This window comes from Halobacteriovorax sp. JY17 (assembly GCF_002753895.1).
GTDB lineage: Bacteria > Bdellovibrionota > Bacteriovoracia > Bacteriovoracales > Bacteriovoracaceae > Halobacteriovorax.
In genome coordinates this window covers 114,192-224,414 of the sequence record NZ_NJER01000004.1, presented here as the reverse complement: position 1 = coordinate 224,414, position 110,223 = coordinate 114,192, and the positions used below count along the sequence as shown (strand labels likewise).

Annotated in this window: 113 protein-coding genes, 1 tRNA gene and 1 riboswitch (1 of these 115 cut by a window edge); of the genes, 47 read left to right on the top strand and 67 right to left on the bottom strand. The window is 35.9% G+C overall.

Annotation, left to right across the window (positions count from 1 at the left end):
* Positions 1-44: 44 nt before the first annotated feature.
* From CES88_RS16445 to CES88_RS16410, 8 genes are all read right to left on the bottom strand, one after another.
* A complete protein-coding gene (locus tag CES88_RS16445) occupies positions 45-1,580 on the bottom strand; it encodes an IS66 family transposase (RefSeq protein WP_290736949.1) in 1,536 nt (511 codons plus the stop codon).
* 44 nt (positions 1,581-1,624) lie between these two features.
* A complete protein-coding gene (tnpB, locus tag CES88_RS16440) occupies positions 1,625-1,969 on the bottom strand; it encodes an IS66 family insertion sequence element accessory protein TnpB (RefSeq protein WP_290736947.1) in 345 nt (114 codons plus the stop codon).
* A 422-nt stretch (positions 1,970-2,391) separates the two neighbouring features.
* Positions 2,392-2,997: an FMN-binding negative transcriptional regulator gene (locus CES88_RS16435; protein WP_290736945.1), complete on the bottom strand. Its 606-nt coding sequence runs from the start codon at positions 2,995-2,997 to the stop codon at positions 2,392-2,394.
* 18 nt (positions 2,998-3,015) lie between these two features.
* Entirely contained in the window at positions 3,016-3,645 is a 630-nt protein-coding gene (locus CES88_RS16430; RefSeq protein ID WP_290736943.1) for a plasmid pRiA4b ORF-3 family protein, read from the bottom strand.
* Between the two features lies 1 nt (position 3,646).
* Complete coding sequence (locus tag CES88_RS16425) at positions 3,647-4,213, bottom strand: hypothetical protein (RefSeq protein WP_290736941.1); 567 nt, start codon at positions 4,211-4,213, stop codon at positions 3,647-3,649.
* 1 nt (position 4,214) lies between these two features.
* Positions 4,215-4,577, bottom strand: a complete 363-nt coding sequence (locus CES88_RS16420; RefSeq protein WP_290736939.1) for a hypothetical protein — start codon at positions 4,575-4,577, stop codon at positions 4,215-4,217.
* A 183-nt stretch (positions 4,578-4,760) separates the two neighbouring features.
* On the bottom strand, positions 4,761-5,078 hold the full coding sequence (locus CES88_RS16415) for a tyrosine-type recombinase/integrase (protein WP_365993364.1): 318 nt from the start codon (positions 5,076-5,078) through the stop codon (positions 4,761-4,763).
* A 35-nt stretch (positions 5,079-5,113) separates the two neighbouring features.
* Complete coding sequence (locus tag CES88_RS16410; protein WP_290736936.1) at positions 5,114-5,332, bottom strand: hypothetical protein; 219 nt, start codon at positions 5,330-5,332, stop codon at positions 5,114-5,116.
* 186 nt (positions 5,333-5,518) lie between these two features.
* Here CES88_RS16410 and CES88_RS16405 point away from each other — a divergent pair, with 186 nt between their 5' ends.
* Both CES88_RS16405 and CES88_RS16400 read left to right on the top strand, forming a co-directional pair.
* Positions 5,519-6,721 carry an ISL3 family transposase gene (locus tag CES88_RS16405; RefSeq protein ID WP_290736934.1) on the top strand — a complete coding sequence of 401 codons (1,203 nt, stop codon included), beginning with the start codon at positions 5,519-5,521 and terminating at the stop codon, positions 6,719-6,721.
* A 128-nt stretch (positions 6,722-6,849) separates the two neighbouring features.
* The gene (locus tag CES88_RS16400; protein ID WP_290736932.1) at positions 6,850-7,194 is read left to right on the top strand and encodes a hypothetical protein; all 345 of its coding nucleotides are present in this window, start codon (positions 6,850-6,852) and stop codon (positions 7,192-7,194) included.
* Here the strand turns inward: CES88_RS16400 and CES88_RS16395 are convergent.
* The 3 genes from CES88_RS16395 to CES88_RS16385 form a co-directional block, all read right to left on the bottom strand.
* Positions 7,182-7,257 (bottom strand) — tRNA-Ala (locus tag CES88_RS16395). The genes CES88_RS16400 and CES88_RS16395 overlap by 13 nt on opposite strands.
* A gap of 82 nt (positions 7,258-7,339) precedes the next feature.
* Complete coding sequence (locus CES88_RS16390) at positions 7,340-8,641, bottom strand: hypothetical protein (RefSeq protein WP_290736930.1); 1,302 nt, start codon at positions 8,639-8,641, stop codon at positions 7,340-7,342.
* The gene (locus tag CES88_RS16385; RefSeq protein ID WP_290736928.1) at positions 8,638-9,429 is read right to left on the bottom strand and encodes an outer membrane lipoprotein-sorting protein; all 792 of its coding nucleotides are present in this window, start codon (positions 9,427-9,429) and stop codon (positions 8,638-8,640) included. The genes CES88_RS16390 and CES88_RS16385 overlap by 4 nt, the downstream gene beginning before the upstream one ends.
* A 193-nt stretch (positions 9,430-9,622) precedes the next feature.
* On the opposite strand from CES88_RS16385, the gene CES88_RS16380 reads away from it, so the two are divergent.
* Positions 9,623-10,984, top strand: a complete 1,362-nt coding sequence (locus tag CES88_RS16380; RefSeq protein ID WP_290736925.1) for an HAD-IG family 5'-nucleotidase — start codon at positions 9,623-9,625, stop codon at positions 10,982-10,984.
* Here the strand turns inward: CES88_RS16380 and CES88_RS16375 are convergent.
* On the bottom strand, positions 10,953-11,924 hold the full coding sequence (locus CES88_RS16375; RefSeq protein ID WP_290736923.1) for a histone deacetylase: 972 nt from the start codon (positions 11,922-11,924) through the stop codon (positions 10,953-10,955). The two genes, CES88_RS16380 and CES88_RS16375, sit on opposite strands and share 32 nt — an antisense overlap.
* Before the next feature lie 40 nt (positions 11,925-11,964).
* Here CES88_RS16375 and CES88_RS16370 point away from each other — a divergent pair, with 40 nt between their 5' ends.
* The 3 genes from CES88_RS16370 to CES88_RS16360 all read left to right on the top strand — a co-directional run bounded on the left by CES88_RS16370 (position 11,965) and on the right by CES88_RS16360 (position 15,071).
* Positions 11,965-13,020 (top strand): hypothetical protein, encoded by a 1,056-nt coding sequence (locus CES88_RS16370; protein WP_290736921.1) that lies wholly within the window; start codon positions 11,965-11,967, stop codon positions 13,018-13,020.
* 117 nt (positions 13,021-13,137) lie between these two features.
* The gene (locus CES88_RS16365) at positions 13,138-14,256 is read left to right on the top strand and encodes a saccharopine dehydrogenase (RefSeq protein ID WP_290736919.1); all 1,119 of its coding nucleotides are present in this window, start codon (positions 13,138-13,140) and stop codon (positions 14,254-14,256) included.
* Positions 14,256-15,071, top strand: a complete 816-nt coding sequence (locus CES88_RS16360) for a hypothetical protein (RefSeq protein ID WP_290736917.1) — start codon at positions 14,256-14,258, stop codon at positions 15,069-15,071. The genes CES88_RS16365 and CES88_RS16360 overlap by 1 nt, the downstream gene beginning before the upstream one ends.
* Here the strand turns inward: CES88_RS16360 and CES88_RS16355 are convergent.
* Together CES88_RS16355 and CES88_RS16350 are read right to left on the bottom strand one after the other, a co-directional pair.
* On the bottom strand, positions 15,048-15,875 hold the full coding sequence (locus CES88_RS16355; protein ID WP_290736915.1) for a glycosyltransferase: 828 nt from the start codon (positions 15,873-15,875) through the stop codon (positions 15,048-15,050). The two genes, CES88_RS16360 and CES88_RS16355, sit on opposite strands and share 24 nt — an antisense overlap.
* Positions 15,865-16,803 carry an aldo/keto reductase gene (locus tag CES88_RS16350; RefSeq protein ID WP_290736913.1) on the bottom strand — a complete coding sequence of 313 codons (939 nt, stop codon included), beginning with the start codon at positions 16,801-16,803 and terminating at the stop codon, positions 15,865-15,867. Before CES88_RS16350 ends, CES88_RS16355 begins: the two co-directional genes overlap by 11 nt.
* 93 nt (positions 16,804-16,896) lie before the next feature.
* Here CES88_RS16350 and CES88_RS16345 point away from each other — a divergent pair, with 93 nt between their 5' ends.
* Positions 16,897-17,931 carry a hypothetical protein gene (locus CES88_RS16345; protein WP_290736911.1) on the top strand — a complete coding sequence of 345 codons (1,035 nt, stop codon included), beginning with the start codon at positions 16,897-16,899 and terminating at the stop codon, positions 17,929-17,931.
* Positions 17,924-18,955, top strand: coding sequence for a spore photoproduct lyase family protein (locus tag CES88_RS16340; protein ID WP_290736909.1), 1,032 nt, complete (start codon positions 17,924-17,926; stop codon positions 18,953-18,955). Before CES88_RS16345 ends, CES88_RS16340 begins: the two co-directional genes overlap by 8 nt.
* Here CES88_RS16340 and CES88_RS16335 read toward each other — a convergent pair.
* Positions 18,938-19,861: a hypothetical protein gene (locus CES88_RS16335; RefSeq protein WP_290736907.1), complete on the bottom strand. Its 924-nt coding sequence runs from the start codon at positions 19,859-19,861 to the stop codon at positions 18,938-18,940. The two genes, CES88_RS16340 and CES88_RS16335, sit on opposite strands and share 18 nt — an antisense overlap.
* Positions 19,842-22,232, bottom strand: coding sequence for a hypothetical protein (locus CES88_RS16330; RefSeq protein WP_290736905.1), 2,391 nt, complete (start codon positions 22,230-22,232; stop codon positions 19,842-19,844). Before CES88_RS16330 ends, CES88_RS16335 begins: the two co-directional genes overlap by 20 nt.
* Before the next feature lie 43 nt (positions 22,233-22,275).
* On the opposite strand from CES88_RS16330, the gene CES88_RS16325 reads away from it, so the two are divergent.
* The 3 genes from CES88_RS16325 to rpmB all read left to right on the top strand — a co-directional run bounded on the left by CES88_RS16325 (position 22,276) and on the right by rpmB (position 24,605).
* On the top strand, positions 22,276-22,791 hold the full coding sequence (locus CES88_RS16325) for a 2OG-Fe(II) oxygenase (RefSeq protein WP_290736903.1): 516 nt from the start codon (positions 22,276-22,278) through the stop codon (positions 22,789-22,791).
* 58 nt (positions 22,792-22,849) lie between these two features.
* Positions 22,850-24,211: a HAMP domain-containing sensor histidine kinase gene (locus CES88_RS16320; protein ID WP_290736901.1), complete on the top strand. Its 1,362-nt coding sequence runs from the start codon at positions 22,850-22,852 to the stop codon at positions 24,209-24,211.
* Positions 24,212-24,374: 163 nt separating this feature from the next.
* Positions 24,375-24,605: a 50S ribosomal protein L28 gene (gene rpmB / locus CES88_RS16315; RefSeq protein ID WP_290736899.1), complete on the top strand. Its 231-nt coding sequence runs from the start codon at positions 24,375-24,377 to the stop codon at positions 24,603-24,605.
* A gap of 7 nt (positions 24,606-24,612) precedes the next feature.
* On the opposite strand, the gene CES88_RS16310 is transcribed toward rpmB, so the two are convergent.
* From CES88_RS16310 to CES88_RS16295, 4 genes are all read right to left on the bottom strand, one after another.
* Complete coding sequence (locus CES88_RS16310) at positions 24,613-25,467, bottom strand: hypothetical protein (protein WP_290736897.1); 855 nt, start codon at positions 25,465-25,467, stop codon at positions 24,613-24,615.
* A 9-nt stretch (positions 25,468-25,476) separates the two neighbouring features.
* On the bottom strand, positions 25,477-26,748 hold the full coding sequence (locus CES88_RS16305) for a metallophosphoesterase family protein (RefSeq protein WP_290736895.1): 1,272 nt from the start codon (positions 26,746-26,748) through the stop codon (positions 25,477-25,479).
* A 97-nt stretch (positions 26,749-26,845) separates the two neighbouring features.
* Positions 26,846-27,238 (bottom strand): acyl-CoA thioesterase, encoded by a 393-nt coding sequence (locus CES88_RS16300; RefSeq protein WP_290736893.1) that lies wholly within the window; start codon positions 27,236-27,238, stop codon positions 26,846-26,848.
* Positions 27,228-27,342, bottom strand: a riboswitch (adenosylcobalamin-variant (AdoCbl-variant) riboswitch). (Overlaps the previous gene by 11 nt.)
* 90 nt (positions 27,343-27,432) lie before the next feature.
* Complete coding sequence (locus tag CES88_RS16295; protein WP_290736891.1) at positions 27,433-29,127, bottom strand: S8 family serine peptidase; 1,695 nt, start codon at positions 29,125-29,127, stop codon at positions 27,433-27,435.
* Positions 29,128-29,303: 176 nt separating this feature from the next.
* Between CES88_RS16295 and CES88_RS16290 the strand changes: the two genes are divergently transcribed.
* Entirely contained in the window at positions 29,304-30,029 is a 726-nt protein-coding gene (locus CES88_RS16290; RefSeq protein ID WP_290736889.1) for a hypothetical protein, read from the top strand.
* Here the strand turns inward: CES88_RS16290 and CES88_RS16285 are convergent.
* Positions 30,026-30,445, bottom strand: coding sequence for a biopolymer transporter ExbD (locus CES88_RS16285; protein ID WP_290736887.1), 420 nt, complete (start codon positions 30,443-30,445; stop codon positions 30,026-30,028). The two genes, CES88_RS16290 and CES88_RS16285, sit on opposite strands and share 4 nt — an antisense overlap.
* A gap of 9 nt (positions 30,446-30,454) precedes the next feature.
* Positions 30,455-31,048 (bottom strand): MotA/TolQ/ExbB proton channel family protein, encoded by a 594-nt coding sequence (locus tag CES88_RS16280; RefSeq protein ID WP_290736885.1) that lies wholly within the window; start codon positions 31,046-31,048, stop codon positions 30,455-30,457.
* A gap of 106 nt (positions 31,049-31,154) precedes the next feature.
* Here CES88_RS16280 and CES88_RS16275 point away from each other — a divergent pair, with 106 nt between their 5' ends.
* Positions 31,155-32,186, top strand: coding sequence for a DUF4340 domain-containing protein (locus tag CES88_RS16275; protein WP_290736883.1), 1,032 nt, complete (start codon positions 31,155-31,157; stop codon positions 32,184-32,186).
* Here the strand turns inward: CES88_RS16275 and CES88_RS16270 are convergent.
* Together CES88_RS16270 and rpmG are read right to left on the bottom strand one after the other, a co-directional pair.
* Entirely contained in the window at positions 32,167-33,615 is a 1,449-nt protein-coding gene (locus tag CES88_RS16270) for an HD domain-containing phosphohydrolase (protein WP_290736881.1), read from the bottom strand. The two genes, CES88_RS16275 and CES88_RS16270, sit on opposite strands and share 20 nt — an antisense overlap.
* Before the next feature lie 163 nt (positions 33,616-33,778).
* Positions 33,779-33,955 (bottom strand): 50S ribosomal protein L33, encoded by a 177-nt coding sequence (rpmG, locus tag CES88_RS16265; RefSeq protein ID WP_014243691.1) that lies wholly within the window; start codon positions 33,953-33,955, stop codon positions 33,779-33,781.
* Positions 33,956-34,084: 129 nt separating this feature from the next.
* Between rpmG and CES88_RS16260 the strand changes: the two genes are divergently transcribed.
* Together CES88_RS16260 and CES88_RS16255 are read left to right on the top strand one after the other, a co-directional pair.
* Positions 34,085-34,366, top strand: coding sequence for a hypothetical protein (locus tag CES88_RS16260; RefSeq protein WP_290736878.1), 282 nt, complete (start codon positions 34,085-34,087; stop codon positions 34,364-34,366).
* A 113-nt stretch (positions 34,367-34,479) separates the two neighbouring features.
* Complete coding sequence (locus CES88_RS16255; RefSeq protein WP_290736876.1) at positions 34,480-34,743, top strand: type B 50S ribosomal protein L31; 264 nt, start codon at positions 34,480-34,482, stop codon at positions 34,741-34,743.
* A 48-nt stretch (positions 34,744-34,791) separates the two neighbouring features.
* On the opposite strand, the gene CES88_RS16250 is transcribed toward CES88_RS16255, so the two are convergent.
* The 4 genes from CES88_RS16250 to pyrE all read right to left on the bottom strand — a co-directional run bounded on the left by CES88_RS16250 (position 34,792) and on the right by pyrE (position 38,956).
* On the bottom strand, positions 34,792-35,634 hold the full coding sequence (locus CES88_RS16250) for a LysR family transcriptional regulator (RefSeq protein WP_290736874.1): 843 nt from the start codon (positions 35,632-35,634) through the stop codon (positions 34,792-34,794).
* Between the two features lies 1 nt (position 35,635).
* A complete protein-coding gene (locus CES88_RS16245) occupies positions 35,636-36,685 on the bottom strand; it encodes a small ribosomal subunit Rsm22 family protein (RefSeq protein WP_290736873.1) in 1,050 nt (349 codons plus the stop codon).
* A gap of 216 nt (positions 36,686-36,901) precedes the next feature.
* A complete protein-coding gene (locus tag CES88_RS16240) occupies positions 36,902-38,173 on the bottom strand; it encodes a citrate synthase (RefSeq protein WP_290736871.1) in 1,272 nt (423 codons plus the stop codon).
* A gap of 144 nt (positions 38,174-38,317) precedes the next feature.
* On the bottom strand, positions 38,318-38,956 hold the full coding sequence (pyrE, locus tag CES88_RS16235; RefSeq protein WP_290736869.1) for an orotate phosphoribosyltransferase: 639 nt from the start codon (positions 38,954-38,956) through the stop codon (positions 38,318-38,320).
* A gap of 113 nt (positions 38,957-39,069) precedes the next feature.
* Here pyrE and CES88_RS16230 point away from each other — a divergent pair, with 113 nt between their 5' ends.
* Positions 39,070-41,544: a zinc-dependent metalloprotease gene (locus tag CES88_RS16230; protein WP_290736867.1), complete on the top strand. Its 2,475-nt coding sequence runs from the start codon at positions 39,070-39,072 to the stop codon at positions 41,542-41,544.
* Positions 41,545-41,576: 32 nt separating this feature from the next.
* On the opposite strand, the gene CES88_RS16225 is transcribed toward CES88_RS16230, so the two are convergent.
* Both CES88_RS16225 and CES88_RS16220 read right to left on the bottom strand, forming a co-directional pair.
* Positions 41,577-42,830, bottom strand: coding sequence for an ATP-binding protein (locus CES88_RS16225; protein WP_290736865.1), 1,254 nt, complete (start codon positions 42,828-42,830; stop codon positions 41,577-41,579).
* A 175-nt stretch (positions 42,831-43,005) separates the two neighbouring features.
* A complete protein-coding gene (locus CES88_RS16220) occupies positions 43,006-43,905 on the bottom strand; it encodes a class I SAM-dependent methyltransferase (protein ID WP_290736863.1) in 900 nt (299 codons plus the stop codon).
* A 122-nt stretch (positions 43,906-44,027) separates the two neighbouring features.
* On the opposite strand from CES88_RS16220, the gene CES88_RS16215 reads away from it, so the two are divergent.
* A complete protein-coding gene (locus CES88_RS16215) occupies positions 44,028-45,419 on the top strand; it encodes an HD domain-containing phosphohydrolase (RefSeq protein WP_290736861.1) in 1,392 nt (463 codons plus the stop codon).
* Here CES88_RS16215 and CES88_RS16210 read toward each other — a convergent pair.
* The gene (locus CES88_RS16210) at positions 45,409-46,770 is read right to left on the bottom strand and encodes an HD domain-containing phosphohydrolase (RefSeq protein ID WP_290736859.1); all 1,362 of its coding nucleotides are present in this window, start codon (positions 46,768-46,770) and stop codon (positions 45,409-45,411) included. The two genes, CES88_RS16215 and CES88_RS16210, sit on opposite strands and share 11 nt — an antisense overlap.
* A gap of 150 nt (positions 46,771-46,920) precedes the next feature.
* On the opposite strand from CES88_RS16210, the gene sfsA reads away from it, so the two are divergent.
* From sfsA to CES88_RS16190, 4 genes are all read left to right on the top strand, one after another.
* Complete coding sequence (gene sfsA / locus CES88_RS16205; RefSeq protein WP_290736857.1) at positions 46,921-47,652, top strand: DNA/RNA nuclease SfsA; 732 nt, start codon at positions 46,921-46,923, stop codon at positions 47,650-47,652.
* Between the two features lie 82 nt (positions 47,653-47,734).
* The gene (locus CES88_RS16200; RefSeq protein WP_290736855.1) at positions 47,735-48,625 is read left to right on the top strand and encodes a polysaccharide deacetylase family protein; all 891 of its coding nucleotides are present in this window, start codon (positions 47,735-47,737) and stop codon (positions 48,623-48,625) included.
* Positions 48,626-48,798: 173 nt separating this feature from the next.
* Positions 48,799-49,902: a hypothetical protein gene (locus tag CES88_RS16195; RefSeq protein WP_290736854.1), complete on the top strand. Its 1,104-nt coding sequence runs from the start codon at positions 48,799-48,801 to the stop codon at positions 49,900-49,902.
* 58 nt (positions 49,903-49,960) lie between these two features.
* A complete protein-coding gene (locus tag CES88_RS16190) occupies positions 49,961-50,860 on the top strand; it encodes a hypothetical protein (RefSeq protein ID WP_290736852.1) in 900 nt (299 codons plus the stop codon).
* A 9-nt stretch (positions 50,861-50,869) separates the two neighbouring features.
* Here the strand turns inward: CES88_RS16190 and CES88_RS16185 are convergent, their stop codons facing one another.
* A complete protein-coding gene (locus CES88_RS16185; RefSeq protein WP_290736850.1) occupies positions 50,870-51,796 on the bottom strand; it encodes a MerR family transcriptional regulator in 927 nt (308 codons plus the stop codon).
* Between the two features lie 277 nt (positions 51,797-52,073).
* On the opposite strand from CES88_RS16185, the gene CES88_RS16180 reads away from it, so the two are divergent.
* Positions 52,074-52,334, top strand: a complete 261-nt coding sequence (locus tag CES88_RS16180; RefSeq protein WP_290736848.1) for a hypothetical protein — start codon at positions 52,074-52,076, stop codon at positions 52,332-52,334.
* A gap of 100 nt (positions 52,335-52,434) precedes the next feature.
* Positions 52,435-54,720, top strand: coding sequence for an MMPL family transporter (locus tag CES88_RS16175; protein WP_290736846.1), 2,286 nt, complete (start codon positions 52,435-52,437; stop codon positions 54,718-54,720).
* Here CES88_RS16175 and CES88_RS16170 read toward each other — a convergent pair.
* The 8 genes from CES88_RS16170 to CES88_RS16135 all read right to left on the bottom strand — a co-directional run bounded on the left by CES88_RS16170 (position 54,703) and on the right by CES88_RS16135 (position 63,669).
* Positions 54,703-56,043: an MATE family efflux transporter gene (locus CES88_RS16170; RefSeq protein ID WP_290736844.1), complete on the bottom strand. Its 1,341-nt coding sequence runs from the start codon at positions 56,041-56,043 to the stop codon at positions 54,703-54,705. The genes CES88_RS16175 and CES88_RS16170 overlap by 18 nt on opposite strands.
* Positions 56,044-56,413: 370 nt before the next feature.
* Positions 56,414-56,752 (bottom strand): hypothetical protein, encoded by a 339-nt coding sequence (locus CES88_RS16165; protein ID WP_290736842.1) that lies wholly within the window; start codon positions 56,750-56,752, stop codon positions 56,414-56,416.
* Positions 56,753-56,827: 75 nt separating this feature from the next.
* Positions 56,828-59,959, bottom strand: coding sequence for a CusA/CzcA family heavy metal efflux RND transporter (locus tag CES88_RS16160; protein ID WP_290736840.1), 3,132 nt, complete (start codon positions 59,957-59,959; stop codon positions 56,828-56,830).
* 20 nt (positions 59,960-59,979) lie between these two features.
* Positions 59,980-60,594, bottom strand: coding sequence for a hypothetical protein (locus CES88_RS16155; RefSeq protein ID WP_290736838.1), 615 nt, complete (start codon positions 60,592-60,594; stop codon positions 59,980-59,982).
* Positions 60,595-60,602: 8 nt separating this feature from the next.
* On the bottom strand, positions 60,603-61,829 hold the full coding sequence (locus CES88_RS16150) for a TolC family protein (RefSeq protein WP_290736836.1): 1,227 nt from the start codon (positions 61,827-61,829) through the stop codon (positions 60,603-60,605).
* A gap of 68 nt (positions 61,830-61,897) precedes the next feature.
* Positions 61,898-62,242 (bottom strand): hypothetical protein, encoded by a 345-nt coding sequence (locus CES88_RS16145; protein ID WP_290736834.1) that lies wholly within the window; start codon positions 62,240-62,242, stop codon positions 61,898-61,900.
* 45 nt (positions 62,243-62,287) lie between these two features.
* A complete protein-coding gene (locus CES88_RS16140) occupies positions 62,288-63,178 on the bottom strand; it encodes a cation diffusion facilitator family transporter (RefSeq protein WP_290736832.1) in 891 nt (296 codons plus the stop codon).
* A gap of 56 nt (positions 63,179-63,234) precedes the next feature.
* Positions 63,235-63,669, bottom strand: coding sequence for a DUF4186 family protein (locus tag CES88_RS16135; protein WP_290736830.1), 435 nt, complete (start codon positions 63,667-63,669; stop codon positions 63,235-63,237).
* A gap of 145 nt (positions 63,670-63,814) precedes the next feature.
* Between CES88_RS16135 and CES88_RS16130 the strand changes: the two genes are divergently transcribed.
* From CES88_RS16130 to CES88_RS16120, 3 genes are read left to right on the top strand one after another with little or no spacing between them, the layout of a single operon-like run.
* Complete coding sequence (locus CES88_RS16130) at positions 63,815-64,468, top strand: RNA pseudouridine synthase (protein WP_290736828.1); 654 nt, start codon at positions 63,815-63,817, stop codon at positions 64,466-64,468.
* Positions 64,452-65,375 (top strand): RluA family pseudouridine synthase, encoded by a 924-nt coding sequence (locus CES88_RS16125; RefSeq protein ID WP_290736826.1) that lies wholly within the window; start codon positions 64,452-64,454, stop codon positions 65,373-65,375. Before CES88_RS16130 ends, CES88_RS16125 begins: the two co-directional genes overlap by 17 nt.
* Positions 65,376-65,432: 57 nt before the next feature.
* Positions 65,433-65,948, top strand: a complete 516-nt coding sequence (locus tag CES88_RS16120; RefSeq protein ID WP_290736824.1) for an NAD(P)H-dependent oxidoreductase — start codon at positions 65,433-65,435, stop codon at positions 65,946-65,948.
* Between the two features lie 48 nt (positions 65,949-65,996).
* On the opposite strand, the gene CES88_RS16115 is transcribed toward CES88_RS16120, so the two are convergent.
* From CES88_RS16115 to CES88_RS16100, 4 genes are all read right to left on the bottom strand, one after another.
* Positions 65,997-67,949, bottom strand: a complete 1,953-nt coding sequence (locus CES88_RS16115; RefSeq protein ID WP_290736822.1) for a C45 family peptidase — start codon at positions 67,947-67,949, stop codon at positions 65,997-65,999.
* A complete protein-coding gene (locus CES88_RS16110) occupies positions 67,946-68,545 on the bottom strand; it encodes a hypothetical protein (RefSeq protein ID WP_290736820.1) in 600 nt (199 codons plus the stop codon). Before CES88_RS16110 ends, CES88_RS16115 begins: the two co-directional genes overlap by 4 nt.
* On the bottom strand, positions 68,542-70,056 hold the full coding sequence (locus CES88_RS16105) for a GH3 auxin-responsive promoter family protein (RefSeq protein WP_290736818.1): 1,515 nt from the start codon (positions 70,054-70,056) through the stop codon (positions 68,542-68,544). The genes CES88_RS16110 and CES88_RS16105 overlap by 4 nt, the downstream gene beginning before the upstream one ends.
* Before the next feature lie 137 nt (positions 70,057-70,193).
* Positions 70,194-71,018: a glutamate--tRNA ligase family protein gene (locus tag CES88_RS16100; protein WP_290736816.1), complete on the bottom strand. Its 825-nt coding sequence runs from the start codon at positions 71,016-71,018 to the stop codon at positions 70,194-70,196.
* A gap of 174 nt (positions 71,019-71,192) precedes the next feature.
* Between CES88_RS16100 and CES88_RS16095 the strand changes: the two genes are divergently transcribed.
* Positions 71,193-72,044, top strand: coding sequence for a sugar nucleotide-binding protein (locus tag CES88_RS16095; protein ID WP_290736814.1), 852 nt, complete (start codon positions 71,193-71,195; stop codon positions 72,042-72,044).
* On the opposite strand, the gene acs is transcribed toward CES88_RS16095, so the two are convergent.
* From acs to CES88_RS16075, 4 genes are read right to left on the bottom strand one after another with little or no spacing between them, the layout of a single operon-like run.
* The gene (gene acs, locus CES88_RS16090) at positions 72,039-73,934 is read right to left on the bottom strand and encodes an acetate--CoA ligase (RefSeq protein WP_290736812.1); all 1,896 of its coding nucleotides are present in this window, start codon (positions 73,932-73,934) and stop codon (positions 72,039-72,041) included. The two genes, CES88_RS16095 and acs, sit on opposite strands and share 6 nt — an antisense overlap.
* 31 nt (positions 73,935-73,965) lie before the next feature.
* Entirely contained in the window at positions 73,966-74,454 is a 489-nt protein-coding gene (locus tag CES88_RS16085; RefSeq protein ID WP_290736810.1) for a VOC family protein, read from the bottom strand.
* A 9-nt stretch (positions 74,455-74,463) separates the two neighbouring features.
* On the bottom strand, positions 74,464-74,736 hold the full coding sequence (locus CES88_RS16080; RefSeq protein WP_290736808.1) for a peptidylprolyl isomerase: 273 nt from the start codon (positions 74,734-74,736) through the stop codon (positions 74,464-74,466).
* Between the two features lie 25 nt (positions 74,737-74,761).
* Entirely contained in the window at positions 74,762-75,436 is a 675-nt protein-coding gene (locus CES88_RS16075; RefSeq protein WP_290736807.1) for a hypothetical protein, read from the bottom strand.
* A gap of 156 nt (positions 75,437-75,592) precedes the next feature.
* On the opposite strand from CES88_RS16075, the gene CES88_RS16070 reads away from it, so the two are divergent.
* From CES88_RS16070 to CES88_RS16055, 4 genes are all read left to right on the top strand, one after another.
* Positions 75,593-76,984: a M14 family metallopeptidase gene (locus CES88_RS16070; protein WP_290736805.1), complete on the top strand. Its 1,392-nt coding sequence runs from the start codon at positions 75,593-75,595 to the stop codon at positions 76,982-76,984.
* A 100-nt stretch (positions 76,985-77,084) separates the two neighbouring features.
* Entirely contained in the window at positions 77,085-77,519 is a 435-nt protein-coding gene (locus tag CES88_RS16065; RefSeq protein WP_290736803.1) for a disulfide oxidoreductase, read from the top strand.
* A complete protein-coding gene (locus tag CES88_RS16060) occupies positions 77,516-78,157 on the top strand; it encodes a DsbA family protein (protein ID WP_290736801.1) in 642 nt (213 codons plus the stop codon). The genes CES88_RS16065 and CES88_RS16060 overlap by 4 nt, the downstream gene beginning before the upstream one ends.
* Before the next feature lie 129 nt (positions 78,158-78,286).
* On the top strand, positions 78,287-80,281 hold the full coding sequence (locus CES88_RS16055; RefSeq protein WP_365993363.1) for a urocanate hydratase: 1,995 nt from the start codon (positions 78,287-78,289) through the stop codon (positions 80,279-80,281).
* Between the two features lie 52 nt (positions 80,282-80,333).
* Here CES88_RS16055 and CES88_RS16050 read toward each other — a convergent pair whose 3' ends face one another.
* Positions 80,334-80,639 (bottom strand): hypothetical protein, encoded by a 306-nt coding sequence (locus CES88_RS16050; protein WP_290736797.1) that lies wholly within the window; start codon positions 80,637-80,639, stop codon positions 80,334-80,336.
* A 240-nt stretch (positions 80,640-80,879) separates the two neighbouring features.
* Between CES88_RS16050 and CES88_RS16045 the strand changes: the two genes are divergently transcribed.
* The 3 genes from CES88_RS16045 to CES88_RS16035 are packed head-to-tail and all read left to right on the top strand — an operon-like array spanning position 80,880 to position 82,575.
* A complete protein-coding gene (locus CES88_RS16045; protein WP_290736795.1) occupies positions 80,880-81,185 on the top strand; it encodes a hypothetical protein in 306 nt (101 codons plus the stop codon).
* 9 nt (positions 81,186-81,194) lie between these two features.
* The gene (locus CES88_RS16040; protein WP_290736793.1) at positions 81,195-81,851 is read left to right on the top strand and encodes a FecR family protein; all 657 of its coding nucleotides are present in this window, start codon (positions 81,195-81,197) and stop codon (positions 81,849-81,851) included.
* Positions 81,844-82,575 carry a hypothetical protein gene (locus CES88_RS16035; protein ID WP_290736791.1) on the top strand — a complete coding sequence of 244 codons (732 nt, stop codon included), beginning with the start codon at positions 81,844-81,846 and terminating at the stop codon, positions 82,573-82,575. Before CES88_RS16040 ends, CES88_RS16035 begins: the two co-directional genes overlap by 8 nt.
* On the opposite strand, the gene CES88_RS16030 is transcribed toward CES88_RS16035, so the two are convergent.
* Together CES88_RS16030 and CES88_RS16025 are read right to left on the bottom strand one after the other, a co-directional pair.
* Positions 82,572-83,051 carry a GreA/GreB family elongation factor gene (locus CES88_RS16030; RefSeq protein WP_290736789.1) on the bottom strand — a complete coding sequence of 160 codons (480 nt, stop codon included), beginning with the start codon at positions 83,049-83,051 and terminating at the stop codon, positions 82,572-82,574. The two genes, CES88_RS16035 and CES88_RS16030, sit on opposite strands and share 4 nt — an antisense overlap.
* Positions 83,052-83,061: 10 nt before the next feature.
* Positions 83,062-83,418: a hypothetical protein gene (locus CES88_RS16025; protein ID WP_290736787.1), complete on the bottom strand. Its 357-nt coding sequence runs from the start codon at positions 83,416-83,418 to the stop codon at positions 83,062-83,064.
* Positions 83,419-83,505: 87 nt separating this feature from the next.
* On the opposite strand from CES88_RS16025, the gene CES88_RS16020 reads away from it, so the two are divergent.
* Both CES88_RS16020 and CES88_RS16015 read left to right on the top strand, forming a co-directional pair.
* Positions 83,506-83,817 carry a hypothetical protein gene (locus tag CES88_RS16020; protein ID WP_290736785.1) on the top strand — a complete coding sequence of 104 codons (312 nt, stop codon included), beginning with the start codon at positions 83,506-83,508 and terminating at the stop codon, positions 83,815-83,817.
* Positions 83,817-84,203: a YkgJ family cysteine cluster protein gene (locus CES88_RS16015; protein WP_290736783.1), complete on the top strand. Its 387-nt coding sequence runs from the start codon at positions 83,817-83,819 to the stop codon at positions 84,201-84,203. Before CES88_RS16020 ends, CES88_RS16015 begins: the two co-directional genes overlap by 1 nt.
* On the opposite strand, the gene CES88_RS16010 is transcribed toward CES88_RS16015, so the two are convergent.
* From CES88_RS16010 to CES88_RS16000, 3 genes are read right to left on the bottom strand one after another with little or no spacing between them, the layout of a single operon-like run.
* Complete coding sequence (locus tag CES88_RS16010; RefSeq protein WP_290736781.1) at positions 84,200-85,921, bottom strand: DEAD/DEAH box helicase; 1,722 nt, start codon at positions 85,919-85,921, stop codon at positions 84,200-84,202. The genes CES88_RS16015 and CES88_RS16010 overlap by 4 nt on opposite strands.
* Positions 85,922-85,940: 19 nt before the next feature.
* Positions 85,941-86,240, bottom strand: coding sequence for a peptidylprolyl isomerase (locus tag CES88_RS16005; RefSeq protein WP_290736779.1), 300 nt, complete (start codon positions 86,238-86,240; stop codon positions 85,941-85,943).
* A complete protein-coding gene (locus tag CES88_RS16000) occupies positions 86,233-87,552 on the bottom strand; it encodes a HAMP domain-containing sensor histidine kinase (protein WP_290736776.1) in 1,320 nt (439 codons plus the stop codon). Before CES88_RS16000 ends, CES88_RS16005 begins: the two co-directional genes overlap by 8 nt.
* Before the next feature lie 339 nt (positions 87,553-87,891).
* On the opposite strand from CES88_RS16000, the gene CES88_RS15995 reads away from it, so the two are divergent.
* On the top strand, positions 87,892-89,865 hold the full coding sequence (locus CES88_RS15995) for a DEAD/DEAH box helicase (RefSeq protein ID WP_290736773.1): 1,974 nt from the start codon (positions 87,892-87,894) through the stop codon (positions 89,863-89,865).
* Between the two features lie 34 nt (positions 89,866-89,899).
* Here CES88_RS15995 and CES88_RS15990 read toward each other — a convergent pair whose 3' ends face one another.
* Positions 89,900-90,244, bottom strand: coding sequence for a translation initiation factor (locus CES88_RS15990; protein WP_290736769.1), 345 nt, complete (start codon positions 90,242-90,244; stop codon positions 89,900-89,902).
* 104 nt (positions 90,245-90,348) lie between these two features.
* Here CES88_RS15990 and CES88_RS15985 point away from each other — a divergent pair, with 104 nt between their 5' ends.
* Positions 90,349-90,864: an FxsA family protein gene (locus CES88_RS15985; protein ID WP_290736766.1), complete on the top strand. Its 516-nt coding sequence runs from the start codon at positions 90,349-90,351 to the stop codon at positions 90,862-90,864.
* Between the two features lie 216 nt (positions 90,865-91,080).
* Positions 91,081-91,926, top strand: coding sequence for a hypothetical protein (locus tag CES88_RS15980; RefSeq protein ID WP_290736764.1), 846 nt, complete (start codon positions 91,081-91,083; stop codon positions 91,924-91,926).
* A 69-nt stretch (positions 91,927-91,995) separates the two neighbouring features.
* On the opposite strand, the gene CES88_RS15975 is transcribed toward CES88_RS15980, so the two are convergent.
* Positions 91,996-92,844 carry a proline iminopeptidase-family hydrolase gene (locus tag CES88_RS15975; RefSeq protein ID WP_290736761.1) on the bottom strand — a complete coding sequence of 283 codons (849 nt, stop codon included), beginning with the start codon at positions 92,842-92,844 and terminating at the stop codon, positions 91,996-91,998.
* Between the two features lie 91 nt (positions 92,845-92,935).
* Here CES88_RS15975 and ilvA point away from each other — a divergent pair, with 91 nt between their 5' ends.
* Both ilvA and CES88_RS15965 read left to right on the top strand, forming a co-directional pair.
* The gene (gene ilvA, locus CES88_RS15970; protein WP_290736758.1) at positions 92,936-94,144 is read left to right on the top strand and encodes a threonine ammonia-lyase; all 1,209 of its coding nucleotides are present in this window, start codon (positions 92,936-92,938) and stop codon (positions 94,142-94,144) included.
* 126 nt (positions 94,145-94,270) lie between these two features.
* Positions 94,271-95,794, top strand: a complete 1,524-nt coding sequence (locus tag CES88_RS15965; protein WP_290736755.1) for a phospholipase D family protein — start codon at positions 94,271-94,273, stop codon at positions 95,792-95,794.
* Here CES88_RS15965 and CES88_RS15960 read toward each other — a convergent pair.
* Positions 95,791-96,777: a YihY/virulence factor BrkB family protein gene (locus tag CES88_RS15960; RefSeq protein ID WP_290736753.1), complete on the bottom strand. Its 987-nt coding sequence runs from the start codon at positions 96,775-96,777 to the stop codon at positions 95,791-95,793. The genes CES88_RS15965 and CES88_RS15960 overlap by 4 nt on opposite strands.
* Positions 96,778-96,937: 160 nt before the next feature.
* On the opposite strand from CES88_RS15960, the gene CES88_RS15955 reads away from it, so the two are divergent.
* Complete coding sequence (locus CES88_RS15955; RefSeq protein ID WP_290736750.1) at positions 96,938-97,708, top strand: exodeoxyribonuclease III; 771 nt, start codon at positions 96,938-96,940, stop codon at positions 97,706-97,708.
* A 45-nt stretch (positions 97,709-97,753) separates the two neighbouring features.
* Here CES88_RS15955 and CES88_RS15950 read toward each other — a convergent pair whose 3' ends face one another.
* Positions 97,754-98,449, bottom strand: a complete 696-nt coding sequence (locus tag CES88_RS15950; protein ID WP_290736747.1) for a hypothetical protein — start codon at positions 98,447-98,449, stop codon at positions 97,754-97,756.
* A 151-nt stretch (positions 98,450-98,600) separates the two neighbouring features.
* Between CES88_RS15950 and CES88_RS15945 the strand changes: the two genes are divergently transcribed.
* Both CES88_RS15945 and CES88_RS15940 read left to right on the top strand, forming a co-directional pair.
* Complete coding sequence (locus CES88_RS15945) at positions 98,601-100,184, top strand: ABC-F family ATP-binding cassette domain-containing protein (RefSeq protein ID WP_290736744.1); 1,584 nt, start codon at positions 98,601-98,603, stop codon at positions 100,182-100,184.
* Positions 100,185-100,277: 93 nt separating this feature from the next.
* Entirely contained in the window at positions 100,278-101,282 is a 1,005-nt protein-coding gene (locus CES88_RS15940) for a M14 family zinc carboxypeptidase (RefSeq protein WP_290736741.1), read from the top strand.
* Here CES88_RS15940 and CES88_RS15935 read toward each other — a convergent pair.
* Positions 101,266-101,658, bottom strand: coding sequence for an HIT family protein (locus CES88_RS15935; RefSeq protein ID WP_290736739.1), 393 nt, complete (start codon positions 101,656-101,658; stop codon positions 101,266-101,268). The genes CES88_RS15940 and CES88_RS15935 overlap by 17 nt on opposite strands.
* 76 nt (positions 101,659-101,734) lie before the next feature.
* Here CES88_RS15935 and CES88_RS15930 point away from each other — a divergent pair, with 76 nt between their 5' ends.
* On the top strand, positions 101,735-102,157 hold the full coding sequence (locus tag CES88_RS15930; protein WP_290736735.1) for an MAPEG family protein: 423 nt from the start codon (positions 101,735-101,737) through the stop codon (positions 102,155-102,157).
* Here the strand turns inward: CES88_RS15930 and CES88_RS15925 are convergent.
* From CES88_RS15925 to CES88_RS15910, 4 genes are read right to left on the bottom strand one after another with little or no spacing between them, the layout of a single operon-like run.
* Positions 102,150-102,974: a DUF5718 family protein gene (locus CES88_RS15925; RefSeq protein WP_290736732.1), complete on the bottom strand. Its 825-nt coding sequence runs from the start codon at positions 102,972-102,974 to the stop codon at positions 102,150-102,152. The genes CES88_RS15930 and CES88_RS15925 overlap by 8 nt on opposite strands.
* A 9-nt stretch (positions 102,975-102,983) precedes the next feature.
* On the bottom strand, positions 102,984-103,268 hold the full coding sequence (locus CES88_RS15920; protein ID WP_290736729.1) for a metal-sensitive transcriptional regulator: 285 nt from the start codon (positions 103,266-103,268) through the stop codon (positions 102,984-102,986).
* A complete protein-coding gene (locus CES88_RS15915; RefSeq protein ID WP_290736726.1) occupies positions 103,265-105,430 on the bottom strand; it encodes a heavy metal translocating P-type ATPase in 2,166 nt (721 codons plus the stop codon). The genes CES88_RS15920 and CES88_RS15915 overlap by 4 nt, the downstream gene beginning before the upstream one ends.
* Entirely contained in the window at positions 105,430-105,648 is a 219-nt protein-coding gene (locus CES88_RS15910) for a heavy-metal-associated domain-containing protein (RefSeq protein ID WP_290736723.1), read from the bottom strand. Before CES88_RS15910 ends, CES88_RS15915 begins: the two co-directional genes overlap by 1 nt.
* Before the next feature lie 133 nt (positions 105,649-105,781).
* On the opposite strand from CES88_RS15910, the gene CES88_RS15905 reads away from it, so the two are divergent.
* Together CES88_RS15905 and CES88_RS15900 are read left to right on the top strand one after the other, a co-directional pair.
* Positions 105,782-106,747: a fatty acid desaturase gene (locus CES88_RS15905; RefSeq protein WP_290736721.1), complete on the top strand. Its 966-nt coding sequence runs from the start codon at positions 105,782-105,784 to the stop codon at positions 106,745-106,747.
* Between the two features lie 96 nt (positions 106,748-106,843).
* On the top strand, positions 106,844-107,827 hold the full coding sequence (locus CES88_RS15900) for an HD domain-containing phosphohydrolase (protein WP_290736718.1): 984 nt from the start codon (positions 106,844-106,846) through the stop codon (positions 107,825-107,827).
* Here the strand turns inward: CES88_RS15900 and CES88_RS15895 are convergent, their stop codons facing one another.
* The 4 genes from CES88_RS15895 to CES88_RS15880 all read right to left on the bottom strand — a co-directional run.
* Positions 107,828-108,337 carry a hypothetical protein gene (locus CES88_RS15895; RefSeq protein ID WP_290736715.1) on the bottom strand — a complete coding sequence of 170 codons (510 nt, stop codon included), beginning with the start codon at positions 108,335-108,337 and terminating at the stop codon, positions 107,828-107,830.
* A gap of 38 nt (positions 108,338-108,375) precedes the next feature.
* Complete coding sequence (locus tag CES88_RS15890) at positions 108,376-109,695, bottom strand: DEAD/DEAH box helicase (protein ID WP_290736712.1); 1,320 nt, start codon at positions 109,693-109,695, stop codon at positions 108,376-108,378.
* Positions 109,696-109,773: 78 nt separating this feature from the next.
* Positions 109,774-109,968 carry a cold-shock protein gene (locus CES88_RS15885; RefSeq protein WP_290736709.1) on the bottom strand — a complete coding sequence of 65 codons (195 nt, stop codon included), beginning with the start codon at positions 109,966-109,968 and terminating at the stop codon, positions 109,774-109,776.
* A gap of 191 nt (positions 109,969-110,159) precedes the next feature.
* Positions 110,160-110,223, bottom strand: the end of a protein-coding gene (locus CES88_RS15880) for a hypothetical protein (RefSeq protein ID WP_290736704.1). 521 nt of this gene lie beyond the right edge of the window; only the last 64 of its 585 coding nucleotides appear in the window; the start codon falls outside the window, past its right edge; it ends in the stop codon at positions 110,160-110,162.

Sequence of the window (110,223 nt, the reverse complement as noted above, 5' to 3'; positions counted from 1 at the left end):
AAAGAAAGCTCCGAGGAAAGAGAAGTATTTAGATCAAATTGTTTTTAACCAGAAGCTTTTGATAACGCTGATAATTTTTCAGCTATTTGAGTCCTTAATCTTTCACTTATTTTACTAGCATACTCAAAAGGGCTTTCAAGCGCTTCTCCTTTAGCAGATCTGTGCGCCATTGTATTGATAAAGGATTTAGGGTTTAATCCATTTGATTTACACGATTCAATTACTGAGTAAAAGAAAGTTCCTACGTCCGCTCCATTTATTGATTTGAAACAATTGAAGTTCTTTCTTCCCATAACTGGACAGCGCTGTTTTCTCTCAGCCATGTTGTTATCAATAGGAACTGTATCATCGTTGAGAAATAGTTGAAGACCTTCTCTTCTATTTTGATAGTAATGAATAGCTTTCCCAAGAGAAGATGTATCGAGAAATTTACCATCCATAGATTTTATCCAAGAATCAATTTCTTTAACTATTGAAGTTGAATTATCAAGCCTCAATTCTTTTAGCTGATGAAGCTCATCTGCCATGTGCTCAACTTCGTAGAGCTTATCAATAAGGTCAATCACCACTTCTGATCTATCGTCGTGATTCATTGACTCGAAGAACTTTCTTCTAACATGTGCCCAACAAAATGCATGACTAATATTTTTATAATTCTCATCCGAATCTAAAAAGTTATATCCAGAGTAACCATCACTTACAACGCAACCTTTCTTGTAACCTTTGATCATCTCCTTAGCTACAGAACCTGATCTCGTAGGTTCAAATTGATAATAAGCTCCTCTAGGATTACTCATTGACCAAATATAACCTTTACTTTTATTTGGATTATAAAAATCAATTGGAGATTCATCAATATGAACCCAATTTTCAGAAAGTACATCTTGCCTGATTAATTCGTTCAGTGGAAATAGAAGGTTGTATAAATGCTCTGTCTGGCCATAAAGAGTTTTTACATCAACATTTATTCCAGCTCTTTTCATTTGTTTGCGCTGACGTTCAAGAGGAAGATGATCTTCAAATTTATCACAAGCTATTTGAGTAGCAAGTTGAATCGAGTATTCGCCGCCAGGGGTTAATTTCACACCACCTGGAGCTGTAATAATTTTACTACAACACTTACAAGAATACTTCTGACGCTTATGTCTTTTAATTATATACTGTCTTTCTATAACTTCTAATTCATTTGATTCTTCAAAACAATTATTCATTTCAAAGAACTTATCTCCTCCACAACTGGGACATGATGACTCTTCAATCTTGTAGTCTATGATTTCTTCATTAAGATCAATTTCTAATTCTTCAATTTGAGCATTTTTAGATTTGTTATGAGGGAGGTTTCCCTTTGTTCTTTTTTTGTGACTCTTCGGTTTATTCGCTTTTCTCTCTTGTTGAGAAGCAAAGACACGTTTTCTTAAATTCTTTAGCTCTTCAGATATTTTTTGTAAAATTTCTTCATCTTTCTCTTTTAGCTTTCTTAGCTCTAAGACTTCAAGTTCTTTTATCATAAGTTTCTCTTGAAGCATTGATACTGCTTCTCTTAGAAACTCTCTATCGTTTTCTTTTGATACATCATACATGAAAGAAATTATAGAATAGCCTTAACGAAAGGCCTAATGTTTTCTTATCTTTTTAGTAATATTTTCTTTCCAGACTTTGAGAGAGGGATCTGTCCGCCATTGAGAATTAGCGTTAACTCATTTGAGTTGATCTCAGTAACTTCTTTAATGTTCTCAAAGGACATGAATCTCCCTCGCTCAATCTTCTTGTGAATTAGCACAAGTCCATTGCCATCGAAGAATAAAGCTTTGCAGGCTTTTCTACTCTTGGCGACGAATAGAAAAAGAGCTCCTGACATTAACTCTAGGTTGATTGTGTGAGTGACGATATAGGCCAAAGTATTGTGTCCTTTTCTCATGTCGACGTAGTCGTTGAAAATATAAATGGGATATTTAGGATCAAAAATCATGACTGGACAATAATGAAGGAGATGTTATCTGACTATCCGTGGCAGACGCCCAACTTACNATTGTGTCCTTTTCTCATGTCGACGTAGTCGTTGAAAATATAAATGGGATATTTAGGATCAAAAATCATGACTGGACAATAATGAAGGAGATGTTATCTGACTATCCGTGGCAGACGCCCAACTTACGACATATCGAACTTTTAAGGACTTTGGAATAAAACCTTGTGACTGAGTACCAGTGGACTTCATAATTTAAACCTTAGTTCGTGATGGAAGAACGGTCTAATTGTAATATATTGAAACTAAAGAGTAAAAGAATGGTGGATTTAAAAGATTTTTCCTAAATCCAACACCTTAAGTTAGGGGCGTTGACAACATAGCGAACGTGAGTCACGTCCAGTCACATTGAGAAGAAAAAAAGCCTATCTAAAGCTTTTCATAAGATTTGAAAGCTCTAAATTGTGATTAGCTAATTTAGAAATTACACTATTCTGATTTTCTTTATTTTGGTTTTGACTAAGTTTAAACTTAGAGTGAAATGTCTCAATACGTACTTCTATCCCTTCAATGGCATTTGATAGATTTGTAAAATATTCTTGATCTAGTCTATTTTCCCATGAACTATCTTTTTCATATTTTCTTGATAGCTCGATAACTGACTCTTTAAGCCTCTCTTTATTTTCAAAAATGAAAGCATTTCCATCAGCGATTACGGTTGAAAAGTTCCAAGTAGGTACACTTATAGATGGATCTAGATACCAAGTAGGAGAAATATAATCATGAGGTCCATCAAATATTATAATCAATTTGCAATTATTTCTAATAAAATTTAAATGAGGATTAGCCTTGGCCATATGACCTTCCATAAAATATTCATTATTGTGACTCTTCAACAAAAATGGAATTTTCGTAACGTGTTTAACATCATCATCTTTACATGAAATTACCGTTCCAAAAGAATATTTTTCAATTAAGTCAATAATTCGTTCGTTTTTGTCAGATGAGAAATGTTTTGGTGTGTAAATCATAGATTGTTTTTTCCAAGCTTATCGTTTTGTTAAGGTTTTTCGTCTTTCCAAGCGATACTCATTGATCGCTGAAATATCGAATTTGTGGTAGTGATAAAAATCTCCGGCCCATTCAGAGAAGTCTTCATGCTCAGGATGATTAGGATCATTGAGTGCCTCAAGCATATTGTAGTGGCCATGAATTCCACCGACATCATCTAACGGGGAGTCCTCTTCACCATCAATGCAAATTGGATATTTGACACCTTTCTTAGAATTTAAGAATTCTTCGATTTCAATTTCATGAACCCAGTCATCACCGAAGTCATAAGTATAAGTGAAGCAATCTGTCGTTTTGGCTATTTGAGAAAGGCGTTTGGTCTGATCATTATACCAGCCCATTTCACCAGCATCTAACTCAGGATCACCATACTCAATACCTTCAACATTAAAAACATAGAGATGAGTGCTTTTCCATGAAAATGAAGCCTGAATGATTCGATGAAGTCCTCTAAGGGGCTGAGTCGCTGGAACTTGGAGTCTTCTCCAAATTAAGGGCGATGAGTCTCTAAGTGAAATTTTTATTTGAATGACGTCTCGATCATTTTGAAAGGTCTTTCCCTTTTTCACCTTAATAGGTTCTAATGATCGAACATCAAACTTTTTCATTTTAGGCTGCCTTAACGATATTTGTTAATTTCTCAATGATCTCGTTTTCCCAAAACTTCTTAATTTCTTCATCTTCGTTGATTGAAATTAAAAGAACTGAGTAAAGGGCATTTTTGATGACTTGCCCTTTTTTCAATCCAGTAAGATTTGAATAGGCTTCAACATCACGCATTCCCACAGGTGAAAAGTACAAATTCTTTTTAAGATTTTCACCATCTTTAAGAAGGTCAAGATCGCCAGAACCTTTATAAGAATCGAGTTTCTTGATAATAACTCTACCTTTTCTAGTATCAATGAAATTGATAAAGGTTATGGTAATCGCTCTAATAATGAGAGAGTCATCATAGACACCAATTCTTTCTTTTAACTTTGCTAGAACATCGTAGGCATTGGATGAAAGAGAATATTGAACTTTAAAAAGCTCTCTGTTTTCATCTTTTAATTGATGAAGCCATTTTGAAAACTCGCTATCAATTTTTTGAGTCCATAAAGCGTTTCCTTCTCTGTCTACCTCAGTAGTATAAGAAAAGGTGTTGCCTAAAAATTCTTTATTAACAGTTGTTTCCATTTTAAACCTCTTGCCTAAAGCTTTGAATTGTTACTCCCTTCAAATCGCCTTTGTCGAAAAAGTAACCCTTCACAAAGTAGAATTTTGTCTCAATCTCAAAAATTCCACCAAACTGAACTTCACAATTAAACTTAAAGCATTTGTCCTCACCAGTTGTGCCATGTGGCCCATTGGTGCTGTCTCGATCAATCCACTTAAAGTTAGCAGCTTCGTCCATTCTGTAGAGGACTTGGTGAAACTCATCTATTGAAAGATTGGGAGGATTTTTTCGGTCTTCCCAGTAGTCCACTTCGCCATGCTCTACAACAGCTATTAGCTTATCTAAAAATAGAAGTCCTTCGACTTCCTTTTCAAGCGTATTCATACGCCTCCCATTAAAAGTATCACAATTGTGATATTTTTTCAATCTTATAGTAATTTAAACAACTTAATATGCCATAAAGTGACCTAAATGGCTAAAATGAGGGGTTTCCCCCTCATTTAGCTCTATTTTTTAAGTCTGATAACATTATCAAGCGAACCAAATTTAGGCGTCACTTTGAAGTCGTCAGCGAAACATGTATGTTTCGCCCTTCACATCTACACCCGCCATTCGGACGTAGATTTGAAAGGTTTTAAAATCGGCCCAGCCTCCCATTTTCATAACCTGTGTTGGTTCTGCTCCTGATGCTAGAACATGGGTTGTAAAGCAAGCTCTTAGAGTGTGGAAAGTGACGTATTTATCAATTCCAATCCTCACTAGGAATGCCCTAAGAATCTTTGCTGCATTTCCATCGTTCCATCCCCCAGGTCTGGGAAGGACTCTTTCAGCATTTGGATGAAGCTTTCTCAATTTCAAAAGGACTTCTTTTAAATCCTCTGAAATATGAGCGTTTCTCCAATCTGAATTTTTAGTCGATTTTATTCCCTTGTTTCTTTTTCATTTACTGCTTTTGTAAACCATTCTACTGGAATATTGCAGTTTTCACTATTTGGACTTGGGTTTGATTTATGAATTTTTAAATGCAAAGGCATAGAGACACAGTTACCAAAAACAAGTGCCTCCCCTGGGCTAGACTGCTTTATTTTATTTGTAAAATCATCTGAAAAATAAGGCAATATAGCTTGAATGTATTTCATATCTCTTTCGTTTTGAATCCTATGGATTATAAAGTTTGCACATTGAGATAATACCGTCTCTGAAAGGGGTCTTCTCGGTTAACAGTGGATGGCGCTGAATCAAGACCAAAACGATCAAGATAAGCACGAGTATTCAAATCTGATAAAATTCTTTTACCACAAAGCTTTTTACAAGGAGAATACTCGATGCTCGAGTCACAGATTAACAAACTATTTTCACTTCCAGAACTTAAATTTACTAACAAAAGAAACCTCACAAATCATATTATTCAATTTGACGCCTACAAATTTTCTAAATTTGAAGTCTGTCCAAAGTGCGCAACAAAGACCACTAAAATTCATGATCAAGTCTACGTTCACATTAAAGACGTCCCTATTCGCGACAAAATTGTTTACCTGAGAATTAGAAAAAGAAGATTTAGATGTCAAAATTGTAATGCTGTATTCAGGGAACCTGTTCCTGGAATAAGAAAAGGTTTTCGCTCCACTCAAAGATTTAGATCTCACATCAGGTGGTGCGCTTCAAACTTCACAGACCTCAAAAGAGTCACCACAAAACTTAGATGTTCATCATGGCTAGTCTATAAAGCATTCTACGAACAGCTCTCGCTAGAAGCAAAGAAAATGAATTATGAATGGCCCAAGACTATTGGAATTGATGAACATAGTTTTATTAGAAATACTAAAACTCATTACAAAGAGTTTGCTACTGTGTTTGTAGATTTTAACAACAACAGAGTTCGAGAAGTCACTCTAGGAAGGTCCTTTGATAGTTTAATGTCATCGAGGGCTATCGATATTAAAGGTCGTGAGAATGTTAAAAATGTTGTTATTGATATGTCTTCAACTTATCAAAAATTTGTAAAGTCTCATTTCCCTAACGCTAAAATTACTAGTGATAAATTTCATGTTATCAAATTGTTTAATCACGCTCTTAATAAAATTCGTATTGAAACAATGAAACATCCTATTTTCTTAAAATCTAAAACAAGTCCAATGAGAAGATTATATTTAACAAGAGATGACCGTTTAAGTTTTTCTCAAAGATCAATTGTTAAACATATTAATGGGCTTTTCCCAGAGCTTGAAGAGATATATAAATTTAAAGAGAGAATGCTTTCAATTTACAATATAAGAGGCTTTAAACGGGCTAAGAAGGCGCTTACAAAGCTAACTGATGAAATGGCTCATTCAGGAAGAAAAGCAGTTCAATCCCTTCGTAGAACTTTAGTTAAGTGGCGAATTGAAATATTAAATTATTTCAAGACCGGAATAACTAATGCGAAGACCGAGGGGTATAATCGTAAAGCTAAGCTCATTCAGAGGAAGGCCTACGGATATAGAAACTTTGAGAATTACAGACTTAGATTACTTTACGATTGTAGATAGAAACTAAGCCACATAAGTAATTCTAGTGCTCATTTTTAAATGTTAGTGGTGAGCTATAAACTTTAATTAAAATAATGAATAAAAAACCGATACTTAGATTACTAACAAAAGAATTTTAGATTTTATGAATGCTTCAAGCTATTTCTAGATCGAGGGTTTGGTTCACTTTCCACTGCCTACCGAGTACTCCCGTTCATATTCATCCTGACAATGTAATTCGGGTGGACTTCTGGGGTTCTGATGAGCAATCAGAGCGATTTAGAGAAGCCTCAAAAGGCCAGAAAGGGGTTGTTCTCCCTTTTCGTAAACTTGGTAGGCCACTTGAAGCATCCTTTGAAACAGGAAGTTTAGGTGGGCAAAAGTATGCAGAAATAAAAAAAGCCACTAGCTTGGGAACCTATGTTTTTGGTTCTCATAATAGTGGCTTTTTAAATGTCGATGGTTCGACTGGTATTAGAAGTGGTGGACCCTAACGGGATCGAACCGTTGACCTCTTCGCTGCCAGCGAAGCGCTCTCCCAACTGAGCTAAGGGCCCCAAGAAATTGTTTGTTAAAGATAAGGTTTTTGAGTGTTTCTGGCAAGATAAAATCAAATTCTCGCCAGAAAAACTATTAATTTTAAAAGAATCTCGAAATATTCAAATAGCCCTGACCATCACCTTTATAGACTTGTAGTCCATAGAAGCCCTTCTCTTTTGCCTGGTAAGTCCTAAGACCTAACTTATACTTCCATTGATCAGAAAGTCTTCTGGTGAAGGATAGGTTTAATAATCTCTCATCTGTGTACTCTAAATCTTGGATATAGCTTAGAAATAACTCAGAGCCCATGAGATCATTAAAATTATAGCGCATACCTATGAGAGCATCTCTTTGAAACGCACTAAGTCTTCTTCTTGCAATCTTATTTGCTCCCAGAACGCTCGTCACTTCAAAGATCAACGTGACTTCATGGTTTAGCTCATCTAAGGAAATTGTATCTTCTACACCAAAGGCAAGCTCTCCGTGATCTTGCTGCTTTGCTCTTTCAAAAGTTGTTCTAGTGATTGGAACTAATGTTTTAAAGTCATCTTCAAACTTTCTATAACTCCCCTCTAATTTAAATATATATCCCTCAAAGGCATAACTAAGAGTGCCTCCGAGCTCTCTTACTCGGTAGAAGTGTGGTCTAAAGTCAGTAGAGTTCGTCGGAAACTCTACTCCACCCACAGAAGTTCCAAAAGTATATCCAACTAAAGGGTGTGCCCTATCAAAATGATCTAGAAATTGTAGAGCAAAGTCTAAATCACCAATGGTTTGATTAAAGCGAATTCCCCACTGAGGTTGCCACTTAGAGTTTGTAGCGGCATCTCTACCATTCACCCAAACAGGATCTTTAAACTCAATTCCAAAATTGACTCCAGTTCTTGAGCGTGTCGAAGGATAGATAGGATTTTCCACTCTAGGCCAAAAGTAGAAGTTGAGAGTTCCCTCTCCTATTACAAACTCACTCTCAAGAGTCAGCTCACCTTTCTTTTCAAGCTTTTCAATTTCGCCATCAAAGTTTTTAGAATTTACCACATCGGCCGGATGAAAAGCTTCCATCGCCGACCAATTAAATAACTTCCATCCCGCAAGTAATTTAAAACTTCCCTCTTCACCAAATAAGTAAGAACCGTACGCATCTTCTATCACATAGTGATTACGATCCTTATCTTTAGAGTCTGCTCTAGCATAAGCCCGAAGTGCTCCAGTAAAGTTTCCTTCAATGAATTTAAATTGGGCCCTAGTGAAAATAGCGAAATTATCATCGTAAGTGAGATTATCATTATCACTTTCAAATTTTCTATTTTCAAAAGAAATCTCTCCTTGATCACTAACAGAGGCCAGTGACACGGAGTTAAGAATAATAAATGAGATGAATAAAAGACTCTTACCAATCATCTTGAAAGAGACCTTTTAGTAAAGAGGCTATCTTTTAGATTTACTCCCACCTTTCGATTCGTCCACTGAAAGATTGATTCCTTCTTTGTTTGAACATTCTTCATATGAATAACAGAAGCTCTCCATAGTTCTTTCGAGCCAACTTTATACTTTTTAAAGTCACTCATCTCTGCAGTCTTTAGAAGTTCAGACTTTCTATCGTAGTAATCAACATGGAGAGCATTTAAGTGCTTCTTTGAAAGTTGAACAATTTGCTTAGAGTAACCACTCTTGGCCACAGGTATTCTTTCGATAATGTAGACTTCTTCTCCGTCTTTACTCTTTCCATCTTTAAGATATTTAAATTTATACTTTTCAATTTCCTGAGAACCAATATCTTCATAAGAGAATTCGCTTCCCATAAAAGAAGAAGACTTATTTCTAGAAGAGATTTTCTTCACTCGCTTTAAAGATGGAAGATAGAGCCACTGGTGATCGTCTTCACTCTTATGAGACCAAGTTAGCATCTTCGTTCCCTTAACATCTTTTGGATTTAAAAAGATATTAAGTGTCTTATCACCGTCATTCTTTACTTCTAAAACCTTCCCTTGCATCTTACGAACGATCTTAGAGCCATATGCATCAATGAGAACCATCTCTAGATCTGATTCATCACCAATGAAGCCATTATTCTTAGCTTCCGCTTCTTTTGCGATTCGAAGTCCCTTTTCTTCATTTGTTTCAGCGAAACTAGAAGTCGCACCAAGAGTCAAAATAAGAATTAAACACAAATTAAATAGAGATCTCATCTGCACACCTTTTTAATAGCTAATAAATAAATTATCCTAATCATGTTAGAAGTTTACAGGGAATAGGTCTAGTCAAACTCATTAATTTTACAGTCGAAACACATATAATTGACTGACTTTCCATGTTCTTGATAAGCTCTCTAGTTCCCTAGAAGGGATTGAAAGAGTTTTTGACTAAAGGAGTCATAGAAAAATGAGCGTTTACGTTAATAGAATATTAAATATGAAGAAAATTAAGGCCATCGGTTTTGATATGGACTACACGCTAGTTCGCTATAATACAGAGAATTTTGAGAGACTTACCTATTCACTCGTAAAGAAGAACCTCGTGAAAGTATTGGGTTATCCAAAAGAAGTTCTAGACCTAGAGTTTGATTTTCAATTAGTTCAGCAAGGACTAGTTATTGATAAGCTTAGAGGAAACCTTCTACACGTTTCAAGATTTGGAAAAGTAAAAAAGGCCCAACACGGACTTTCAGCTCTTTCATTTGAAGAGCAGAATAATGCCTATGCCAATAGAGTTATTGATTTAAGTGATGAGAGTTTCCAATCATTAGATACTGCATTTTCAGTTTCAAATGGAATTCTCTACGCTCAACTAGTAGAGCTTAAGGAGAAAGGTTCAGTAGTTCCAAGATATGATCTACTGGCCGATCATATAAAAGAGGCGATCGATATTTGTCACTCTGATGGATCTCTTAAAAGTAAAGTTAAAGAAAATATTGGTGACTTTATTATTCAAGATGAGAAATTAGTATCTCAGCTAGAGATGTATAAGAAGTGTGGTAAGAAGTTAATTATTATCACCAACTCTGAATTCTACTATTGTAAAGATTTACTTGAGTACGCTATTGATCCATTTCTAAAAGAGCATAAGAGCTGGAAAGACCTCTTTGAGATCACAATTACTCTCTCCAGTAAGCCAAGATTCTTTCATGTAAAGAATCACTTTCTAAGAATTGATCCTGATACAGCTCTGATGACAAATCATGAAGGTCCAATTACTCCTGGAGTTTATCAAGGTGGTAACGCTGGTAAGCTTCAAGAAGACCTAGGACTTAAAGGGTCTGAAATTCTCTATTTAGGAGATCATATCTATGGTGACGTTCTCTCACTTAAGAAAACTTTTGGTTGGAGAACGGCCCTAGTAGTTGAACCACTAGAAGATGAAATTCTTGCCATAAAAAAGAGTGAACCAACTCAAAAGAGAATTGATTCTTTTATGCAAGAAAAAGAAGTCTTTGAAGATCGTCTAGATAAACTTGAAATGAGTAAGTACCGTGGAGAAAGTTTTGATAAAGATGAAGTTGGAAAGATTTATTCTAGTATTGAAAAGATTAATAACTCAATTTCAAAAGAATTAGAAGATTATAGAAAGTGCTTCAATCCACACTGGGGAGAACTCATGAGAGCGGGACAAGAAGAGAGCCGCTTTGCTGATCAAATAGAGAAGTATGCTTGTGTTTACATGGGTAGAGTATCTGATTTATTAGAGCACTCTCCAAGAACATACTTTAGACCAATTAAGCGTGTTCTTCCTCATGAATTAATTTAAGAAATTGAAAGTATATCTCCCAAGTCTTAGGTCCATAGCCTCCGGCCATGAGCCAGACTTGGGGAATTCCCCTCTCTTTAAGAAACCTATAAACAAGTAAATCTCTTGCAAGCATTTGTTCTTTCGAAAGCTGAATTCCTCTAGCGCTCTCTAAAACATCTTCACTATAAGGGTCGGCTCCAGCCACAACGATGGCCATGTCGAGATTTTCTAATTCCTTTAAACCTTCCTCTAACTTAGTGAGGTATTGATTCTCTTCACCAAGCTCTACTCCAATATCAATAGTAGAGGGAATTCTCCAAGGGCCCTCGCCGCAATCAGCAGAGAGAGGCCAACCATTCTTCATATGAATACTCAATGTTTCAATGGAAGAATCATTAGCTGTAAGCTCTGCTGTTCCACAACCTTTGTGAGCATCAATATCAATAACTGAAAAATTTATTGCCCGAACTTCTGTTTGAAATTTTCGAGCACAAATAACGATGTCATTTATTAAACAAAATCCTCTCGAGCGATCACTCATCGCATGGTGCATTCCTCCGCAAAGTCCAAAAGAGAAACCTGTCTCAAAAGCTCTTCTAAAAGAGAGATACGTCCCCTTTGTCTGCAATAGAAATTTATCTAGTAAATTTGAAAGTGGATACTTCGCTCTACTTGGGTCGTAGCGGTAGTAATTTCCATTTTGGTCAATGAGCTCATAACATTCGATAATCTTCTTTTCTTTTTCATCGCCTAAGAGCGCATCTACAAATTCAGAAGTATGAACTCGCAGAAGATCCTCTCTATTAATTTCTTCTAATTCCTTTAAATCTACTTCACTAATTGATGGGTCTACATTCTTAAGTTCAGTGAAGCATCTTCTAGAGCGATCGTCTAAGATTGGAACTTCAATTCCATGTTCTGATAAATTCAAATCGAATTCTTTATTATATACGATCATTTTTTCTACTTTTTATTTGCTTTTTGTTTATAATAACCTAATGAAAAAAATTATCATACTCCTACTAATTTTGGCCAATAGTGCTCATGCTCAAAGCCTAAGAAATAATTTAAAGAGATATACTATCCTCAGAGATAAAACTCTCATAAATAAGCGTCTCACTCACAATCTCTATGAACAATATATTGATTTAGATTTACAAGTAAGCTCTGGCGTCAAAGATCTTGTCGCCGATATAAAGAACAAAGGGAACGAAGCGGGAGCTTCCCAGTCTCAAAAAGAATTAAATATTCTAGAAATTTTAAATAAGAATATGAATTCAGAAAGGTATATTGATCTTGATGCTACTCTTGGAGTTCCTCTTCCAAGTTTTAATCTTTCAAAATATAGACTAACCCCGTCTCTATTCTACAATTTAAACTTAGGTTCTCTTTTTACTATTTATAATCAAACAAGTAGCCTTGATCCTTCCGTTAGTGTTTATGTAAAAAAAGAAACCAAAATGGGCCTAAGTACTATTGTCACTAAGAGCGGTCATATAGATACTCATATAAAGCTAAATCTCTATAAGTTAAATCGCTCTGACGCCGACTTAACAAAGACTAAAACAGAGTTAGCGGAGAGCTCTAAAATTTTTAACTTTTCAGATCTAAGCCAATCAAAAGAAACTCTCTCTATGGATTTTATCTGGAAAAGAGAGAGCGATCATCGTCTCTGGAAAATTGAGATGCTCGAAGCGAAGTTACTTACCCTTAAAGAAAAAGAGCAATACTCCTATGATAACTTCCCTCTCTTTCACTTCTTTCATCAGTGGAAAGGAGACGCGAAGAAAATCTGGTTGGAGCCTTTTGCTGGAATTCATATGAGAAAGAGATACTCAATCTTTGATGGTATTTATGTGGGAAGCTGGCTCAAATTTAAAGACCTTCCTTTTAGGAGCTCAATCAGTTTAAGCAATCAATTTATAACTTTTATTCCCGAATTTAGAGTTAGGCACTTCTATTTTAATTATAAGATGAGAATGGCCTATATCAATCCACAGGATGATATTTGGGTATCGACCATTCATTCTTTTAATTTAGGTCTCAACTTCTAATGTACTATTAAGTAGTTAGTAGCTATTACGTTTGAAAATTCCTCCAAGACTATAGCCAAAAGCATTAAAACATGTTTTATTTTGACTTAATCCAGCAAAATCTAGTGTGAGGAATAAATGCAAAGACTTATTTGGCTAAGACACGAAACAAAACCTTTTGAACAAAGATGCTGTTTAACACCAAAGGCCTGCAAAGAGCTTCTCGATATGGGTCACGATGTTGTTGTTGAAAAGTCACCTACACGAGTCTTTGATGATTCCGAATACGAAGAGATAGGCTGTAAAATCGCAGAGACAAACTCTTGGATTAACGCTCCTTTAAACGCAATTATTATCGGACTAAAAGAACTAGAAGATAAGAACTTCTCCCTCTCTCATAGACATATTCACTTCGCTCACGTTTTTAAAGATCAACATGGCTTTGAAAGAACCCTCTCTAGGTTTGTTAAAGGCGATGGACTTTTATACGATCTCGAATATCTCGTTGATGAAGATATGAAAAGAGTTGCGGCCTTTGGAGTTTGGGCAGGTTTTGCAGGAGCTGCTCTTGGAATTGATCTTTGGACTCATACACAACTTGGTATGGATTATAATAAGAGGGCCCCTCTACTTCCATATAAGAGCCAAGTTGCAATGATAGAAGACATAGAAGAGAGAATGAATAAGATCATCTCTCGTCCTCGTGTCCTCATCATTGGGGCCAATGGGAGATCAGGAAAAGGTGCCGTAAAGTTTCTAAGGGCCATTGGTATTGAGCCAACAAAGTGGGGCTCGAAAGATACGATCTCCAACCACCCTCTTGAAGAAATTTTAAGCTTTGATATTTTAATTAACTGCGCTTTAATAAAAGAGCCAAGATCACCATTTCTAGACCTTGAAACAATTACTAAAGAAAGAAATTTAACAGTCATTAGTGATGTTGGTTGCGATCCCAATGGGCCTTGTAACCCACTTCCTATTTATGCAAATTGCACGACAATGGATAGCCCTTCAATAAAGATTGAAGAAAACCTCTATTTAACTGCAATTGACCACCTACCATCCCTTCTACCAAGAGAGAGTAGCGAAGACTTTTGCACACAACTCTTTCCTCATTTAGTAGACTTCTTAAATAATGATATTGAAGATTCTCCGTGGGAGAGGGCCTTAGAGCTTTTCTACGAGAAGACACTTAATCTCTCACCTGATGAAATTATCCTTGAAGATAACGACTCAAGTGATAAGATTATTATGTGATGAAGAAAATATTCCTAGCATTTGCCTTTTTTATACTTGGTGTTGGAGTAAGCTACTTTACGTTCAACCATAGTATCGTAAATAAGAAAGTTCAATTTAATGACGAAGTTGATTCGCTCTTTGAACAAAACCTTAGCGCCGAAGAATTAAATGGAAAAATATTTCAATTACTCTTTGCCTACTTCGCTATTGATCTACGAGACATTGAAAATAAGATCACAACCAATATTCAAAATTCAATAGAAGTCCCAAAACCTAAAGTGGTAGAAAAGGTAGTGGAAAAAGTTGTCGAAAAGATTGTCTACCTTCCAGCTAAGAAAGAGAAACTTCCTGAAACTAAACAGCTACAGCAAACAAAGAAAGTTATTCAATTTAAAAATCTTAAAAGCTTTGAAAAGATAGACTTTTCTGAATATCTAAAATCGGCCAGACCAATACTAGAACAAGACAAGGCCTTTGATTCTCTAAATGGAACCCATAAGTACACCGGACATAATACGCAAGGACCTAATTTTCAAATTGAAATCGAAAATCTCTTCAAGATAGAGGATAAAGCTTACCGAGGAACTTCAAAAATTAATTACTTAGTTCTTGGAAAAAGTGAAGATGCAATTATCGTAGATGGAATCCCTCTAAATTTTCTTAAGAATGAAAATTATCCAACGTTGGTTTCCGCTAGAATTTCAAAAGATCGCTTTATTCTCATAAATACTGCTGATGAATTTTATACAAATGACATTAAGGGAATTCTCTTCATTAGAAGTGGCAAGGTCTTTAAGAGAGATGGTTACCTAAGAGTTAAATCTAAGAACTAAACTCTTCACTTCTTCGTAGTCTTTAAAGTTTTCATGTTTTTCATAGCCTTTAAGTAAGATCTTAGACTTACTTAAAATCACAGAAATAATTTCCTCTTTAATTCGTTCAGTGAAATCTCTTATTTCTAAAATATGAACTAGGGATCTAACTCTAAATAAATCCATCGCAAAGAACTTCGTACTCAATTGATCTTCATGACCTCCATACTTATTTATCAAGAACTCATCCACAAGTCCTACCTCGTACTTAGAAGTAATCTTTAACCACAAATCAAAATCTTCGCAGACAATATAGTCAGAAGAAAAACCTCCGACTTCTTTAAATAACCTCTTTGTCATTAAAACAGTGGAGGGAGAAATAGCACATAGAGAAAGACATTTAAGAAAAATATTACCGCCGAACTTCTTATAATGCTTAGGCTGATTTACTTTCTTTCCATTTCTTATCCAATTCTCTTCACTGTGAATAAATTCAAGAGAAGAATTCTCTTGGAGGAGAGCGACTTGCTTATCGAGTTTGTTAGATAACCATTCATCATCAGAGTCTAAGAAGCTAATCCAATCATATGAACTTAGAGAAACTCCTAGGTTTCGAGCAGCACTTACTCCCTTATTACTCTGATAAATATATTTTACTCTCTTATCAGAAAAGTATTTCTTAACCGTAGAATAAGTCTTATCTGTCGAGCCATCATCTACAATAAGAACTTCAAAGTCCTGATAACTTTGTTGTAAAACAGATTTTAGAGATCTCTCTAGAATTTCTGCTCTATTAAAGGTTGGTATAATAACACTAATCTTCATCAATACTCTTTAAGACTCTATCTAATTGCTCTTGGGTTGGAAGATTTTCAAGAGAGTCTATAAGACCATCCCACTGGGTCTGATTTCTTCCGCCGCAGAGAACGGTGTCTACATTTTCATTTGATAAATTAAAACCAAGGGCCAGAGAAATAGGAGACATTTCAAACTCGCTTAGAATTTTACTTATAATCTCCATCTTCTTATACCTACTATCTTTATCAATACTCTTCCACCAAGGTGCCCATGATCGACAATCACTCTTATCAAATTTTCTCTTAGAGTTTACTCTTCCCGTAAGAATACCCTTATCAAGAGTTCCCCAACTCATAAAGCTTAGATCATTTTCTCTTGCAATAGGTAGGACTGAGTCTAGCGATCCTCTTTCAAAAATATTTAGCTCTGACTGAAGAGAGAGAATTTCATCGATCTCCGATGCCTTTTCAAATTCATCTCTATTTGAGTTACAAAGCCCAATAGACTTTATCTTTCCTTCAAGCTTCGCCTTGGCCAAGACTTCCATGGTCTTTCTTATATCCACCCTACTATCTGGCCAATGAATCATATAGTGGTCGATATAATCTGAATTTAATCTCTTTAGAGAATCGTGTAGCATCTTCTGAGTTTCTTTTGGGTCATTAGTCATATTAACCCGTTTTGAGTCATGCCAGGAGACCCCACACTTAGAAATGATGAAGACTTTCTCTCTTATATCTTTAAAGGCCTTTCCCATTCTTCTTTCTGATTCACCAAAGCCATATATTGGAGCTGTATCAAAAAGCTTTACTCCTCTTTCAAAAGCATACTTTAATAAGGAACAGGCATCTCCTTCAGAAATATCTCCAAATCCGTACCCAGCACCTTCACCGCTAATAGAGGCCCCACCAAAGCCGATAGGAATTCCTCCTAAGTTCTTTAAAATACGTGACATGATACGTCCCTCACCTCTAAAAGCATTACTCTTGCGCTAGACAAAATACAAGGCCCACTATAAAGTCGCCCTTAATCAAAATCAAGGGTTAATATGCGCTTACTTGTCTTTGCTCATAGAGCAGAAGCACAGACATTTTTAAAACAAGGGAATTATAAATCACTTGAATCCCTAAGCTGCCCTCTTTATAAGAATGGTGACTCCTACCTGATAATCTGCTCGGAAGGAATTTATAACGCCTTAGAGGCGACGACGGCCACTCTTTCAAAATTTCCAGAAATAGAAATAGTTCTAAACTTTGGTGTTGCAGGTGCCTTAGATGAGAAAGCTCAATTAGATTCAATCTATGAAGTGAGAACAAGCTACGCTATTCAAAATGAAGTCTTAGAATTTAAGTCCTTCACTTCAAATTCTAATGGCCTCCTTGACTGTATTACGAGCTCAAGTAGAACCCTTAATCACAAACAAGCCCAAAAACTCTCTTGCTTTGCTAATATTGTCGACCGAGAACTTTGGGCGATAGCAAGGGCAGCAAGTAACTTTCAAAAAGAATTTAAAGCTTTCAAACTTATTTCTGATGAACCTTACTTAGAAAAAGAAAATACTGCCATTTGTGAGATCATAAAAGAGAAGGCCGAATATTTCAGTGATAAGCTCTACCGAGAATATTTAAATATTACAGAGAGTGCTACTGAAGAAAGAAAGTTTCTCATTGAAGAGTATAGAGAATTCTATTTTACAGTTTCTCAGTATAGACACTATACAACTCTTCTCTCTCAACTTCTTACTAAGTATAGTTCAGAGAAAGAAGTTCTAGATTTAATTAAACTAAAGGACGTTTTAAAAATAGAAGCTCTTCCTAAACAGAGAACAAGTATTCTCCTTGAAAAGCTTCGAAAACTTCTCACTCCTTTTAATACAGCTCTGCAAAATAAGTTAGACCAAATTCTAGCTCCGCTTCAAGAGGCTAGAATAAAGACTACTCTTTCAAAGAATTTAGAAAGTGATCAATTCCAAATAAGTGCAACAATTCAAAATGAAGTTGAACTCAGAAAAATGGCCAAGGCCTTAAGCTCCCTTGACTATCAGGCCTATAAATCTCTTATGAGAGGCAATCTCGATGTTTGATAAAATATTTATTGAGAGAGATTTCGTTTCAAATAATCGAGCGAACTTAATTATTTCTAAATTCCCAAAAGCGAAAGTTACAGTAATTGAAAAAGTTGAAGATATATTTAATCGAGTGAAAAAACCTTACCTTCAAAAAAATGAAACACTTAATTTATTTCTAGGTGAAAAACGCGGACAACTCGTAAAAGAAGCTCCCGATGCCTACGGTCTTTCAGGTGAGCCTCACTACTACTTTATACACGCTTATAATTGTATCTATGAATGTAACTACTGCTACCTTCAAGGCTACTTCAACTCTCCAGATATTGTTCTCTTTTTAAATCATAGAGACATTTGCAATGAGATTGAGAAGGTAACAGAGGAATGTACACAAAAAGGATTAACTCCGTGGTTTCATGCTGGAGAATTTTCGGATTCACTTGCCCTTACGCATATCACTGGTGAGTTAGAGATTTATCACGAACTCTTTTCTAGACTTCCAAATGCAAAGCTAGAGCTTAGAACAAAGTCTGCCAATATAAAGGCACTACTAGAACTAGCTCCTAAGAAAAATATTATCACTACCTTCTCTCTCTCACCTGCAGATAAGATAAAGAAGAATGATCTTCAAACTCCTTCTTTAAAAGCGCGGTTAAAGGCAATTGAAAAGCTCTCAGCGGTAGGTCACCCTATTGGTATCCACTTTGATCCAGTTGTCTACGATGATGACTTCAAGGAAAAGTATAGAGAATTAATTTCTGAATTATTTAAAAGTCTTCCAGCAGAGAAGTTAGAATATATTTCAGTAGGTGTTGTGAGATTTACAAAAGATGTCTTCCATCAAGTTAAGAAGAACTACCCGGGTAGTGAACTTCTTGGAAGTGAGCTTATTAAATCATTTGATGGTAAGATTCGCTATAATAGACCTATGAGACTTTGGATTTTATCGACAATTAAAGAATTACTCTTAGAGGCGAAGGTTCAAGAAAGTAAAATTTATCTCTGTATGGAAGAGGACGATCAATTAGTAGCCGACACCTAGGACATTTTCTATATCTCCCGCGGTCTGCCTAAGCTCAATACTCAACTCTTCATTTCGTCTTAAATAATCACTAAGACTAATGTAATTGGCTTCTCTATTTTGGCTATTCCCAAATAGGTCCTTAAACATTGTGTGATTCTCATTTATTCTACGACTTAGATCTTCAAGCTCAGTACTATAGTTCAAAGGAACCAGCCCATTATCAGACATAATCAAGAGAATATTAGTAAAGTAGAGAAGGTTTTCAACAGAGCGATTTCTTGGAACCGTCTCTTTTAAAAGAGTGAATACTTCGGTCGCTAAACGATCTCTAACACTCGTTGGCCATCCCTTAATTCGGTAAGCTTCAAAAACTGTATCTACAAAGTTTAAGGCCTTTGGGTCCCTACAGATATCAATTCTCTCAAGTCTAGAAAAGAGAAGTTTTGGATCTACTTTTGGATTACTCTCTACTGCCTTATAAACAGCCGAAAATAACTCATCTGCTTCAGGTCTAAACATGGCCTCATTTAATACCCTTGAAAACTTGGTCATCACTTGGTCTAAATCTTCATACATCGTATCTTTAATATCGATATAATCATCATTTTCAATAGTTTCATTTAGATTTTTCAAGCAGTATTTTTCTCGAACCTGGACTTTTTCTTCTAGAAGATTAAGAGACTTATTTAGGTCATCAACTCTTTGATCGAAGACTTCTACTTTCTTTACTCTTTTCTCAACAGTCTGTGCGATAAATTCTCTCTCTACTCTACGATCTTCTCTAAGGATTCGGTTAGCACTAGCTTCTTCGTTATAGTGTTCTCTCACATGAGAAGGTTTCACTACATTTCGAAAGTAGATGATAACTCCAACAACTATGGCGATAGTTGCAAATGCTAATATTCTATAGAGGTTTTTCTTCATTTATACCGGTTACTTTTGTTTGTCTTCGCTGCTCATAAATTTTATTTCTTCTATTATACTTCCTAAAAGCACAATTGCGAATTTCAACACTTCCGCGTAGAGAATACTTCTCTTTTCCAAAGCCATCGCCATCATCTGTTTGCACTAGATAATCAAGCCATTGAATTTTAGGACCATCAACATAGAAGTCCATCTTTGCATCTCTACAATTCTTATAGATTTTTGTAATAAACTTACGTTGCTCTTTTGTATCAAAAATAAATGGAAGAACTCTAAAACAAAGTGCCGATCTCTCCATATCTGAGATATCTGACTTAGTGATAGAATCAACAAAGAAGTCTTCGAAAGATCCAAAGAAATTCTTAGCCGTATTTCTCACAATATTCTGCGATGATTTAAGACCAAGAACTAACTCAGAGAGATTAATCTCATTGGTTGGAGAATAAGTTGTAAGTAGTGTCGTAATAAGATCCGCTCTAGTTCCAAGAATAATATCCTCTATATCTTGATCTAACATATCGTTAGCAAGTCTTGCTTCTAATTCATAGCTAACCATATCTTTTATCTTACTGAAGTAAACATCATTCCCTCTCTCAGCAAGTTTTAATATCTTTGTAATACAAGATGTAATTTCAAAACTCTTCTCTTCTTCAGCGTCATTAAATAATTCAGAAATAAGACCGGAGTCTTTACGGCACTCTGCAGGTAAATTCTCAGAAGATAAAGTTCGTGGCTCAAAAGTCTCTTCAATAAGACTAATCACGCTCTCCGTAAGATTCTTCGTCTTAGTAATATTTGTGATTTGTGGATAGTACTTATGAAGAATTGTGACGCCTCCATCACGAGTACATCCTCTGGACTGGTTACGACAGCCTAATTCAGTTAGAAAGTTGACTATTCTATCTGCGTTTTCAGAAACCATAACTAGTCCAGAAATCGCATTTGTCTCCCCTCTAATATCTCTCGTTGCCCCAACAAGAACAGAGTAAGCATCTACAGAAATAGTTCTCGCTCTTTCCTGGTTTATGAGCTCTAAAACTTCTTCTACAACAAGAAGAGAATTTCTTATGGCCTCAGTCCATTTTCCTAGACTTAGTTCTACTCCTTGATTTCTTACATATTGAATAAGAGTACAATTTTCATCATCACAACGAGGAATGGCAGTAATTGATGGATCTAAAATCTGAAATGGCATTAACGCTTTATCACGTGTAATAAAAATTGGATTTTCAACTCCTGATCCATCAGGACGCCCACCCCATCCAGATGGATCAGGAGTTAAAGTCGGAGAGGACATAATTGAAACCAAGCGGTCTATACCGATGACAATTGCATCGGTTCTTTGAGAGTCGCTTGAGATTTCCGAGAAAACTTTTGTTCTTAGAGTTCCATAAGTTTGAAGGTAGCGCTTAATTTTCTTAAGAAGCTCTCCCTGAAGAATTGGCTTCTCTCTATTAACGAGATCGCCCTCCGAAGTAATGGCACTTCCCGCGTAAACTTCTTCTAACCAGTGTGCCAGCTCTGAGATATGATTCTTTAAAAGTGTTAATCCTTCAAATTGTGGGCCATCTGTAATTGGATCATTTCTATAACTATCAACTAATTTCTCTGTATCAACAGCAGAGCAATACTGATCTGTAAGTGCTTTAGAGACACATCTAAGGGCCGCAGGCATTTGAACTTCATCAATATCTTTTAAGAGATTATTTTCTTTAAAGTGCTGTATAAATTGCCCTAGAGATTTAACAACCATCGCACCAGAAGAAAGAGCTAAACTTGTTCCTGGTGCCGCAAAGGCCGAAGTGGCAAGAAGAGAATTACTTAGTAATGAAGAGATCAGAGAAACTTTAGACTGAAAACACTGAGGGTTCTGAGACCATGTTCCTAGAAAACCATCAACACTGCTAACGACCTGTCTTGCACCAACAGCATAGCGACTACTAAAGTCTCCAAAACGTCCAAGGCCTGCCTGCGCGTTAATAAGAGAAGCCTGTGAATTTAATATTTCATTTGTTAAAAAGAAGTCTTCTTCAGCAGTTAAAGTTCCACTTGAAGAAAGCGAGGTATAGAGAGCAATTTTTTTCTCAAGCTCTAACCTCTGCGATCTCGTATCACTATAAGTCATATAGTTTTCATAGAGTCTTGAATAGTCCGATGAAATTCTCTCCATTTCCACTGCTTGAAAACAAGTAGAGTTCTGATTTAGCTCTCTCACTACTGAGCCCATCATCTGCGCGTGAACAAGTGAGCCTTGAACATGACCAGTTGTAATGCTTGGACAAAGTGGTGAATAAGCTTTTAGAAGTGTTTCAGAAACTGAGAGATTTGCTTGAATATTTATGCTAAGTAAGAATAATACAAAGTATTTCATTGAGATTTCCAAAGTGATTTTTTTTAGAGGTATAATCCCCAAAATGACGACAATAGACAAGGCAATTCTCCCCTCTAAATCAGAGCTAAGTGAGCTTGGATTTATTAAGTTCCACCTTCCTTTTCCAAGTGAATTTAAAGAGGTGGTAAATACTTGTAATTGGGAAGTTGTTGATCAACTTGTATCCAGATACTTAACAAAAGGAGAGATTCTTCACTCTATAATAACGCATTATCAAGCATTTAACTTTAGTGAACATATTATTGCCATCAGAGATGCGGCTACTGATGAAGATGGAATCTGGCACGATGATGGTTCAAGAGAAATTGCCTTCACATGGTCTCTAAATGACGATGATCAATTAGAAGGAGGAGAACTTCTCTTTAGACCCAAGAGTGATTCCAGTCTATTAGAAATCATAAGCCCTCCTCCGAGAGAAACTCTAATTATCTTTCTTACTGGAAAGTCTGGGTTTGAGCACAAGGTAAATCAAGTGATAAAAGGCAGAAGAAAAACCATAGCAGGTTGGTGTAGCTTAGAAAAACCACTCTGGGCCTAAGTAGAAATTCAAGATATCTTAAATAAAATTTTCACCTACCCATCCGATAAGTTCTGTAATGAGACTTATTCATCTATTGAAATCTATTTATTTAAACTTCTTTAATTGGTGCCTTTCACCACTTAAACGCTCAGATAAAATTCATCGCTTTAGAGTTCACGTACTTATTGCAACAACACTTATCACCGGTATTCTCATGTGGAGTTACGCCTTCACTGCCTATCATTACATAGATCATCCAAGCATAAAGTATATGGGCTTCTTCTACGCTGGTATACATCTCTTAAATATTCTCTGTTACAAGTGGACAGGCTCCATTGAAAGAGCAACCTACATGATGCTCATTCCAGGCGGACTTTTTCAAATGCACTTCTCGCTTCTCTCGGGAGGATTTCTCAACCCTATACTGATGTGGATTGCCATTCTTCCAGTAATTGCAGGAGTTCTTACAGACAAGAAACATACTATTATTTGGATAACTCTTATCCTTATTGCGGCCACAACTATTTTTATAATGGATCTAGGTTTTGGATACTTTAGAAAAGATTACCTCAATCAATCAGGACTTATTATTACTCAGACTTTAACAGTATTTGGAATGATGATTCTTCATTCTGGATTCACCCTCTTTCTCTTAAAACTTAAAGAAGTAAGCGAAGAGCAAATTAGAAATAGGGCCCTCTCAAAACAGAACCTCCTACGAGTTTTAGCACACGATGTATCAACGCCCTTAACGCTCATTCAAAATAATACTCTCTTTCTCGAAAAGATTTTAGAAAAGGATAAGTTTGATGATTTGGACAAGAAGAAACTTAAAAATAAAGTTAATTCTACTTTTAAGTATTCACAAAAAATTTGTAATCTCATTCATGCCATAAGAGAAATGGAGGCTTTTGAGTCAGGTAAGAAAGTGCTTCAACTTGAAGAAATTTCTCTAAAGACCTGTGTTGAAGAAAGTATTGAAATGCTTAGGCAAACTCTATCAAAGAAGAGAATTACAATTCATACTATTATCGATGACATCTATATACTTGGAAATCGAAGTATTATCGAACATCAAATCATAAGTAATATTATTTCCAACTCCATCAAATTCTCACCTGAAGATAGTGAAATTTTCATACACACTTCTCTTGCAGATGCTCATGTTGAACTTTTCATTAAAGATCGAGGGATTGGGATTCCAGACTATCTCCTATCTAAGGTTTTTGATCCTATTGCTAATACCAATAGACAAGGCACTAGTGGAGAAGAGGGAACAGGTTTTGGAATGCCAATAGCCAAGAGAAGTATCGAGCTCTTAGGTGGAGAGATCTCAATAGAAAGTCACTCCATCGAAGACTCTCCAAAATCTCATGGCAGTGTTTTTAAGCTTTCTTTTCAAATCAGCCGAGCACAAACTTTACGAGACCTAGCTTAACTATCTGTTTTCACGTTTCTCATATGCTTTGTAACTTCGTAATTTTTTCTCTTCAGCGCTAATTTACCCTTGAATTTTAATAATTTGAAGTATATATTAGCGAACCTGTAATGAATGATTATTAAAAACTGAATGCTGCGGCGTACAGACAGAGGGTTTAGATATGGCACGTGTATGTGATTTAACTGGAAAAAGAAGATTAGTAGGAAACAAAGTTTCTCACGCAAAAAATAGAACAAAAATGACTCAAAAACCAAATCTTCAAACGAAGAGAATTTTTGATCCAGAATCTGGTGAGACTATTAAGTTAAGACTTTCTACAAGTGCAATTAGAACACTTGATAAAGTTGGATCACTTTCTAAGTTCTTAAAGAAATATAAGCATATGTTCTAGTAAGAAATTACTTTCTTATATTAGTGGCCTTCAAGAAATTGAAGGCTTTTTTTTGTGCAGAATAAATCAAAAAAAGTGGCAACAAGAAATGTGGCCCCCTCATTATAAACTCGTGTCCTAAAGTTAATAGAGTGTGGGACAATCCAAAAACAGATTCCTCACCTATTCTAGCAAAACTTGTCAACGCTCCCCACATACAACAAAACCCTAATGCCCATTGATCAACTAGCGGAAGAAATATTAATATTGCTGCTAAGAAATCAAGCCCTCCCATAACTTGTAGAAGAATGCGAGCAGAAGATTCAGAGCATCCAATAATATTTATCACCATATCAATGAAGTTTCCTGGAACGGGAAAAATCCCAAGTGCGTAAGAGCCATGTCCTATAAAAGTTAGGGCCACAGCTATGCGAATAAAGAGGATTAACTTATCGCTCTCCCCTTTCTTCCAAAATAAAATAAGAGCAAAGGGAGAGAACATCTGTGCTGAGTATTCTATGAATTGTGCCGGAATAAAGAATTTAGACGACATATAAAGTCCGCTTAATACAACAAGATAAGCTCCACTCAGGTAGAGTAGCTTCTCTCCTTTTCTATAATTAAAGACAACAACAAGAGAAGTTAGGAGAAGAATAACACCCACGAAAATAACACTTAGATTTATGAGCCTATCCGTCACAGGGCTTGTTACATAATCTGTCCAAGACCATCCAAATAAATTAAAAATCGGAGATAGTAGTCCCTCATTCCAAAGAATAATTCTATAAGGGGCATCATAGAAGAGGTGTTGTATTCCTCTTCCAAAGAGCACTGTAAATGTACTTAAGCGAATTATGAATTCTAGAACTCTTTCGTGCTTCAAGATCAGATCCTATTTACGACTTTCTAATGTCACAACATCACCTTCCTTTGGCGACCATACTCTTAAGTTTCTCGGAATATCAAACCTCGCTTCATCTGTTACAGATGCAACTTCATAGGCATTATCCACAGCAATAGTTCTAATATCCATTGTATTCCTATCTAAGTGAATCCATTTAAATTGGTTAAAACTACCTGACGATCTTGTCCATGACTTATCATCATTATTCTCACGCAGAGGAGCTCCCCAACAACCTTCACCAACATACACTGTTCCATTTTCATCATCCCTTACAAAGCCTTCTTCATGACCTTGTTCAAAGCTGGGGCGAATTGGATAAGTTGTTTTCACTGTATGTGAATCCGACTCCACAACAAGATCCATACTGTACTTATAAAAAACAGGTGCCCATGCTTGATAGAGACGATCGTTCTCGCTCTTCTTAGCCGTGTGTGGCCTCATTGGGCGGTGGTAGAGACCTATCTTCCAAATAGTATCCTCACTTTCGGAGAGGTCTTTATTTAGCCAAACGAGCTGATCTCCATTCAAAGAAGATTCTGAATTTAAAACATAAGTCTTTAAAAGATTTCCAGCAAATGGAAGAGAGTAATAGACCCCCTCGCTAGTATCAAATAATTTCGAAATGGAAGCGTTCGATCTTTCGTGATTTCCTCTGGCAACAATGATTGGAGTCATTCGTCCATCAGTTGCAATAGTGTGCTCCCAGTCGACAAACCAATTCTTCCACTGACCAGAAATATCGAGACTTGTCATGTCACCACCAAATAAAACAAAATCAGCGCGAAGCTTTGAGACAAGCTTATTAGCGGCGACTCTTGGTGATCTATTATTTCTAGAGTCTCCACCAGCAATTATTGAAAGCCTTGCATCCTCACTCTGCTCCATTGTTTTAAACCAATATCTCTTAGAGAGATCTCCTCTCGAAGTTTGAATGATAAAGTAATACTTAGTGTCTGGTCTTAAATTGCGAATATGAGTAACAGCATTAAACATTCCTTTGTAGAAATTTAACTTATCTACAAGGGCCCTATTCGCATACCGTGCTATATTGCTTCCATGATCGACACTGTCGTAGTAGAGAACTTGATCAACTCCAAGTTCAGATTTCGTATCCCAAATAATTTTCATCGTTGTCGATGGGTCTTCTGACCATGTTAGACGAATTTTAGAAACTGTATCATTAACCCATGGCCATCCATTCGCTACAAAACTGTAACAAGATATAGATAGAGCTATGATTGCTAACTTCCTTATCAGCATAAATATCTCCTATATATTATAGGTTATTTTAACAATCAAGATGATTCACTGTCTAGCAATTCAAAGGCAGTGAGCCTAACATAGGCCCACATCTCAGCTAAATAATAATTTTAGTAGGCTTTTGATCTTCGCCAAGAGCAACAAAAGAGAAACTCCCTTCAAGAGCAAGCTCTCTTGAGTCTTCAAGCATCGCCTCAACAAAGACTTGAACTTGAATTTTTATACTTGAACGCCCAACATTTGTAACAGAGCCAACGAGCTCCACAATAGTTCCAGCAGGGATAGGCTTCTTAAAGTCTAATTTATCTGTTGAGACTGTAACCACCTTCAGTCGTGTGAATCTCGTTGCTGTAATGAATGCAACCTCATCCATCCATAGCATGGCAGTCCCTCCAAAGAGAGTATCATAGTGATTTGTTGTGTTTGGAAATACTGCTTTTGTTACACGGGTTTTAGAAATACGTGCGCGCTCTTCGTAATTTGAAGTCATAGGTTACCTCTCCTCGGGTGTGAATGTTTTTGATAGAGCTCGGACTATAACCGTTGCGGGACAGCGAGGTCTTTCACCTACTTCATCTATCTTAGTAGGAAAACTTTAGATCTTTTTCTTCGTAAAGACAAATGAGAAAACCCCACTTTCGTGGGGTTTGGGCGTAATTTTAAATTATAGGAGTTAATTTAAATTTAGTATTGAACGTCTACTGAATCAATTACAAATCCCCATTTAGAAACTGATCTATCCGACTTAAAAGTAACAGTCATAGTCTCACCTTCTACGTACTCAGAAGTATAATCTTCTTTTGCACCAGAAACTTTTTCAGCAATTGATCTACTAGCATCAGAAACTTCTAAAACATCGTAACCAGTTTCAAGGTCTAGTTTTCTAACTCTTAATCTAATGAACTTTGCACCTGGAAAATTAAATGTTCTAGCTTCAGTGATGTCATGTCCATACGGGTGAGCCGTTTCCCATACTTCATCAATAGATACTGTTTCCCAGTTAGCTGGGTTTGGCATATTTCTAGTAGGAACTGTATTCGTTAAAAGATTGTAAGCATTTAATCTACCTGCGTTGATAGTCTTACCTCTAAGCGCCGAAAGTGGCTCCGAAGTTGCCATTAATCTATTTCTTAATTCTTCAACATCCATTCTTCCTTCTTGAGCAATTAGAAGACCAATTGCACCTGAAACGTGTGGAGTTGCCATTGAAGTTCCTGAATAAGAAGCATATCCACCATCTTTAACAGTTGAAAGGATATTGTGTCCTGGAGCTGCAATATGAACTGTATTTCTACCATAGCAAGAAAAGCTTGCAAGTGAGTCAGAAGAAGTTGTCGCTGCAACTGAAATCACGTTTTTCACATCATAATTTGATGGGTAGTGTGGTCTAGAGTCATTATCTGTTGAAGAGTTACCTGCCGCTGCAGTGAAAACGATTCCCTTATCAGCAGCTCTTTGAATAGCATCCTCTAAAGCTTGTGAGCGACCTCCGCCTCCCCAAGAGTTAGACATTAAATCAACATTCATCTTCGTTGCGTAATCAATTGACTTAATCGCGCCTTCAGTTGAACCTGAACCACTATCAGTTAAGAATTTTATAGCTACGAACTCTACGTCGGCCATAATTCCCGCTACACCAATACTATTATGAGCAGCACCAATTGTACCTGCACAGTGAGTACCGTGTGAGTGACCATCTCTTGGGTCTCCGTCATTATTTGCAAAGTCATATCCGTGAATATCATCTACATAACCATTTCCATCATCATCAACTCCAGCTTCACCATTTAGCTCAGCTTCGTTTGTCCACATCTGATCTTTAAGGTCTGGGTGATTATAATCGATACCTGTATCAATAACTGCAATTCTTACTCTTCTATCACCTTGAGTAATTGACCATGCTTTCATTACGTCAATATCTGCACCAGCAACACCTGCAGCACCTGTAGGATCATTTGAACCTGTATTTGCTAATCCCCATAATTGACCAAACTTTGGATCAATTGGAGTATAAGCATCTGACTCAACAGTCAGTGGAGATGAAATATATGGGCTAATATCAAAAGTTGAAACTGGCTTAACAATTTCATAAATGAAGTTTGGCTCAGCATAAACAACATCAGGATTACTAGTAAGAAGAGAAGACATACTCTTCATTGATTTATTCCCATCAAACTTTACAACATATAAAGTTTCTTCTGATAAATCGATTGTTCTATCAAGCTCTACACCTAGAGACTTAAAAGAGTTTAAAGCACTTTTCTCTGCACCAGCTTTCATCTTTACGATCATTTCACCTGGAACAAAGTTCGCTGCTGCCATACCAGTAGCACTGATGGCCATCGCTGCTGCACTTAACATAATATGCGATTTTTTCATTCTCCCTCCTTGGAGCACAAACGGTTCTTTCTAAACCTGACTGAATTACATAACTTTTATTAAATAAATATTGGTATTTAATTAATAAGTCTCTATCCGAGATTTCACTAGAGGTAATTATTACCAGTATACCTCTAACCTCCCATTTCATCGTGAAATGTGAGAAAATGTTAGTTATGATTTATAACAATTCTACTGATCCAGTATTTATAAAGAAAATCTCCCTCAAAATTTGGTCTCTAAAAGACGAAGTGAAAGCTGTTATTCAAGAGAAGATGAAAAATTCTCAAGAAGATCACTTAACAATCGACGAGCTAAGAAAAGAGTATTGTTCCAAAAAAGAACAGAGCGCTGAGATCATTCCAATAAAGTCAGATGAGGAACTTGATACAGGTGAAGATGAAATGGCTGCAGCTCTTGCAGCAGCTGAGTCAGAGTCAGAAAGTGAAGAGCCTTCGGAAGAAATTCAAGAAGCTCCTCTAGAAGAAAAGATTGGTGAGTATCAAATTATTCAAAGATCACCTTCATTAAATGAAGAAGATATTTCTAGTGGAAAAACAATTCTTGCAGAAGTGGGTATGGATAGAATCTATTTCTTCAGTAGTAAGCCTTTCTTAAATGGTCAGAGTATCGTTATCGAATTCGTAATACCAAAGAGATTTGTAGTAAATGCAAATATTGTTTTTTGTCGTGAATATAATATGAAGAGTAGAATTATCTCTAAGAATAGACTTCCTTATAGGATTGGAGCCGAGTTCTCATTCCTTAAAGAGGGAGAGAGAACTCTTCTTAGACAATTTATTCACTCAATAGAGCCAGAAGTAAAAGAGGCTCCAGTGATAGAGACAAAAGTCAAAGAAGATGAAGAAGACTTTGACGAATTTGACGACTTAGATCTCTAATGTCCTACTGATTCGGCCGCAATAGCGAACTCAACAGCTCCTGCGGCCTTTGCTATATCCATAACCTCAACCGCCATTCCAAGCTTAGAGCTTTTATCTCCTTCAAAAATAACAAGCTTTGTCCCTTCACTTTCTAAAGACTCTGATATTTTCTGTTGGAGGTTATTCCAATCGACAAGTTTTCCCTGAACAGAAACCTTTCCTCCTTCAGACATAGAGACAAGAACCGAGGCACCTTCCTTTTTCTGAGTCTTTGAAACAGTTTTTGGAATATCAATATCTAGACCAGACTCAAGAGAAACAGATGAAGTCACCATAAAAATAATAAGTAGAACCAACATAATATCTATAAGAGGAGTCATATTAATATCAGCAATGATTTCTTCGTTATCTTCATTATCCATTTTAAATGACATTGATCCCTCCTAGATTAAATCCATTAGATCTTGCATTCTATTTCTTATCTCAGTATTCACACGAGACAGTCTATTTTGAAAATAGTTATAAAGTATTACCGCCATAACCGCGACGATGATCCCCGCAGCAGTTGCAACGAGAGCTTCTGATAGGCCACTGGCAACAATTGCAAAACCACTCTTTCCCGACTGAGCAATTGATTGAAATGATTTAATAATACCAACAACAGTTCCAAACAGACCTATAAAGGGAGCTGATGATCCTATTGTTCCAATAATCCAAAGTGATCTCTTTAACCCCTGTTGAGTTTCAACAAGCCTTCTTGCCATTCTCATTCCCCACTGCTCGCGGTCCATCTCCGCCCCTTCAAAGAGAGTTAAATAAGGAATGCAAAGAAGAGGATGAATACTATGAGAGAGCCCTTTAGCCTCGTGAAGTTTCTTATCTTTTAATAAATCTTGACCCTTTATAAACATAAGGTCGATATCTTTCTTTAAGCTATTTAAGAAGCGAATTTTTTCAAAAGTTACAAACCAAACGAGGAGAGAACAGATCAGTAGTGGGTACATAATAAAGCCACCAGCATTAAATAATTCAAACATACTTTGCATCCTCTTTTCATCAAATAACTAAGGCGCTAATCATCTCTATACTTACTCCATTTATCAAGTTAGAATAATTGAAAATCAATGTATTTAAGAGGTTTCAGTGCTGGTTAAGATTTCGACAGATCGCACAAGATCTGCAAATTTTCTCATGATAATGTTCGCTATCGTAATAGTTATTGGAGGTCTTGCCAGTGAATTCTTTCAAGCACCTTTAATTCAAAACACTGCTCTTAGTAGATATCAACTTCTTTTAAAGCCAGAACAAATTGATCAAATTGAATCAATTCAACTTGATAATAGACTTGGTCTCTTTAAGATTAATAAAGATAAAGATGGGCAGTGGACTCTCACGAGCCCAAGAAATCTTCCTAGTAGTACGGCGACAGTAGCCTCTATTTTACAAAACTTAAAAGATATTAAAATAAGACAAATACTTCCAAAAGATGCCATTAATATTTCTAATTTCTCACTAGACTCACCTCTTATGAAATTACAAATCACCTACTTTGGAGGAAAAGAAGACCTTTTAAATATTGGTCTTGTAAATCCAATTGATAATTCAACTTACGTTACTTTCTCAAGCAAAGATGCAATCTATCATGTTGATGCTCTTGAAAACTCAATGGAGGGATTAAGCCTTTCCAACTTCATTGAACCTAAAGTCTTTACACAAGACTTAAAAACTATTGCTGAATTTAAAATTTATCGTGGAAAAATTCCTTCAACAAGCTTAAGACTCTCCATCAAAAATGAGACTGATGGCTGGTTAGACAATAGTGGTAATATACTAGAACCCAAAGCTGTTGAAGAATTCTTAACAGAAGTCTTAAGTTTAAAGTCATCTCTTATTCTCGATAAGAAAACAGATAAGTTAATCGATGCGGTTAGTAGATACTTTGCGAATCCAAGTTACACGGTAGAAATTTTAGATAGGAATGGTAAAAAGGTCTTCTACGAGATTTCTTACCTTATCAATAACCTTCCAGATATCAAGATGGAAAAGAGACAAGTCTTTATAGTTAAGGCCTCTAATAGACCTCACCCTTATGTCATAGAAAAACAATTTCTAAGTACTTTTGGAAAGTCCCAAAAGTCTTTTAAGAAATTATCTATTAAGAAGCTTTTTTACTAACGATTTTTGAGTTAGATGGTAGAGAAGTTTCTTTAACAATCTTAGCAGGATCAACAAAGACTTTAATAAAGTTTTCAACAATCATTGAATTATATTTAACAACCTGATCTCTATCCATTAGAATTTTCTTGAGTGCTGTAGGAGGGTCCATCTCTCCATCAATCATAATATGAACAAAGTCATTGGCGAGACAAACGATATTGGACAGAGTTAGTATACTCGATCCCTTCTTCTTATATGGAAACCCTGTTCCATCATAATACTCATGATGCTGTAGAATTATCTGCTTAACTGAATTATTAATCATTCTATTTTCTTCAATTATTTCAACTCCAATTTGAGGATGAGTCATATAAAGTGCGTATTCATCATCATCCATCTCAAGAGGTCTTTTCTCTAATAACTCTGGAGGTAACTTCATCTTACCTATATCGTGAAAGAGACAAGCAAGAGCTGTTGCTTCAATGGTTGCCTTTGACTGCCAATCAAATTGTTTAATAATCGCTGTTGAAAATAAAGTCACTAGAAAAGCGTGAGTAAAAGCAGTTGGATCAAACTCTTCATAGCTCTTTAGAATCTTAAATAAATTCTTTTCCTTTTCGACAAGGTTATAAATATTTTCGCAAACCTCTTTTCCTTGCTCAACAACCTGAGGCTTCATCCCTTGTGTATAAGCTTCTTGAATATACTTATCAGCAACATTTCTAATCATTTTAACTTTTGCTTCACCTGGAATATTCTTATTCGCAATAAGCTTACTCGCTAGTTGATTATGATATTGAATAAACTTTCTTCTATCTGAATTATGAAAGTATAAGTGTTCCACGTTCTTTTCATTTCTATATTTGTCAATTCTCTCTTTTGAAAACGTGTCTCCCGAATGAAGAATTTTAATATATCGATTTGATCTTAATTTTATAAAAACATCAAAGAGAACAGCTTTGGCAGAATAGAAGTCATCTATCCTTACTTGCGTAAAACTACTATCAGGGTTTTCAACTTCAACTTCGTCAGACTGCCCTTCACGCCTTTTAATATTTTTCATGAAGTCACCAAGAGACTGATGTCCTTCAAGAACGTCTTTAAGTGATTCGATTTCAAATGGTTTGACAATAATTTCAACCATTCCGAACTTCTTCAATTGTTCCTCAGAAGTTCTCTCTTCGTCTAAAATACTCTGACTCTCAAGAACGACTAAAATTCTCTGATTAGGATGGTTTCTCTGCATGAATTTTAAGACTTGAATACCGCTATGACTTTGAAGATCGAAATTGATTATTACAGCGAAGAATTTGTCATTATAGAGAGCAAGCTGAGCGTCTTTTCCATTGTTAACACAGGTAACTTCATAGAACTGCTCCTTCAAAAAATTTGAAGCTGACTCAAGCCACTTTTCTCCTGGATCTGCTAATAATACTTTTAGTGCCAACCCTATTTCCTCGCTATAAGAAACAAATACAACTGACTTATCGGTATAAAGGGAGAAAATATTGAAGAAAAAATAAAGTAAGTTCTAAGGTAAGCTACTGAAATAATAATAAAAAGCCCACGAATATCGCGGGCCTAATATCAAGAATTAATAGATTTGAGACCTATTTAATTTCTTTGTGGATCGTGTGTCTTTTTAAGAATGGGTTGTACTTCTTAATTTCAAGACGATCTGGTGTTGTCTTCTTATTCTTAGTTGTTGTGTAACGAGAAGGAGATTTTCCAAGCTTTCTCGCTTCAGTACACTCAAGTGTAATCACTACTCTTGGACCTTTAGCCACGTTTTCCTCCGGGTAATTATATCTAAAATACTATTTATATAAAATAACGAATGCCAAAACTACTAGATTTTAATTGGCATGACAACCTATAATTGATAAAAACGGTAAAAACACTAGGAATTTACAAGAATGAATGCTGCAACGGAACTCTCAATCGAAAACTGGACTTTTGTTCACTACAAGACCGATCAATACAAGGCCTTCATTTCCATGGGAGCAACACCTGCATCCTTGGAAATTCAGTACTTTGTAACTGTTACAGATAAAGATAATGCCGAAATCTTCCAAAGCTCTCACCCTGAACTAGAGGAAGCAGTTTTAGATATAAATAAAAGATATGGTCACTGGTCTATTTTCGATGCAGAAAATCCACCAGATGCCGATGGCTGCTCAAGCTGTAGCGCACACTAAGTCTTGTATTTTAGAGGTAAGTCTCTTGACAAGTAGGGCAAAATTAGCGAAATTACACCCTCAAATAATTAAATAAGTATCTTGTAGCAAGCAAGGTTAACAAAGGAATAATTATGAAAGCAGGTATTCATCCAGAGTACAGAGACGTTCTATTTTTTGACGTTTCATGTGACAAGCAATTTGTTATCAAATCAACTATTGCAACTGATTTAACTGAAACTTTTGAAGGTAAAGAGTACCCAATGGTTAAGTTAGACATCTCATCTGAATCTCACCCGTTCTATACTGGTAACCAGAAGATCGTTGACTCTGAAGGTCGTATTGAGAAATTCAGAAAGAAATTCGGTGGAGCATATGCTTCAAAACTTAAGAAATAAGTTTTAAGAAATTCACGATATAAAAGGGCCACTTCTAAAGTGGCTTTTTTATTTCTTTAATTTCTTTATTTCAGAAATTAAAAGTTCGCTCGCTTTTGTCTTCACTCGATCACATCTATAAACTAAGCAAATATTATCTTTGAAAATAGGAGCGTCTTTAATAGTTTTCAGATCTCCCCTAGAGGCAGTAACAACTTTTCCAGGAAGAATTCCTATCCCTGCACCACTCTCAACTAAGTTCGTAAGTACTTCTAAATTTCCAGAATGAATTATTCTCTTAAAAGAAAATTTCTGCTTCTTTATTTTCTGCATTAGAGTTGATGTCTGAGTCAGATCAGGATCACAAAGAAGAACATCTCTATTCTTATTCCCCTCTATTTCCCAGAGAGTCACCTCATCACTTATGAGTTTTATAATCACTAAATCTGGATGACTAACAGGGTTTACAACAATTCCCATGTCGAGCTGATGGGAGATCACTTGCTCTGTGATAATTCGACTAGAACTATGAGTAAGATTAACCTCTAGATGAGGGTAAGTTGTATAGAGGTCTGGGATAAAACTTCCAAGTGTGTAGAGAGCAACTGAGGGATGAACTCCTATAGAGTATATACCTCTAATGTCATCTTTCTCTTTAATCACCTTTGACTTTAGCTCATACCACTCTTCAAGAAATTTCTTAGACTCTCTTTGAAAACTCTCTCCATGCCTAGTTAGAGAAACTCCATTCTTAGATCGAATAAGAAGAGTAACCCCAAGAGAAGATTCTAATCTCTTAATCGCAAGAGTAAGAGTTGGCTGAGTCACCCCTAACCTTTCGGCCGATCGACTTAAATTTAAAGTCTTTGAAACTTCTAAGAAATATTGAATATCATTTGAACTAGGTAACATTTCATCTCTCTTTTAAAATAATTTCGACTCTAAAATGATTCTCACTTAACTCTTTAATAATAGTATAATCAAAATCAATCCCCACAGAGATTTTCTGCATATTTTTAATCTCTTTCTTTGACAAAGACTTCTTTAAAACTTCAAAGGTTCCAGTTATCAGCCGATCGCCTCTTTCAAAGCAAACTTCCCAGTCAAAAGAAAACTTCGACTCTCTAAGAAATCGAATCATACGAGCTTTATGAGTCGTCTCAATAACTTTCTTAGTATAAACGTGAGTAATCAACGGCATCACCTTTCTATCTAATTTTACAATTTGAGAAAGTCTTTCAAACTCTGAGTCGTGAGTCATCCTCAGAACCTGATGACACCAATCCTCTTGTCCGTCCTCAATCTTCTTCGCCACAGGACAAGGTGACTTAATATTGGCACATGGATAGGCGCAAGTATATCCAAGATCATTCATGGCACTTCTAAGCTTAACCACAAGTTTGAAAACATCACTCGTTCCAGGCTCTATAATAATTAAATTTCTAGGATCATACTCTCCTATGATTTTCATAAGAGCATTAAGCCCCATCTCATTGAGAGAGTGACCTAGAATTAGAGTTTCTCCAATGAAGTCTTCAGGAAATGATCGACTAAAATTAATTCTCTTATTCTGATAGAGTGTCGTATTAATTCTTGTCGCCTGCTCAATCATTAGTGCACTTGAATCAACGCCAGTAACTGTAATATCTCCATCAAAGTATTCATCTAATGCAAAAGCAAATGTTCCAGGGCCAGTGCCTAGATCTACGACTCTAGAGTTTCTTATATCCTCTAGAAGATCTTCACTTAACATATCAAATACAAAGTTTAACTTTGGCATATTAGATGGGAGATAGAAGAGAGTGTAGGCCGAAACCATATCTCTATCCATCACATACTCTGTGATTTTCTTTCTCTCGCTAGTAAAGCCTTTTGAAACTAAGGATAGATTCTTCACTATACTGTGTTCAGATATCTCAGGCTCTAAGAGGGCGCTCTTTAATTTATTAAATGGAAATTTCATATGGTCTATCTTACCGATTTTTTGCTTATAAAAAAAGAAGAGGCCGACAATGTCGACCTCAGCATTAAGATAACTATTTTAGACTAAGCCCAATAAGTCTAACGATAGCCCATAAGATTTTTGAGAATTTCTCTTAATCTTACTTAACTTATCGACGACATATGAGAATCTTTAACTAAATTCTACCTAAAGAGCAGACCCTCTAGCTAGAGAGTCCTATCTCTCGTCTAAGCCTTTGTAATTACGATCAGTTGCTCCAGTATAAATTTGTCTTGGACGACAAATTTTTGAACTTGAGTCCTCTCTAAGCTCTTTCCACTGAGACATCCACCCAGGAAGTCTCCCAAGAACGAACATCGCTGTGAACATATTTGTAGGAATCCCTAAAGCTTTATAGATAATTCCTGAATAGAAATCCACGTTAGGATAGAGCTTTCTCTTAACAAAGTACTCATCCTCTAAAGCTTGTTTCTCAAGTCCTTTTGCAATATTTAAAAGCGGATCATTTACGTTTAATTTTTCTAAGACTTTATCACACTGAACTTTAATAATCTTAGCTCTAGGATCAAAATTCTTATAAACTCTATGTCCAAATCCCATTAGCTTAAAAGGATCTTCCTTATCTTTTGCTTTCTCAAGAGCTTTAACAGCATCTCCACCAGCACCTTTAATTTCATCTAACATTTCAAGAACAGCTTGGTTTGCTCCACCATGTAGTTGTCCCCAGAGAGCATCAATTCCGCCTGAAATAGTTGAGAAGATATTAGCGTGAGACGATCCAACGACTCTTACAGTTGAAGCAGAACAATTTTGCTCATGATCAGCATGAAGAATGAGAAGAACATCAAGCGCTTTGGCCACTTCGTCATCCGCTTCACCAAACATCATATTTAAGAAGTCTTTACAGTAGCTAAGACTTGGATCTGATTCAATTGGAGCAAGTCCTTGTAAATGTCTATAAGACTTTGCAACGATCACTTTCACTTGCCCAAGTAGTTGTGCGAAAACTTCCTCTTTATCTTTATCTGTTGGATTTGGTCCAAGGTAATCTTGATAGTAAGCAGAAAGAGCAACAGTCGTACTTGAAAGTACTCCCATTGGGTGAGCTGTTTTTGGGAATGTTCCAATTAAGGCTTCAATTCCTTCTGGTAGCTTATTGAAACTTGCCACTTTCTTTTCAAAGTCGGCCATCTGAGTCTTTGTTGGAAGTTCACCATAGTAAAGTAACCAAGAAACTTCTAGAAAGTTTGAGCTCTCAGCAAGTTGCTCTATTGGATAACCTCTATATCTAAGAATTCCCTTCTCACCGTTTAAGAAAGTTACAGCAGAAGTGCATGAACCAGTGTTAACAAAACCATTGTCTAAAGTTATATATCCCGTCTCAGCTCTGAGCTTTGAAATATCAATCGCTTTTTCACCTTCACTTCCCTCAATTACTGGAAGTTCAATAGTCTTATCACCTAAATCTAGTTTTGCATTACCTGCCATATATACTCCTTAAAAAAAATACTTATAAAAATAGAAACAAAGAATTTTGAATGAAAATTCATTGGAAATCCAGAGCTCTAATTTCTCCTAACTATCATGTAAGTAGGTATAATGTCGAGCGCAAAGCGTCCAAAGTGGTTTTGTCTAATCGAGAGAGCTAGACCAAGCAGCTGGATCAGATTGCCAAGAATTTAACATTGCATGCTCTTCGGAAGAAATGAGATTTTGCTCAAGTCCCAACTTAGCTATTGTTGAAAAATTCGTTAGACTGATTAGAGGAAGGTTATATTTCTCTAAAATTTCTTTAGATTTCTTCATCTCGTAAGTTACAATACTAATAACGCCTATAGGTCTTAAGCCTACTGCTAGCGAAGCCTCAATGGCATCCTCTAAACTCTTTCCCTGATTGATTAGATCCTCAACTAAGACAATTGACTCACCGGCGCTGAACTTCCCTTCAACTTGATTCTGCTTACCGTGCCCCTTCGCTTTCCCTCTAATATAAATCATTGGTGCGTTAGTTTCATGGGCCATAAAAGAGCAGTGAGGAATCCCCGCAGTAGCAAGTCCGGCCAACTGATCAAAACCCCACCCACTATCACTTAACTTTTTCACCAAAGAATCTACAACAACTCGGCGAGCAATTGGCAGACTCAGAAGCTGTCTATTATCACAGTAAATTGGGCCCTTCAGACCAGAGGCATAAACAAAAGGTTTTGACGGTGAAAGTTGGACACATCCATTCTCTAAAAGAATATTTGCTATTTTGACATCACAAGTCATTAAAACCTCATTCTGTAAGAAATTGTTAGACACACGGTACGTTGACTTCTATTTACCCAAAAGTATACAGTTCGCCATCCCAAAGGGTCAAATAATCCAAGTAAAGGAATTTTATGATTAAGTTAATCATGATGAGTGCTCTAATACTTATGAGTACAACATCACAAGCAAGCATGCTTCACACTCAAAACTCTCCACTCCTAATGGGAGCAAAGAACCATAAGAAGAGTTTATCAACAGAAGATAATTACAACCTTACTCTTAAAAAGAGTGCTTTAGAGCATTTCTTCTTAATGCAAACTGCAATGATCGACAATCCTCCAGCACCAACTGGAAATCCATTGGCCTCAAAAGTTGTCTTCTTTAAAAAGAGCGGACCATTCATAGGAATGTTCGAAACAACAACTGGAAAGATTGTAACAAACTCTGTTTCAACTCAAATTCTTTTGGCCAAGTTTCCGATCATTTCTGAAACCGAAGACCTTATTACATTTAATTTCGAAGAAGGAATGAAAACACTCTTCCTAAAAGGATCGTACTATATTGCTTCTCCAGACTCTGACCCTTCAGAAGAGAGCACTTACCATATCCTTGAGAGTTTTTTAAATAGAGTTGAACTTGTTGGTAAGCATATCTTTATAGAGCAATTTCTAAGAGTAGAATCTCCGGCAGAAGGAAAAACTCCGGCGTCTATTTCCCCTATTCATATTAAATATGATTTCTCTACTTATGTGCAGAACCCAAATTTTACACCAACAGCAAGCCCAGGTTTTACAAAAGTAGGTTACTTTGAAAATCACCCTGTTTACCCAACGGATGCAAACGGAAGCATCATCGAAACGCCTGTTACTTATATTAAGAAATTTGATATTAACAAGCCGATAACTTTCTATACAACTTCTAACACTCCTAAGAAGTGGGAAAGGGCCGTACAAGATGGTGTTCTCTACTGGAATAAAGCATTTGGAAGAGAAGTTATAAAAGTAGCACCACTTCCAGCGGGAGTGAGTATCTTTGAACCAGGTTATAATATTGTTCAGTGGCTTGATTGGGATACTGCAGGCTTTGCTTACGCAGCTTCGAGCTCTGACCCTTTAACTGGTGAAATTCAAAATGCCCACGTCTTTATGACAAGCTCGTTTGCAATTGGCTCTTACCAGACAGCTAAGACCTATCTTTCAAGACTTGGAAACGAAACAGTTACAACTCATAAAATGGGGCTTCTTGGATTTACTTCGGCCCTAAACTGTAATGATAATACAGACAGGGCCAGTGCTGACAGAGAAAGACTTAAGGACTTCATTACTGAAGTAGAAGGAAAGTCTTTTACTGATGAGCAAAAAGAAGAAATGTACACAAGATATGTTGCAGACTATATCAGACAAGTAGTTGCTCATGAAGTGGGTCACACTCTTGGTTTTAGACATAATTTTGCAGCAAGCTTAGATACTGATATTGATTCTAGTAACTATGATTCAATCTCTCTAAAGTATTTAACAACTGGAATCATTGAGGAAGAAATAAGTCCTGGAAGTTCTGTTATGGACTACACACCGGGATTCTTCTCAAGTTTAGCAGGGGCCAAGATAAGACTTGGTAGCGATGCTCTTTCATACGATCAACATGTAATTGATGTTTCATATAAAGGAGCAAATCCTTATAGTGAACTTAAATTCTGTACTGATGATCACGCCGGAAGCTACTACGATTGCTACCGCTTCGATGCATTTAAAAACGTCTTAGAAGAAAAGAAGTATAACGTTGAAAGATCATTGAAGAATATTGCTCACATTCTTATCTCTGGTAACTTTGCATTTATTAATGATTCAACACTAACTGAAGATCAGAAGTTAGAAAAATTTAATAGTGTAGTTATCAATGGATTCTCTGACGGAATCTATATGGCAGATAATAGATTCAAAGAACTTGTGATCAGAGCAAAGAAAGGTTCTAAAAGTATTACTGAAAATCTAACAGCACTTAAAGATGATTTCACAGTTATTGGTGGAATGAGTAAGATACTTTTTGAAGATATTACTCCTACTATGAAAGACGGTGTTCTTCTTTCAAATAACTCTAGAAAGTTCATTACTTCTTTTAAAGATATTGCTCCTTATTACTTTGGAGAGAATTTAACTAGTGAAATTTCAAAGAAGCTTGTAGCTGCCGCGACAAAGTATGCGAAAGAAATGGAGCCTGCTTTTCTTGTAAGAGCTATCCCTTATCTCTCTCAAGAGTTTGAGTATAGAGATGAGAAATTTATTGATTCAATATCAGCACTGTCAAAAGTTATTTTAAGAACAAGATCAAATGACATTGATGTAGTAGAAGGTATTAAAGCTCCTCTTTTTAGCCTCACTCATGGAGACAAGAACTTAAGAGAGCTTACAGGAGAATTTGTTAACTTTAGCTTCTTCCCTGGATCTCATAGTTTTGAGAGAAGTATGAAAAATCTTAAATTCGATCTATCTAAGGATATCGTTAAATTAAAAGAAGAAATTTCCTTAGTCTATGGAAATGTAGAAAGCTCACCTGATGATGTCTATGACTTCTATATGAGAGAAGAATTAGAAATTTATAATTTTTAAATAGTTGAGGCCTTAAGAAATTAAGGCCTTTTTTATTCGTAGCTTAGTTTTGGCAGTTCAATAATAAAGCGCATATTCTCACAGTGATTATCTAAGTAGAAATTTCCACCGTGCTTCATAATAATTTCTTTTGAAATACTAAGTCCCAACCCAGTTCCTTTTCCTGAATCCTTAGTGGTATAAAAGGGCTGCATCATCTTTCTTGCAACATCATTTGAAACTCTTTCTCCAGAATCAGTGAGAGAAAAAATTACTCTATCATCTAGTTCCCTCATATCAACTTCAATCCATTTCTCACATTCACGATTAGAAATAGAGTCATAAGAGTTATTTAAGAGATTAACTATCACTTGAGAGATTTGCTCGGGGTGACACTCAATAGGAATATCACTCCCCTCCTCCATTCTATTCACAAAATTAATATTGGCGAGACGTATTCTCTCTTTAGAAATATCAATTGTAGATTCTACTACTTCTTTAAAGTTTTTTACTTCCAATTCATCTAACTTTGATTTCCTTGAAATCATCCTTAAACCAGAAATGATACTTGTAACTCTCTTGCAATGCCTCTGAATCATCGATGATATATTTTTTAGTTCATGAACATCTAAAATTCCTCTCTCAATTGAAGAATCAATTTTAGAAGCGTAACCATTTATAACAAAAAGAGGATTATTTATTTCATGGGCAATTCCTGACGCCATTTCTCCAAGAGTCGCCATTTTCACAGAATGACTCGTACATAATTCCTGCCCAAAATTTTTCTTAAACTCTTGATCTTTCAAGAAGAAGCTTAATTGTCCCGTTATAAGCATCAACTCATTTTCTACTTCACTCCACTCTCTAGGGCTACGATAATCTAGAAGTGATAAATTTCCCCAATGAATTGAGTTAAAGAAGATAGGAGCAATGAAGTAGGACTTCAAATTATTTTCTTTAAAGAAGTCTCCAATTTGACTTTTCTGGTTAGGACGATCTCCTATATTACCAAATAAAGGTTTTCCAATAGCGAGGGTATTGGTAAAGAATTCATAAATATCTTCATAAGAGAAAGAAGAGAGAAGGTCTTTATCTACTCGAACGGTATCTTCACTTGAGTACCACTCATAGTAGCTTTCAACATAGATTCTATTACTGTTCTCATTTAAGGCGTTCTCATCAATACACAGGCTATCAATTTCTAACTCCGTTGCTAGAAGTTGCATGCTTCTTTCAAGGGCCAAACTTGGCTCTGGTGAATTTAAAAGAATCTTATTAATTTCCCTAATAACATTTAATAATTTCATCTTCTTTCTCAGTTAATTCTCTATTAATAACTAAGAGTCATTCTAAGCGATAATATTTTACTTAGGTTTGATTTATCACTTTAAGGTCTTGATTTTAATAATTAAATATTTTTTGAAACTAGTTTTTCAAAAAATAAAAATAGAGTCTCTTCTTCAAAAGTGACCCAATATATTGTCACTCACACCTTCTATAGGTACACATTTTTAGGCCATTTTGCTTATTTAACTCTTCGTATTCACTTGCAGAAAAACTCTCTTGGACGAGTTCCCACTTTCCCCCTTCACTCTTAAACAAATCTCTTAAGAAAGAAGTCTCCTCAAATGGAGTATTTAAACAAGCAACAAACTCTCCACCTACTTTGAGAAAGCTCCCCATTCTACGAATAATCTTTTCGTAATCTTTCTTATAAAAGAAACTCTTTCCTTGGTTAGAAGGAGGATCACAGATAATTTTGTCAAAGGGACCAAATTTTCCAATTTGATTAATAGATTTTAAGACATCCCAGCTCTTATAAACAACTCCATCATCGCAGTTATTTAAACGGTGGTTTTCGCGACCAATATTTAAGAAAGTCTTCTTTTGATCAATATTAACAACTTGTTTAGCCCCACCTGCTTTAGCAGCAACCGATAGAGAGCATGTGTAACTAAAGAGATTTAGAATATTCTTCCCTTCAGAGTTACTCATTAATTTAGAGCGCTCATCTTTCATATCTAAGAAGAGACCTGTATTTTGATTTTGCTTTAAGCTAACGTGATACTTTAGGCCATGCTCTTCAACTATATGTACTTCAGGTAACTCAAGCCCTAGAGAAATAGATTTAATATCTCTTCCAAACCTTTCTTGAACAATTAGGGGCCTATCTCCTCCGTGAATCTTAATTAATTCATTAATAATGTGAGAGTAGTCTACATCTTTAAATACCGTTATAAATATTGCAGGAGGATAGTAATCAATATTCAAATAGTCCTGATCTGGAAAAGTTCCACCTCTCCCATGTAGGACTCTCTTGACCTCAGCGCCGCTAATTGCCAATTCAAGTCTATATTTTAAATTCTCTAGAAATTCAGTCATAATGCCTACAGTGGTTTGCATTTTCAATAAGTTAAATTAAAGTCATTTATTATGTAAACCAATTTTCAGGCTTTTGCCAATCTAAACTTCACGTTATCATATCTATGGTATTCTAGTAGAGATTGAAAATTAAATCTTCAAAGGTAGCGATGAAGGCACTTTATATTTGTGATAATAAGGAAGAGTGGGCAACACTAAACCGACTCTTTGCAGGTAACTTTCCAAAAGTTGAACTCATCTGTAGTTTAAATGGAAATGATGCTCTAAACCACCTCTCCTACGAGGGCCCATTTGCTATTGTCATGATTGAGGCCTCTATAAAAGAAGAGAGCCCTACCAAGCTTGGTCAACGAATTCTTGAGACAGTTGGAGAGAGACCTATTATCTTTATGGGATCAGAAGTTCATATTAAAGATAGAGTTGATGATGATCTTTATAATGGGCATCCTATTAATGGTATTATTTATACACCGTATGACGTTGAGAACTTTAAAGAAGTGATTAGCTCGACTCTAGACTGGGCCAAGCAAGAAGAGTTTGAAGAGTCCATTGAAGAGATTGACCGCGATGAACTCCTACCGATGCGTATTAGAAATTTCTATATGTTTAAAGTAGTTCCTTATGATGTTTACTTAGAACTTACTCAGACTAAATTTATAAAAATTATTAAAAGAAATCAGCCCTATACTCATGCAAAAATTCAAACTTACGCAAGAAAGAATATAAAGAATCTCTATCTTGGTAAGAATGATTTTATAAAGATGCTAGAAGATGGGATTGAAAAAGTTTCCGCTGGACTCTCTCAAAAGGGTGCTCCTCTTAAGAGTATTTTTGGAAATCAAATTCGTGGTGCTTTAATTATTCAACAATATATTAGAGCGATTGGCGTGAGTGACGATATTCAAGCACTATGCTCACTTATAATCGATACAACAGATAAGACGATTAGAAAGTATGAATCACCTACTGATGTCATAGATCAAATACCTTTTAAAAATGGAGACTTTGCCGAACAAGCAATTCTCACGTCTTACTACTGCGAAGCTATTCTACATAACCTTGGATGGAAATCAGATCTATCTAGGAAAAAATTAGGACTCGCCTCTCTCTTACAAGATACTACTCTTAGCAATGAAGACTTGATAAAGATCTCTGGTGCGGAAGACCCAAACCTTCAAATGTTCACTAGAGAAGAACAAGATGAGTACCTTACTCACCCTATTCAAGCAGCGGAAATAGCGAGACAATTTCAAGGTTATTCTGAAGCAGACTTCATCATCGCTCAACAGCATGAAAAACCTAATGGAACAGGTTTCCCATTTGGCGTGACTGCAAATAAAATGACTGCTCACTCTTGTGCCTTTATCTTGGCCAGCACATATGTTTCAAGACTTGCAATTAGCGGAAAGAAAGAAGATGACAAGTATAGAATTATTGACCAATTAAAAATAGATTATAATTTAGGAAATTTCAAAGAGCCTTTAATGGCCTTAGAGAAAACGATTAAAATTTAATTTCAGAAAGAGTTTCAACAATTTTAATATAAGTACTTTTCATGTAGCGAGATTTTAACTGAGCGACAATATCATCTTTTGATAATTTCCCTTCATCAGAGTCATCTAAAGACTTTAAAATTTCTTCAGTAAATGCTTCTGCAATAATCATCACTTTCGCCAAAGGTGAAATGTCATCTTTATAGTTCATGGCAAAACCTTGCCCATTAGTCATTCCATGATGTTGAAGAATGATTTGATCTGCACCTAAAGGAAGCCTTGGATACTTCATTAGAGCATCAGCGGCTAACCTCGCATGACTAAGGATAGTTTCCTTCTCCTCATCACTCAGTTTACTATTAAATAGAGCTTCTTCTTCATATTTTAACTCAGGATACTTCGTATAGATTGGGGCAAGAAACATATCGTGAAAGAAGAAAACGAAATTAATTTTATCAATATGACTATCTCCACCCCACGATATTGTTCGAACGATATGGGTGGCGACATAAGTTGCAATAATAGAGTGTGAATAGAGGTAGCTTGCCCTGTTTGCAGTTAAAAGAGATAAGATATTTTCAAGCTTTGGAGAATTACTTACAACACTCTTTATAGCTTCCATACAAGTTTCAGAAATTTTAATTATTTCTTCGTTTACTTCCCTCGTTTCAAATAATCTATTCGCAACGATCTCAATTCCTTGTTCAATAACTTCTATCTTCTTTTCATCAGATATATCTGCTGAACCAAGCCTCTTAAGCTCTGTTAGGATACATTCACTTGCGAGATTAATCATCTCTAGTCTTTTAAGTGAATCTACATAGAGAAAGTGCACACCTTCATCTATATACTTCTTTACTCCGGGAGAAGGAGCATCACCTCTAAAGAATATTTTTAAGTATTCACTTTCAACCATAGACTTCTTTATCTTAAAGAAAACATCGCATGGCACTTCTTGAACATTGTAGAAAAGCTTAATTGGGATTGGGTAATACTCGGGGACGTTTAGGACTGCCATATCTTTTGCAGTAATTTCTAAAACCTTTGCAACGGTTCTCACTAGAAGCTTAAAATCATAGCAACCTTGAACCTGAGGAACGTCACTTGGCACATCACTTTTCTTTCCAATGACAATCAGAGGAATATCCATATCATTTTCAATTAAGTGTTGATAAATAATTGCTCCACTATCAACGTCTTCCAACATACAAAGAGAAATCACCACATCAATATTTGGATGAAGATCAAGAAGTTCAATGGCGTCATCACAGTTTCTTTTTACTGTGACATTTGTACCAGTGTAAACTTCTAGGTTCACTGTATAGAGGTCGTTTAAAACTTCATTATCTGAAATGATTAAGGCTTGGCTCATATAGTTTAGTTATCGTTAAAAAGTTTTCCAAATTTTACCATTATTTTCAATTAGATTCATTATATAATTCAATAACTTGACGATAGTGGGCCATCTTCTCCATAATGTCTTAAGAAAGCCCCTACACCAACTAAGAAACTCGAGAATAAAATGAAATATAACTCTCCTACATTTAAAGGAAAAATTCTCAAACGCTACAAACGCTTCCTAGCAGACATAGTACTTGAACAAGATACTCCAATTAATAAGAAAGGAGATATCATAGTGGCCCATACTGCTAATACTGGAAGTATGAAGACCTGCTGGGGTGAAGGGTGGGACGTTCTTCTTAGTTACCATGACAACCCAAAGAGGAAGCTTAAATACAGTCTTGAACTGACTCATAATTCAAAAACTTGGATAGGAGTTAACACTTCTCTTCCCAATAAGCTTGCCGTCGAATCTATTGAAAACGGTATCATCAAAGAACTTCAAGGTTATGAAACTATCAAACCTGAAGAGAAAATTGGAAAGAGTAGAATTGACCTCTACTTATATAGTGGAGAGAAGACTGCTCCTACAGACCAATGCTTTGTGGAAATAAAGAATGTCACCCTTCTCGGAGATGATCAATTGGCGCTATTTCCAGATAGCGTAAGCGAGAGAGGCCAAAAACACTTACTTGAACTTATAGAATTAAAAGAGCAAGGCATTCGTGCTTGCATGCTCTACATTGTTCAGAGGGAGGATGTGAACCTCTTTTCTCCGGCCTCATTAATAGATCCAAAATATAGTGAGCTTCTTAAATTGGCCCATGCCAAAGGTGTCGAAATCCTCGTTTATCAATGTAAATTAAGTGAGTTAGGTGTAGATATTTCTCACCCCCTCGACTTTAAACTCTAAAAGACTTTCATTTTTACACATCGCGTTGCCAGTCAGTTCTTCGAGGTATATTGTCGCGCCAATTCTAAACAAGGAAAGAGATATGATTAAGCCGATTTTAGCAAGTATGAGTCTCATGCTTTCAATCAATTCATATGCAAACGAGAAGCAATTCCCAGAGGGAACTTTTGTCTATAGACCTAAGGTAGATACTGGATTTGAACAATATAGAACTAAATCTTTAAGGAACTCAAATAAAATAGTTCTAACTTTTGATGATGGTCCCCACAGAACTAGAACACCAAAACTTCTTGACCTCTTAAAGAGAGAAAATGTTTTGGCCACATTCTTTATTCTTACAAAGAATGTAAATGCTTCAAATATTCATATTGTCGAGAGAATTTTAAAAGAGGGTCATATCTTAGCAAGTCATGATCATGATCACGACAATAATAATGGCGAAGACGAAGCGACTTATAGAGAAGAGCTCTATAACACTGTTGCTATGATAGAGTCCCTAAAAAGAAAGTATAACTCTAATCAGATCTCAAGCTTTTATAGATTTCCTTACGGAGCTTATGGGCAAAGTAAGCTCTACCACCACTTCAATGTAATGAAGGATGTGAGTAACCAGATTTACGGTGAGAATTGTATTAATTTTGCCTTTTGGGATATTGATTCAGATGACTGGGTAGCACAGATGACTCCTGAACAAATCTCTCAAAATATCATTGCTCATGTGAAAGGTGGAACAGCCTATAAGCATAAAGTGAAGAGAACAATATTTGGAAATACGAAGTACGAAATTAAAAAGTATAAAATTAACTCTCCAATTGGTGGAGGAGTTGCCCTACTTCACGACATTCACGAAAGAAGTATACAGGCGACAGAGATTTTCATTAAGAAGGCCAAGCAAATGAATATAGAAATTGTCCCTCTAGATGAGGTGGATGAATTCTCATATAAGAACAAGTCTTGCCAATCATTAATCTAATTTACATTGTCTGCTCACTTTCATTGTGAGCAGATACCCTACCTAAGTCACTAATATTACTATACTACAAACCAACTCAATGAAAATTATACATCCTCTTCGTATTTAACTAGATATAAATGACGCGATGCGATAGAACTCCTTTGATTAATTATTAAGTTCAAGGAGAAAATATGAGTCTTTTAAAGAAGTCCATTTGTACTTTAGCTCTTTTAAACACAATGAGTGCAAGCGTTCTGGCCTCAGATAGTACTATTTCAAGAGTAAGTGCTCTCGATAGAATGATGACAACAATAAATCCTAATGTTGAAATTGATGCTCCAATATTTAAAAATACCGATGAAGCCAAGAAGAAGTATGGAAGTAAGTTTATAAAAGTTCTTCTTCAAGAAGCTCACAAGAAAGCAAGCTTTCTATTAGAAGAAGGAAATATAAAGGCCTATAACGCTTTTATGACTCTCGCTCTAACAGTTCCTCTACAAGAAGGTCTCTATCTTCATGTTCGAGAGATCAATGATTCAAAAGGTCTATGTAATGATCACGCTAATAGTGGAAACTTAATTTTTGCTTACACTCAAGAGAAGTTAGATGAGAAATACACAGCTGATGAACTCGCGGAAAAGAAACTTAGTTCAACAAACTACAAACATTTTAATCAGTACTTTAAAACTGGAGAAAATCCATTCTTTCCAGACTGTAAGGATGTCAAAGATAGCCAAGTGATCAGACAAATTATTCGTGGTGGAGATGGAACAGATCTAGGTGCTATGCAATTGAGTATCAGGTGGCACGCTGAGAACTATCTTGCAAAAGACGGTCACAAGTCCCTTCGTAAGACTTTTGCTTATGGACTGAACTACCTTATGCAAGGGTTTAAGCCTCTAATATATAACTTCAAAAGTACTTCCAAAGTTTGGGAAGAGAGAGTTAAGTGTTTACGTAAACTAGAGAAATGGCATGTTTTCGCTTCTAAGAGAACTTACACGATTGACTATAAAAGTGTTGTAAGAGGAACATGGGCGGGGAAGTATAACTCAGGAAATCTGAACAAGACTTGTCGCTTTGCAGATTCAAGTAGCCCTTACAAAGGTCATGATGAAGGATTCTTAAAGAATTTAGATAAAGTTTTAGATATTGAAAACTTAGATAAAATCGGTGTTTTTGATTCTACTTCATTTGAATTAGACGAAGCTTCAAGAGGAGCTTATGAACAAGTCATCAGCAATTTTAAAAATGAAGAAAATAATCGCGATAAAATAGAAGAAATCTTAAATTAATGTTATTTGCCCATGCAAAAATATTTGTATGGGCAAGTTTTTCATTTATACTTAAGGAATGAAAAAAAATATAATTGTATTCGTCCTTTGTCTTATTGCCTGCTTGGCAATTTTCTATCTAACCTATAGTACACATTCTGAAATTGATCAAAGAGGGAACGCCTCCTCAACAACAGAGACACAAAGTGAAAAAGCTCCTATTGGTGACGATATCTTAAATCAACAAATCCAAAAATTAGCGACCAACTTAGAAGTCAAGGTGACTGAAGATAAGCTATTTCAAGATTTAAATAATTATAAAATTGAGATAGAAGATTTAAAAAAGAATCAAAGTAAATCTTTCGTTAAAAACTACGTTATTAAACAATCTGCTCAACTAGTAAAATGTCTTAAGAAAGACTACTGTGGAACAAAGGCCGATCCAGATGGTTTCTTTGATGAATTTGCAACCCCTGGTCACACTCTGCTTTCAAGAGAGCTTCGACTCTTAAATACAATGCTAGATGATGGAGACTTAGCTCCAAGTGATTTAGCCTTCTCCGAACTTGTTAAGTTTGAGAATAAGAATATTTTAGAAAGTACAGCAGATCTCTTTTTAAAATCAAACCCTTCCGAAAGTGAATTAGGAACGTTTCTAGATAACTCTTCACAACTAGAAGGGGCGAAGAAGCAAGCTTTCTATTTTAGATTAATAGGAAGGGCCAATACGTCTCAAAGAGAAATTCTTATAGCAAACTTGGCCGAGGAATTAAAGAAGTCTACTCCTTACTCTGTGGTTGCTTTCTTTCAGAAAATTTCATCTCTAAAGTTAAGTGAAGAAGAACTGGTAACGATTTCTAGGAGTGGTTGCCCACTCAAAGAAGATAATGAAATATCCTGGAATTCATTTAGTTATAATTTCAAGAAATATACATCTGAAAATTCTTTCGATCTCTTCATAGATGAAATATGCCCCTAAGAATAGGGGCTAGAAGATTTTCTTTGCTTCTAAGTCTTGAGCTAGTTTCTCAAATGTTGGAAGAACTTTCACTCCAGTATTTGTCGTAAAAAACTCAAATGGGGCTTTCCCATTACAGGCGACAGCTATATTCGTTCCCTTAGGAGCAAGTTCGTGAAGAGAATTAAAATAAGCTCCTAGCTCTCCTCCCCTTTTCTCATCCCAAAGACATGATCCCCAAACAAGAATATTTTCAACTCCAGTTGCTTCAACTGTATCGACAATAGTTCTCGCTTCTACATTTGCTCCAAGGTAGACGACCTGTCTTCCATGATTACTCAATAAGAGCGATGCTATTAAAGCTTGAAGCTCATAGCTATCACCAGCTGGTGTTGCAATAACAACACTATTTCGAGTAATACTCGAATTATTCTGGTAAATCTTACGTCTTAGAAAGTACTTCGTTAAAGTAATTAGAGTATGCTTTTCTTCAGCAGTAATTTTATGCTTCTCAAGCTTCTCACGAAGGTCGTAAAGAAAGGGAATTAGAATATCAAAGACAACTTTATTTAAATCATATTGATCAATTGCCTTACCTAACTCATGTGAAACAATATCGAACTTTTTAAAATTAAGTGCCATTACCATGGCCTTAAATGTAAGCTCTATTTCTTCTTTCTCAGAATTAGATTGCTCAAAGTCTAGATCAGAAACGAGACCTCTCTCTTCTACTAAAGAGACTAACTCCTCATTAGACTTTTCTGCAATATGCCTAATCGCAGTCCCTTCTTTTACTAATTGATTTAAAAGAAATAATTTCTCTATATTTTCTCTAGAGTAAAGTCTACGTCCAACTTCATCTCTTCTCGGTGAAACTGCACTATATCTTCTTTCCCAAGCTCGTAAGTTATGAACATTAATTCCGCTTAGTGATGAGGCCAATTGAATGTTATACATAGTAAAATCCTTTTATATTTCGAATGACTGAAAAGTACGTTAGTATCTGACCTAATTCAACCGTTATAGAGAAATTAGATCTAAACATAGAGTTAATCTATCAGCAGCTGTCCCAAGAATTGTTAACTTTATGTCAGGTTTGTGAAATAAATAGTTGAAGTCGTTGAGTAACAGTGTATCTTTCTAGGATATACGACCTAAAAGAAGGCTTTGAGTCGTGGCACAAAGTGACATTAGTTTATTCAATTAACTAAGTCCCTAACAAAAGAGGAAGAAATTGAGCAAAACAAGAAGAACATTTGATTTGGACACACTCGCTGAATTTGCTGAATTAAAGGGTGGAAAGCTACTTTCAAATGAGTATAAGAACTCTACGACTTACCTTTTATGGGAATGTAAATCTGGCCATAAATGGAAGGCCACCGCCCTTGAAATAATGGGGAAGAAAAGCACATCTGGCTCATGGTGCCCTAGGTGTCCAAACCCCGCCGAAGACCTTATGCTAAACCTAGATAGTATTGAATTAGACGACGAATAGGAAAAAAAATCTCTACTTATTCTCTAAGCTAAAAAAGTTATTAGCAGAGAGAACTTCTCCGATAAGTGTTTATATCTACATTCACTTTAGGAGAATAATCTTGAGTTATTCAAAGAAGATCACCCACTTTACTTTAACTAGACCTTGGACTTCATTCCTTCTTGGTCTAGTTATTCTATTTTCTCTCATACCTGGTCTACTTCGTGTTGAGTCTGATTTTAGCTATAGGATTTGGTTTCGGGATTCCGAACCATTAATTAAGCGCTATGATAATTTTCAAGCTAAGTTTGGTAATGATGATTTAATAAATATAATCGTTCACTCCCCCGACGGAATTTTCGACAAGAGCTCAATTGATCTCGTTCAAAAACTAACTGATGAATTATGGAAAGTTAGTGACGTCATCTCTGTTGACTCCTTAACCAATTATCAATGGACCTCAGCGAGTGAAGATGAACTTATTATAGAAGACTTTATAAGTGAAGATCACTCTCTCGAAACTTTACTAGAGAAAAAGAAGCTCGCTCTTAATGATAAGACCCTCCCCGACTACTTAATTAATAGAGAAGCAACTGTAACTAATATCTATGCAAAAATAAAACCTCACTTTGATGGAGCTCCTGATGACAAGTTCATCATTGCCCAAACCAGAGAAATGATTAAGAAAATCAAAGAAACTCTCCCACAAGGTGACACTCATAAAATTTATACCAACGGCTCTCTTGATATTAATAATACATTCAGAGAAGTTTCTGAACATGATGTTGCCACAATTTTTCCGATAGTCTTTCTCATTATAATTCTATTTCTCATTTATGTTTTTAGAACATTGATTGGAGTCGCCCTCCCTCTTTTTATTATTACTGTTACAACTCTTGCGACCTTTGGTCTGGCCGGATACTTAGGAATAAAATTTAATAATCTCATTGCCATGGTTCCAACAATTCTCATTGCAATTGCCATTGCTGATAGTGTCCATATTCTAGTGAGCTATTTTCAATTTAGATCTAGTGGCGAAAATGAAAGAGATGCGACCAGAAAAGCATTCGAAAAAAATTTCAAACCAACTCTCTTAACTTCTATCTCGACGGCCATAGGATTCTTTAGCTGCACAACTTCTGATCTTATTCCCCTGAGAGACTTAGGAATCCTCGCTGGATTTGGGACTTTATTTGCTTGGCTCTTCACTGTTTTATTTATGACACCAATTCTTTCAAAGCTAAAAGTCAATTACAAGAGAAAGAGTATAGAAAATTCAAATAGTTCTCATCTAGCAACTGCAACAAAGCTAATTAATATTATAGACAAGTATAAGTATCTCGTTCTTATCGGAACTTTAGTTTCTTCATTTTTCTTAGCCTACTTAGGATATAAGAATGAAGTAAACTCAAATCCTTATACTTACTTTACAGAAACTGTACCCCTAAGAGTTTCAAACGACTTTACTTTGAAAAACTTAGGTGGATTTTACGGTCCACAAGTTGTCATTAACTCAGGTGAGAAAGATGGTATTAAAAGTCCAGACTTTCTAAAGAAAGTTGATCAATTCCAAAATTGGCTAGAGGAAAAGGAATATATTTCAAGAGTGACTTCTATTGTTGAAGTTGTAAAGGCCATGAATAAGTCTATGCATGCAGATCAAGAGAGCTACTACCGAATTCCCGACAATAGAAAGACAATTGCAGAGCTTCTCTTTCTCTACTCCATGAGTCTTCCTCAAGGTAAAGATTTAAAGGATAGAATGACTATTGAAAAAGATTCACTTCGAATGGCCATACTATGGACCTTACAGGGTTCAAAAGAGTCTCTTGCAAAAATGAAAATGATTGAAGAAAAAGCTTCTGATTTTGGATTAGATGCTGTTGTCACGGGGAAAATTCCAATTTATCAAAATATGACAACTTTTGTAGTTAAGTCATTCTTTTCATCCATTGCTCTAGCTCTTATTGGTATCTCACTACTGCTCATATTTATTTTTAAGTCTATAAAGCTTGGACTAATTTCAATGATTCCAAATGTTGTCCCCCTTGCCATTGGAGCAGGGCTAATGAAAATACTCAACACTCCTATTGATGTAGGAACAGCTCTTGTGAGTTCTGTCTGCTTAGGAATTGTTGTTGATGATACTATTCACTTTCTCAATAGTTTTAATACTCTTAAACAAAGTGGACTTGATACAAAAGAAGCTCTCTCAAGAGTCCTTGCCTCTACAGGGCCTGCGCTAATTTGGACAACCCTAATTCTTGCAGTAGGATTTGGAGCGTTGATTATAGCTGAGTTTACTCCAAATATGAATTTTGGCCTCTTTACTGCAATTGTTCTACTTGTTGCGCTCGTAATTGATCTTATCTTCTTACCTGCGCTACTTCTAGTCGGACGAAAGTAGCCTCTTTTTATAACTTAGAAGGTATCTAATATTTAATATGGTAGCGATGAAAGTCGCTACCATCATACCAAATGCCAATCCGGCCCAAAGTCCTGGAAGTCCCCAATTCTTTGTAATTGCCAAGTAGTAACACATTGGTAGAGCGCAGAAATAAAGAGAGAAAATATTTGCTAGACTAGAAGCAACTGTAAGCCCAGCTCCTCGTAGATAACCACTTCCCACAAGCTGTAATCCATAAAAGAATAAGAAAATAGCACTATAGCCTAGGCAATCTCTTGAAAGACTTATGATTGTTTCCGATACTCCATAAGTACGAATTAAGAATTCTCCTCCAAAGAAGAGAATTGTTGAAGAGAGAATAAAGGCAAGGGTAGAAACCAGAAGTGATGCCTTAAAGACCACAAGTATATTTCTCTTCATCTTTCCAACTTCAAATCCAACTCGAGTAGCAGCACAAAGAGAAAAGGACATTGGAAGAATAAAGAATAGATACTGAAGGTTTAGAATAATAGAATGGGCCCCTAGTTCATCACTTCCAATTCTTCCTGCAATAAAGGTCGTCACTTGTAGGCCGAATGCTTCTAGCATGAGATGAATTCCTATAGGTAGCCCCATAAGAGATATCGCTTTAAATATTTTTAATTCAAAGAACTTCGTTTTATAAGGAACCCAATATTCCTTATATTCTTTAAAGTTTATAACTATCAAACAAAGTAAAATATACTGGGTCGCTCGCATAAAGCAACTAGAGAGACCCGCTCCAAATAGACCCATTTCACTAAATGGTCCTACTCCATATATAAAGAGCCAATTGAGAAAGATATTTATTATATTAGTAAGAACAAGAACAATCGCCACTGGTCCAGTCTTTTCAGAGGCAATCATATACTGACGAAAGATCATATACATGAAAAAAGGAATCAAGCTAGGTATCTGAATTAAAGCATAGTCGTGAGCAAGGTCTGCATAAAGAGTCTCTTGTCCAAAGAGCTTTAAAATATTTCCCGTAAAGAGCCAAAGAACTCCTGTAATAATTGCAACGAGAATCGCAAAAACTTTTCCACTTACTAGCGCAACTCGTACTCTTTCAGTCTCTCCCTTTCCCAGCAACTTCGACACGATGGGATCAATACCTAAGCAGCATCCGATACCAAACATAAGAGTACCAATTACCCACACATTTGCTAATCCTGCAGCCTTGAGAGACGTATCACTGTAATGACCTAGCATTACCATGTCTGTAACACCTAGGAGAACAACTCCAATCTGTGCAAAGATGAGGGGTAAGCTTAAATTACCAATTCTTTTTAATTCATTTTTCATGAGGCTTTATTATCTGGGATTATTCGGGGATGAGCAAATTTAGAAATAAAAAACCCCTTCCAAAGAAGGGGCCTTTTATAATTTGAAAGCTTAAGCTTTTAGCTTTTTTGTTTTCTACGAAGACGTAAGTTCTTTCTATATTTAGAACCTCTTTTTCTTCTACCTTTATTGTGCTTTCTTCTATGACGAGAACCACTGGCCACGACGACACCCCTGTTTAAATGTTCACAAAACTAACCTAAAGAAATTAATCGTTTTTACGCACTTTTTCAAGCTTAGATGTCAGTTTTTTGATTAGCTAACCTACTGAAAGGTTGAAATACTTCTTCGAAGCAAAACTTCAGCGCAAATGTAACGCACGGAAGCGTAGCTAGATAACCCTTGTTATATAACTATGTGCAAAATATCCAAGCCCTAAGAGTCCTACTCCAAAGCTATAGCACTGCCAGAAATTTAGATTGAATTTCTCGGCCAACAAGAAAGGCACAAAGAAAAGAAGAGAGACAGGAATTGCCACAAAAACACTTTTTGCATATTCAACAGACTGCTTTGAATCACCCCACTGCATATGAGAAAAAGCGAGAGCAAGTAAAGTCGTAAGAGGTAGTGCCGTCAAAAAACCAGCAAGACCGGTCTTCTTTCCAGATAGCCAAGAAACAAAACTAATTAAAATTGCTGCCAAGAAAGTTTTCCCTATCGCTAACCACATATATACCTCTTTTTCTTTAAGGTTATTCTAAAAGAAAAAAGAAGACCACCGAATTTTCTTCAGTGGTCCCAAAACTTATTTGGCAAATAACTCTGGTCTCATATTCTTAATAAAAAGACGATAAAGACTAGGCAGAACAATTAACGTAAGTAGTGTTGCCGAGAGAATTCCTCCAACGACAACTGTCGCCAACGGTTTTTGAACCTCTGCTCCAAGACCTGTAGAGAATATCATTGGTAGAAAGCCAAAAATATCAGTAAGCGCAGTCATAAGAACTGGTCTCAATCTAGTCATGGCCCCTTCTCTCACTACATCATCAGGAGATTTCCCATCACTAATTAATCTATTAAAGTAAGTCACTAGGACGACGCCATTTAAAATACTAATTCCAGACAGAGCAATGAAGCCTACTCCAGCAGAAATACTAAAAGGCATTCCCATAATATTTAATGAGAGTACCCCACCAATTAAGGCCATCGGAGCACAAGCAAAGATCAGCATGACTTGAGCGAAGTTTTTAAATGCAGCGTAGAGCATTGCAAGAATTAAAAGTAATGCCATAGGAACTAGTATACTTAGACGCTCCTTAGCACTTCTTAAGTTCTTAAATGTTCCTCCCCACTCAATGAAGTACCCTTCTGGAAGTTTCACTTTACTTTCAACTTCAGCTTGAGCTTTTTTTACAAAGCTTTCAATATCCCTTGTCTCAGGATTAACTAGAACAGCAACTCTTCTCAAAGAGTTTTCTCGATTGACTGATGAAAATGTTTCAACAAAAGAGATATCAGCAACCTGTTCGATAGGGACAGTATATCCCTCAGAGATACCGACAGGAAGTTTTCTGATAGTCATCACATCTGCTCTCTCCTCTTCAGAAAGCCTCGTCACGATAGGAAAGCGTCTCACACCATCATAAATATGCCCTACTTCACGTCCTCCAATAGCTGTACTAATAGCATCTAAAACAGGTCTAGCAGTGACACCTAAGTCGGCAAGTGTATCTATTTTAGGTACATATTGAAGTAAGGGAGACTTTCCTTTTGATTCTGACTCGGCCTCACCAGCTCCATCAATTGTGCTAATGACTTCGGCTACTTCTTTTGAATATTTAATAAGTTCATCCAGATCATCTCCAAAAACTTTTGCAGAAAGTGCAGCTCTCGTTCCCTCTAGTAGTTCATTAAATCTAAGCTCTACTGGTTGAGAGATCATCAACACTTGACCAGGAATATGTAGCTCAAGTTTCTCCTTAATCTCATTCATTAAGTCTTTCTTATTCTTTATATGCTCATCTTCTGGCCATTTATCTCTCCCCTTAAGCATCACATAAGAGTCAGAAATATTTACTCCCATAGGGTCTGTAGCAACTTCTGCAGCACCTGTTCTTGCAAAGACATCTCTTACTTGCGGAAAAGTATTAATCACTCTCTCTGAAATTCTTTGGAGCTCCACCGAGTTCTCAGTACTAATATTGGCCGGACGAATGAATTGGATAGCAAAATCACCTTCATCCAGTTGTGGAATAAATTCTGCCCCCATTCTGGAAAAGAGAAATACTCCTGATAGAATTGAGGCTATTCCAATTCCAAGAATAATTTTCTTAAATTGTAGTGCTGATTCTAGCGCAGGTTTAAATATCCTTTCTGCTAACTTCATTAAATACGGTTTTTTATCTTTCGTTTTTCCACTTAAGAATGTGGCGGCCAAGGCCGGAACAACAGTGAAAGAAAGAAGTAAAGCTGACGAAAGGGCCATTATAAATGTCATTGCCATTGGTCCAAACATTTTACCTTCGACTCCTGTCAAAGCGAATAGAGGTATGAAAACTATAATAACAATGAGTTCACCAAAGCCTGCTGCGGAACGAATTTCAATGGCCGAATCAATAACAAGTTGTTTTACTTCAGCTCTTGTAAGCTCTCTTCCTAACTCCTTTCCTCTCTTTTGCAATCGATGGACACAGTTCTCAATAACAATCACTGCTCCGTCAATTATAATCCCGAAATCAAGGGCCCCTAAGCTCATAAGATTCCCCGAAACATTTTGCCAACGCATCAGTATAAAAGTCATAAGAAGAGAAATTGGAATCATTAGGGAGGTTATAATTGCTGCACGTAAATTTCCCACAAGTAGAAGAAGAAAAACGATAACAAGCCCCGCTCCCATAATTAAATTATGCTCCACGGTTTTAAGAGTAGCATTAACCATATTTGATCTATCATAGAGAACTTTTAACTCTACCCATTCTGGAAGATCTTTTTCCACATCACTTAATTTCGTCGAAACTCTTTCGGCCACCGCTCTAGAGTTTTCACCTAGAAGCATAAAAGCCGTTCCAATAATAGACTCCTCTCCATTTACAGTTGCAGCTCCTGTTCTAATTTCTTTATCAAATTTAACTTCTGCGATATCTTTAATTTTTATAATTTGGTAGGAGGAGAGCCTCTTAACAACTACATTCTCTATATCTTTAATATTTTGAAGAAGACCAACTCCTCGGACAAGCAACTGCTCTCCCGTTTGTTGAATATAACCTCCACCCACATTTAAATTTGATTCTTCAATTACATTTTCAATATCATCAAAATGAATACCAAACTTTGTCATTTTTTCAATATTTGGTTGTATGAAGAATTGTTTTTCATAACCACCAATTGTATTTACTTCTGTCACTCCTTTTACAGTTAGAAGCCTTGGCTTAATAAACCAATCCTGGATTGAGCGAAGCTCCATTAATTGAATAAGTCTCTTAGTTGGGTCTTCTTCCACCTTCTTAGCCTCAATGGAATAATGAAAAATTTCACCAAGCCCCGTACTAATTGGTCCCATTTCAGGAGAAACATTGCTTGGTAGGGCAATCGTTTGCAACTTCTCAGAGGCCAACTGTCTCGCTCTATAAATATCTGTTCCTTCTTTGAAAACCACTGTGACTTGTGAAATACCATATCTTGAAATAGACCTAATATTATCCACCCCGGGGATTCCATTCATTGAGTACTCAATGGGAAAAGTGACCATTCTCTCAACTTCCTCTGGGACGAGACCTTTAACCTGGGTATTTATTTGAACTTGAGTATTTGTAATATCAGGTACAGCATCAATCGATAGCTCCTGAAAGGATTTAAAACCAAAAATGATTAATAGCAATGTTGCCATGAAGACAAACATTCTATTATGAACAGAAAATTCTATAACTTTATTTATCATAAATTCACCTTTAAATACTCTTAGTGAGCATGTCCATATTCAGATTTATCTGTTGAGTACACATCACTTACTCTTAGGAGTCCTATTCCGCTAACAACGATTTGATCCTTAGCTTTTAGACTATCCACTTGAATCAAGTATCCATCTCCTTGCTCTTTTATGATCTTCACAGATATAAACTTAAAAAAACCTTCTCTAAATCTGTAAATTCCTTTTTCGCTCTTAGATGTAACAAGGGACTTCTTTGCAATTAGAAGGTGATTGAATTTAGTGATTGTCTTTAGTTTAATACCAAGGGAAGTGATCGCTTCCTGACTCAACTTAAAACCTCTCTCTTCATCAACTTCAGTGATCGCCTTACCTTCTCCAATGGCCTTTCCCCCTCCGTGATCATGTCCATGCTTATCGCTATCACCGTGTTCTTCATGATCATCGTGCTTTTCTTCATGGTGATCATCCCCTTCTTCGTGAGTATGCTCGCCTTTTTCAGAATCTTTCTTATGTCCATGCTCATCATGATTACCATGTTCAATATGTGGGACTTCACGCTCTTCAATATTTTTCTTTCCATGCTCATGGTCCTCGCTTGCTCCAGCGTATGTTATCAGCGAGAGTATAATTATCAGTATTTTCATTTTAACCTCTATATTTTAGAGCTGAATACAGCTCCTTTAATCTTATTAATATTCCAGATAGCTTCTACGGCCCCTAATTCAAACTCAAAGCGCGTACTTGCAAATTCAATTAGCTGTCTATGTGACTCGATAATCATTGAAGTTGAAATAACTCCTCTTTTAAAAAGTTTTTCAATTCTCATATGCTTCTTTTCAAGTTCATCTCTACTTGCAATTGTTTTCAAAGACTCTCTAAAAGTATTGTATTTCTCTATTTCAGATTCTAGTTCAATCATGACATGTCTTTTGACATGCTTATGATTTAACTCAGAAGAGTGAAGTTCACGAGTGGCCTTCTTCCTTGCTCCTGAATTTAAATTAAAGACTGGAAGTCCAATGGAGACTGAAATGCCATAGCTTTTATAATCTCTTCCTCTAACTCTCTCTACTTCTAGTGTTGGACCTATTTTCATATCAGGGAATGCTTGTGACTTTTCGAGCTCAAGCTTTGCTCTGGCAGCATTTAGTGATTCTTTAGCTTGTAAGAGTTGCGCTGATTTTTCAAAATCATTCTTATCACTAAAGTCTTTTGTAAGATCTACATCTAAAGGAAGAGAACCTCTAGATATTCTACAATCCCTTCCCATCGATAGAGAGAGCTCTCTTGAAATCTTCTCTCTTTCTGATTTTAATCTAGAAATTTTAAGGCGGTAGTCATTAGTCGCTAGCCCTAGTGTTTCCTTCTCAACTTCTTCTTCTGGGGAGAGAGATTTTCTCTTTAATTTAATTTTCAAAATTTTATTGAGTGAATCTAGAGCTTCTTTGTAAATAGGAAGAAGTTCATAAACTTGTCTTAATCTATAGGCAATTAAAATAGCCTTAATATATGCATCTTCACTACTGAGCCTAAGAATTTGCTTATTCATATTCGTTGAATTAATAGCGTAATTCTTTCTGGCACTACGCTTTCCTCCAAGTTCAATTGGAAAAGAAAGCGCTAAAGAAGTAACACTAGTATCTCCCTCTAAAGACTTCCCTTCTTCTCTTGATGCTTCAAGTTCAGGGTTTGGCAACTGGCTAGAGATACTCAAAGTTTCAGAATAGGCCTTCTCTAAGCTCTCGTTATATTTTATTTCAGGATGTCCTTCCTTAATAATATTAAATAGCTCCTGAGAGTTCTTAATATTACAATTGGCAAAAGCTCCATAACTTGAGATAGCGAAAATCGCTAGTAAAATTATTTTTAATAAATACATGATAAATCCTATGCAGATTACTACGATTTTCTAATCGCAGGGTTATACCTTTTAAATTTAAGAAGAAATTATGAGAAGAGGGGTGGCTTTACTACAGAGTCAAGAAATGGTTCACAGTAGTGGTGCGTGTAGAACCAAACCTTGTTCAAAGAATCAACAAGTCCGTTCCCTAGAGCAACATTTGTACTAAACTGAAAAATATTATGAATACCTGAACAATGATGAATACAATGATCAGAACTGTCTTCACAGTCTGACTCTTCCTGGTGGGAATGATGGACTGAACTAGAGAGAGAAGCTGCTGACAAAGATACGTTTTCTAATTTAACTTCATCATGACAATCAATTGTCTCTAGTGCGCTAGCAGAAGAGAGAGTAAGTATCATGAATATTGCTAAAATGTAGTTCATCATCTTTTTAAATTTAACAGCGCACTATATGAGAGTCAATATTAATGGCTAATTTGTTACGTGGTCGCAATTATGCCCGACCCCTTCAAATTCAATGACCGAGTTCTTTACATTCATATCAAATAAAGTCGATTTAATAACTATCTTAATTCTATCAAGCTCTTTAACTTTTAACTCATCTGAAACAGAAACATGAAAAGTTAAAGAGTGAGACTCTTCATCCATAGACCAGCCTTGAATAAAGTGAACATCCTCTACTCCATCGATCTCAATTAATTTCTCTCTAACAGTCTCCATACTTAAATCTTTTGGGAAGGCCTGCATGAGGATAGTCACAATTTTCTTTAATCCTTGATAAACCCCACGTAGAACAAGAAGTGAGATAAGAATCGAAAGAATTGAATCTAAAATATACCAAGGTTTAAAATAGAGAACGACACTTACAATTAAGACAGCACACCATCCAAGAATATCTTCCATTAAGTGGAGCATAACCATTCTTTGATTAATACCTTCGTCTTTCGACATTCTATACGCAGCAATACCATTTACAGCAATTCCAAGAATCGCTAAGGCAAACATTCCTTCACTCATAACTGGTTGAGGGTCTAATAATCTCTCAAATGATTCACTAATAACAAAGACCGATCCGGCCAATAAAATGACAGCATTTAATAAAGCACTTAAAAGAGAAAATCTTCTATATCCATAGGTATATTTTTGATCGCGATCTTTCTTTGAAAATTTCTCAAAGAAATAAGACATAAGTAGCGCTGTACTATCTCCTAAATCGTGGAGTGCATCTGAGTAAATCGCCATAGAATTTGTAAGATACCCTCCTATAAATTCTATTATTGCAAAACAAAAGTTGAGAGCGAAAGCAATAAGAATATTCTTACTACCTGAATGATTATGATGATGGTGGTGACAATTTGACATAGGAAAATTGTAAGTGTGTTTCTAAGCTTTGCCTAAGAAAAAAAAACAATTGCCACTTAACTGCAAAAGAGACTTAACTGAGACTTTTCTGATTTAATCAGGTGATTAGGCTTTTCTTGTCGAATAATCCACTCTTTAACAACTAAGAGAATATAGAAAATATCTTTCTCTTTGAGTTCTTTATCCTTAGGTATTTTATGCCATTTTTGCAAAGAAGACCTACAACAAGTGCCTGTCGCGTGGAGTGCAGTAAAAATAGGATGTGTTTGAACTGGAGCAAGTTTACAAGAGTGTGTCTTAAGCTCTTCACTAAATATTTTAACAATCAAACTTCTACCTTCAAGAAGAATTGTATCAAATCCCCTCTTAGATAAATAATCCCACTGCTCGTCTTCCAACTTAAACTTTGAGCACACTTTAGAGCAGCCTAGCCGTCTAAAGATATCTGTAAAATAAATATTTTCGCTGATACGATTTTCCAATGAACTCATTCTCTTAATTGCTTACTTAAATGATATATTAGAGTCTAGATGATAGCAACGAAAGTCAAGATTTTCTTAAAAATATCTCATACTTAGCGCCAATCCAAGCGGTGCACAAGATTGCACAACACTGATGTTTATGCCATATTTAAGCATGATAAAAGTTATAAAAGAAAGTGACACTTGGCTGGTTATCAATAAGCCTAGTGGTACAAGTGTCCACAACGATTCAGAAAGTGTAATTGAATTCTTCAAAGAGCAAAATTTAGAAATTGCTCCAGTTCATAGAATAGATAAGGACACCAGTGGACTCTTGCTTCTATCAAAAGACCAAAGTGCTACTGCTGAGTTGCAACAAGCATTACAACACTCAAAGAAATATTACTTGGCCATCTGTCGAGGACAAACTAAAGAAGAAAGTGGAACTTGGACAGATAAGCTTAGCGAAAAAGCTGAAGGTAGTAAGAACCCTAGAGGAAAGAAGTCAGACTTAAAAGAATGTATCACCAATTGGAAAAGAATTTACTCGAATAAGTATTTTACTCTCATGCTCTTTAATATTGAAACTGGCCGAACACATCAAATAAGAAGGCACTGTGCCATTCACAAGTTAGAAATTCTTGGTGATAAGAGATATGGTGATTCTAAATATCAAAACCTTATAAAGAATAAATACAACTTTTCTCAAATGGCGCTACATTCCTATAAACTAGATATACAATTAGAGAAGATACAGCACAACTTCATTGCAGATATCCCTACTTACTTTAAAGAACTCATAGGAGAATCCCTTGAAAAATATATTTAAAGTACTAAAACTTAGGGCCTACAAAGAAGATAGTCTCTTTAACAATTTAAAGAATACTCTCCGAGAAGATTTCTCTCTATCACTTGAATTAAATGACTTTAAAGCGCTAGTTAAGGACAAGAGAATTAGAATTAGAGGACGAGAGATTTCAGAAGCACAAATAATTTTGCAAGAGAGTGAATCCTTTTCAGTTTCATTAACAAAGTCACAATTCAAGCAGTGGTCTCTTCCGATTAAAGAATCTATCAAAATATCACCGGAAATGATTATACATGAAGAGCCAATATTTCTAATTGGAAATAAGCCCGCAAACCTCTCTTCAAATGCAACAATTCAATCAAGCCAAGATAACTTCCTTTGCGCAATGAAAAGATATATTAGTGGGCCTCATAAAGAGAAGTACCTAGCTCTCCATCACCGCATTGACTATGAAACGAGTGGGCTTCTTCTTTTTTGTAAGAAGAAATCTCAAAATAAATTCTTCACTGAATTATTTGAAAATAGAATAATCAAAAAGACCTATCTTGCGGTGGTTATAGATCAAGAAAATATTTTTTCTGACACAAAGATATCCAATCTTCTTGAGAGGGACCCAAGTAATAAGATGAAAGTAAGAAGCGTGAAGAAGAATGGTAAGAATGCGCTGACAAGTTTTAAGAAAATCTCTCACGCAGAAGGCTTCAGCCTTATTGAAGCAACTCCTGAAACAGGCCGATTACATCAAATAAGAGTTCATTTAAGCGAGCTTGGTTTTCCTATAGTAGGAGACTCTATCTACGGAAGAGAAAATAAAGGGAGAACACTTCTTCACGCCTATAAATTAAAGTTTCCTCACCCTATTAGTAAGGAAATCATTGAATTTTGCGCCCCTATTCCAAGTGATTTCCCCAAGGAATTATTCATCTAGTCAAATGATAAAAAATAAGGGAATATAGCCCCTTATTTAAAATAAATCGGAGGTAAGATGAAACCAAATATTCTAATCGTTACAGCAAGTGATGGAAATAATTTAAAACTAGCGAATACAATTTTAGAAATTTCTAAAGAATATGAGGCAAACTTTGAAGTGGTTAATCTTCTTGATTTAGACCTCCCCCTCTATTCTGCAAAAGCAGAGTCAAATGGAACTCCTAAAGATGCTACTTTTATCACAGCGAAATTTATGGATGCGCAAGGCTTTGTTATTCTAGCACCTGAATATAATGGTTCTGTCCCTCCTTCATTAAATAATACAATCGCTTGGATTAGTCGCTCGGGTAATGATAACTGGAGAGACTCTCTTAATACAAAGCCAGTAGTACTTGGAACTCACAGCGGTGGTGGTGGGAATCATGTTCTGATGGCAATGCAAGAGCAATTTGCCTTCATCGGGTGTAATATCATCGGTAGAAAGATTCTAACGAGCTATGCAAAAGAATTAAATACAGACTCAGCGAAAGAAGTTCTTTCTCAACTCGTTAAAATTAGCTCCATTCAATAAGAAAATAAGGGAGTACACATAATATGTACTCCCTCAGCGCAAACTTGGTTATTCAACAGTTGCAAAATGCAACTCTTCTCTAAAATTATCGTACTTAGAATAAGTATTTTCTATAAACCAAAAGTTGGTCCAATATAATTTATTCAAATAATGATGACCTAAAAAACTCTCTCTAAGTTCTTCTAAATAAGAAATTGATTTTCTAAAATTTTCAGAGGCCCTCTTTCTCTGCCCAGTAAGGTCATAGAACTTTGCCAAATCTTCATACACTTGAGATTTCTCATAATCATGTAGTGATTCTATATTTAATAGTAGTGTATTCAACCCCTCTAAGATTTCAAAACTATCAACTTCAGAAGGAAACTCTGATAATAACTTTAATCCCACCCTTACTCTCATAAGTTCATATGGAAATTCAAAGTGATGATCTTCAAGACTTAAGATATTTGCACGAGTAAGTAAGCGGTAGGTATTTACTAATTTCTTTTTTCTATCTCTTTCATGATCATAGGCTAAATACGCTTGCGTATATAACTCTAGAGAATTCTTCCAAGACGAATCTTCTAGAATTGAGTTACTTGACTCTCCTGCAAATTGAAAGAAGTCGCCTGCTTTACTGTAATCAATCTTCAGACCAAGAAAGGTTGATAAATTTGTTGGATAACTTTCTCCAAGAGAAAACCAAAAAATATGATTCTTAGTATCCATAATATGAGTCATGGAAGTATAGACTTTAGAAATTGTTCTTCCAAAACTTCTCTTTCCCATTAGAAAGTCATTATGCCCAGAGAGAAGGTCGATTCCCCACTGAATATCAATACTTCCACTTGATTTTTCCAACTCTGATTCTACTAAACTAAGTCTCGCTCTAGATTCCAAACTCTTATTTATACTATATTCATAATTGTCTCGACTTGTATCAGGGTGAAGAAAGTGATTACTCTGTCCCATTCCATGAGCAGAGTCTCTCTTAGCAACCCTAACAACATCTCCAGATATCTCAAGACTCACACTCTCCCCACTCTTAGAGTCTGAAATTAAAAAACTCCAAGCTCCAAAGTATCCAAATGATTTCCCTATAGAAATGGCCTCATCCAAAGTCTTTGCACGAGAGAGAATATAATTTGCGGCGTAAGGGGCAACAACTCCAACTCTATCTTTATACTTCACTTTATAGTTCTTAGTTCTAAGCTCGTGAGTTGAAATAGAAATACCGTATTCATTCATTCCTGAAATTCCACCAGGATAATGAAGTCCAGCAGAGCTCATTCCCATATAATTTACACCTTCACTATTCTTATGATGAATAATAACCGGATATTTTTCAAAAACACCTAAGAACCCCGTATCAAAGTTTCTTCCGTGTAAGTGACTTCCATTTGATGAAATGGAGCTTGGCGCAGTAAATCCAGTACAGCCTTTCTTCATTTTCTTAAACGTTTTCCCTACACTTCTAAAAACATTTTTAATAGCTCCACTTGCAAGACGAAATCCGCAGCCTTTTATAAGCTCCCAATTAGCTCCCCTCTTGTCTTGTTCCATTTCAAGGTTTAAGGAATCAACAAAGCCAGACATTTCAATCATAAGTGTTGCTTCAACAACATCTTTCCCTTCTAGACTAAAGCCTCCATCGCGGACTCCTCGAGCGAGGGCATTCAATTCCTTTAAAAATTCTATTGACACAGATTTTCTATACTTGCTCATCATACATTGATAAATAATTGAAAACTGTCTTCTATCCTTGCTAGAGAGTGCAGCTAACGACTCATCTCTTCTTTGTTGGACCGAAGCGAGTACTCCTTTAGTCACGTCTTCGGGCATAAAAAGTCCATGATAATAAGCGAGATCTTCCATTGTGCCATCTACACTTAAGAACTTAACCTTCTTACCTTTTATAGAACAAGTCTTAAGAGTATTTCCTTTGCTCTCTTTTTCTAAACTACATTCGTAGGCATAAATATTTTTTGATAAAAGTAAAATTAGCATTAATAAATATTTCATAAAGCTCCTCCAAGAGAGCAAATTGCTGTTGTTATAAATAATATTCCAAAGGTCTTTTTAATTCTCACTAAGTGATGCGAGATAAATTTCTCTTTCGTCTTTGCTAAGAGAGAGAGGGCCCCTAGAGTACTTCCGACTCCTGTAATCATTGAACTCGCTCCCAAGATGAAGTAATTCGCAGAAATTTCTCTACCAAAGAAGTCTTCATATAGAGCAATCAATGCTATATATGTAAGTACTAAGCTCGGATTAATTATTGTTAAAGAAAAAACTCCTTTAAATCCAGATGGCAAGTTTAAGTCCTTACGACCTTTAGAAAGTAAGAAACTTATCCCAATAAAAGTTAGGACACAGGCAAAGATAATTGTTAGTTGAAACTTATTTTCGATAAAGGAATCTACCATCTTAGCTTTATACACAAGATAAGAAATCTGTAGGTAGATAATTTCAACAAGAAGAAGTCCTAAGAAACCTTTCAATGCGACTGCCCTTCCCTTACTTAAATAAGAGTCAACAATACTAATTCCCGCAGGCCCAATAGGTAGGGTAAAAATCACCCCACAAAGAAGGCCTAAAATCACAATAGAAGTAATCATGCAATTGACCTTGCAAGACTCAGTTCCGGAAGAACGGAGTTAATGAATCCATTGAATGAATCGGCGCAAGAAAAAACAGTCTTCATTTTAAATTGTCCCTTTTCTCTATATTTTGAAAAGTAATCATCCAAAATATCAGAAGTCACAATCTCAACCACAGGTAAATCAATGATATTCAAATCTCTACAGTCAAGATAGTCAGGGTTACATTCAGACAAGGCACGGTCCAATAGTTGAGCATATACTTCTTCGGAATCATTTAGATTATTTGAAAATAAAGTCCACTTATAGCAAACCTTTCCATTTCTCACTCCAGGAGAGAGAAAGTAATGATCTAGGGTCACACCTTGAGCTTGATTAAACTTTACGACTGTATCTAAAACCTGCTGATCACTTGTCTTTTCAGCTCCAAGATTAATTCCACTTCCCTGTCTTCCAAGAATTTCAAATGTTAAGATAGGAGAAACTGATTTGATTCGTACTATATCTTTCATCGTATAATTTAAAAAACCATTTGGTGTCGTAATATTAAGTAAATACTCTTCCCCTTCCTTAACATCTCCAATTGAAAGGGATGAGGTTAAATCTATTTTAGTAAAGCTATAGATTAAATCTGGATTAAAGGCATAAAGTTGTTTCTCATCTTTTGCGTTATTAATTCCGATTCCAATAGGGGCTTCCGTCGATGCGTATACTCCAAAGTAATTTAACCTCTTTCCAACTAAGTTATTTAATCTCTCACGGTAAGAATCTATTGGAGTCGCGCCATAGATTATAGTTTCAAGATTCGGCCAAATATCTTTGATATATTTCTTATTTGTTCTCTTTAATATTTCTTCAAAGATAGCGATTAGATAAGTAGGAATTGCAGAAGCGATTCTTATATCCTCATTTAAACTCTGCTTTAAGATCTTTTCAAGCTTGAGTTCCCAGTCTTCTATCTCTAGAACTTCCTGAGAAGGGAAAGTCACTTTCTTTAGCATCTTTGGTGTTTGGGCACTTAATATACCTGAAATATAACCGTACTCAACTCCATTAGAAGTATAATTCTTGGGAGTCGAACCGTAGCTTAATCTCGAAGAGTTTACTAAATCAATCCCTGCTATCGAGTGATTAATGACGCTTGCTTGATATTTTTGAGCACGTTTAAAAATATCAATCATATCAGCGTTATATGGAACTCTCTTGCTGTCCTGTCCACTTGTTCCAGAAGTAAGTCCGAAGTACTTAACCCCATTTCTAAAGAGAACTCTATCTTCTTCATTCACTAGACTTTCTACATACGATGAGAACTTACCATATTCAGAAGGTTCTACACTTTGAATAAAGTCAGTATAAGTGGCAATCTTATCTAAATTATGATCAATGGAAATATCTGTATTTCTTAATTTATTTTTTAACTCTTGAAAATTCTCTTCCTGCTTTAACTGCATGCTCTCTTGATCAAGAGAGATCTTTAAGTACATGTTGTTAAGAATAAATTTTGAAATAGTCTTTTTAATTTGTTTCATAAATCCTCCAAGTTTGTTTGCAGGATGAAACTAGCAAAGAGAATTTATGTTTACACTTTAGACTCTTGACGATTTCTCTGAGTTTTTGTCAAAAAGACCTACTTTTGACAAAAATGGCCCATTTCTGTCAAAAGTTTTTACTGATTTGAAATAAGTTCTTCAAGGTTTTCAGATACATGCTTATTCATGAAAAGAGAATATTCACGAAAGACTCTCTTAGGATCACTCTCTAGTAGCTCTATTGCTCCCTCACTCTTCCTTGATTTTGAAAGCTTTTCCCCTTCAAGGGTTACTAATTGGTGATGATAAATATTCTCTTTCTTTATAAAATCTTGTTTCATACTTTTTGCAATAAGTAATTGTATAGCAGAAGAATAAATTAAATCCTCCCCTCTAAAAATATGAGAGATATTCATTTCAATATCATCACAAACACTAACTAATTGATAAGAAGGAATATCTTCTTTTCTCCAAAGTACGATATCTCCAATCGAGTTTTTCACATCAACTTCTCGACTCTCAAACTTAATAATTTCCCTGGGGCAATCATATCTTGTACAGCTCTTATTAGCTTTAAAGCTTAGATTCTTAGTCTTACAAAAACCAGTATAAACTCCTAAAGAGTTTCTTTCAAAGACCTCTTTTCTAGAGCACTCACAATAAAATTGATCTTCAATCTTCTCTAGATAAGATTTATATAAGTCTTTCCTTAAAGTCTGAGAATAATTACGATTAAAATCATCAGTTGATGAGGGCCCCTCATCAATATTAATTTTCAAAAGATGAAGTGCTCTAAAGATCTCATCGATATACTCATCTTTACAACGCTCGTTATCGTGATCATCAATTCTTAAAGCAATCTTCAAGCCTAGCCTACTAGCTTCACTCGCAATATGAATAAAGTTGAAGATATTTCCTAAATGTAAATGCCCATTTGGTGTTGGTGTAATTCTTGTTTTCATATAAGTTTTTAAATCCTAGTCTCAAGAAATTAATATAACATATATACTCTTGCGACTTAACAGATAAAGATGATTCTAAGTATCAATTTCCCTAGGCAGTATTTACCCTACCGGCAGAACCATTCCTCTCCTTATTATTAGCCTTCGCTAATAATAAATACTATAATGAGTGGCATGAAAAAAGTTTTAATACTTGGTAGCTCAGGTTGGATTGCACATTACCTTATCCCTTCTTTAAAAAAAGAATTTGGAGACTGTCATATTGTAGGTAGTGTTCTAAATAATAAACCTGATCACCGTATCGATATATTCCAAGCAGCAAATGATCAGCTAGAGATTATTGATGAGCAAGTCACTCTTTTAAATCCTCATATCGTCATCAATATGACGAGAGGTGAAGACGATGACGCTTTCACTCTACATAAGTACTTAATAGAGAAATCAGGAACTCTTGGATTTCACTATAATTACTTCTCATCCTTCAATGCTCTCGACGCAAATACTGAAAGCGAACACTACGAAGATGAACTTCCAAATGCTCAAACTGAATACGGTCAATTTAAAGCAAAGTGTGAGATTGAGCTTAATAAGACTGGTGATAACTTTTCAATTTTTAGATTTGGAGCAACACATGGATGGGCACCAAATTCACAATCAAGAACAGAGCTCTTTCTTGAAGTTATGTTAAGCGGGGAATCTCTTACAATAGATAGAGGTGTTCTCCAAAATAGACTCTCCACTAACCACCTAGCTAATATGATGGCCGCAGTATTAAAAAAGAAGGGGGAAGGAGTCTTCCACTTTGGAGCAAGAGATGGTTCAGAAGAAATAGACTTCCTTAGAAATTTAGCCGAAAGCTTTGGTCACCCAAGAGAGCAAATTATTGAAGGTGGTAGTAATATTTGCAACGCTTTAATGATTCCTGAGAGAACAATACAACTCATTGGATCAGAGTATGAAAAGAGCGAAGAGGATACTATTTTTGCCGTTAGGCATATGATCCGCCTCGCTCAATATATTCTATAATGCTCCGTCTTTAATGACATCTACGATTGCAGGATCAAGCAAAGTAGATGTGTCCCCGAAGTTGTCAAATTCCTTTGCTGCAATTTTTCTTAAAATTCTTCTCATAATTTTTCCTGATCTTGTTTTTGGAAGTCCCGGAACAATTTGAATTTTATCAGGCTTTGCAATAGGCCCTATCTCTTCAGTAACCACATCTAATATTTCTTTTACCATATTTTCAGAATGATTCTCGCTTGCAATAATATAGGCATAAATCCCCTGCCCTTTTATATCGTGAGGAAAACCAACGATAGCAGATTCAATAACACATGGGTGTTTTCCAATCGCATTTTCAACTTCGGCAGTCCCTATTCTGTGACCAGAGACATTTAAAACATCATCTACCCTTCCAGTTATTCTATAAAGCCCGTCTCCATCTCTTTTACAACCATCTCCTGTAAAGTAAGAACCTGGGTAAGCACTTAAGTAAGTTTGCTTAAAGCGTTCGTGATCGCCCCAAATTGTTCTTAACATTCCAGGCCATGCTCTCGTAATACATAAATTTCCTTCGGCCTCAATATTAGTTTCAGCATTTCCATCTGTATCCATGATTGCAGGAAAAACACCAGGAAGAGGAAGAGTTGCAAAGCAAGGTTTTGAATCAGTGACTCCTGCTAAAGAGGAAATTAAAATTCCTCCCGTCTCTGTTTGCCACCACGTATCTACAATAGGGCATTTTTCTTTACCGATAGACTTATTATACCAATGCCAAGCTTCAGCATTAATTGGCTCCCCAACAGAACCTAGAACTTTAAGACTTTTAAGATTTGCACTATTAACAAGAGAGATATCACAGGCCATTAAAGCTCTTACAGCAGTTGGTGCTGTATAGAAGTGAGTAATCTCATGCTTTTCTACAACTTTCCAAAATCTTCCCGCGTCTGGAAAAGTTGGAACTCCTTCAAACATTGTTGTAGTCGCACCATTTAATAGTGGCCCATAGGTAATATAGGTATGTCCCGTAATCCAACCGATATCTGCAGTACACCAATACTTATCCTCTTCATTCATTTGAAAAACATTACCAAATGTATAAGCGGCCCAAACCATGTAGCCCGCAGTAGTGTGAAGAACCCCTTTTGGCCTTCCTGTTGAACCAGACGTATAGAGAATAAATAAAGGATCCTCAGCATCCATGACTTCGGCTTCACACTCAGTTGAAGCTTTTGGATAGAGGTCATGCCACCAAATATCTCGTCCCTCTTTCATGGTAATGTCATTTCCAACTCTCTTATGAACAAGTACGTGCTCAACACTTGAGTCTTCAAGATCAGCAAGGGCCTTATCTGCAATATCTTTAAGATGAATTATTTTATTTCCACGGTGACCACCATCATTTGTAATTAATAATTTACAAGCGGAATCTTCAATTCTTCCAGCAAGAGCATGAGCAGAGAATCCTCCGAAGACAACAGAGTGAATTGCGCCAACTCGAGCACACGCAAGAACAGAAATTAAAAGTTCAGGAACCATGGACATATAAAGGCAAACCCTATCACCTTTTTGAACTCCAAGATCTTTAATCATATTTGCCGTTTTGCAAACAGCTTCGTGTAATTCTTTATATGTATACTTAATGACATCATCGTCTGGAGAATTGGGTTCAAAAATAAGGGCTACCTTATTCGCCCTCTCTACTAAATGTCTATCAAGACAATTCTCAGTTATATTTAACTTACCACCTTCAAACCACTTTATATTCGCATCATCAATACTACCCGACTGAACTTTATCCCATTTCTTAGTCCAAGAAAAAGTTTCTGCGATATTGGCCCAAAATTTTTCAGGATTTTTCTTAGATTCTTGATAGGCAATTGCATATTCTTCAAGGCTATTAATTTTCCAGTCCATATTCTGTCCTATTTAAATTTTATCAATACTATTAACTTAACTCTTTCGCTATCACGTCTTCAAGACTTGCGTGATGAAACTTAACCGATAACTCTCCAAGCTTTACTCTAAGTTCAGGGTTATGTTTCTTTTGAGCACCTTTCCAATCAAATTCTATTTCACTATGCTTATTTGAAAAGTCGACAAAACTCTCAGCAATGACACATTCAATATGTTCAAATCCCTCTTCATAACTAACTTCTCCTTTAGGAGCAGGTAATTCAATCAAAGGAATTTGGTGATGCTTGTACTTTATAGCTTCATTGAATTTAAAAGTTGCTATTGGTCTATTGGAAATCATGGCCTCATGTAAGAGTAAATGATCTTTTTCCAAGTAAGCTTTAAGCTCTTCATATCTATCTATACTCGCTACTCGGTAACAAATATGATCTATAAAATAATCATCTAAATGAATACCCAAGAGTTTTAAATTAGATTCTATTTTTTCTAAGAAGCTCTTTGCCGTAGTAAAATCTATCATTGGATAAACCTAAGCGATTCTCTTAATCAGGTGAAATCCAAACTGAGTCTTTACCACACCTGAGACTTCACCAACTTTAAGGGCAAAGGCCGCTTGCTCAAAAGGCTTAACCATCATCCCCTTCCCAAAAGAGCCAAGACTTCCTCCATCTTTTCCAGAAGGACAATTAGAGTAGTCCTTGGCAAGCTCTTCGAAAGATTTTCCTTCCTCAAGCTTCTTCAATAAGTCAGTTATTTCATATTCATGGTCAACAAGAATATGTTGCGCAGTGATTTGAGACATAGTGTTTTCCTTTAAGTAAAATTGCTTACTTTAAGGTTAGCGATGGGCATCTCTTTTGTAAATAATTATACAGCTGCTTATCCTCTTCATGAATCCAAAATATTTCATCACTCTTCTTATCGAATAAATCTCTATTTCTCACAGTGCATGTATGACCAAAAGCGTCTTTAAAAGTTGAACTTCTATCTAAATACCACGTAGGAGACATTCCCATCTTAAATCCTGAATCAAGAAGTAGACCAGAGAACTTTGTAACCTCAAACCCACCTTGATTCTCCCTATTAACTAATGGGTCTAGGGAAAATTCTCCTCCACCAAGCTCTAAAGGCTCCGCAGTTTCAATATCAAAACTAAAAATATCACCACTTGCCAGTGTAATATTCACTCTATCCTCTAAAATCTCGTATCCAACTCTTCCATTTCTTGGAAAGAGGTGAAACTCCCTAGCTCCAGTATGTGTACTAGATGGTCCTTCTCCAAAGGAATTAAATATCTGAATTTTCCCTCTCGAAGTTATCAAGAAGTTTCGATACTCCATATTGTAGTGCTTTCTAGAGGAAATACTTATAAAGCAAGTATCTGTCTGTTGCCAATGCCCCTGTTGAACTTGAATAGACTCTAGGAAGTCTATTTTCGATTCACAGTTATAAGCGTAGCTGTTGAAAGATAGGAATATCATAAATATTAGTAGTTTTTTCATTCTTTAATGAAATACCAATCCTTCGGACTTAGCAACTAACTAAAACTAACTGCGCAAACTAAAACGGTCGGTTTATCTAATATAAAATGACATTAATTGTTCAATCATTTTAAAAAGAACATAATAAGATAATTTTTAAGTTCAGGAGGAACATATATGTTAAAGAATTTTCTAGCATTGGTACTACTCGTATCATTTGCACAAACAAGCTTTGCCCATTCTCATAAATTTCAAGAAACAGACAGAAGTATTTATCTATCTATAAAATTAGATAACTACACTAAAGGGATGAAGAAGCTTCAATCATTAGATCTAGATGTAACAGGTATTGATAAGAGAAATAGTATTGCCGATGTATTTGTTACAACAGAACAATTCAAAGTCTTGCAAGAGATGGACTTCAATATCATTCTAAATAAATCAAATAAAGCGATGAAAGCGGTCGATGAAGAGTACAAATCCCCAAGCGAAATTGAATCCATTTTAAAAGAATGGGAGAGATCTCACTCTGATATCGCAAAGGTATTTGTAATTGGACAGTCATCTGAGGGAAGAAATATTTACGCACTTAAAATTTCAGATAATGTTTCGACAAGAGAAACATCAGAATCAGCAGTCCTCTTCAACAGTATGCACCATGCAAGAGAAGTTATGTCTCCTGAAGTTGGTTTAGATATTATTGAAACACTTATCACAAAGTATGAGAGTGATTTAAAAATTAAAAGCTATGTCGACTCAAATGAGATCTGGATTGTCCCAATGCTAAACGTTGATGGAAACGCTAAAGTTTGGAGTGGATCAAGTATGTGGAGAAAGAATACAAACTATGGTCACGGTGTAGATATCAACAGAAACTACCCTCACCTATGGGGAACTTGTAACGGTTCAAGCGGTTGGACATGGTCTAGTACATATAGAGGACCAAGCGCAGGATCTGAACCTGAAGCACAAGCGCTTATGAATCTAGTCAAAGATATCAGACCTGTTTTTAATATTAGCTACCACGCATATAGTGAAATTATTATCTACCCAATGGGATGTAACGGTTCAAGAACTCAAACTAAAGAAGTTGTTGAAAGAATTGGAAAAGAAATTGGTAAGAGTATCGATTATGAAGCGGGAACAGCCTGGGAACTACTCTACTCTGTTGATGGATCTGATATCGACTGGATGTACAATGCTTACCAAGTTATTCCTTACGTCATTGAAGTCAATAGTAGATCAGAAGGTTTTCAACCTAGTTATTCAAAGTGGAGAGATAAGACTGTTGAAAGAAATAAAGCGGCATGGATGACTCTTTTAGATAAAATGACAGCAACTGGAGTTAAGGGGCGCTTAGATGAGACTTACCCTAATCCGGCAAACTATCAAATTGAAGTTAAAGATAGTAATGGGAAAATTTTCCAAAGCTATAAAGTTAACCCGGATGGCTCGTATCATATTGTTCTAAATGAAGGTAAGTACACATTTACTTTACTCAAAGGAAGAAACTCCATTTCAACTAAGAGTATGGAGCTAGGCTCGGCCCGTCTTCCACTTACATTTTAATAAACTACTCTCGGAGCGCATCTGTGCTCCGAGCACTCTTGTACAACTCAAATATTTTTACACAAATAGTTAAGCGTGCTATCTTTTTATGGAGGTAGTTATGATTAATTTAAAAGAAAACCAAAGTGCTTGGTACTTACTATTTATGTGCTGGGTTGTGGCCTTTGTCGCAACAGCAGGAAGCTTATTCTTTAGCCAAGTGATGGGATTTCCTCCTTGTGAACTTTGTTGGTATCAGAGAATCTTCATGTATCCTCTTGTAATCTTCTTTGTCGTCAGTCTAATTAATCTGGATGCAAGCGCATTTAAATACTCTCTTCCCCTTGCAATTCTGGGATGGCTTACGGCCCTCTATCACAATCTTCTCCACTACGGAATTGTTCCAGAAAGTGCGACTCCATGTAGGGAGGGCGTATCCTGCGCTGATATCTGGATAAACTGGCTAGGATTTATAACAATTCCTATGCTCTCTTTCATTGCATTTAGTTTAATACTTATTATTCTTACAATTTTCTATAGGAGATACCTTAAATGAATAAGCAGAAAGTAACAGTTCTTATTACTTCGGTAGTCGTTATCATTGGATTTATCGTTGCCACTTACTTATATAATAGTAATCAAGCGGCGAAAGATGAAATGGTTGCAAAAGAAAAAGAGAGCCTATTTATTAGAGCTCACTCTCCTCAGATGGGACCTTCGGATGCTCCAGTACAATTAGTTGAGTTCATGGACCCAGAGTGTGAAAGTTGTAGAATGTTCTTTCCGTTTGTAAAAAATCTTATGAAGAAATACGAAGGAAAGATTCAACTCACGATTCGCTACGTTCCTTTTCATGGGAACTCAAAATTTGCAATTGCAATTTTAGAGTCAGCTAAAAAACAAGGAAAGTATTGGGAGACATTAGAAATTCTTTTTAAGAATCAACCTGCATGGGGAAATCACCATAATCCAAGCCCAGAACTTATCTGGAATTATCTACCAATGGTTGGACTTGATGTTGATCAAGTAAAAAAAGACTACCAAGATCCGGCCTACGCAAAAATTATTGAACAAGATTTTGCCGATGCTAGAGAGCTTGGAGTAAGGGCCACACCAACATTCTTTATCAACGGAAAACCTTTAAGAGAATTTGGTTACCAGCAATTAGAGGATCAAATCAAAGAACACCTCTAGAATAAACAGTCTCTTAACGCATATCTCATAACAAAAGGTGCCACGCACCTTTTGTTATCTCTAGAAAAATTAGCTATTTAACGTTATTGTTGTCCAAATTTTAGTGATGAATGAAGGACAAGTAATATGATGAGTACTCAAGAGTTTCAAAACAAAATTTTAGAAGGAATTCCTAGTGAACTCCCTCCAAAGAAATCCTATGAAATAGACATTAATCACGCTCCTAAGAGAAAAGATATTCTAAATGCTGACGAGAAAAAGCTCGCTCTAAAAAATGCTCTTAGATACTTTGATAAGAAATTTCACGCCGAACTTATCTCTGAATTTAAAGAAGAACTTGATACTTACGGGCGAATCTATATGTATAGATTCAGACCAGATTATAAAATATTTGCACGCTCAATTGAAGATTACCCACATAAGTCGAAGCAAGCTGCGGCCATAATGCTTATGCTTTCCAATAACCTTGACTACGCAGTTGCTCAACATCCACACGAATTAATTACCTATGGTGGAAATGGAGCGGTCTTTCAAAACTGGGCGCAATATCTTCTAACGATGAAGTACCTTGCCACTATGACAGATGAACAGACACTTGCTCTCTATTCCGGTCACCCAGCAGGACTCTTCCCTTCACATAGTGGAGCCCCCAGAGTAATCGTAACTAATGGAATGATGATTCCTAATTACTCTAGACCTGATGACTGGGAAAAATTTAATGCTCTCGGAGTCACTCAATACGGACAGATGACTGCTGGATCATTTATGTATATTGGCCCGCAAGGAATCGTTCACGGAACTACAATCACAGTTTTAAATGCAGGAAGAAAAATAAGTAACGGTGAAACAAATCTTGCTGGAAAATTATTCGTTACTGCAGGGCTTGGCGGTATGAGTGGTGCTCAGCCAAAAGCTGCAGTTATTGCTGGATGTATTGGACTAGTTGCTGAAGTAAACGCGAAAGCAGTTCAAACGCGCTTTGAACAAGGATGGGTCGACGAAGTTTTTACTGACCTTGATAAACTTGCCCAAAGAGTGAAAGAAGCTAAAGAGAAAAAAGAAGTTGTCTCTATTGCCTACCAAGGAAATATCGTAAACCTATGGGAGAAATTAGAAGAAGAAAATATTCATGTTGAACTAGGTTCTGATCAGACTTCTCTTCACAATCCTTGGGCCGGTGGTTACTATCCTGCCGATATCAGCTTTGAAGAATCAAATGATTTAATGGCCAATCAGCCAGAAAAATTTAAAGAACTAGTTCAAGAAACTCTTAGAAGACACGTCAATGTCATCAATAAACTAGTCGCAAAAGGAATGTACTTCTTTGATTATGGAAATGCTTTTCTTCTTGAAGCCAGCAGGGCCGGCGCAGATATTTTAAATGAGAAGGGAGATTTCAAGTATCCAAGCTACGTTCAAGACATTATGGGACCAATGTGTTTTGATTACGGATTTGGACCATTCAGATGGGTATGTACGAGTTCCCTTCAAGAAGATCTAGATAAGACAGATCAAATTGCTTGTGAAGTTCTAAAGAAATTAATGCAAGAATCTCCCAAGGAAATTCAGCAGCAGATGCAAGATAATATAACGTGGATAGAAGGTGCAAGAGAAAATAAACTTGTTGTCGGATCAAAGGCAAGAATCCTCTACGCCGATAGTGATGGAAGAATAGAAATTGCTTTGGCCTTTAATAAAGCAATTAGAGAGGGAATTATAAAAGCACCTATTGTTCTAGGTCGCGATCATCACGATGTTTCGGGAACTGACTCTCCTTATAGAGAAACTTCTAATATTTATGATGGCTCAAGCTTTACTGCAGATATGGCAGTACAGAACTTCGTTGGCGATTCATTCAGAGGTGCCACTTGGGTTTCTCTACATAATGGCGGCGGTGTTGGATGGGGAGAAGTTGTTAATGGAGGTTTTGGAATGGTAATAGACGGTTCAGTTGAATGTGATCAAAGAATTAGATCTATGCTTTTCTGGGATGTGAATAATGGAATTAATAGAAGAAGTTGGGCCAGAAATGAAGGTGCAACTTTTGCAATAAAGAGGGCCATGGAAAAAGAACCTCTTCTAAAAGTAACATTGCCAAATCTAGTTGATGAAAACCTTTTTTAAATAAAAATTCCCGCTAAGAACAATCCTTATTCCTAGCGGGCTCTTTACACTTTTAACTCAACATACATGCTACAGAACTTAAGTGCTTCTTCTTTAGGGGGACAAATAAATCATTATCCTCAAGGGCAATTTGGTGGGTAGTCTCTTGCCCGTGATCAATGACGGTAATAGCATATTCGAATTTAGAACACGTTAGGACTTCTATCGAACCATAGTAGAAACTTAAACCTCCTAGATCAGTAACCCAAGGCGTTCCATAAGTTATCGCTTCGAAAATCCTCCTGATACTTATTCCACATTCACGCGCCTTCCTTAAGCAATTTTCTGTTAGAATAATGTCTTCGATTAAATGACTCATTTACAACACCTCTTGTTAGTCTTTCGTTAAACACATAATGACACATTCGTGAGCAAGACTGAGTAAAAAATATAGTTTCTACTCATATTGAGTATAAATGAGTACTTATGAGTCATTTTTACATTTTTCTACAGATTTAAATTTACAATTTTTTGCCTACTTTTTAAGTCACATATATAAATTTCAGTATGTTATAATATCAGCTGAGTAAAACTATCACTAAAATACTCAGGAGAATATATGAGTGAAATGAAAAGAGTTAATGTCCACATCCCTACAGAATACTATGAAAGTATTATGGAGCAAGGCCTAAAACTTAGCGGAGTCATCCGTGAAGCTCTCGAGGATCAACTCAATCCCAACACCATTACATTATCTGTATCAAAGAAGACTCATAAAACTTATATGGAATTATTTAGTGCTACAGATTGTAACGATAAAGACTTTGAACCATACTTAAGAGAAGCCTTGCAGAAATTTGTAACCGATATTATTTCAAAGAGAAGTGACACTCTTCAAAGTATTAAAGAAGAGTTAGAGAAATAGGAGTTCTCCATGTTTAAAATAATCTTATGCCTACTACTTTCATTATCAATTAGCGCAAAAGAGGTTGGAGAAATCCTTTTCGTAAAAGGTGTTGTTAAAATTAAACAAGATAAGAAACAAGTTCAAGCGACAAAAGGACAACGCTTCATCAATAAAAGCTTAATTGAAACTGGGCCTAGTGCCCTTGCGGTTATTTCCTTAACTGATGGATCAAAAATTAAGTTAAATGAATCAAGTAAAATTATTATCTCAGTAAGAAATAAGAAACCGACTCAGGTTGGAATCTTTAAAGGAAGCTCTTTTTTTAATGTACTAAAAAGTAAAGTCATGGAAAATGATAAATTCATTGTAAATACTAAGAATGCTTCCCTCGGTGTTCGTGGAACAGAGTTCTTTGTTAGTTATGGAAAAAAAGATTCTCTTGATGCTTGGATGTGCGTCAATGAAGGACAAGTCATAGTCACTCCAAAAGAAAGTAAGAGTTCAGTAAAAGTAAACGCCGGAGAAGGAGTTCAGATAAGAGATACAAAGAATGTAACATCGCCAAAGCCTCTTCCTTGGACAAAGAACCTTAACTGGAAGCTTGATTCAAAGAATGGAGACCTAGAAAACAAGGTTGATATAAGAGATGCTTACACGGACTTACTGGACCAAGAATATGATTAAGAAGTTCCTTCTACTCATTTTTCTAAGTTCGAGTATTTCAGCTTCAAATATTCCCTCTAACGAGAGTACTACAGGAACAGCTCTTACTCTTAGACACTTTCATACATTCTCTTCTATCTTCAAGTCTTTGACAGAAGTAAATATTGAAAAAGAAAATGAGCTTACAACAAAGAAGGAATTTCAGTTTGGCATTAGAGCTAGGATTCATAACAATATAAAACTATCCTCTTATTTTAAAAGAGCTTATGGCCAAAGACATTTGGATGACTGGACTGTAGAGAATTCTAATTGGCATTGGAAGGACTCAAGTGATCGCGGCGAAAATATTCTGGGGGTTGGAGTCAGCCTTAGAGAGTTATTTGATGTCAATATTCTAGAATTCAGAACAACTCTTGAAAGAAACTTTGAAAGTAGTCAAAGTACTTTAAAGCTTCGCCCCGGTATCACTCATATTTTTCTAAGAAAAGGATCTCCTTTTATAAATTTTTTTCTACAATATGAAGTCTACTTTCCAATTAACTTTCATGAAGAGACGGTCTATAAGAGCGGAATTTATACAGGTGCTCTCTATCACTGGAAGAAGAATATAAAACCAGGATTCTTTGTAAAAATAACAAGAACAAAGTGGACGAATTCACAGACTGCTATTTCAAGAAATGTACCTACATACCTATCGACAGATTCAAAAACAATATTTGGATTTAATATAAATTTATATTATTAAGTATAAGAAATAACTTCGTATTCACGAGTATTATCACCAGTTTCAACTTCAAAAGAGTCTCCATCGACGAGGTCTAGTACCTCGTTACCAATTGGAGAGAAGACAGAAATTACCAAGGCAACTTCTCCTCCAATATTAACCATAAATCCGCCTGCAGCTGGAGCAATGAAGTATTTTCTCACTGTATCGTTATGTTTAATTTCAACAAGAGAGCCAATTCCAACTGTAGGCTTCTTATTAAGAGCACTATCAGAAAGTTCTTCAATTACATTGATGTCCATTTCTAACTCATCAACGCGGACTTTCTGGGCCCCTGCTAAATAACCAGCCTCAATACTTCTGGTATCCCACTTACTTTCGGCCTTATTGTCTGCATCTTGAGTCGTATTCTTTGCAGTATTATATGCGGCCTTTGCCTTTTCAAGCTCAGTGTTTAGCTGAGCAAGTAAATCCTTAACTATCTCTTTCTTATCCATAATGAACTCTCTAAATCTTTCCAAAAATAACGGTCATCAAAACAACAATAACTGCACTTGCAACTAACATTGCATCTCTGGCCTGAACTAAGTCTTCTACACGATTTACAACTTCCATCTTTGAAGGAACTCGTTTCATTTCTCTAGTTAACATATCCCGAACACCTGAAGAGATTTTCTTCTTATATGGTGCCTCTTTGTAGAAAACGACTTTCAGTGCAAAAATAAACGTTAAAAAGAACCAGTAGAGATTCTTCCATTCATAGGGAGAGAATAAATATACTAAAAGTAAAGGAACTGTCGTTAAACTAACGAGAATTAAAAATAATCTGTATTGTAATCTAAAATAGAGTAGTAATTTATTCATAGTTCCTTATTTGGGTACGCATTCTTTGACCTATAAAACTCAGTGTACTATATTACGGCAAAACTCATCTAACTTCTAGGAATAACTATGAAACTCATCATTTCTGTCGCTCTAATATTAAGCTGTAATACTTACGCGAGCTGCTTTTCTAGCGCAGAGAGCTTCTTTCAAAGAAATGGGCAACCAAGTGATAGACCTTTAGATGTCTCTGGACCAGAATTTCTTCCAGCAGGAACAGCTTTCTATAGCGAAAGAGGTCATTACCTAGATAAGTTCTCAATAGATACAGAAGTTTTCTATAATAAGGGAAGTTTTCATTCCGGTTGGTTTAAAGAAGCCGTTATTCTAGATCCAACCACATGCCTAGCACTTGGTACTTATACTGTTGCTGCAGAATAGTGAGATATGTAGATATAAACTCCCCTTCAACTTGGACTAACTACCGAGAAGGTCTATGTGACAATTGTACCGCCAAGTGTTGTCAAATGTCTTGTGATGTCACTCTTGATGATCTAGTAAGACTTGAGCTTATTGATCAATTTGAGGCCGACGAAGAGAAACCAAAGAATATTGCAAAGAGATTAAAGAAAGAAGGATATATTGAGCATTTCAATATTCGAAACACTATCTTTACACTACAACGAATGGCGAATAGAGACTGCGTCTTCCTCGATAGTAAAACAAGAAAGTGCACTGTCTACGACAAGAGGCCTACTAGCTGCCAGACATATCCTGAACAATTTAGCTCTAGAAAAAACTTTTGCCCTTATGAGAGAAAGCGCTAAAAAACTTTTTCCCTAATTTTCCAGTAATGTTTTACTTTTCTTGCGATGACAAACTTTGGCATTCTAAAAAGTGGGGATATCATAACGACTTGCTCAGGAGAAATGATATCAAACTTCTTTCCTGAATTTCTAAGGTGAGGTCTAACAAAGTTATGAAAGAATGCTCCCTTTTGATCTTCTCTCGCAAGATAGAAATACTCACTCAATGACTCTCCATCATAGTCAAAGTAATTCACAGAAAGTCTTTCTCTTCCCCTCTTATCTTGATCGACTTCAAAATGCATTGAATCGCATCTTAGAACGTGAGCATCTTTTAATTGCATGGCCTCTCTAAGTTTTACATCAGGATCAATTAATACTTCTCTACAACCCGAGCAATCTCTAGCTGAAATATCATTTTCAAGTCCACAACTTTCACAAATTTTAAATCTAAAGAGAAAGCCACAAGGCTCAACTTCAAATGACAAGGGATCTTCAAAAGCTCCTTGGCACTTTCTTCCGTAATGCTCGATAACATGCCCTTCAGAATCAACCTTGCCCCAAAAAGTATTCTTATAACCACAATCTGGGCAATCAATACAAACAGCTTCACTATTGGATTCAGTTTTTTCATCACCTACCTCAGGTGAGAAAATATCATGCCCTTGCCCAGTATAGTCCAAGATGAGGCAATCATCTTTTCCCTCAAAAAGTCTAAGTCCTCTTCCAATAATTTGTTGGTAGAGGCTTACTGACTCTGTCGGTCTTAAAAGGGCAATGAGGTCAACATGTGGAGCATCGAATCCTGTCGTGAGAACAGAGACATTTACAAGAAATTTTAGTTTTTCTTTTTTAAAGTCATTAATAATTTGATCTCTTTCAATATCAGGCGTTTCACCAGTCACAAGCTCTGAAACTTCTCGAGGTAAATGCCCAAGGATTTCTCTTGCATGCCTTACTGAAGAAGTGAAGATCATCACTCCCCTTCTCTCTTTCGCTTGTTCAATAATGTGGCCAATTATTCCAGGCGTAACTCTCTTTTGGTCAGAAAGAAGATCTTCAATATCCCCTATGGAAAATGCTCCTCCTCTATTTGCCACTAGACTAGAGAAGTCATAGCAGGCGACAGGAGAATCAATCACGATTGGTGGGGTTAAATATTTATTTTTAATCATGTAGCTTAGAGGTAACTCAAAGATACATTTCTTAAAGAAGCGATCTTCTTCTGATTTTACAGAACCTTTATAATGATAATTGTAAATCCATCCAAGTCCCATTCGATAAGGAGTGGCAGTTAGTCCAAGAATACAAATTTCTGGATTATTTTCTCTTAAGAGATTTATCACATGGTGATACTGCGTTTCTCCTTCAAGAGAAACTCTATGACACTCATCAATCACTAAGAGAGAAAAGTCTTTAAAGAATTCTTTATCGGCCCTAGCAACAGATTGAATTGAACCAAAAATAACTTTATCATCACTGTCTTTACGATTAAGTCCTGCTGAAAAAATTCCTGCATTTAACTCATAACTTTCAAATTTGTCATGATTTTGCTCTACTAACTCTTTGACATGGGCTAAGCATAGAACTCTACCACGAGCAACTCTTGCAAGCTCTGCAATAACAAGACTCTTACCTGCCCCTGTTGGCAGAACAATAACAGCAGAATCTCTTCTCTCTTTAAAGTGAGTGATAGTCGATGCTACAGCATCTTGTTGATAGGGTCTTAATTTATACATGTATTAATTCTACTTGAATTTACTTCACTTTGGAAAGAGGAAGCCTCTGAATGATATGAAAGCCGTACTCGGACTCAATAGGTCTACTGACTTCGTTCATTTCAAGATGATAGAGCGCTCTCTCCACTTCGGGAACGACTTGCCCAGAAACAACTAGTCCTAGGTCTCCACCTTTAGAAGCACTATTGCATTCTGAAATTTCTCTCGCTAATTCAGAGAAATCTTCGCCTGCTTCAATTTTCTCTAGAACGTATTCAGCATCATCCATATCTTCAACTAGAATATGTCTCGCTCTATAGCGTGGAAGTGACTTATGCAATATCGCCATCCTTTAAAAGAGGCAGAGAGACTTTAAAAGTTGCTCCCCCTTCAACGTTAGCATAAATATTTATTTTACCACCGTGATTGTCTACAATATTTTTCACGAGTTTAAGTCCAAGCCCAGTACCTCTCTCGCCTTCAGTTCCAACCTCAGATGAGTCATTCAAACCACTCTTTATTTTTTCAGCTAATTCCTCGCCAAGACCAGGACCTTGATCGATAACTTCAATATGATAGAAGTCATCACAGGCTGAACCTCGAATATGAATTTCAGAGTTGAACGGATTATATTTTATTGCATTAGATAAAATATTTCTAAAACAAGTGGTCATCATTCTAGGTTCATGAAAGTAAGGATAGGGAGAAAGCTCTCTTTTAATTCTTATTTTTTTTTGATTCGCGACTTCAAGAATAAAGTCTACCGCATCTCCCATTGTCTTGGTAATACAGCGAACTTCCCTCGAGTTTCGACCTTCTTTTAAATCAGAGATCGCCCAATTTACAATATCACTCAATAAGTTATCAAGTTTTGAGACTGATTTTATGATCATATTCTGAGACTTTGTCACTTCAGAAAATTCTCCATCTTTCAAGCTGAGGAGACTTAACTCTGCTCTGGACTGAATGAGGGCCAAAGGACTTCTTATGTCGTGACCAATCGTTGCCAAGAGTTTATCTTTTGTTTCATTGAGGGAGTCCAGTTCTTTCTTTGACATATACTCAGTTCTCGCCCACTTCTCATGTTTTATTTTAAAAAAGCAGAGGAGTATTTCGATAGCAACTAACATGAAAGTCATATAGTGATGAACTTCTTTTCCATAAGTTAAAACTGGATCTTGCAGGAAAGCAAAAGTGATCAATAAGGCCAATGCACACACATTCGTTGACATGATTCTTCCGGGGAGAATCATATAGAATCCAATCAGCATCATCATTATTCCAGGCAAGAGAGTTAAGCTTGTTCCTCTCGTCCAGTATGTAAGTAGCACAATGACTATAGTTGAAAGATACTTCATTGAGTCCAGCCAAATCTCAAGAAATTTGGGTCTTCTCTGCTTTTTTCCATTCTGCAAAATAAAAACAAGAGAGATCATTAAAAGAAAAACTCTAAATAGAAGAAGCTCTTTAGCACTCCCAATATAGAAAACTCGTTGAAAGTCTCCAAACAGGCCCGCTCCTAAGAAAAAGAAGCAACAAAGAAAGTATGTAAGAAAAGTGTAGTTCTTATTCTCTAACCACTTGTCGTTTAGGAAAGAATCTTCAAGCTCAGGGGAAGTAAGAGTCCCCCAAAAATTAAATAAGTATTTCATTTTAACTCATAGATATAAATTTAAACCATCATAACAAATTTCTATTTTATTTAAAATCGACAAGAGTAATTCAGCCTAACTTTTAATGAAATATTGTAGAAGTCTTAAAGAAAGAGCTTTTTCTGTCTCTTTGCAGCATTCTCCTTAATCTTGCCTATCCTCCTACCTTTATAGTGTGTACTTGAGTATAAAATTAATAAAAGGTCCTCTTTTTTTCTACTTCGATCATAATTACAATACTTTAACATATGAGCTCAACACCGAAGAAGTGGATTAAAATTGGTAAGTTCGTGATTTTTCTAGTAGAACACTAAGGTAATTACAAGGAAAGTCTAATACATGAAAACAACTAAAGAATTTACTGAATACAATCTTCAACCAGAATTAATCACAGCCCTTCACGCTCACGGCTTTAAAGAAGCCAGCGAAATCCAAGACCTTACCATTACTCCAATACTAGAAAAGAAAGATATCTTTGCACTAGCTGAAACTGGTAGTGGAAAAACGGGAGCCTTCGCTATTCCTATGATGGAAATACTTCTCGAAGAGAAGGCCCTAGATAATCCAAGTCAACAAATCGTTATATTAAGTCCAACAAGAGAGCTTGCTCAACAAACAAATAAATTCTTTGAACTAGTTGGAAAAGAACTAGGAATCAAGTCGGCCTGTATAATTGGTGGCGAAAGAATTGAAAAGCAAATCGAAGAGTTAAAAGACGGTGTACACGTTCTTGTTGCGACGCCAGGAAGACTAAACGATCTTACAAAGCAAAAGCAAATTGACCTAGGAAATTGCCTCGCTGTTGTCTTTGATGAAGCTGATAGATTATTTGATATGGGATTTAAAAAAGATATTGAATTTGTTTTAAATGGAATTCCAAAATCAAGACAGCTTATCATGGTTTCTGCTACGACAAATATGGATGTACTGAATACCGCTTTCAAATTTGGGTCACAACCACTAGAAATTAAATTAAATGAAGAATCAATGCTGGTGGATAATATTGATCACAAGATTGCAATGATTGATAAGAACGAAAAAATGCCTCTTCTTGTTAAACAACTTCGTACCCATGAAGATGCCTACGCCATTGTCTTCTGTAATACTCAATTTCAAACTCACTTAGTTGCTGAGTGGCTAAAGAAAATGAATTTTAAGGCGAAACCTATTTCAGGACGTATGCCACAAAACAAAAGAACTCGCCTAATGGAAGACTTCAGATCTAAGGAAACTACTATTCTTGTATGTACAGATGTTGCAGCAAGAGGTTTAGATATTAAAGATGTGAACTTAGTTATTAACTTTGACCTTCCAAACGAAGCTGCTAGCTACGTCCATAGAATTGGACGTACAGGAAGAGCAGGAAAGAATGGGCAAGCAATTAGCTTCTGCTCTTTTGAAGACTGTGAAAACCTAGACCCTATTTCAGAATTTATCGGGGATAGTATTCCTAAGATGGACTTAGAAGATACTGACTTCGCAACAGATATTTGTGCAAAACCTTACCTAGATGCAAAAACTCTTCAGGTAGTTGAGAAACCTAGCAGGGATAATAAGAAACCATTAAAGAATAAAAAAGAGACTATGAAAACAACATCATCAGCAAAAGAAGCAAAACCAAGAACAAGTACAATTCCTTTCATTGGAAAGGTATTTAAAAATGACAGAAGATTCTTTATTCACACTGCTAATTCAGAGAAAGACTCAATTAAAGCAGCTCTTAAATACTTTGGAATTAAAGATGACCACCTTCTAAATACGGAAGTAAAAGAACTTGGAAGAAAAATGTTCTTTCTATTTGGTCCAAGAAAGACTGTTTACAAGCATTCACTAAAGCCTATTTTCAAGAAAGTACTTACACCATTTCTAATTGGTATACTAAGAAAAGCTCAACTCGATCTATTTGTAAAAACGTCTTTCAAAGATAACCATCTAAAAGTTACTTTTACTGGTAATGACTTAGGTCTTCTACTTAGAAATAAAGCGGAGCTACTTGTTTCATTTGAAACAATCGTTAAGCAATTCTTACTTAGAAAAATTCATATGAAAAATGAAGTAAAGCTAACACTTAGATGTTTCAATGAAGATAACTATAGAGACAACTCAAAAGATCATAATAACGAAAAGCAGATCCTTACTCATGTTGATGAAATGAAGAAGAAGGTTTTAGAGACAAAGAAGGCGATTCTTTTAAAGTCGATGAATCCAGCTGAGAGAAGAATCGTACATCAATATATTGGTGAAGATCCAAAATTTAAATCAAATTCAATTGGTGAAGGAAGATTTAAGAAAGTAGAATTGAGCTTAAATTAAGATATATTAAGGCCACCTTTAGGTGGCCTTTTTTTTAGCCTTTTACAGTAAAGCCTTTCTCTTCGAGATAAGGTCTAAGCTTCTCTCTTTGATCTCCTTGAATTTCAAAAGTATCATCTTTATAACTCCCCCCTGTTGCGCAAAGGTTTTTAAGCTCCTTCATCAGTCGCTTAAAATACGGTGGATTGTTTGGAAATTCATAGAAGACAGTTACTGCTTTTCCCCCTCTCCCCTTCTTTTCAATTCTCATTTTCAGAGTTGTCGTTGTTGGCTCAATTTCAGGTAACTTTTCTTTCTTCTTATTCTTTACTTTATCGAGTTGATTCTTCCCAGACCCATCACTGACATAAACAAGTTCATAATCATCGTTATTATTCATTGCAGACTCCAAAGAGTTTAAATTAGGTTAATTGACAGTAATTTTACAATAGAATGATAGGGTTCTTCACTATTTTTTGCTATAAATTAAGAGAAGGAGAAATTATGTTCCCAGTGCTAGTTCTACTATTCACAGTCATTCCTGCAATTGAAATCTATTTACTATTTTCAATTGGAGCTCAAATCGGAGGCTTAAATACCCTCGCCGTAGTGATCCTAACAGGTATCGTCGGAGCAAGCTTGGCAAAATCCCAAGGTTTAGCAATTCTGGCCAGTATTCAAAATGATTTAAACAAAGGTGCTCTCCCAACAAATCAACTTACTCATGGATTACTCGTCTTTGGAGGAGGTCTTCTTCTTTTAACTCCAGGTTTTCTCACAGATATAATGGGACTAAGCATGGTATTTCCAGGAACAAGACATCTATTAGTAGTCTTTCTAAAAGAATATTTCGAGAGAGCGATAAAAAGTGGAAATATAAAGTTTGCCAGCTTTGGAACATCAGGGGGCGGTTTCAACTACTCCTCTAATGGAACAAGACCAGGACCAGAATCTTTTACACAGACGGTCAATAAAGAAGTAGAGCCTGGAGTTTTTGAAGCTGAGTTCAAAGAAAAATAGGGCCACTCTGCGTCTGGTTTCAAAGTGCTTTTAACATCCTCTTACATTCATTCCAAAACGACACCGAAAAGTTAATTTTTCAATCTAATCTTTCGACCAAAATTGGCACACCAATTGCTTTAAAGAATTTATCGTTAAAAGTACTAAGGAATAGTATGAGTTAACCAGAAATGGTTCTCTATTATTGCGACCATGCCTAAGAGGGAGAGAGAAGAAATGAAGAAAATTTTATGTCTATTGGCCACTACTGCAACACTATCTACGCCACAAGCTCTTGCAGTTACTCAGAATTTAAAAATAGATTTATCAGCAGAACACTCAAAGGGAGAACAAGTTTATCATCTAAAGAGAATGCTTAATGGAAAGTTTGGTCGAGGTATATTAGAAGGATTCAAATTAGATAAAGTTATTCTTTCGGCAAAATCTAAGCAAGGTAATGCCGACGCAAACTTGGCGATTGGCTTTTCAGAAACTTATCCAGAAAAGGTTCCAGGAAGTCCTGAATCATTTGAAAGCAGCATTAGCGGGTTTCATAATATTACTTTAAACGCTCCCCTTCGTGCTCAACAAGTTGATGCCCCTTGGAAACTACTCCTTAAAGGAAATGTAAAAGTTGACTCAATAAAAGCCATTACAAAGTTAGAGCCCTCATACGCTTACTCCAATGTAGATGCTCTTTCGTTTAAAATGGTCGATAGTTTTAAGGTTGATAAAATCGTAGGAGATAGCAAGAAAATTCATGTAGGAAGTGACTTTAAGGCCATCCAATTAACATCTAAAGGTAGTGTGAGTATTACTAAAGTAAAAGTTAAATTTTCAGACGGGCAAGTTATCCTCCTTGAGGAATTAGAAGGAAAAGTAAAAGGTCCAGCATCATTTAAATTTAATAAAGAATTAGCAAAGCAAGTTGAGTTCATCCAAGTCTCTGCTGTATCAACTAATCTCTTCGGAAGTAGAGGGGAATTACAAATATCAGTAGCGGACAAGAAGGGGGCTCAAACGCAACCAACAAGACCAACACGTCCTACTAGACCAACTCGTCCAACAAGACCAGCAAGGTAGGTAAAGAAAGTAAGATAAGACACCCATGGCTTCCAAATGAAAAAGAGATCCTCAAAGGATCTCTTTTTTCTATTTTAAAAACTCTTTCATTACTTTGATCATATCTTTAGGTTTCTCACTTAGAATAGAATGAGAAGCTCCTTTGATAACTTTTAAATTTGCATCTTTAATCTTTGATACATACTTACTTGCTGTAATAGGCGTCGCTTCATCGTATTGCCCACAAATGAATAGTGTAGGAACTTTTATCTTAGATAGGTCTTTAACTCGATTATATGTCTTGAGAGTTCCTGTCGCCATAAATTCACTTGGCCCCCACATATACTCATAGACTTTCTCTCCATGAAGATTGATATTTTTCTTCTTAGAATTTTCTAATAATTTCTTCTTATCCCTAAACACGTGACGTGAGTAATATTCAATTATCGCTTCTTTATAGACTTTAGAATCTGTTGCTCCAATCTCATGGCAATAATTAATTATCTTCCTATACTTTGCAGGTAATTTACCAATTAGAATATTTGCATCTTCTTGCCAGTCTCTAGCGCTAAACATTGGAGATTGAAAAATCAAACCTTTGACCTTCTTTCCTTTACGTAAGTAATACTCAAGGGCAAGTGTTGTTCCCCAAGAACCACCCATCAAGTAAAATTCATCTAGTTTCCAATGTTTTACAAGTAGATCTAACTCCTCAACAAAGGTTTCTATCTTCCAAAGCTTTGAAGGTATTTCACTACTTCTTCCTCCCCCAATTTGATCATAAAGAAAAACTTGTCTGTCCGTTGCAAGTTCAAAAAGAGGAGTCATTTTCTTAGACATTCCGCCTGGACCACCATGTAGACAAACAATTGGCGTCTCTCCCTTCTTCCCTTTTTTCTCATAGTAAGTTAAACCAAATTTATGCTTTAATTTTGCCATGTTACATTCCTTAATTTGTTATAAGTCACTAGTATAACCTATTTGCACTCCTATAAAAATAGACTAATATAAGAATTCAGTGAGGAAAATTATGATTACTTTTAAAGATATCCAAAAGGCCCAGGAGCTAATTGGAAACCAGATTATTAAAACTCCATGTACCTATTCTACGACACTTAGTGAACATACTAATTGCAATGTTTTTCTCAAATTAGAAAATCTTCAATTCACCGGAGCTTATAAAGTAAGGGGTGCTCTTAATCGTCTTATGAACCTAACTGAAGATGAGAAAGCAAAGGGAGTGATCGCTTCCTCCGCAGGTAATCATGCGCAAGGTGTTGCCCTCGCCGCAAAGAAGCTAGGTATAAAAGCAACTATTGTCATGCCAGAGACAACACCACTATCAAAAATTCAAGGAACAAAGAAATTTGGAGCAAATGTTATTCTCCATGGAAACTTCTATGATGAGGCTTACCAGAAAGCTCAAGAAATTCAGGCGAAGAAAGGTTATATCTTCATCCATCCTTTTAATGATGATGACATCATTGCAGGACAAGGAACGATTGGCCTTGAAGTCTTTGACGCTCTTCCTGATCTAGATATCGTTGTAGTCCCAATTGGCGGAGGTGGTTTAATCTCCGGAATTTCAATTGCTCTAAAAACCCTCAATCCCAAAATACGTATTGTAGGTGTTGAAGCAGAACAAATGGCCGCGATGAAAGCTTCAGTTGAAGCAAAGAAAATTGTAGAAGTTCCTAAAGCGAAAACTATCGCTGATGGAATTGCCGTGACAACAGTAAAAGAAAATACTTTTGAAATCGTCTCAAAGTACGTAGACGAAATAGTAACAGTAACTGAACCAGAGATGGCGCAATCTATAATGATGCTTCTAGAGGTTGAAAAAATCTTAGTCGAAGGCGCTGGCTCCGCAGCTTTTGCAGCACTTTCCCATGGAAAGATTTCTAATATTGATGGAAAGAAAGTTGGAGTTATTATTTCTGGTGGAAATATTGATGTAAATTTTCTATCTAGAGTTATTGAAAGAGGACTCTCGGAAGATGGAAGACTAACGACTTTGAAAATTATGGTTCCCGACACCCCTGGAATTATTTCAGAAATTTCAAAAATTGTCTCAGACCATGGTGCTAATATTGTAGACATTCATCACAACCGAACATTTTCAAATACCCACCTAGGTCAAACCGCTGTCCATATTACTCTTGAAACCAAGGGGCATAAGCATATTAAAGAAATCATCTCGTCTATAAAGAAAACAGGACTGAATGTCCTAAAAAACTGATCTAAGCGGCTGTTTTAATAGGGTCATGTATAGATAATATACGGCCCTTAAATATTTTTCACTGATTTCCATCTTCAAAGTAATATCCAGTAAAATACATTTATCAGTAAATGAAGGAACTAAACTATGAAGACTGCTCTACTAGCATTATCACTCACTCTATTCTCAGCTCCAACCTACGCGGACACTCCCCTAGAGGCCCCGTTTTTTAAAGTTGAAGACTCTAGAGATAAGTCAGTGAAAAATGAGATGATTGTCTTAAATAGCGGCATTGCCTCTCTTCAGTTTAGACTTGATATGATTAAGAGGGCAAAGAAATCTATAGAGGTCGAATACTTTATTTATAATCAAGATCAAGCTGGAAGAATACTCACGCACGCCTTGATTGAAGCTGCAAAGAGAGGAGTAAAGGTTAGAATCCTAGTTGATAAATCTATGCCAATTTTTGCTCTTGATAATCACATTGCCAAAGAATTAAGAAAGTATGGAATTGATTTAAGATTTTATAATGATGCCATTCTACTAGAACTTTCAACTACACAATTTAGATCTCATAGAAAATTATTTCTTGTCGATGATAAAGAGGCCATAACGGGTGGAAGAAATATTGGCGATGATTACTTTGATCTTTCTGAACACTTTAACTTCTTAGATAGAGATATTTATGTAAAGGGAAGTATAGTAAAAACAATGCGCCAATCATTTGATGAATACTTTGATCACAAGATTACTGAATACCCAACGCCTCCAAAGCTTCCTTCTAAGTCAATGCTTAGACTTCATAAGGGAGGTCGTAGAGCGGCAGTTATTAGAAATTATGAGATTGATTTAAAACAATTTAAAAAAGCAGAAGAGAATGCAAAGAAGTTTTTAATAGAAAATGATAAAGATATTTTCACAAAGAAGAGAGTTGAAGAAATCTCTAGACCTATTTTAAATGCAAAGAAGACCTATAATTGCCCATTAACTACTTATGCAACAGACTTACCTGGAGCAAATTTCTATGAAAGACTTAGAATTGACTATGGTGAAACTTATAGAATTCTTCGAAAAGTTCTCTCTCACAAGATAGAAAATATAAAAGAAGATCTCCTCATTTCTTCACCTTACTTTATCAACAATAAGCTAACTAGAGGCCTAATGTATGATCTTCTTGATAAAGATATTAAAATTAAAATTTATACAAATAGTCTAGGCTCTACAGATGCAATCTATGTTGCGGCAAATTTCTACACTGACGTTTTTAAATGGCAAGCAGAAGGAGTTATTCCATATATCCACAACGGCAAGTGGCTACCAAAGTACGAGACAATCACAGAGGGTGTAAAGACTGCTAAGTGGGGAACTCACTCAAAGACTCAGATCTACGATAATGATGAAGTCATGATTGGTACTTATAATGTAGATAATAGATCTAATTACTATAATTCAGAAATGGCCCTTTTTTGTAAAGGAAACCCAGAACTCACAGCTGAAGTTCTTGCAAGTATTACAGAGAGAACAAATGCGGGATATAAAATTGTTGAAAATCATGAGGCGGTTGATAGTAATAATCTTCCAGCTGATGTTTATGGAAATCCAACAAAGACAAGTAAGTTTATTATGAATGCCATTGCAATACCATCAATTCTCTTACGCGATCTACTCTAGGAAGCTGACTTATAGTAATCGTCACCAACAGGAACCTCAGGAGGATATTCAGAACTATCCTCCGCCGCCTCTCCCACAGGAACAAGAGTGAAAACATTCTCTTTTTCTATATTTGAAAGACTCGCCCCATAGAAGAACGAACAAACAAGATAGTAAATCCAAACCACCGCCATAACAATAGACGAGAAGTTTCCATAATTTTGAGCCAAGTCTTTCTCTGATAGTTGAGCATAAATCCAATGCCCTGATTTACCAGCAATAAATAATCCAACAAATGCACATGCACCCAAGAAGGAATGGCCAAGAGAAATATTCTTACCCGAGCTAATTTTATAGAACCCAGTAAAAAATAGTACCGATGAGAGAATAGGAAGAACTTGAAAGTTAAATAGAGTACGGGCAAATTCAGGAAGAGTCTTCGAACCAGAGAAGAAAATCAACTTAAAGAGAACTTCATTTGAACTAATAAAGAGAAATCCTAGAAAACATGTCATCACAGTTCCGATAAGAAAAGATTTTGCATCTTCAATTAAGTATCCTCCCTTCGCTTTTTCACCTGCAATTGTTCTAACCCCATACATAAGAGCAGAAATTAATCCAATCAGAGAGTATCCTAGAAAAAGAAAATTAAAAATATTAGAAGACTTAGTCGTGTGAAGTTGTTGGTCGACAATAGCTGAAATACTTTTTAAAATCCAAGGAGCAAGACTTGGAATATTATCATTAATAGATGTTAGAACAACACTTTTAGCAACACTAATATCGCCAGTAAAAAAACCTATTAAAGAAATAAATAAGAGCATTGCTGGACAGAAACTTAAAAGCGCAAAGAAAGTTGTTGCTCCTGCTAAGATTTCGCACTTTCTTTTTTTAAAAAGAAAAAAACCGTGTAACATTTTTGCTACGACTCTAGTTGTAAAACGGTAACTATAAGACTCATAGTTTCGGCTAAATTTAATTATTTGATACTTGGCTTTTTTCATTAAGAGATTATGCCTCACCTTTTTAAATTAGCTTTTCTTTCTACTCTCCAAACATAATTACAACACGTTAGAGGATTATCTAAAAGCTTAATTTCCATAAATATAGCTCCAAAAGTAGTCATTTCTTTGATACCTTACCTCCCTAACAAAAAGGAATTAAATGAAAATATACTCTTGGAACGTGGCGGGAATTAGGGCCTGTGAAAAAAAAGGTCTATATGAATGGTACTCAAAAGAATTAGCAGATATTTACTGCTTTCAAGAGACAAAGGCCTTACCTGAACAGCTAAGTGACCAGCTAGTGAATCCAAGTAAGCACACGGCCCTTTATGCTCCGGCAGTAAAGAAGGGCTACTCAGGAGTTTCGACTTGGGTAAAGAATGGTATTAACCACTCACACACTATTGGTCTTGGAATAGAGGAATTTGATTCTGAAGGAAGAACGCTGATAACAGAGTTTGATGATTTTATTCTCTTTAATTGCTACTTTCCAAATGGGCAGAGAGATCACGCGAGAGTGCCTTATAAAATGAGTTACTGCGAAGCAATTGAGAAGAAGGCCCTTTCTCTTCATAAGAAAACAAAGAAAGAGATTATCATAACAGGCGATTACAATACCGCCCACCATCCAATTGATTTAGCAAATCCAAAAACAAATACTAAATCTACAGGGTTTCTGCTGGTCGAGAGAGAGTGGATGGATCACTTTCAAGAAATTGGTTTTATAGATCTTTTTAGACAATTCACCCCAGAAGAAAATGGTCATTACACTTGGTGGACTTATAGATCAAATTGTCGTGAAAGAAATATTGGGTGGAGAATTGATTATTTTTGGTCAACAAGTAAGATCGCCAAAAAGGTAAAGAGCTGCAAACATCATATTGAAACTCTTGGCAGCGATCACTGCCCTATTTCAATAGAGCTAAAGTAATTTAAGCGCAGAAGAAAGGTAAGCAAGAGAGAAAGTTAAATATGATTATTTCTTATATTGAAGCTTCTTCAGATCAAAAGCTCCTCTCTTCTTTGCTTTTAAAATTTCAACAGTAAGTTTTTCTTTTAAATGTAGCTTTCTACTACTAATAAAGTGATAGACCTTAGGTATATATCTCCACTCGTTGAGTGGGACAAACTTTTCTTTCCCTGGTATTTTATCCATAAAGATTGTAGACGTAATAATCAAATCCGCCCTTCCCTTCTCTAGCATTTTAAGACCAGACTGGATATTTGTAGAATAAGCACTAATTGGACTCTTGAAAATCTTCGAAAACTCTTCACAACCAATACAATTCACCGTAGAAAGAATAAAGGGTTCTTTAAGTTTTAAAATCTTCTCTCGATCACTTTTTAATACGTAAATTTTAAAAGGTATCGAATCTAGAATTGGAACATCTACCTTAATCGCATCAGGATTGACTTTCTCATAAGGTCCAATTTTTGCGCCAAGAGCATCTACCTTTCCTATTTCAAAGAGATAAGACGCTCTAGCCTCGGGGTAAACTGAAACAATTGGCTCAACTCCTATGCTCTTATAGATTTGAACCATCTCCTTAATATAAAAGCTCGCGGTATCACTTACAGTTTCCGAAAATACAATATTCACCTTTTCTTTAGAGAGCGTCTTCCCTGAAAGAAAAAGTGATAAAAGCAAAAGTAAGGTTCTTATTTTACACATAATTTATTGTAGCTATTTCCAAAGAAGATAACAATTAAACAATAGAATTAGACTGTTACACGCGTAGCACCAAGGCCAATTAACAATAATATGTGACTACTGCAAAGCAATATGTTAAGTAATAGTAAAAATTAAAATAGGATACGTAGAGATGATTAGTGCTAATAATATTAGTTTGGCCTTTGGTGGTAGAAAGTTATTTGATGAAGTAAATATTAAATTTATTCCTGGAAATTGCTACGGATTAATCGGGGCCAATGGGGCAGGAAAATCAACTTTTATAAAGATTCTATCAGGTGATATCGAGGCCCAAACAGGAACCATTGATATGAAACCAGGTGATAGACTCTCTGTTTTAAAGCAGGATCACTTCGCCTACGATGAGCACCCTGTTTTAAAAACTGTTCTCATGGGTAACCAAAAGCTCTATGCCATAATGGAAGAAAAAGACGCCATTTATATGAAAGAAGATTTCTCTGATGCAGATGGTATCAAGGCAGCGGAACTTGAGTCCGAATTTGCTGAAATGAATGGATGGGAAGCAGAATCAGAAGCTGCAACTCTTCTTTCAGGACTAGGAATTGGAACTGAATATCACGATAAATTAATGAAGGACCTTACTGGTTCTGAAAAAGTTAAGATTCTCTTAGCTCAAGCACTTATTGGTGATCCAGATATTCTCCTACTAGATGAGCCTACCAACCACCTTGATATTAAAGCAATTCAGTGGCTTGAAAACTTCCTAATGGATTTTAATAATACTGTAATCGTCGTTTCCCACGATAGATACTTTCTAAATAAAGTCTGTACTCATATCGCTGATATCGATTTTGGAAAAATTACAGTTTACACAGGTAACTACGAATTTTGGAGAAAAGCATCTGAGTTAGCTCTTCAACTTAGAAGTGACCAAAGAAGAAAATCAGAAGACAAGGCTTCAGAGTTAAAGAACTTTATTCAAAGATTCTCCGCTAACGCCTCAAAGTCTAAGCAAGCAACTTCAAGACAAAAGCAACTTGAAAAACTAAAGATTGAAGATCTTCCAATCTCTACAAGAAAGTATCCGTACGTGCACTTTCAAGCAAAGAGAGAAGCGGGTAAGGAGCTTCTAAGAGTTGATGGAATTAGTAAAACTGTCGAGGGTGTAAAACTTCTTGATAATATTTCTTTCACAATTAACAAAGGCGATAAAATTGTTTTCCTTGGAGAAAATGACGTCGCTAAAACAACTCTCTTTCAAATTCTCATGGGAGAAGTTGAACCTGACTCTGGATCATTTGAATGGGGCGTAACAACATCTCGTGCTTATTTTCCAAATGATAACTCTAGCTACTTTATGGATGGAAAGTACTCCATTACAGATTGGCTAAGACAATACTCCGAAGAAAAAGATGAATCTTTTATTAGAGGTTTTCTTGGAAAGATGCTCTTTTCAGGAGAAGAGGCCCTTAAGAAAACAAATGTTCTATCAGGGGGAGAGAAAGTTAGATGTATGCTATCTAAAATGATGCTCTCAGGAGCAAATGTTCTAATTCTTGATGGCCCTACAAATCACCTTGATCTAGAAAGCATCACAGCGGTTAACGAAGGACTTATTAAATTCCAAGGAACGACACTCTTTACTTCTCATGACCATGAATTCATTCAGACTGTAGCTGATAGAATTATTGATATTGATGGGAAGATTGTTGAAGATAAATATATTAAGTACGACGAGTACCTTAACTTAAACTAATATCATACAAGAAGCTCCTTTCAGGGAGCTTCTATATTCTCATATCCTCTTACATCCTTTGTACAATTTCACTTTCTTCATCATAATTAGGTTATGAAAAAACTAATCCTATTATTACTAATTTGTACGAATATTAACGCCGTCTGTGTTCATGAATATGAAATCAAAGGTTATAACCTATTGAGCTCTATTCACACTCTTAACGAGGACACTTCTTATTATCAAAAGCAGAATGGAAGCTTTGAATTGATAAGAAATCTGCAGGAAATAAATCCGACAAGTGACTATATTATTCAAGAGAATCAATCTCATATCAAAAAAGATTATAACGATAGATATATTAAATACTACCAGTACCAGAGAGTGAATGAATTCATAAGTGAATTGAGGCCAGTACTTACAAACCTTAACTATCGAACTGAAATTATAGGAAAGAGTATAGAAGGAAGAAACCTCTACTCTATTTATCCAAAAGAGTTAGATCCTAATAGAGAGGTTATCCTCATGTTTGCCCGCCACCACGGAGACGAAGGAACGGCGAATTGGATTGTCGAAGGTTTTGTAAATAAAGCTCTTAAGAGTAAAGAGTTTAATCAAAAATTCCAATTAGTACTCTATCCTATGGTTAATCCAGATGGTGCTGAAGCAAAGAGAAGATATAATAAGAATGGAAGAGATTTAAATAGAAGCTGGGGAACTGAACCTTCAAGATCTAATGATGAAATTAGTATTATTCAGGCACATTTAAATAAAGTACTTCTTAGCAAGAGAAAGCCTATTATCGCTCTTGATATGCATGGATCATTTACAGAAGACTTTATCTATAGAGTCTCAAAGAATTTTTCAGGAGTTGATTTCTATAATTTACAGCAAGAATTTATAGCGAGCCTAGGTAAAAGAGATTCTTGGCAGGGTGGACAATTTTATAACTCTAATGGCGATAAGAAAATGTCTCGAATACTTTTAGTTAGAGACTATAGAATTAATGCTCTCACACATGAATCAATTCGAGATATACCTCTCTCATCTTCAAGATCACTAGATGACCTTAAAGACCAAGGAAGATTTATTGTTGATACACTTATTGAGCTTTACTAAACTTCTCTTTCCAAAATTCAACTCTCGCTTGACTGAATTCTTCTAAGGACTGCGTTCCCCAAATTGGAGCTGGCCATGCCCTATCACTTTTTCTACGTCCTATAACGTGAATATGTAATTGCGAAACAATATTTCCTAAGCTTCCAATATTTACTTTGTCATAACCCAACTCTTTTAAAGACTTTGAAAGAAAATCTATTTCTCTAGTCAATTCTACTTGATCTTCCATTGGCAGGTCACACCACTCAATCATATTCTCTCTAAGTGGTATTAGAACAAACCAGTCGAGTTCTCCATCTTTTAAAAGTCGAAGCTCGCTGAGGTTCAAAGTCTTCAAAAACTCTGAGTCTTTTTCAATTCTCTCATTTATCTTCATATATCCTCATCTCTTAAAATTTGCCTTCATCTTATAAACAATAGATAATTAATTATACACAAACATAAGGATCTATATGCTTAATCAACAATTAATTTTTCTGCCATGTCTTATTCTCATTCTACTTACTTTTTTCGTTCTTATCATCATGTTTAATAGACGAGTTAAAGGAATAAAAAAAGGTGACGTTTCCCCTTCTTACTTTAAAACTTATTCTACCGGACAAACTGAATCAATAAAGTGCCTTCAAGCGCAGAGAAACTTCGCAAACCTTCATGAAGCTCCACCAATTTTCTATATTCTCTGCTTAGTAGCTTATGTTACAGGGAATGCTAGTCCTCTTATGATTGGGCTTTCATGGACATTCTTATTTTTTAGAGTACTTCATACTCTAGTTCATGTAACAACAAATAAACTAAAACCAAGAATGCTCTCTTTTGCATGTAGTTGGCTAGTTATCATCGCAATGAGTTTAATACTTATGATAAGAATTATATAACATTCTGAACGAGAAATGAGAGAGATTCACCAGAGAACTCTCTCGTTTCAACTCTTTTTAGAATCTCTGAGAATGTATACTTTCTTTTATCATAGAGAACGACCACGCTAGTATCTCCCTTTGCTAAGAAATTATTTTCCCCGTACTCTGTATATCTAGTCGCCCCTATTCCTAGAATAAAGTGTTCAGGGTAATCGCATTCAGCAATATACTCTCCAATATTTTCAGCCGGGCCAATATCAACTTGATTATTGAATTTTTCAATACACCAATCTAGTAGTTTTTCATGAAAGTAAGAGTAACTTAGAACATCGCTATCTTCACCATATACATGAATCTCGTTCTCTCTAATATGAAAACTTGCAATTTTATAATGATCAAGAATTCCTCCTGCACTAAATTTATCAATATCAAGAAGAGTAGAAGATAATCCTTTAGAACATTCTCCCCAATTCTTCTTCTCACTTATTTTCTTTGCCCCAGGCCTTCTTATGGAGCAATCATTATATGCTGTAAATTTCTTTGGAGAGAGAGAGACGATCTTATTCTCAATATATTTAACTTCACAAATAAGTGCTACTTCTGGCTCTATTTGCACATCATAATCAGTGTCAGGCATTTGAATAGTGTCTGAAGAAATTGGAAAAGTAGAAAGAAATGATTCTTCTTTCTTAGGAAGATAGAATGGAAAAATGGCCTTTGGTTGAAGGGCCTCCGAAACTTCTATATTTTTAAAATCACTCGCTTCATTAGCTTGTTCTAAATGTCCAGCAAAGTTTCCTGCCACACCAAATCCTAAAAAGTCTTTAAAGTTCATATATATCTCTTATAGTTTTGAAGTTTTCTTTAATAGTAGCATTATTTCTTCAATTTTCTCATCACTCTTTGATTCATTTCCAGAGAGAATGGCCTCTTTCACACAAGTATTAAGATGATTTTCCAAGATCTCTAACTCTAGTGCTTTAATTGCACTTCTGATTGCCTTAGTTTGAGTGAGAATATCAATGCAATACTTATTGGAATCAATCATTGAAGAGATCCCTTTCACTTGTCCTTCAACTCTATTAATTCTATTTTTTAATTTCTTATGAGACTCATCAGTTATATTCATATTAGATTTCTTATTCTAAGACTATTGCTTACAACAGAGATCGAACTCAGTCCCATCGCGACACTTGCCAAAATAGGAGGCATCATAGGTCCATCAAAGATGACAAGAACTCCTGCTGCAATTGGAATTAATAAAGTATTATAAATGAGTGATAAGAATAAATTCTGCTTTATAATCTTCATTGTTCCTTCAGAGAGATCTAGAAAAGAAATCACTTTCTCAATATCACCTTTAACGATCGTTACATCAGAAGTTGAAATTGCAATATCAGTCCCTGTTCCCATAGCAATCGAAAGATCGGCCTTTGCCAACGCCGGAGCATCATTAATACCATCACCTACCATTGCAACTTTGAATTTCTTTTCTTGAATTTTCTCAATCATCCCCGCTTTCTCAAGCGGTAGAGCATTGGCGATAATGTGATCAATTCCAAGCTCATCTCTTACAGCATTTCCAACCACTTCATTATCACCTGTAATTAACCAAGTCTCTATTCCTCGATCTCTTAGATTTCGAATCATCTCTTTAGCACTTGATTTAATTTTATCACCAACAATAATTTTTCCTACATATTCTTTATTCTTAGCAATATAGATATAGCTTCCAATAATAGTATTCTCTTCTTCAACTACATTAATTTCAAACTTTTCTAATAATTTCTTATTACCAATTACATAAGTAGAACTGGATATATCTGCTTCAATTCCCATTCCCTTATGAATTTCAAAGAAATCAGGCTCAATAAGTTTTAGACCTTTATCTAGTGCAAAGTTAATTACGGCTTTTGCAAGTGGATGTTCTGACAGTTTTTCAATAGAAGCAACGTCTCTAAGAATCTCTAGATTGTCATCAGTCGTAACTAGAGAATAATCTAAAATTTGTGGTCGACCTTCAGTAAGTGTTCCTGTCTTATCAAAGACAATGGCATTTATATTACATGCTTTCTCTAAAACTTCTCCACCACCAATCAATTGCCCCTTAAGTGAAGCTCTTCCCGTTGCTACAACAACCGCAGTTGGTGTAGCAAGTCCTAGAGCACAAGGACAGGCAATCACTAAAACTGCAATAAAATTTGAAATTGCATTCCCCCAGATATTACTAACTCCAAAAAATAACCACAGAACTAGAGTTAAGATTGAAAAGACAAGAACAATTGGAGTGAAAATTGAGCTTATTCTATCAGCATACCTCTGAATCTCAGGTTTGTTATTTTGAGCATTCTCTACAAATTCAACAATGTGAGAAAGAAAAGTGTCGCTTCCAATTTTCTTAGCGATAAACTCAATGGCACTATCCCCATTAATCGTTCCACCAAATACTTTTTCTCCCGCTTTCTTAACAACGGGAAGAGATTCCCCTGAAAGCATTGACTCATCAACAGCACTGCTTCCCTTTAGGACTTCTCCATCAACAGGAAACTTTCCTCCAGGTAGGACTCTGACTGTGTCCCCAACCACGACTTCATTAATATCAATATCTCTAAAATCTCCATCTCTTAGGACAAGGGCACTCTTAGAGCTTAATTTAAGAAGAGAGTTTAAAGCATCTTTAGATTTTCTCTTGGCCTTTTCTTCAAAGTAATTTCCAAGTAGAACAAAGGAAATAATAAAACCTACAGCTTCAAAGTACACTTTCTGAGTAAGGCCCCAAGAAATTGTTTGCTCCGTTAAGAATGTAATTAGAGTCGAGTATAAGAAGGCCGCACTTGTTCCAAGACCAATAAGTGTATTCATATTCGATCTTCCACTTCTTAAAAAGTTTAGAAAGGAAATCTGAAACTTAGCTCCAATCCAAAGCCATATTGGTAGTGCAAAGAGAAATTGTAGATAATAATTAGTCTTTAATGAAACGACTTTCTTTAAAGGTCCCATTTCTAACATGAATAATAATATTGAAAGAGTAAAAGAAATCCAAAATAGCGTTATTCCATCACGTTCTTTTTTCTCAGTTTCCATTTCTAATGTGAAACTATAACCTAGCTCTTTTACTTTATTTTCAATGAGTGTTTGAACTTCATTAGAAGAAATTTCAAACTTAGCACTTTCAGTTGCAAAATTTACAGAAGCACTACTCACTCCTAAGATTTTTTGAGTTTCACTTTCAATTGACGAAGCACAACTCGCACAACTCATACCACTTATTTTCACATTAAATAACATCATTAAACTCTTAGTGACTTTGGTACAGAAAATCCTTGTTCTTCAATTAATCCTTTAAGCTCAATAGTTGAAGCTTCATCTTCACAATTAAAAATCACAGACTTCTCTTCAAGGTTTATCTCTATATTCAAAACTTGAGAGTTAGCAGCAAAGGCCTTTTCAATTTTTCCTTTACAGCCACCACACTTCATTCCTTCTACTATAAATCCAATTTTCTTCATAACTCCTCCATACCCCCACAGGGTATATCAAGACTAAATTCTTGTCCAGCTTTTTTAAGAAAAGCGACTAATTCTTACACTAAGCTTCGCCTCTCATTGACTCAAACATCTAAAAACATTAAGTTTAGGCTATATGGCAAAGAAGAATGATTATATCCTCGTTAATGATGTGAATGCTCACGTAAAGCGAAGAGCTGAAATTTTAGAAAAGTATCCGCAGGTCAGAAAGCTCTACGGCACAAATCCGTACTCAGCTCTCTATATTCTCTTAATTGTTTCTCTACAATTCTCTCTCGCAACTATTATTAGTACTCAAGCTTGGTGGGCAATTCTTCTCTTGAGTTATACCGTCGGGGCCATTGCCAATCATTCTCTCTACGTGATGATTCACGAGTGTTGCCATAATACTGTTTTTAAGAAAGCATTTTATAATAAAATCATGGGAATCATTTGCGATCTTCCACTCTTCTTACCTTCGGCCATGGGCTTTAGAAAGTATCATATGATTCACCATAAACATCTCGGTGAATATTCATATGACCCAGATATAACAAGTAGAACTGAGGCAAATCTAATTAAGAATAATCCTGTGACCAAGGCCCTTTGGCTTGCTCTCTTCTCTCTGTCTCAGGCCCTACGTCCATTAAAAGTTAAATACTATAAACCTCTTGATCGCTGGTCAGTCATTAATACGGTTGTAATAGTTATTGTTAATATTCTCATTTACAAGTTTATGGGAAGCGGGGCCCTTACCTATCTAGCTCTCTCGACACTCTTTGCTCTTGGACTTCACCCACTTGGGGGAAGATGGATTCAAGAGCACTATATTACGAAAGAAGGGCAAGAGACTTACTCTTACTACGGTATTTTAAACAAGCTCACTTTCAATATGGGATTTCATAATGAGCATCATGATTTCATGCATATTCCCTGGAGTCGATTACCTGAGTTAAAAAGAACTGCTCCCGAATACTATGATTCTCTAAAATACTATAAGTCTTGGACAAAGGTTCTTTTGAATTTTATCTTCAACCCTGAAATGACTTCCTATAAGAGAATTATTCATCCTGATCGCCACCCAAAATCAGCAATCGAATAAGTTGACGAGACCAATCAGATAAGGGCAAATATTTTTTTTGAGTTTTCTCTTAATTAGAATTAATATTTAAGAAATCTTAAAATAAGAGTATTGAAATTGACCACAGAAAAAGAACCTACTCACGCCCCTGTCCCCCTAGCAAAAATAGTTCCAGACCAAGAGCTATGTGCCGATATTTATCTTTATATAAATAGTAAGTACCTTAAGTATAAAAATTTAGGAGAGATCATTGGTGCTAAGAAGTACGATGAATTCTTAAGTAAAGATGTAAAAGAAGTCTTCATTCAAATAAGTGATATTCCAAAGTTTATTCAATGGATGAAGAGTTCAAAAGAAGATTCAATCAATAGCCTCGTTGAAAGTGTTGGTGAAGAGCACCGTGAATTAGTTGAAGCAAGAGAAGAGATAACAGAGACAATCTATGAAGTCTTCTCTGACCGAGAGATTAATTCTGCTGTTGTTGAACATCTACAGCATATTTCACAGAACTTTATCAATAAGGCAAAGCAAACAAAAGAAAGCACTCATGTTCTAGCAAAACTTGTTAAGCACAATCGCTCCCTTGCTGATCACAGTGTAAATGTTGCCAATATCTCAATCTATTTAGCAATGGCCCTTGGACACAATCATCAAATGATTCTAGAGAATATTTATCTAGGCGCCCTTCTCCATGATTATGGTAAAGCAAAGATTCCTGCCAATATTCTAGAAAATCCAGAGAGCAACCTCTATCAACAAGCAATTGAATTTCATCCTATAAAAGGTGCTAAAGCTGCAAGATCCCTAAGCTCAGTAAAAGATCCTGTTGCCCTCATTGTAGAGCAACACCACGAACAATTTAACGGTAAAGGTTTTCCAAAGGCAATTGCAGGAAAAGATATCTATGAACTCTCTCAAATTGTAGCTCTTGCAAATCACTACGATAATCTTTGTGATGAGAATGCAAATATGGCGCAGGAACAAAAAGTAAAAACTGCAATTAAGAAAATTGAATATGATCGCGGAAAATTATTTAATCCTGAAATGCTAGAGAGGGCCGTCGATGCTCTAAAACTTGCTTATGGAAACTATAAAAGATAATTACTTAAGTATCGTTTTCCAAATTCCCTTCTTATCAACTTCTATAAGATCATAATCGATTTTCGTAAAAGGATACTTTTCTACATATCCTCTCAAGACCTCATCGTACTTTCCAACGAGAGTTAAGAGATTTATATAGATAACAGCTTTAAATGTTACGTTCCAATAATTTGGATCTGATTTTGAGGCACCTTTATCATAGATGAAGTGAGAGAGAACTCCCGTTCCATAGAATAGAAATGTTGCGATCACTATTTGTGTAATGAGCAATATCCAATCTTGATTCATTAAAGTCGTAATTGAATAGAGATAGAGAATCGTTCCCGATAGCATTCCAAAGAGATGAATATAACGTTGAATAGGATCAAGGTGACCGTAGAAGAACCAGTCTGCATAATTTTCAAAACTCTCAACGCCACGACCAAGAGTTGCTTTATTGGCTAATTCCCTAGTCTCTTTCGTAGGTATAATTCTAGAGAAGCGAGGAATGAGATATAATTTCTTTTTCATGAGGAAATTATATCACGAGCAGTACTTTATTCAATAAACTACTTCGCAGGAGCTTTCTTCTTTCCTGAAAACCTCTTCTTACTCGGAGTCCCTGGCTTTATAACCTTCTTCTTAGATCCAGTTTTAGCTGAATTATGATTAGGCTTCCCCTTAGACTTCTTTTTTAAATTTGGGTTTTGAAGCTTTGCCGCAGGATTATTAACTGGAGCTACTCTTGGAGGTGCTCCAAAATAAGGATGATCTTTCACTTCTTGTATTTTGTAACCCACAAGCTTTTCAACGGCCTTAAGGTACTTTGATTCACTAGGATCACAAAAGAGCATAGCACTTCCCTCTCGACCGGCCCTAGCAGTTCTTCCAATACGGTGAACGTAGCTTTCAGCATCAAGGGGAACATCATAGTTGATGACATGACTAACACTATCAACATCAATTCCTCTCGCCGCAATATCTGTGGCTACGAGAACTTTGATCTCTCGTTCTCTGAATGCTTTAAGTGCTTTCTCTCTAGCACCTTGAGATCTATTACTATGAATTGAAGCACACGCAAATCCTGCGCGATCTAGGTGCTTCGCCACTCTATCTGCGCCATATTTTGTCTTCGTAAAAACAAGGACACTTTCTGATTCATGACTCTTTAAAATATCAATTAGAAGAAGAGGTTTATTAGATCTATCTAGATGATAAGCTCTTTGCTCTATCACTTCTACTGGTGTTGATGCCGGTGTAACTTCAACCGTTACAGGATTCTTAAGAATAGTTCCCGCTAGATTTGAAATATCTTTTGGCATTGTTGCTGAGAAAAATAATGATTGTCTCTTCTTTGGTAGTTTTGCAATGACTCTTTCAACATCTCTGATAAAACCCATATCAAGCATTCTATCAGCTTCATCTAAAACAAAAATCTCAAGTTGATCGAGCTTAACATGTCCTTTAGTCATAAGATCTAGAAGTCTTCCAGGTGTTGCGATTAAAATATCTACTCCAGTAGAAAGTCTTCTAACCTGACTCAGTGGACCTACTCCACCAAAAACAACAGTTGATTTAAGCTTAGTCTTCTTAGAGTAGATCTCAACGTTTTCATTGATTTGATTTGCAAGCTCTCTAGTCGGCGTCAATATTAATGCACGAACTCTCTTGCTCATCAATTGAACATTGCTCTCAACTAGATTTTCAATTATTGGAATACTAAAGGCCGCAGTCTTTCCCGTTCCTGTTTGAGCAATTCCTAGAAGGTCTCTCTTATCTAAAATAGAAGGAATGGCCTCTCTTTGAATATCTGTTGGTGTTACATAGCCTTTATCTTTTAATGTTTCTAAAAGGAACTTACTTAAGTTTAAATCTTTGAATTGAGTCATTATTTACCAGTGAAAGTGTATACAAAAAAAAAGGAGATCATAAGATCTCCTTTCCATTTAATCATTAAAAATAAAGTATTACTTGCGAGATACGTTTACTGCACAAGGTCCTTTAAGGCCTTCACCTACTTCAAATTCAACTGAGTCACCCTCATTAAGAGGACCACTTTGAATACCAGTGATATGAACGAAAATGTCCTTTCCACCGTTGTCTGGAGTGATGAATCCAAAACCTTTTTCTTGATCAAAAAACTTAACTTTACCTGTTTCCATAAAAAATCCTTAAACGTATTCGCGTTACTATGAAATATAGCAACTTTTCAATAATCATATTTATAGTATTATACGAGATATAAAGCAACGATAAAAAAACAATATTTATCTTAAAAAAGAAATGCGACGCAAAATCCAAAAAACAATAAATAATAGCGACAATTCACCGCAAAAAATCCTTTAAATTTAAACTACTTAACCAGCGTGTCCATAATTTTGATTGTGACTAGACAAAGATCGGACAAAGTCCAATTT

What these genes read in the sequence shown, in the direction of transcription:
- CES88_RS16220 (WP_290736863.1), bottom strand. Translation starts at nt 43,905, where the DNA reads ATGACTGAATTTCTAGAGAATTTAAAATATAGACTTGAATTGGCAATT.
- CES88_RS16140 (WP_290736832.1), bottom strand. Translation starts at nt 63,178, where the DNA reads ATGTCAAATTGTCACCACCATCATCATAATCATTCAGGTAGTAAGAAT.
- CES88_RS15935 (WP_290736739.1), bottom strand. Translation starts at nt 101,658, where the DNA reads ATGAAGATAAATGAGAGAATTGAAAAAGACTCAGAGTTTTTGAAGACT.
- CES88_RS16080 (WP_290736808.1), bottom strand. Translation starts at nt 74,736, where the DNA reads ATGTCTCAAATCACTGCGCAACATATTCTTGTTGACCATGAATATGAA.
- CES88_RS15915 (WP_290736726.1), bottom strand. Translation starts at nt 105,430, where the DNA reads ATGATGTTATTTAATGTGAAAATAAGTGGTATGAGTTGTGCGAGTTGT.
- CES88_RS16245 (WP_290736873.1), bottom strand. Translation starts at nt 36,685, where the DNA reads ATGAAATTTCCATTTAATAAATTAAAGAGCGCCCTCTTAGAGCCTGAG.
- CES88_RS15890 (WP_290736712.1), bottom strand. Translation starts at nt 109,695, where the DNA reads ATGACTCAATTCAAAGATTTAAACTTAAGTAAGTTCCTTTTAGAAACA.
- CES88_RS16165 (WP_290736842.1), bottom strand. Translation starts at nt 56,752, where the DNA reads ATGTGGTTAGCGATAGGGAAAACTTTCTTGGCAGCAATTTTAATTAGT.
- CES88_RS15910 (WP_290736723.1), bottom strand. Translation starts at nt 105,648, where the DNA reads ATGAAGAAAATTGGATTTATAGTAGAAGGAATGAAGTGTGGTGGCTGT.
- CES88_RS15905 (WP_290736721.1), top strand. Translation starts at nt 105,782, where the DNA reads ATGGCAAAGAAGAATGATTATATCCTCGTTAATGATGTGAATGCTCAC.
- CES88_RS16335 (WP_290736907.1), bottom strand. Translation starts at nt 19,861, where the DNA reads ATGAAGAAAAACCTCTATAGAATATTAGCATTTGCAACTATCGCCATA.
- CES88_RS15925 (WP_290736732.1), bottom strand. Translation starts at nt 102,974, where the DNA reads ATGAACTTTAAAGACTTTTTAGGATTTGGTGTGGCAGGAAACTTTGCT.
- CES88_RS16170 (WP_290736844.1), bottom strand. Translation starts at nt 56,043, where the DNA reads ATGAAAAATGAATTAAAAAGAATTGGTAATTTAAGCTTACCCCTCATC.
- CES88_RS15980 (WP_290736764.1), top strand. Translation starts at nt 91,081, where the DNA reads ATGAAGAAAATTTTATGTCTATTGGCCACTACTGCAACACTATCTACG.
- CES88_RS16100 (WP_290736816.1), bottom strand. Translation starts at nt 71,018, where the DNA reads ATGAAAACAAGAATTACACCAACACCAAATGGGCATTTACATTTAGGA.
- CES88_RS16340 (WP_290736909.1), top strand. Translation starts at nt 17,924, where the DNA reads ATGTTTGATAAAATATTTATTGAGAGAGATTTCGTTTCAAATAATCGA.
- CES88_RS16430 (WP_290736943.1), bottom strand. Translation starts at nt 3,645, where the DNA reads ATGAAAAAGTTTGATGTTCGATCATTAGAACCTATTAAGGTGAAAAAG.
- CES88_RS16035 (WP_290736791.1), top strand. Translation starts at nt 81,844, where the DNA reads ATGATTAAGAAGTTCCTTCTACTCATTTTTCTAAGTTCGAGTATTTCA.
- CES88_RS16160 (WP_290736840.1), bottom strand. Translation starts at nt 59,959, where the DNA reads ATGATAAATAAAGTTATAGAATTTTCTGTTCATAATAGAATGTTTGTC.
- CES88_RS15930 (WP_290736735.1), top strand. Translation starts at nt 101,735, where the DNA reads ATGCTTAATCAACAATTAATTTTTCTGCCATGTCTTATTCTCATTCTA.
- sfsA (WP_290736857.1), top strand. Translation starts at nt 46,921, where the DNA reads ATGAAATATAACTCTCCTACATTTAAAGGAAAAATTCTCAAACGCTAC.
- CES88_RS16435 (WP_290736945.1), bottom strand. Translation starts at nt 2,997, where the DNA reads ATGATTTACACACCAAAACATTTCTCATCTGACAAAAACGAACGAATT.
- CES88_RS16110 (WP_290736820.1), bottom strand. Translation starts at nt 68,545, where the DNA reads ATGATTACTTCTATTGTGATTTTAGGCCTTCTTTGTGGGGTGATTTTT.
- CES88_RS15995 (WP_290736773.1), top strand. Translation starts at nt 87,892, where the DNA reads ATGAAAACAACTAAAGAATTTACTGAATACAATCTTCAACCAGAATTA.
- CES88_RS15975 (WP_290736761.1), bottom strand. Translation starts at nt 92,844, where the DNA reads ATGGCAAAATTAAAGCATAAATTTGGTTTAACTTACTATGAGAAAAAA.
- CES88_RS16065 (WP_290736803.1), top strand. Translation starts at nt 77,085, where the DNA reads ATGATTAATTTAAAAGAAAACCAAAGTGCTTGGTACTTACTATTTATG.
- CES88_RS16445 (WP_290736949.1), bottom strand. Translation starts at nt 1,580, where the DNA reads ATGTATGATGTATCAAAAGAAAACGATAGAGAGTTTCTAAGAGAAGCA.
- CES88_RS16120 (WP_290736824.1), top strand. Translation starts at nt 65,433, where the DNA reads ATGAAACCAAATATTCTAATCGTTACAGCAAGTGATGGAAATAATTTA.
- CES88_RS16115 (WP_290736822.1), bottom strand. Translation starts at nt 67,949, where the DNA reads ATGAAATATTTATTAATGCTAATTTTACTTTTATCAAAAAATATTTAT.
- CES88_RS16360 (WP_290736917.1), top strand. Translation starts at nt 14,256, where the DNA reads ATGAAGAAAATATTCCTAGCATTTGCCTTTTTTATACTTGGTGTTGGA.
- CES88_RS16085 (WP_290736810.1), bottom strand. Translation starts at nt 74,454, where the DNA reads ATGATAGATTTTACTACGGCAAAGAGCTTCTTAGAAAAAATAGAATCT.
- CES88_RS16405 (WP_290736934.1), top strand. Translation starts at nt 5,519, where the DNA reads ATGCTCGAGTCACAGATTAACAAACTATTTTCACTTCCAGAACTTAAA.
- CES88_RS16055 (WP_365993363.1), top strand. Translation starts at nt 78,287, where the DNA reads ATGAGTACTCAAGAGTTTCAAAACAAAATTTTAGAAGGAATTCCTAGT.
- CES88_RS16075 (WP_290736807.1), bottom strand. Translation starts at nt 75,436, where the DNA reads ATGAAAAAACTACTAATATTTATGATATTCCTATCTTTCAACAGCTAC.
- CES88_RS16095 (WP_290736814.1), top strand. Translation starts at nt 71,193, where the DNA reads ATGAAAAAAGTTTTAATACTTGGTAGCTCAGGTTGGATTGCACATTAC.
- CES88_RS16150 (WP_290736836.1), bottom strand. Translation starts at nt 61,829, where the DNA reads ATGTATTTATTAAAAATAATTTTACTAGCGATTTTCGCTATCTCAAGT.
- rpmB (WP_290736899.1), top strand. Translation starts at nt 24,375, where the DNA reads ATGGCACGTGTATGTGATTTAACTGGAAAAAGAAGATTAGTAGGAAAC.
- CES88_RS16355 (WP_290736915.1), bottom strand. Translation starts at nt 15,875, where the DNA reads ATGAAGATTAGTGTTATTATACCAACCTTTAATAGAGCAGAAATTCTA.
- CES88_RS16280 (WP_290736885.1), bottom strand. Translation starts at nt 31,048, where the DNA reads ATGTTTGAATTATTTAATGCTGGTGGCTTTATTATGTACCCACTACTG.
- CES88_RS16200 (WP_290736855.1), top strand. Translation starts at nt 47,735, where the DNA reads ATGATTAAGCCGATTTTAGCAAGTATGAGTCTCATGCTTTCAATCAAT.
- CES88_RS16230 (WP_290736867.1), top strand. Translation starts at nt 39,070, where the DNA reads ATGATTAAGTTAATCATGATGAGTGCTCTAATACTTATGAGTACAACA.
- CES88_RS16105 (WP_290736818.1), bottom strand. Translation starts at nt 70,056, where the DNA reads ATGAAACAAATTAAAAAGACTATTTCAAAATTTATTCTTAACAACATG.
- CES88_RS16135 (WP_290736830.1), bottom strand. Translation starts at nt 63,669, where the DNA reads ATGAGTTCATTGGAAAATCGTATCAGCGAAAATATTTATTTTACAGAT.
- CES88_RS15885 (WP_290736709.1), bottom strand. Translation starts at nt 109,968, where the DNA reads ATGGAAACAGGTAAAGTTAAGTTTTTTGATCAAGAAAAAGGTTTTGGA.
- CES88_RS16000 (WP_290736776.1), bottom strand. Translation starts at nt 87,552, where the DNA reads ATGAAATACTTATTTAATTTTTGGGGGACTCTTACTTCCCCTGAGCTT.
- CES88_RS16390 (WP_290736930.1), bottom strand. Translation starts at nt 8,641, where the DNA reads ATGATTGGTAAGAGTCTTTTATTCATCTCATTTATTATTCTTAACTCC.
- CES88_RS16290 (WP_290736889.1), top strand. Translation starts at nt 29,304, where the DNA reads ATGATTTATAACAATTCTACTGATCCAGTATTTATAAAGAAAATCTCC.
- CES88_RS16425 (WP_290736941.1), bottom strand. Translation starts at nt 4,213, where the DNA reads ATGGAAACAACTGTTAATAAAGAATTTTTAGGCAACACCTTTTCTTAT.
- CES88_RS16145 (WP_290736834.1), bottom strand. Translation starts at nt 62,242, where the DNA reads ATGATGAACTACATTTTAGCAATATTCATGATACTTACTCTCTCTTCT.
- CES88_RS15920 (WP_290736729.1), bottom strand. Translation starts at nt 103,268, where the DNA reads ATGAATATAACTGATGAGTCTCATAAGAAATTAAAAAATAGAATTAAT.
- CES88_RS16240 (WP_290736871.1), bottom strand. Translation starts at nt 38,173, where the DNA reads ATGGCAGGTAATGCAAAACTAGATTTAGGTGATAAGACTATTGAACTT.
- CES88_RS16025 (WP_290736787.1), bottom strand. Translation starts at nt 83,418, where the DNA reads ATGAATAAATTACTACTCTATTTTAGATTACAATACAGATTATTTTTA.
- CES88_RS16045 (WP_290736795.1), top strand. Translation starts at nt 80,880, where the DNA reads ATGAGTGAAATGAAAAGAGTTAATGTCCACATCCCTACAGAATACTAT.
- CES88_RS16350 (WP_290736913.1), bottom strand. Translation starts at nt 16,803, where the DNA reads ATGTCACGTATTTTAAAGAACTTAGGAGGAATTCCTATCGGCTTTGGT.
- CES88_RS16070 (WP_290736805.1), top strand. Translation starts at nt 75,593, where the DNA reads ATGTTAAAGAATTTTCTAGCATTGGTACTACTCGTATCATTTGCACAA.
- CES88_RS16190 (WP_290736852.1), top strand. Translation starts at nt 49,961, where the DNA reads ATGAAAAAAAATATAATTGTATTCGTCCTTTGTCTTATTGCCTGCTTG.
- CES88_RS16185 (WP_290736850.1), bottom strand. Translation starts at nt 51,796, where the DNA reads ATGTATAACATTCAATTGGCCTCATCACTAAGCGGAATTAATGTTCAT.
- CES88_RS15895 (WP_290736715.1), bottom strand. Translation starts at nt 108,337, where the DNA reads ATGAAAAAGAAATTATATCTCATTCCTCGCTTCTCTAGAATTATACCT.
- CES88_RS16305 (WP_290736895.1), bottom strand. Translation starts at nt 26,748, where the DNA reads ATGCTGATAAGGAAGTTAGCAATCATAGCTCTATCTATATCTTGTTAC.
- ilvA (WP_290736758.1), top strand. Translation starts at nt 92,936, where the DNA reads ATGATTACTTTTAAAGATATCCAAAAGGCCCAGGAGCTAATTGGAAAC.
- CES88_RS16330 (WP_290736905.1), bottom strand. Translation starts at nt 22,232, where the DNA reads ATGAAATACTTTGTATTATTCTTACTTAGCATAAATATTCAAGCAAAT.
- tnpB (WP_290736947.1), bottom strand. Translation starts at nt 1,969, where the DNA reads ATGATTTTTGATCCTAAATATCCCATTTATATTTTCAACGACTACGTC.
- CES88_RS16010 (WP_290736781.1), bottom strand. Translation starts at nt 85,921, where the DNA reads ATGTATAAATTAAGACCCTATCAACAAGATGCTGTAGCATCGACTATC.
- CES88_RS16195 (WP_290736854.1), top strand. Translation starts at nt 48,799, where the DNA reads ATGAGTCTTTTAAAGAAGTCCATTTGTACTTTAGCTCTTTTAAACACA.
- CES88_RS16385 (WP_290736928.1), bottom strand. Translation starts at nt 9,429, where the DNA reads ATGAGATCTCTATTTAATTTGTGTTTAATTCTTATTTTGACTCTTGGT.
- CES88_RS16345 (WP_290736911.1), top strand. Translation starts at nt 16,897, where the DNA reads ATGCGCTTACTTGTCTTTGCTCATAGAGCAGAAGCACAGACATTTTTA.
- CES88_RS16060 (WP_290736801.1), top strand. Translation starts at nt 77,516, where the DNA reads ATGAATAAGCAGAAAGTAACAGTTCTTATTACTTCGGTAGTCGTTATC.
- CES88_RS16410 (WP_290736936.1), bottom strand. Translation starts at nt 5,332, where the DNA reads ATGAAATACATTCAAGCTATATTGCCTTATTTTTCAGATGATTTTACA.
- CES88_RS16130 (WP_290736828.1), top strand. Translation starts at nt 63,815, where the DNA reads ATGATAAAAGTTATAAAAGAAAGTGACACTTGGCTGGTTATCAATAAG.
- CES88_RS16285 (WP_290736887.1), bottom strand. Translation starts at nt 30,445, where the DNA reads ATGTCATTTAAAATGGATAATGAAGATAACGAAGAAATCATTGCTGAT.
- CES88_RS15940 (WP_290736741.1), top strand. Translation starts at nt 100,278, where the DNA reads ATGAAAAAACTAATCCTATTATTACTAATTTGTACGAATATTAACGCC.
- CES88_RS16260 (WP_290736878.1), top strand. Translation starts at nt 34,085, where the DNA reads ATGAATGCTGCAACGGAACTCTCAATCGAAAACTGGACTTTTGTTCAC.
- CES88_RS16325 (WP_290736903.1), top strand. Translation starts at nt 22,276, where the DNA reads ATGACGACAATAGACAAGGCAATTCTCCCCTCTAAATCAGAGCTAAGT.
- CES88_RS16370 (WP_290736921.1), top strand. Translation starts at nt 11,965, where the DNA reads ATGAAAAAAATTATCATACTCCTACTAATTTTGGCCAATAGTGCTCAT.
- CES88_RS16040 (WP_290736793.1), top strand. Translation starts at nt 81,195, where the DNA reads ATGTTTAAAATAATCTTATGCCTACTACTTTCATTATCAATTAGCGCA.
- CES88_RS15985 (WP_290736766.1), top strand. Translation starts at nt 90,349, where the DNA reads ATGTTCCCAGTGCTAGTTCTACTATTCACAGTCATTCCTGCAATTGAA.
- CES88_RS16320 (WP_290736901.1), top strand. Translation starts at nt 22,850, where the DNA reads ATGAGACTTATTCATCTATTGAAATCTATTTATTTAAACTTCTTTAAT.
- CES88_RS16400 (WP_290736932.1), top strand. Translation starts at nt 6,850, where the DNA reads ATGCTTCAAGCTATTTCTAGATCGAGGGTTTGGTTCACTTTCCACTGC.
- CES88_RS16255 (WP_290736876.1), top strand. Translation starts at nt 34,480, where the DNA reads ATGAAAGCAGGTATTCATCCAGAGTACAGAGACGTTCTATTTTTTGAC.
- CES88_RS16020 (WP_290736785.1), top strand. Translation starts at nt 83,506, where the DNA reads ATGAAACTCATCATTTCTGTCGCTCTAATATTAAGCTGTAATACTTAC.
- CES88_RS16250 (WP_290736874.1), bottom strand. Translation starts at nt 35,634, where the DNA reads ATGTTACCTAGTTCAAATGATATTCAATATTTCTTAGAAGTTTCAAAG.
- CES88_RS15945 (WP_290736744.1), top strand. Translation starts at nt 98,601, where the DNA reads ATGATTAGTGCTAATAATATTAGTTTGGCCTTTGGTGGTAGAAAGTTA.
- CES88_RS16295 (WP_290736891.1), bottom strand. Translation starts at nt 29,127, where the DNA reads ATGAAAAAATCGCATATTATGTTAAGTGCAGCAGCGATGGCCATCAGT.
- CES88_RS16365 (WP_290736919.1), top strand. Translation starts at nt 13,138, where the DNA reads ATGCAAAGACTTATTTGGCTAAGACACGAAACAAAACCTTTTGAACAA.
- CES88_RS15960 (WP_290736753.1), bottom strand. Translation starts at nt 96,777, where the DNA reads ATGAAAAAAGCCAAGTATCAAATAATTAAATTTAGCCGAAACTATGAG.
- CES88_RS15950 (WP_290736747.1), bottom strand. Translation starts at nt 98,449, where the DNA reads ATGTGTAAAATAAGAACCTTACTTTTGCTTTTATCACTTTTTCTTTCA.
- CES88_RS15955 (WP_290736750.1), top strand. Translation starts at nt 96,938, where the DNA reads ATGAAAATATACTCTTGGAACGTGGCGGGAATTAGGGCCTGTGAAAAA.
- CES88_RS16155 (WP_290736838.1), bottom strand. Translation starts at nt 60,594, where the DNA reads ATGAAAATACTGATAATTATACTCTCGCTGATAACATACGCTGGAGCA.
- CES88_RS16380 (WP_290736925.1), top strand. Translation starts at nt 9,623, where the DNA reads ATGAGCGTTTACGTTAATAGAATATTAAATATGAAGAAAATTAAGGCC.
- CES88_RS16375 (WP_290736923.1), bottom strand. Translation starts at nt 11,924, where the DNA reads ATGATCGTATATAATAAAGAATTCGATTTGAATTTATCAGAACATGGA.
- CES88_RS16030 (WP_290736789.1), bottom strand. Translation starts at nt 83,051, where the DNA reads ATGGATAAGAAAGAGATAGTTAAGGATTTACTTGCTCAGCTAAACACT.
- CES88_RS16050 (WP_290736797.1), bottom strand. Translation starts at nt 80,639, where the DNA reads ATGAGTCATTTAATCGAAGACATTATTCTAACAGAAAATTGCTTAAGG.
- CES88_RS16225 (WP_290736865.1), bottom strand. Translation starts at nt 42,830, where the DNA reads ATGAAATTATTAAATGTTATTAGGGAAATTAATAAGATTCTTTTAAAT.
- CES88_RS16420 (WP_290736939.1), bottom strand. Translation starts at nt 4,577, where the DNA reads ATGAATACGCTTGAAAAGGAAGTCGAAGGACTTCTATTTTTAGATAAG.
- acs (WP_290736812.1), bottom strand. Translation starts at nt 73,934, where the DNA reads ATGGACTGGAAAATTAATAGCCTTGAAGAATATGCAATTGCCTATCAA.
- CES88_RS16300 (WP_290736893.1), bottom strand. Translation starts at nt 27,238, where the DNA reads ATGACTTCAAATTACGAAGAGCGCGCACGTATTTCTAAAACCCGTGTA.
- CES88_RS16210 (WP_290736859.1), bottom strand. Translation starts at nt 46,770, where the DNA reads ATGAGCCAAGCCTTAATCATTTCAGATAATGAAGTTTTAAACGACCTC.
- pyrE (WP_290736869.1), bottom strand. Translation starts at nt 38,956, where the DNA reads ATGACTTGTGATGTCAAAATAGCAAATATTCTTTTAGAGAATGGATGT.
- CES88_RS15965 (WP_290736755.1), top strand. Translation starts at nt 94,271, where the DNA reads ATGAAGACTGCTCTACTAGCATTATCACTCACTCTATTCTCAGCTCCA.
- CES88_RS15990 (WP_290736769.1), bottom strand. Translation starts at nt 90,244, where the DNA reads ATGAATAATAACGATGATTATGAACTTGTTTATGTCAGTGATGGGTCT.